Annotated in this window: 99 protein-coding genes, 11 tRNA genes, 6 rRNA genes, 1 other RNA gene and 2 riboswitches (2 of these 119 cut by a window edge); of the genes, 103 read left to right on the top strand and 14 right to left on the bottom strand. The window is 46.0% G+C overall.

All coding sequences use genetic code 11. From position 1 onward, the window contains the following. The 45 genes from QNH28_RS00265 to QNH28_RS00485 form a co-directional block, all read left to right on the top strand. Positions 1-694, top strand: partial view of a peptidylprolyl isomerase gene (locus QNH28_RS00265; RefSeq protein WP_283909696.1) — the 3' portion only. It extends 350 nt beyond the left edge of the window; only the last 694 of its 1,044 coding nucleotides appear in the window; its start codon lies beyond the left edge, outside the window; the stop codon is at positions 692-694. Between the two features lie 255 nt (positions 695-949). Beyond that, on the top strand, positions 950-1,492 hold the full coding sequence (gene spoVT / locus QNH28_RS00270) for a stage V sporulation protein T (protein ID WP_234540341.1): 543 nt from the start codon (positions 950-952) through the stop codon (positions 1,490-1,492). Positions 1,493-1,640: 148 nt separating this feature from the next. Next, on the top strand, positions 1,641-3,323 hold the full coding sequence (locus tag QNH28_RS00275; RefSeq protein ID WP_283909697.1) for a putative polysaccharide biosynthesis protein: 1,683 nt from the start codon (positions 1,641-1,643) through the stop codon (positions 3,321-3,323). Positions 3,324-3,389: 66 nt separating this feature from the next. After that, positions 3,390-4,889 (top strand): bifunctional methyltransferase/pyrophosphohydrolase YabN, encoded by a 1,500-nt coding sequence (gene yabN / locus QNH28_RS00280; RefSeq protein WP_283909698.1) that lies wholly within the window; start codon positions 3,390-3,392, stop codon positions 4,887-4,889. 288 nt (positions 4,890-5,177) lie between these two features. Beyond that, on the top strand, positions 5,178-5,450 hold the full coding sequence (locus tag QNH28_RS00285) for an HU family DNA-binding protein (RefSeq protein ID WP_036678778.1): 273 nt from the start codon (positions 5,178-5,180) through the stop codon (positions 5,448-5,450). Then, positions 5,450-5,728, top strand: coding sequence for an RNA-binding S4 domain-containing protein (locus QNH28_RS00290; protein ID WP_042183857.1), 279 nt, complete (start codon positions 5,450-5,452; stop codon positions 5,726-5,728). The genes QNH28_RS00285 and QNH28_RS00290 overlap by 1 nt, the downstream gene beginning before the upstream one ends. A gap of 138 nt (positions 5,729-5,866) precedes the next feature. Continuing rightward, positions 5,867-6,151, top strand: a complete 285-nt coding sequence (gene yabP, locus QNH28_RS00295) for a sporulation protein YabP (RefSeq protein ID WP_042123140.1) — start codon at positions 5,867-5,869, stop codon at positions 6,149-6,151. Continuing rightward, positions 6,148-6,711, top strand: coding sequence for a spore cortex biosynthesis protein YabQ (gene yabQ / locus QNH28_RS00300; RefSeq protein WP_283909699.1), 564 nt, complete (start codon positions 6,148-6,150; stop codon positions 6,709-6,711). Before yabP ends, yabQ begins: the two co-directional genes overlap by 4 nt. Before the next feature lie 23 nt (positions 6,712-6,734). Then, a complete protein-coding gene (locus QNH28_RS00305) occupies positions 6,735-7,070 on the top strand; it encodes an FtsB family cell division protein (RefSeq protein WP_283909700.1) in 336 nt (111 codons plus the stop codon). Positions 7,071-7,193: 123 nt separating this feature from the next. Then, complete coding sequence (locus QNH28_RS00310; protein WP_036678766.1) at positions 7,194-7,694, top strand: S1 domain-containing RNA-binding protein; 501 nt, start codon at positions 7,194-7,196, stop codon at positions 7,692-7,694. 343 nt (positions 7,695-8,037) lie between these two features. Continuing rightward, a complete protein-coding gene (gene spoIIE / locus QNH28_RS00315) occupies positions 8,038-10,545 on the top strand; it encodes a stage II sporulation protein E (RefSeq protein WP_283909701.1) in 2,508 nt (835 codons plus the stop codon). A gap of 519 nt (positions 10,546-11,064) precedes the next feature. Beyond that, positions 11,065-11,808: a vWA domain-containing protein gene (locus QNH28_RS00320; protein ID WP_283909702.1), complete on the top strand. Its 744-nt coding sequence runs from the start codon at positions 11,065-11,067 to the stop codon at positions 11,806-11,808. Beyond that, positions 11,798-12,736: a serine/threonine protein kinase gene (locus QNH28_RS00325; RefSeq protein WP_283909703.1), complete on the top strand. Its 939-nt coding sequence runs from the start codon at positions 11,798-11,800 to the stop codon at positions 12,734-12,736. The genes QNH28_RS00320 and QNH28_RS00325 overlap by 11 nt, the downstream gene beginning before the upstream one ends. A gap of 35 nt (positions 12,737-12,771) precedes the next feature. Next, positions 12,772-14,214 (top strand): tRNA lysidine(34) synthetase TilS, encoded by a 1,443-nt coding sequence (gene tilS / locus QNH28_RS00330; RefSeq protein ID WP_283909704.1) that lies wholly within the window; start codon positions 12,772-12,774, stop codon positions 14,212-14,214. A 46-nt stretch (positions 14,215-14,260) separates the two neighbouring features. Then, positions 14,261-14,800, top strand: a complete 540-nt coding sequence (gene hpt, locus QNH28_RS00335) for a hypoxanthine phosphoribosyltransferase (protein ID WP_283909705.1) — start codon at positions 14,261-14,263, stop codon at positions 14,798-14,800. A gap of 109 nt (positions 14,801-14,909) precedes the next feature. Beyond that, a complete protein-coding gene (gene ftsH, locus QNH28_RS00340) occupies positions 14,910-16,964 on the top strand; it encodes an ATP-dependent zinc metalloprotease FtsH (RefSeq protein ID WP_283909706.1) in 2,055 nt (684 codons plus the stop codon). Between the two features lie 258 nt (positions 16,965-17,222). Beyond that, positions 17,223-18,161, top strand: coding sequence for a quinolinate synthase NadA (nadA, locus tag QNH28_RS00345; RefSeq protein WP_042183878.1), 939 nt, complete (start codon positions 17,223-17,225; stop codon positions 18,159-18,161). Between the two features lie 39 nt (positions 18,162-18,200). Beyond that, positions 18,201-19,817: an L-aspartate oxidase gene (gene nadB / locus QNH28_RS00350; RefSeq protein WP_283909707.1), complete on the top strand. Its 1,617-nt coding sequence runs from the start codon at positions 18,201-18,203 to the stop codon at positions 19,815-19,817. Further along, entirely contained in the window at positions 19,807-20,682 is an 876-nt protein-coding gene (nadC, locus tag QNH28_RS00355) for a carboxylating nicotinate-nucleotide diphosphorylase (RefSeq protein WP_283909708.1), read from the top strand. Before nadB ends, nadC begins: the two co-directional genes overlap by 11 nt. Then, positions 20,679-21,446, top strand: coding sequence for a type III pantothenate kinase (locus QNH28_RS00360; RefSeq protein ID WP_283909709.1), 768 nt, complete (start codon positions 20,679-20,681; stop codon positions 21,444-21,446). The genes nadC and QNH28_RS00360 overlap by 4 nt, the downstream gene beginning before the upstream one ends. Positions 21,447-21,493: 47 nt before the next feature. Next, entirely contained in the window at positions 21,494-22,378 is an 885-nt protein-coding gene (gene hslO, locus QNH28_RS00365; RefSeq protein WP_042183894.1) for an Hsp33 family molecular chaperone HslO, read from the top strand. Between the two features lie 8 nt (positions 22,379-22,386). Continuing rightward, on the top strand, positions 22,387-23,331 hold the full coding sequence (locus tag QNH28_RS00370) for a peptidylprolyl isomerase (protein ID WP_283909710.1): 945 nt from the start codon (positions 22,387-22,389) through the stop codon (positions 23,329-23,331). 175 nt (positions 23,332-23,506) lie between these two features. Further along, on the top strand, positions 23,507-24,445 hold the full coding sequence (gene cysK / locus QNH28_RS00375) for a cysteine synthase A (protein ID WP_283909711.1): 939 nt from the start codon (positions 23,507-23,509) through the stop codon (positions 24,443-24,445). Positions 24,446-24,868: 423 nt separating this feature from the next. Then, positions 24,869-26,476 (top strand): anthranilate synthase component I family protein, encoded by a 1,608-nt coding sequence (locus QNH28_RS00380; RefSeq protein ID WP_481858345.1) that lies wholly within the window; start codon positions 24,869-24,871, stop codon positions 26,474-26,476. Continuing rightward, positions 26,473-27,054 (top strand): aminodeoxychorismate/anthranilate synthase component II, encoded by a 582-nt coding sequence (pabA, locus tag QNH28_RS00385; RefSeq protein WP_283909712.1) that lies wholly within the window; start codon positions 26,473-26,475, stop codon positions 27,052-27,054. Before QNH28_RS00380 ends, pabA begins: the two co-directional genes overlap by 4 nt. Then, positions 27,051-27,932, top strand: coding sequence for an aminotransferase class IV (locus QNH28_RS00390; protein ID WP_283909713.1), 882 nt, complete (start codon positions 27,051-27,053; stop codon positions 27,930-27,932). Before pabA ends, QNH28_RS00390 begins: the two co-directional genes overlap by 4 nt. After that, on the top strand, positions 27,929-28,786 hold the full coding sequence (gene folP / locus QNH28_RS00395; protein ID WP_283909714.1) for a dihydropteroate synthase: 858 nt from the start codon (positions 27,929-27,931) through the stop codon (positions 28,784-28,786). The genes QNH28_RS00390 and folP overlap by 4 nt, the downstream gene beginning before the upstream one ends. Before the next feature lie 31 nt (positions 28,787-28,817). Continuing rightward, positions 28,818-29,180 carry a dihydroneopterin aldolase gene (folB, locus tag QNH28_RS00400; RefSeq protein ID WP_283909715.1) on the top strand — a complete coding sequence of 121 codons (363 nt, stop codon included), beginning with the start codon at positions 28,818-28,820 and terminating at the stop codon, positions 29,178-29,180. A gap of 11 nt (positions 29,181-29,191) precedes the next feature. Next, positions 29,192-29,743, top strand: coding sequence for a 2-amino-4-hydroxy-6-hydroxymethyldihydropteridine diphosphokinase (gene folK / locus QNH28_RS00405; protein WP_283909716.1), 552 nt, complete (start codon positions 29,192-29,194; stop codon positions 29,741-29,743). Further along, positions 29,710-29,904: a helix-turn-helix domain-containing protein gene (locus tag QNH28_RS00410; protein ID WP_349655027.1), complete on the top strand. Its 195-nt coding sequence runs from the start codon at positions 29,710-29,712 to the stop codon at positions 29,902-29,904. Before folK ends, QNH28_RS00410 begins: the two co-directional genes overlap by 34 nt. 40 nt (positions 29,905-29,944) lie before the next feature. Beyond that, positions 29,945-30,961, top strand: coding sequence for a tRNA dihydrouridine synthase DusB (gene dusB, locus QNH28_RS00415; protein WP_283909718.1), 1,017 nt, complete (start codon positions 29,945-29,947; stop codon positions 30,959-30,961). 201 nt (positions 30,962-31,162) lie between these two features. Beyond that, positions 31,163-31,642 (top strand): transcription elongation factor GreA, encoded by a 480-nt coding sequence (gene greA / locus QNH28_RS00420; protein WP_042183910.1) that lies wholly within the window; start codon positions 31,163-31,165, stop codon positions 31,640-31,642. 156 nt (positions 31,643-31,798) lie between these two features. After that, complete coding sequence (gene lysS / locus QNH28_RS00425; protein ID WP_283909719.1) at positions 31,799-33,319, top strand: lysine--tRNA ligase; 1,521 nt, start codon at positions 31,799-31,801, stop codon at positions 33,317-33,319. A gap of 406 nt (positions 33,320-33,725) precedes the next feature. After that, positions 33,726-35,283: ribosomal RNA gene (locus QNH28_RS00430) — 16S ribosomal RNA — on the top strand. A gap of 261 nt (positions 35,284-35,544) precedes the next feature. Next, a 23S ribosomal RNA gene (locus QNH28_RS00435) occupies positions 35,545-38,473 on the top strand. Positions 38,474-38,601: 128 nt separating this feature from the next. Continuing rightward, positions 38,602-38,718 (top strand): 5S ribosomal RNA (rrf, locus tag QNH28_RS00440). The 16S, 23S and 5S rRNA genes sit together here, the layout of an rRNA operon. Positions 38,719-39,151: 433 nt before the next feature. Further along, positions 39,152-40,609 (top strand): IMP dehydrogenase, encoded by a 1,458-nt coding sequence (guaB, locus tag QNH28_RS00445; protein ID WP_283909720.1) that lies wholly within the window; start codon positions 39,152-39,154, stop codon positions 40,607-40,609. A gap of 161 nt (positions 40,610-40,770) precedes the next feature. Beyond that, a complete protein-coding gene (locus QNH28_RS00450; protein ID WP_283911995.1) occupies positions 40,771-42,117 on the top strand; it encodes a D-alanyl-D-alanine carboxypeptidase family protein in 1,347 nt (448 codons plus the stop codon). A gap of 111 nt (positions 42,118-42,228) precedes the next feature. Then, the gene (gene pdxS, locus QNH28_RS00455; RefSeq protein WP_042123186.1) at positions 42,229-43,110 is read left to right on the top strand and encodes a pyridoxal 5'-phosphate synthase lyase subunit PdxS; all 882 of its coding nucleotides are present in this window, start codon (positions 42,229-42,231) and stop codon (positions 43,108-43,110) included. Between the two features lie 19 nt (positions 43,111-43,129). Further along, on the top strand, positions 43,130-43,726 hold the full coding sequence (gene pdxT, locus QNH28_RS00460; protein WP_283909721.1) for a pyridoxal 5'-phosphate synthase glutaminase subunit PdxT: 597 nt from the start codon (positions 43,130-43,132) through the stop codon (positions 43,724-43,726). Positions 43,727-43,799: 73 nt separating this feature from the next. After that, the gene (gene serS, locus QNH28_RS00465; RefSeq protein ID WP_283909722.1) at positions 43,800-45,086 is read left to right on the top strand and encodes a serine--tRNA ligase; all 1,287 of its coding nucleotides are present in this window, start codon (positions 43,800-43,802) and stop codon (positions 45,084-45,086) included. A gap of 68 nt (positions 45,087-45,154) precedes the next feature. Beyond that, positions 45,155-45,243 (top strand) — tRNA-Ser (locus QNH28_RS00470). A gap of 173 nt (positions 45,244-45,416) precedes the next feature. Next, a complete protein-coding gene (locus QNH28_RS00475) occupies positions 45,417-45,758 on the top strand; it encodes a hypothetical protein (protein WP_283909723.1) in 342 nt (113 codons plus the stop codon). A 12-nt stretch (positions 45,759-45,770) separates the two neighbouring features. Further along, entirely contained in the window at positions 45,771-45,923 is a 153-nt protein-coding gene (locus QNH28_RS00480; protein ID WP_283909724.1) for a small acid-soluble spore protein P, read from the top strand. A gap of 103 nt (positions 45,924-46,026) precedes the next feature. Beyond that, on the top strand, positions 46,027-47,118 hold the full coding sequence (locus tag QNH28_RS00485) for a hypothetical protein (RefSeq protein ID WP_283909725.1): 1,092 nt from the start codon (positions 46,027-46,029) through the stop codon (positions 47,116-47,118). A 106-nt stretch (positions 47,119-47,224) separates the two neighbouring features. On the opposite strand, the gene QNH28_RS00490 is transcribed toward QNH28_RS00485, so the two are convergent. Further along, the gene (locus QNH28_RS00490; protein WP_283909726.1) at positions 47,225-47,794 is read right to left on the bottom strand and encodes a GNAT family N-acetyltransferase; all 570 of its coding nucleotides are present in this window, start codon (positions 47,792-47,794) and stop codon (positions 47,225-47,227) included. Between the two features lie 41 nt (positions 47,795-47,835). Beyond that, complete coding sequence (gene tadA, locus QNH28_RS00495; protein WP_283911996.1) at positions 47,836-48,348, bottom strand: tRNA adenosine(34) deaminase TadA; 513 nt, start codon at positions 48,346-48,348, stop codon at positions 47,836-47,838. 388 nt (positions 48,349-48,736) lie between these two features. On the opposite strand from tadA, the gene QNH28_RS00500 reads away from it, so the two are divergent. Further along, positions 48,737-51,064: a sensor histidine kinase gene (locus QNH28_RS00500; protein ID WP_283909727.1), complete on the top strand. Its 2,328-nt coding sequence runs from the start codon at positions 48,737-48,739 to the stop codon at positions 51,062-51,064. Beyond that, complete coding sequence (rluF, locus tag QNH28_RS00505) at positions 51,054-51,755, top strand: 23S rRNA pseudouridine(2604) synthase RluF (protein ID WP_283911997.1); 702 nt, start codon at positions 51,054-51,056, stop codon at positions 51,753-51,755. The genes QNH28_RS00500 and rluF overlap by 11 nt, the downstream gene beginning before the upstream one ends. Positions 51,756-51,856: 101 nt before the next feature. On the opposite strand, the gene motB is transcribed toward rluF, so the two are convergent. Together motB and motA are read right to left on the bottom strand one after the other, a co-directional pair. Then, entirely contained in the window at positions 51,857-52,672 is an 816-nt protein-coding gene (motB, locus tag QNH28_RS00510) for a flagellar motor protein MotB (RefSeq protein ID WP_283909728.1), read from the bottom strand. Continuing rightward, positions 52,656-53,459, bottom strand: coding sequence for a flagellar motor stator protein MotA (motA, locus tag QNH28_RS00515; protein ID WP_283909729.1), 804 nt, complete (start codon positions 53,457-53,459; stop codon positions 52,656-52,658). Before motA ends, motB begins: the two co-directional genes overlap by 17 nt. A 206-nt stretch (positions 53,460-53,665) precedes the next feature. On the opposite strand from motA, the gene QNH28_RS00520 reads away from it, so the two are divergent. Together QNH28_RS00520 and QNH28_RS00525 are read left to right on the top strand one after the other, a co-directional pair. After that, a complete protein-coding gene (locus QNH28_RS00520) occupies positions 53,666-53,959 on the top strand; it encodes a hypothetical protein (RefSeq protein WP_283911998.1) in 294 nt (97 codons plus the stop codon). Positions 53,960-54,186: 227 nt separating this feature from the next. Beyond that, positions 54,187-54,474 (top strand): 4a-hydroxytetrahydrobiopterin dehydratase, encoded by a 288-nt coding sequence (locus QNH28_RS00525; protein WP_042123209.1) that lies wholly within the window; start codon positions 54,187-54,189, stop codon positions 54,472-54,474. Between the two features lie 83 nt (positions 54,475-54,557). Here the strand turns inward: QNH28_RS00525 and QNH28_RS00530 are convergent, their stop codons facing one another. From QNH28_RS00530 to QNH28_RS00555, 6 genes are all read right to left on the bottom strand, one after another. After that, on the bottom strand, positions 54,558-54,914 hold the full coding sequence (locus QNH28_RS00530) for a c-type cytochrome (RefSeq protein ID WP_283909730.1): 357 nt from the start codon (positions 54,912-54,914) through the stop codon (positions 54,558-54,560). A gap of 127 nt (positions 54,915-55,041) precedes the next feature. Continuing rightward, a complete protein-coding gene (locus QNH28_RS00535) occupies positions 55,042-55,527 on the bottom strand; it encodes a GNAT family N-acetyltransferase (protein ID WP_283909731.1) in 486 nt (161 codons plus the stop codon). 290 nt (positions 55,528-55,817) lie between these two features. Next, entirely contained in the window at positions 55,818-56,309 is a 492-nt protein-coding gene (locus QNH28_RS00540) for a C40 family peptidase (RefSeq protein WP_283909732.1), read from the bottom strand. 5 nt (positions 56,310-56,314) lie between these two features. Continuing rightward, positions 56,315-56,456: riboswitch (cyclic di-AMP (ydaO/yuaA leader) on the bottom strand. A 360-nt stretch (positions 56,457-56,816) separates the two neighbouring features. Continuing rightward, positions 56,817-57,245 carry a C40 family peptidase gene (locus tag QNH28_RS00545; protein WP_283911999.1) on the bottom strand — a complete coding sequence of 143 codons (429 nt, stop codon included), beginning with the start codon at positions 57,243-57,245 and terminating at the stop codon, positions 56,817-56,819. 53 nt (positions 57,246-57,298) lie between these two features. Beyond that, positions 57,299-57,436, bottom strand: a riboswitch (cyclic di-AMP (ydaO/yuaA leader). Between the two features lie 214 nt (positions 57,437-57,650). Then, positions 57,651-58,481, bottom strand: a complete 831-nt coding sequence (locus tag QNH28_RS00550) for a hypothetical protein (protein ID WP_283909733.1) — start codon at positions 58,479-58,481, stop codon at positions 57,651-57,653. Between the two features lie 11 nt (positions 58,482-58,492). Further along, positions 58,493-60,499, bottom strand: a complete 2,007-nt coding sequence (locus QNH28_RS00555) for a M1 family metallopeptidase (RefSeq protein ID WP_283909734.1) — start codon at positions 60,497-60,499, stop codon at positions 58,493-58,495. Between the two features lie 103 nt (positions 60,500-60,602). Between QNH28_RS00555 and QNH28_RS00560 the strand changes: the two genes are divergently transcribed. Further along, positions 60,603-61,109, top strand: coding sequence for a YwhD family protein (locus QNH28_RS00560; RefSeq protein ID WP_283909735.1), 507 nt, complete (start codon positions 60,603-60,605; stop codon positions 61,107-61,109). Between the two features lie 97 nt (positions 61,110-61,206). On the opposite strand, the gene QNH28_RS00565 is transcribed toward QNH28_RS00560, so the two are convergent. Both QNH28_RS00565 and QNH28_RS00570 read right to left on the bottom strand, forming a co-directional pair. Then, a complete protein-coding gene (locus QNH28_RS00565) occupies positions 61,207-61,680 on the bottom strand; it encodes an AbrB/MazE/SpoVT family DNA-binding domain-containing protein (protein WP_283909736.1) in 474 nt (157 codons plus the stop codon). 203 nt (positions 61,681-61,883) lie between these two features. Next, positions 61,884-63,944 carry a transglycosylase domain-containing protein gene (locus tag QNH28_RS00570; RefSeq protein ID WP_283909737.1) on the bottom strand — a complete coding sequence of 687 codons (2,061 nt, stop codon included), beginning with the start codon at positions 63,942-63,944 and terminating at the stop codon, positions 61,884-61,886. A 224-nt stretch (positions 63,945-64,168) separates the two neighbouring features. On the opposite strand from QNH28_RS00570, the gene QNH28_RS00575 reads away from it, so the two are divergent. The 3 genes from QNH28_RS00575 to argS all read left to right on the top strand — a co-directional run bounded on the left by QNH28_RS00575 (position 64,169) and on the right by argS (position 67,815). Beyond that, positions 64,169-65,353 (top strand): beta propeller repeat protein, encoded by a 1,185-nt coding sequence (locus tag QNH28_RS00575; protein ID WP_283909738.1) that lies wholly within the window; start codon positions 64,169-64,171, stop codon positions 65,351-65,353. 336 nt (positions 65,354-65,689) lie between these two features. Next, a complete protein-coding gene (locus tag QNH28_RS00580) occupies positions 65,690-66,133 on the top strand; it encodes a YwiB family protein (RefSeq protein ID WP_283909739.1) in 444 nt (147 codons plus the stop codon). Then, a complete protein-coding gene (gene argS, locus QNH28_RS00585; RefSeq protein WP_283909740.1) occupies positions 66,130-67,815 on the top strand; it encodes an arginine--tRNA ligase in 1,686 nt (561 codons plus the stop codon). Before QNH28_RS00580 ends, argS begins: the two co-directional genes overlap by 4 nt. A 128-nt stretch (positions 67,816-67,943) precedes the next feature. On the opposite strand, the gene QNH28_RS00590 is transcribed toward argS, so the two are convergent. Further along, on the bottom strand, positions 67,944-69,113 hold the full coding sequence (locus tag QNH28_RS00590; RefSeq protein ID WP_283912000.1) for a S8 family peptidase: 1,170 nt from the start codon (positions 69,111-69,113) through the stop codon (positions 67,944-67,946). Between the two features lie 458 nt (positions 69,114-69,571). On the opposite strand from QNH28_RS00590, the gene rpoE reads away from it, so the two are divergent. The 35 genes from rpoE to QNH28_RS00765 all read left to right on the top strand — a co-directional run bounded on the left by rpoE (position 69,572) and on the right by QNH28_RS00765 (position 97,265). Continuing rightward, positions 69,572-70,123 carry a DNA-directed RNA polymerase subunit delta gene (gene rpoE / locus QNH28_RS00595; RefSeq protein ID WP_042183972.1) on the top strand — a complete coding sequence of 184 codons (552 nt, stop codon included), beginning with the start codon at positions 69,572-69,574 and terminating at the stop codon, positions 70,121-70,123. A 326-nt stretch (positions 70,124-70,449) separates the two neighbouring features. Beyond that, positions 70,450-72,057 (top strand): CTP synthase, encoded by a 1,608-nt coding sequence (locus QNH28_RS00600; RefSeq protein WP_283909741.1) that lies wholly within the window; start codon positions 70,450-70,452, stop codon positions 72,055-72,057. 368 nt (positions 72,058-72,425) lie between these two features. Beyond that, positions 72,426-72,812 carry a response regulator gene (locus QNH28_RS00605; RefSeq protein ID WP_283909742.1) on the top strand — a complete coding sequence of 129 codons (387 nt, stop codon included), beginning with the start codon at positions 72,426-72,428 and terminating at the stop codon, positions 72,810-72,812. A 208-nt stretch (positions 72,813-73,020) separates the two neighbouring features. Further along, on the top strand, positions 73,021-73,875 hold the full coding sequence (fba, locus tag QNH28_RS00610) for a class II fructose-1,6-bisphosphate aldolase (protein ID WP_283909743.1): 855 nt from the start codon (positions 73,021-73,023) through the stop codon (positions 73,873-73,875). Positions 73,876-74,062: 187 nt separating this feature from the next. Then, on the top strand, positions 74,063-75,316 hold the full coding sequence (locus QNH28_RS00615) for a UDP-N-acetylglucosamine 1-carboxyvinyltransferase (RefSeq protein ID WP_283909744.1): 1,254 nt from the start codon (positions 74,063-74,065) through the stop codon (positions 75,314-75,316). Between the two features lie 163 nt (positions 75,317-75,479). After that, positions 75,480-76,832, top strand: coding sequence for a transcription termination factor Rho (gene rho / locus QNH28_RS00620; RefSeq protein ID WP_042123234.1), 1,353 nt, complete (start codon positions 75,480-75,482; stop codon positions 76,830-76,832). Between the two features lie 25 nt (positions 76,833-76,857). Further along, positions 76,858-78,135 carry a radical SAM family protein gene (locus QNH28_RS00625; RefSeq protein ID WP_283909745.1) on the top strand — a complete coding sequence of 426 codons (1,278 nt, stop codon included), beginning with the start codon at positions 76,858-76,860 and terminating at the stop codon, positions 78,133-78,135. A 131-nt stretch (positions 78,136-78,266) separates the two neighbouring features. Next, positions 78,267-78,464 carry a 50S ribosomal protein L31 gene (rpmE, locus tag QNH28_RS00630; protein ID WP_283909746.1) on the top strand — a complete coding sequence of 66 codons (198 nt, stop codon included), beginning with the start codon at positions 78,267-78,269 and terminating at the stop codon, positions 78,462-78,464. Positions 78,465-78,581: 117 nt separating this feature from the next. Continuing rightward, an RNA gene (gene ffs, locus QNH28_RS00635) (signal recognition particle sRNA large type) lies at positions 78,582-78,850 on the top strand. Between the two features lie 137 nt (positions 78,851-78,987). After that, positions 78,988-80,763 carry a DNA polymerase III subunit gamma/tau gene (gene dnaX, locus QNH28_RS00640; protein ID WP_283909747.1) on the top strand — a complete coding sequence of 592 codons (1,776 nt, stop codon included), beginning with the start codon at positions 78,988-78,990 and terminating at the stop codon, positions 80,761-80,763. Positions 80,764-80,810: 47 nt separating this feature from the next. Beyond that, positions 80,811-81,122 carry a YbaB/EbfC family nucleoid-associated protein gene (locus QNH28_RS00645; protein ID WP_036679924.1) on the top strand — a complete coding sequence of 104 codons (312 nt, stop codon included), beginning with the start codon at positions 80,811-80,813 and terminating at the stop codon, positions 81,120-81,122. A gap of 38 nt (positions 81,123-81,160) precedes the next feature. Beyond that, positions 81,161-81,760, top strand: a complete 600-nt coding sequence (recR, locus tag QNH28_RS00650) for a recombination mediator RecR (RefSeq protein ID WP_042123249.1) — start codon at positions 81,161-81,163, stop codon at positions 81,758-81,760. A 136-nt stretch (positions 81,761-81,896) separates the two neighbouring features. Then, positions 81,897-82,148 (top strand): DUF2508 family protein, encoded by a 252-nt coding sequence (locus tag QNH28_RS00655; protein ID WP_283909748.1) that lies wholly within the window; start codon positions 81,897-81,899, stop codon positions 82,146-82,148. A 41-nt stretch (positions 82,149-82,189) separates the two neighbouring features. Continuing rightward, on the top strand, positions 82,190-82,447 hold the full coding sequence (locus QNH28_RS00660) for a pro-sigmaK processing inhibitor BofA family protein (protein WP_481858371.1): 258 nt from the start codon (positions 82,190-82,192) through the stop codon (positions 82,445-82,447). A 301-nt stretch (positions 82,448-82,748) separates the two neighbouring features. Next, positions 82,749-84,306: ribosomal RNA gene (locus tag QNH28_RS00665) — 16S ribosomal RNA — on the top strand. Between the two features lie 124 nt (positions 84,307-84,430). After that, a 5S ribosomal RNA gene (gene rrf / locus QNH28_RS00670) occupies positions 84,431-84,547 on the top strand. A gap of 45 nt (positions 84,548-84,592) precedes the next feature. Further along, a tRNA-Ile gene (locus tag QNH28_RS00675) sits at positions 84,593-84,669 on the top strand. 20 nt (positions 84,670-84,689) lie between these two features. After that, positions 84,690-84,765: transfer RNA gene (locus QNH28_RS00680), tRNA-Ala, on the top strand. A gap of 169 nt (positions 84,766-84,934) precedes the next feature. Continuing rightward, positions 84,935-87,863, top strand: a 23S ribosomal RNA gene (locus tag QNH28_RS00685). 82 nt (positions 87,864-87,945) lie between these two features. Next, positions 87,946-88,037: transfer RNA gene (locus tag QNH28_RS00690), tRNA-Ser, on the top strand. Between the two features lie 30 nt (positions 88,038-88,067). Beyond that, positions 88,068-88,144: transfer RNA gene (locus QNH28_RS00695), tRNA-Met, on the top strand. Positions 88,145-88,152: 8 nt separating this feature from the next. Next, positions 88,153-88,228: transfer RNA gene (locus tag QNH28_RS00700), tRNA-Val, on the top strand. Positions 88,229-88,260: 32 nt separating this feature from the next. Then, positions 88,261-88,336: transfer RNA gene (locus QNH28_RS00705), tRNA-Thr, on the top strand. 13 nt (positions 88,337-88,349) lie between these two features. After that, positions 88,350-88,427, top strand: a tRNA-Asp gene (locus tag QNH28_RS00710). 66 nt (positions 88,428-88,493) lie between these two features. Next, a tRNA-Phe gene (locus tag QNH28_RS00715) sits at positions 88,494-88,566 on the top strand. Positions 88,567-88,575: 9 nt separating this feature from the next. Next, positions 88,576-88,661: transfer RNA gene (locus tag QNH28_RS00720), tRNA-Tyr, on the top strand. A gap of 5 nt (positions 88,662-88,666) precedes the next feature. Continuing rightward, positions 88,667-88,739, top strand: a tRNA-Lys gene (locus tag QNH28_RS00725). Between the two features lie 149 nt (positions 88,740-88,888). After that, positions 88,889-89,983 (top strand): PucR family transcriptional regulator, encoded by a 1,095-nt coding sequence (locus tag QNH28_RS00730; protein ID WP_283909750.1) that lies wholly within the window; start codon positions 88,889-88,891, stop codon positions 89,981-89,983. 114 nt (positions 89,984-90,097) lie between these two features. Continuing rightward, entirely contained in the window at positions 90,098-91,219 is a 1,122-nt protein-coding gene (locus QNH28_RS00735; RefSeq protein ID WP_283909751.1) for an ABC transporter ATP-binding protein, read from the top strand. Between the two features lie 210 nt (positions 91,220-91,429). Then, positions 91,430-92,368, top strand: coding sequence for an HPr(Ser) kinase/phosphatase (gene hprK, locus QNH28_RS00740; RefSeq protein WP_283909752.1), 939 nt, complete (start codon positions 91,430-91,432; stop codon positions 92,366-92,368). A 12-nt stretch (positions 92,369-92,380) separates the two neighbouring features. Then, a complete protein-coding gene (lgt, locus tag QNH28_RS00745) occupies positions 92,381-93,412 on the top strand; it encodes a prolipoprotein diacylglyceryl transferase (RefSeq protein WP_283909753.1) in 1,032 nt (343 codons plus the stop codon). 4 nt (positions 93,413-93,416) lie between these two features. Further along, positions 93,417-94,073 carry a pyrophosphatase PpaX gene (gene ppaX / locus QNH28_RS00750; protein WP_283909754.1) on the top strand — a complete coding sequence of 219 codons (657 nt, stop codon included), beginning with the start codon at positions 93,417-93,419 and terminating at the stop codon, positions 94,071-94,073. Then, positions 94,070-94,579: an acyltransferase gene (locus tag QNH28_RS00755; protein ID WP_283909755.1), complete on the top strand. Its 510-nt coding sequence runs from the start codon at positions 94,070-94,072 to the stop codon at positions 94,577-94,579. Before ppaX ends, QNH28_RS00755 begins: the two co-directional genes overlap by 4 nt. A 292-nt stretch (positions 94,580-94,871) precedes the next feature. Further along, complete coding sequence (locus QNH28_RS00760; protein WP_283909756.1) at positions 94,872-96,068, top strand: acyltransferase; 1,197 nt, start codon at positions 94,872-94,874, stop codon at positions 96,066-96,068. Positions 96,069-96,110: 42 nt separating this feature from the next. After that, positions 96,111-97,265 carry an acyltransferase gene (locus QNH28_RS00765; RefSeq protein ID WP_283909757.1) on the top strand — a complete coding sequence of 385 codons (1,155 nt, stop codon included), beginning with the start codon at positions 96,111-96,113 and terminating at the stop codon, positions 97,263-97,265. Between the two features lie 73 nt (positions 97,266-97,338). On the opposite strand, the gene gntK is transcribed toward QNH28_RS00765, so the two are convergent. Continuing rightward, positions 97,339-98,868 carry a gluconokinase gene (gene gntK, locus QNH28_RS00770; RefSeq protein ID WP_283912001.1) on the bottom strand — a complete coding sequence of 510 codons (1,530 nt, stop codon included), beginning with the start codon at positions 98,866-98,868 and terminating at the stop codon, positions 97,339-97,341. A gap of 379 nt (positions 98,869-99,247) precedes the next feature. Here gntK and QNH28_RS00775 point away from each other — a divergent pair, with 379 nt between their 5' ends. From QNH28_RS00775 to QNH28_RS00845, 15 genes are all read left to right on the top strand, one after another. Continuing rightward, positions 99,248-100,465, top strand: a complete 1,218-nt coding sequence (locus QNH28_RS00775) for an ATP phosphoribosyltransferase regulatory subunit (protein WP_283909758.1) — start codon at positions 99,248-99,250, stop codon at positions 100,463-100,465. A gap of 69 nt (positions 100,466-100,534) precedes the next feature. Further along, a complete protein-coding gene (gene hisG, locus QNH28_RS00780; protein ID WP_042123270.1) occupies positions 100,535-101,173 on the top strand; it encodes an ATP phosphoribosyltransferase in 639 nt (212 codons plus the stop codon). Between the two features lie 37 nt (positions 101,174-101,210). Then, positions 101,211-102,521 (top strand): histidinol dehydrogenase, encoded by a 1,311-nt coding sequence (gene hisD / locus QNH28_RS00785; protein ID WP_060626427.1) that lies wholly within the window; start codon positions 101,211-101,213, stop codon positions 102,519-102,521. Then, positions 102,508-103,116 carry an imidazoleglycerol-phosphate dehydratase HisB gene (hisB, locus tag QNH28_RS00790; RefSeq protein WP_283909759.1) on the top strand — a complete coding sequence of 203 codons (609 nt, stop codon included), beginning with the start codon at positions 102,508-102,510 and terminating at the stop codon, positions 103,114-103,116. Before hisD ends, hisB begins: the two co-directional genes overlap by 14 nt. Position 103,117: 1 nt before the next feature. Continuing rightward, entirely contained in the window at positions 103,118-103,741 is a 624-nt protein-coding gene (hisH, locus tag QNH28_RS00795) for an imidazole glycerol phosphate synthase subunit HisH (RefSeq protein ID WP_283909760.1), read from the top strand. Between the two features lie 42 nt (positions 103,742-103,783). Continuing rightward, positions 103,784-104,521: a 1-(5-phosphoribosyl)-5-[(5-phosphoribosylamino)methylideneamino]imidazole-4-carboxamide isomerase gene (gene hisA, locus QNH28_RS00800; protein WP_283909761.1), complete on the top strand. Its 738-nt coding sequence runs from the start codon at positions 103,784-103,786 to the stop codon at positions 104,519-104,521. Positions 104,522-105,288: 767 nt separating this feature from the next. Further along, positions 105,289-106,047, top strand: coding sequence for an imidazole glycerol phosphate synthase subunit HisF (gene hisF / locus QNH28_RS00805; RefSeq protein ID WP_042123282.1), 759 nt, complete (start codon positions 105,289-105,291; stop codon positions 106,045-106,047). Continuing rightward, the gene (gene hisIE, locus QNH28_RS00810; protein WP_283909762.1) at positions 106,044-106,760 is read left to right on the top strand and encodes a bifunctional phosphoribosyl-AMP cyclohydrolase/phosphoribosyl-ATP diphosphatase HisIE; all 717 of its coding nucleotides are present in this window, start codon (positions 106,044-106,046) and stop codon (positions 106,758-106,760) included. The genes hisF and hisIE overlap by 4 nt, the downstream gene beginning before the upstream one ends. 15 nt (positions 106,761-106,775) lie before the next feature. Continuing rightward, positions 106,776-107,603, top strand: coding sequence for a histidinol-phosphatase HisJ (gene hisJ, locus QNH28_RS00815; RefSeq protein ID WP_283909763.1), 828 nt, complete (start codon positions 106,776-106,778; stop codon positions 107,601-107,603). A gap of 23 nt (positions 107,604-107,626) precedes the next feature. Then, positions 107,627-108,577, top strand: a complete 951-nt coding sequence (locus QNH28_RS00820) for a ribose-phosphate diphosphokinase (protein WP_283909764.1) — start codon at positions 107,627-107,629, stop codon at positions 108,575-108,577. Positions 108,578-108,810: 233 nt separating this feature from the next. After that, positions 108,811-110,547 (top strand): tetratricopeptide repeat protein, encoded by a 1,737-nt coding sequence (locus QNH28_RS00825; RefSeq protein WP_283909765.1) that lies wholly within the window; start codon positions 108,811-108,813, stop codon positions 110,545-110,547. Positions 110,548-110,647: 100 nt separating this feature from the next. Further along, positions 110,648-111,601, top strand: coding sequence for a thioredoxin-disulfide reductase (gene trxB, locus QNH28_RS00830; protein WP_283909766.1), 954 nt, complete (start codon positions 110,648-110,650; stop codon positions 111,599-111,601). Positions 111,602-111,912: 311 nt separating this feature from the next. Then, positions 111,913-113,340 (top strand): glucuronate isomerase, encoded by a 1,428-nt coding sequence (uxaC, locus tag QNH28_RS00835; protein ID WP_283909767.1) that lies wholly within the window; start codon positions 111,913-111,915, stop codon positions 113,338-113,340. A gap of 57 nt (positions 113,341-113,397) precedes the next feature. After that, the gene (locus QNH28_RS00840) at positions 113,398-114,396 is read left to right on the top strand and encodes a LacI family DNA-binding transcriptional regulator (protein WP_283909768.1); all 999 of its coding nucleotides are present in this window, start codon (positions 113,398-113,400) and stop codon (positions 114,394-114,396) included. A 162-nt stretch (positions 114,397-114,558) separates the two neighbouring features. Further along, positions 114,559-115,343, top strand: partial view of a tagaturonate reductase gene (locus QNH28_RS00845; protein ID WP_283909769.1) — the 5' portion only. It continues 685 nt past the right edge of the window; 785 of the gene's 1,470 nt are visible here — the first part of the coding sequence; its start codon is at positions 114,559-114,561; its stop codon lies beyond the right edge, outside the window.

Below are 115,343 nucleotides of genomic sequence, written 5' to 3' on the forward strand. Positions count from 1 at the left end.
CAATTATAAGAAAACGCTAAAAGACGCTGACGTTACAGAGGGCGATATCCATAGTTATATGGAGCGTGTACTGACGGTTTATCAGGATATGCTGCTTAAAGTGACAGACGATCAGGTTGTCAAAGAATTTGAAGCTACAAAAGGTGACTTTACAGTAGCGACTTTGCGTCACGTGCTAATCGGTCTGACAGATGCTAACAACAAAGAGCGCACTAGCGAAGAAGCACTGAAAATCGCGAAGGAAGTTAAGGCAAAGCTGGACGGCGGGGCTGATTTTGCAGCAATCGCTAAGGAATACACTGACGATACAAGCTCTAAAGAAACGGGCGGAGAATATAAAGATAAAGCTGTAGGCACGTATGTAGATGAGTTTAAGAAGGCTGCTCAAACCCTGCCTTTGAATACCATTAGTGATCCTGTAGAGACTTCTTACGGCTACCACATTATCAAGGTGGAGTCCCGTACAGACAAAACCTTTGACCAGTTAACGGATGAACAAAAAGAAGGCATTAAGAGCTCCATTGTGTCCAAGAACCTAGAAGCGTTCATGGAGAAAGATCTGGAAGGCATTATTGAGAGCATCAATCTGCCGAAGAGCTCTGCTGCCGCAGATGAATCCGGAACAAAAAATAGTGAAACAGAAGCCACTCCAGCACCAAGCGCATCCCCAAGTGCTACAAAAGCTGCTGAATAAACATCGGTAAAAATGGACAAGCTTACCTTAGAAAAGCCATCCTCACTTAATGTGAAGATGGCTTTTTATTTCGAAGAAACATCTTTAGAACGGCCTTTATCTTGATGCAGATATTAATACATGTCAGCTTATGTATAAGGATCTGGGAAGAGATGAATACTATGGTCAGATATTACGATAAATCACTGGGATTATCCTTTCCCATAATGGACAGTAGTAAGACCATACTTCTTAAGAAAGCGGGGCACATGTGAAATGAAAGCTACTGGAATTGTTCGGCGTATTGATGATCTCGGACGAGTGGTTATTCCCAAAGAAATTAGACGTACTCTACGGATTAGAGAAGGCGACCCACTGGAAATTTTCGTCGATCGGGACGGTGAAGTCATACTCAAGAAATATTCCCCGATTGGCGAGCTTGGTGACTTTGCAAAAGAGTACGCGGAGTCATTGTTCGAAGGTACTGGGCATATTACGATGATTGCTGATCGTGATACCTTTATTGCACTGGCTGGGGGCTCCAAGAAAGACTATTTGGAAAAACAAGTAGGAATTCTTTTGGAGAAGGTCATGGATAGTCGTAAGACTGTACTGGAAACCAACGAAGGCAGTTATGAAATCGCTAAAGATCATCCGGATTTGGTGTCCTCATATGTAGCCTCACCGATCATTTCCGGTGGAGATCCTATTGGTTGTGTAGTGATGGTAAGTAAGGATGATTCGGCGAAAATGTCGTCAATGGAAATAAAGATGGCCGAAACCGCCGCCGCATTCCTTGGCAAGCAAATGGAGCAGTAAACGTAATGTAGACCCCGCTTTCCTTTTGGTAACATACACAAAGGGCAAACGGGGTTTTGTCGTTCATACAAAACCGTTTCTACTTGTGGGCATACATACGTTATAATATAGAAATTCATCCCATCAAAGTTGTAGAAGCAGGTATTTTATGAAATCTAACTCACAAACATCACGGTTGCTGCAAGGGGCATTTATTCTAAGTGCAGCAGCGATTATTTCAAAGCTTATAGGTACACTTCAAAAAATCCCGCTGCAAAATCTAGGCGGAGATGCGGTATTTGGTATATACAACACAGTTTATCCCTTGTACACGATGTTGTTAACGGTAGCGATGCTGGGTTTGCCAGCGGCTATATCCAAATTTGTCGCTGAAGCCTCTGCAGGAAGACGGGATGACGAGGGTCGGCGGATTCTGCGGTTATCTGCGATTATAACGGGCATTAGCGGTTTGGTTATCGGAGCAATCACCTATGCAGGTGCGCCGATTATAGCTGGGTGGGTCGGCAACTCGCATGTGATGCCCGCTTTGCGAACAAGTGCTTGGGGACTGGCGTTCGTCCCAATCATGTCAGCTTTGCGCGGATACTTTCAGGGCCTTCATAATATGGTTCCGACGGCTGTGTCACAAATTGTAGAGCAGTCCGTACGCGTTACGGTGATGATTGTGCTGCTATTATATCTGACTTCGCTAGATGCAGGCGCTGAGAGCATCGCTGCTGGCGCATTGCTCGGCTCGGCTGGGGGAGGGGCAGCGGGCCTTGTGATTATGCTGCTATATTTGCGACGTCATCGGCGGCAATTAAGACAGGGAGTCCCTTTAGATGCTGACGCTTCTGTCGAAAGTCAGGATTTAAAGCCGCCCAATGCGGAAATTAAGGGGCGTGCCAATCAACGAATTATGGGCGTTAAAGCAGGAACCTTACTGGCTTATGGAATTCCTGTGATGCTAGGCGCGCTAGCAATGCCTCTTATCGGTCTTGTAGATGTATTCACTGTACCTCGCTTGCTATCCTCTGCAGGAAGTGAAGTGGAGGCGATGACACAGTTTGGTGTGTATAATCGCGGTTTGCCGCTAGTGCAGATTGTAACGATGATTGCCACTTCTTTGTCTGTTGTGTTCATTCCAGCCTTGGCAGAGGCAAAGTACAAGGGAGATATGAAGCTGATTGAGAGCCGTTGCAGCTTATCACTGCGTTGGTTCTGGCTGTTAGGTCTAGCGGCCTCAGCGGGCCTAGCAGTGCTTGCTGAGCCGATTAATATGGCTCTTTACGGCGACACCGCCGGTAGCAGCACTATGACTTGGCTGGCCTTAACCGCTGTTGGCGGTACGGTCAGCATCATCTCGGCTGCGCTCCTGCAGGGCCTCGGCTACGTGCGCGCCCCGGCCCTGCACCTTTTGGCCGCCGCGCTGCTCAAGGCGGTCCTGAACCTGCTGCTGGTTCCGCAGCAGGGCATTACCGGCGCAGCCATCGCTGGCGTGGCCGCGCATTCGTTCGCAGCAGCGCTCAATGTGCTGCTGCTGTACCACCAGGGCCATCTGCGGCTTCGCCTCGCAGATGCCCTGGCACGGCCCGCGCTGCTCACAGCGGGCCTGGCTCTTGCCGCCGCAGCCGCCAGCTGGGGCGTGAGCGCTGTGGCTACGGCCGCTGGCATCGGCGGCGGACGCACCGCCAGCTTGGCGCAGAGCCTGCTCGGAGTGCTCGCAGGCTGCGCTGTCTTTGCCGTAGGGGCTATAGCCCTGCGGCTCCTTAGCGAAAGCGAGCTGCGCCAGCTTCCGGGCTTCGGCCCGTCCCTGGCGGACAAGCTGAAGAAGCTGCGCTTATTTCCTTAATTAACGTTTACATCACCATATATAAATGCGGTCTGCTGAGACAGCCGCTTAAGAGGAGGAACAGACATGAGTGCAACATTAACAGTCGTCGGTCTTGGTTCAGGCAACCCTGATCGATTGACGCTAGGAATTGTAAAAAAATTGAAGGCAGCATCTGTTGTCTACGTGCGCACGAAAGAGCATCCGGTCATGGCTGCACTCTCTGAGCTTGAAATAGCTTCACAGTCCTTTGATGGGTTGTATGAATCTTTATCCTCATTTCCTGAGGTGTATGCAGCGATAACTTCAAAGCTGATTGAAGAGGCTCAAGCAGCAGCAGACGGTACAGATATTGTCTACGCGGTTCCGGGTCATCCTATGGTTGCGGAATCAGCGGTTTCGCAGCTGCGCGAGCGGTGTCCTGAGGAAGGCATTGAACTGCAAATATTGGGCGGAGAAAGCTTTCTCGACGAGGCGTTTGTTCGACTCGGGTTTGACCCCATCGAAGGATTCCAGTTACTAGATGCTTCAGGCATTCGCAGTGCTCAGCTTCAGCCTGAACTACATACTCTGATTGGTCAGGTGTACGATAGCTTTACAGCCTCGGAGACAAAATTATGTCTGATGGAGCTGTACCCGCCTGAATATGAAGTTGTTGTGGGTCATGCACTCGGTGTCGAGAACGAAGAAAGCATTGTAAGAGTTCCACTATACGAACTGGATCGACTCGACGGTTATGGTAACCTGTCACTAGTTTATGTACCTGCGAATCGCGATGAGAATCTAAGAAATCGTACCTTTGCCCGATTGCATGAGATTGTCGATATTCTTCGAAGCCCGGAAGGTTGTCCATGGGATCGGGAGCAGACACATGAATCCCTGCGCAAAAATTTAATCGAAGAAACCTACGAAGTCCTTGAAACGATTGATGAGGATGACCCCGATCATATGAAAGAGGAGCTGGGCGACCTTTTACTTCAAATTATGCTTCACTCTCAAATGGAGGAGGAGCTTGGCACGTTTAACGTGTATGACGTCATTGAAGGGCTGAATGATAAGCTTATCTTCCGTCACCCCCACGTATTCGGCGATACCAATGCAAATGATGCCGAAGAAGCGCTGAAGAACTGGGAGGGCATGAAGGCAGAAGAGAAGCGGCGTAAAGGTGTGAAGCCAGAGGAATTATCCGTTCTTAGTGGTGTTCCGCGTGATCTGCCTGCCCTTATGAAGGCATACAAGCTTCAGAAAAAAGCATCCAAGGTGGGCTTTGACTGGGACAACGCTACGGATTGCATAGCCAAGATTCGTGAGGAGATCGATGAGCTGCAGGAGGCGATTGACACAGATGCAGCATCAGATGATCAAATTCTAGAACTTGGAGATTTGTTGTTCGCAGTTACCAATGTCGCTCGTTTTATCGATGCAGATCCGGAAGAGGCATTAACCCGGACTAACCGCAAATTTGTGCGCCGATTTCAATATATTGAGCAAAGCTTGCAGCGCAAGGGAAAGAGTGTAAAGGATAGTAGTCTGGAAGAGATGGAAGAATTGTGGCAGGAAGCTAAGGCTGAGGAGCGAAAAGTCTAGTAATTCACAGCCCCATAACGGTATATGGACTCCAAAATGGGGCAATGCTGTGGATGTAGCTTTTATTTTCTGATTTAGAATGTGGCCAGTAGTTTAATAGTGCTATAGAATAGATTCTGCGACGATTTCTGAGAAATAACTGTTTCTTTTAAAAAAAAACGACGAATCGTGGCAGGATTTTAAGGTGACATCAAGAATAACATAAAGACGAAATGACGATTCGCCCCATATTATGGTGGTGATTCTCGTTTCATTTATTTTTTCGTATCCTAGGAGGAACTTTAAATTATGAACAAGACAGATTTGGTAAACAACATTTCCGAGAAAAACGGATTGGCAAAAAAAGATGTAGAAGCAGTATTGAACGGGTTCTTGGGTGAGATTACAGAAGCTTTGGCAAAAGGTGATAAAGTCCAACTGATCGGTTTCGGAACTTTTGAAACTCGCAAACGTGCAGGACGCACTGGTCGCAACCCGCAAACGGGCACAACGATTGAAATTCCAGAATCGACTGTACCGGCTTTCAAAGCTGGTAACAAGCTTAAAGAAGCCGTTAACTAATGCGTCTTGACAAATTCCTGAAAGTTTCCCGTTTGATTAAGCGCCGTACAGTGGCCAAGGATGTGTCCGAACAAGGTCGGGTGCTGATTAACGGGCGGGAATCTAAACCTAGTAGTGCAGTTAAGATCGGTGACGAGATTACTGTACAATTTGGACAAAAGCTTGTAACGGTCAAAGTAGAAAAGCTGGTCGAAACGACTCGCAAGGACGAGGCCGCTGGTATGTATACTCTAGTTCGGGAAGAGCCTGTTGCCAAAAGCAGCGGACTGGACTGGTAAGAGTATTTAATAGAAGAAGGCATAACTTTACATTCTGTAGAGTTGTGCCTTCTTTTTTCTTCTCTTATTTGAAGGACGGGATGTTCTATAACTTCTACTTCTGCCATAGATTAGAGGTAAGAAGGAGGGGTACATGCTATGATCGAGCCAGGAAAGGTAAATAAACAGCATGATCTGCACATGCGCAGTCGTAAGCAGCTAGAGTTGACGGGCGTGCAAAATGTGGAGAGCTTCGACAGCGAGGAATTTTTGCTTCGTACAGAACTCGGCCATCTCACCATTCGCGGGAATCATTTACATATTAAAAATTTAAGTCTGGAGAACGGAATGTTGTCTTTAGAGGGCAATGTACATTCCCTGATTTATCTCGATCCCGGATCGCAGGGCAAAAACAAAGGTCTACTCGGTAAGCTATTTAAATGAACCCTGCAGTTCAGTGGGTGACGCTGTTCTACATGATCATGGCCGGATTGGCAATGGGACTGGCCTATGACAGCTACCGGGTGCTGTCGCTGAAGTTCAATTTTCCCAAATGGCTGAATGCCATGCTAGATCTGCTGTATTGGATTTGGGCTGCGTTGCTCGTTTTTCGTATGCTTTATGCCGGAAATCAAGGACAATTGCGGTTTTATGTCTTTCTAGGTTTGTTTCTAGGAGTATGGATCTATTTTTTAATCTTCAGTGTTACCGTGAGGCGTTTTGTGTTAATGTTAATTCAATCGGTTCAGTATATGTGCAGGTTGCTATGGAGACTTGTGGAGATCTTGATAGGTACACCTCTTCTCTGGCTTTGGCGCTTTATTTTAGGACTGCTAAAGCTGCTAGGTCGTATTCTATGGTTCATCCTTAAGCTTCTGCTGCGTCTGTCGAAACCAATTTGGGTATTACCTGTAAGGTGGATCTCTCCACGGTTATCGCGGCTGACACATAGCGCATGGATTGTGAAGCTCACTGAATGGATTACCAAATGGCGGAAACGCTGACCTTGAATTAGGGGGTACGCTGCATGAACAGATTTACTGCGGAAGAGAAAAGTAATCATAGCAAAAATTCGGCCGCAGGCGCGAAGAGAAGAAGATTTATGTGGATTGTCTTTGTGGCAGTGTTTTTTGGTTGGGCGGGTTATACCTACTTCGATCAAGGCGCGGTCATTGCGGACAAGGGTGAGCAACTTGCTAAGAAACAGGAGACTAGTGAGGATGTCATGGCATCTTTAACTCAATTAAAATATGAATTATCTAGACTTAATGATGATGAGTATATTGGCCAATTAGCACGTAAATGGTACAATATCTATCCTCAAGGGGAAACTCCTATTCGAACAGAGCAATCGGAGCAATAATAGAGGCTAAAAGAGGCTTTTACTCTGTTGCCTTGCTTTGCTCTTTACTGTATAATCAAATCACCGCAGACAGATGACCTTAATATTCGTCTGTATATTTTTAAGGGAGGATCATTTTATTCTATGGCAATTGAAGTGGGCACCAAGTTAGAAGGCAAAGTGACAGGCATCACGCATTTCGGAGCATTTGTGGATCTGTCAGGAGGTGTCACAGGTCTCGTTCACATCTCGGAAATCGCCGATAATTATGTCAAGGATGTTAACGATCATCTGAAGATTAGTGATGTAGTAACAGTCAAGGTGATCAACGTCGATAAGGACGGCAAGATCGGACTTTCCATTAAGCAGGCTGTTGACAAGCCGGCATCGGAAGTACGTCCGCCTAGAGCTCCAAGACCAGAACGTCCTAGCGGCGGAGACCGTTTCGGCGGTGGAGGCGGCAGTGGTGGAGGCGGCGGTGGATTCAATCGTGAACGGGGTGGGCGTCCATTTAAGCCTGCAGCCGGTAAACCTTCATTCGAGGATAAAATGTCGCGATTCCTGAAAGACAGCGAAGAACGGATATCTTCGATTAAGAAGAACACAGAAGGAAAGCGCGGAGGCCGTGGAGCTAAACGCGTATAATCCAATACCTGTACATCATAAATAACCGCAGGGGCATTTCGCCCTTGCGGTTTTTTTGTCATGTCATATAAAATTGCCGACAGCATCCATGTCATTCTCACATAACTCTAGGGCAATCGCTGACGAATGACCGCCGCGTTAGCGCGTGAAACTGCGTTGTAAACAATCTTGAAACTAATCAACCTACCGCCCCACAAGGGATAGAACCCTTTTTTTAGAGATTGTACGCGAAGGCTTTTTTGTCGGAAATTTCTTATGAGTGTCCCTCCATTTTTGACAAACTTTCTCAAATCCCCGGCTATATAATGAGTACCATAAATTCTTAAACGGGTGGTGCAGGGGAATGAGTAAAAGCAACGTGGTAAATTTGCCAGAGTGGACAAGAGTGGGAAGTGAAGATAAGAAGCAGAGACAAGCCTTACGCACACGTATTACAGCTTGGGGTCAGAAGCAGCGGTATGTTCAGCTAATAGCAGCAAAGAAATGGATGCTTTTGCTCAGTTTCATGGGGTTTCTGCTGGGTAGAGCCATGATTTTGGACGAGCTATCTCCTTTTGCCGTTGCATACTTTGCCGTTATTGTGTTTATGCGTCGCGACTCTATTCTACCTGTAGCTGCAGCCATTATAGCTGGAAGTCTCTTTACTCCATTCCCTGGAGCTTTGGTTACTACTGCTGAGCTGATTATTTTCTTTCTAGTTTATAAAGGGCTGGAAAGTTATGAGCGAATAGATTTGTCCTATGCACCACTTATGGTGTTCGTGTCTTCGTTTATGGTTGGCTTGTTCCAGATCGTTATTGGACCTTCTCTTTCTTGGTATCCGCTGATGATGATAACACTAGATGCTCTACTAGGCTTTGTGCTTACATTGGTGTTCATTCAAGCACTGCCTCTACTAACCTATAAGCAAAAGAGTAGAGCGCTCAGGAATGAAGAGATTCTCTGCCTTATTATCTTACTTGCCTCAGTAATGACGGGTCTTGTAGGTTGGACCCTTAATGGTTTGTCTTTGGAGCATATATTGTCACGTTATTTAATTCTACTCTTTGCTATGGCAGGGGGTGCTCCTCTAGGGGCTGCTGTTGGGGTCGTCACCGGATTGATTCTCAGTTTGGCGGATATTAGTGCCATCTATCAGATGAGCCTGCTTGCTTTTTCCGGAATGCTAGCGGGAATGATGCAGGGGGGTCGAAAGGGTGCAGTATCTATTGGGATGTTACTAGGATCCACGATCCTTTCCGTCTATTTTACGGGTCCAGGTGATATGATGGCCTCAACATGGGAGACCTGCGTAGCGGTAGTGCTATTTCTTATAACGCCTAAGGCGATGATATCTGCCATAGCTAAATATGTTCCGGGCACGTCAGATCATAGCCGATCGCAACATGAATATGCGCGAAGGGTAAGGGATCTAACGGCAGAACGGGTGACGCAATTCTCACAGGTGTTCCAGCAGCTGTCGAGCAGCTTTGGGCAGATTCCACGCGCTGGAGAAGTAGGGAAGTCAGACCGTGAGATGGAGGATTTCATGAGTACGGTGACAGAGGGAGCCTGCGCAGGATGCATTCGACGTTCCCACTGCTGGGATGCAAAGTTCTATCAGACCTATAGATATATGACAGATATGATGACTACTGTTGAGGAGTGCCCTGATATTACAGCAGCTCAGCTACCTCCGGAATGGAGCCGGATTTGCGGTAAAACTGGTGAAGTGCTTGAAGTCATGAAAGGACAATATGATCTTTACCAACATGATATGCGATGGAAAAGACAAATATACGATAGTCGTCAATTTGTTGCCGAGCAGTTATCAGGCGTCTCACAGGTTATGGAGGACCTAGCGCGTGAAATAAAACGTGAGGGACAGGCCATGTATCGTCAGGAAGCCCAAATCCGTGAGACATTGGAGAAATTAGGGCTGTCTATCCATAGCATCGAAATCCTAAGTCTAGATCCTGGCCGTGTAGAAATAGAGGTGGTACATGCTTATACTCGTGGTTTTGATGAATGCCGTAAAATGATCGCTCCGCTACTCTCTGACATCCTGGATGAGAATATTGCTGTCATGAGCGAGACGGCAGTCCATCCTCGGGAAGGATTGTCAATGGTTACCTTCGGTTCAGCCAAGGCGTTTGAGATAAACACGGGAGTCGCTGTTGTTTCTAAAGGCGGAGATATGCTATCTGGCGACAGCTTCAGTACCGTAGAGCTTGGAAATGGCACCTTTGCAGTATCCATTAGCGATGGCATGGGAAATGGTGAACGGGCAAGGATGGAGAGCAGTGCCGCGCTTGGCATGTTAGAAAAGCTACTGCAATCCGGTATGGATGAGAAGCTGGCTGTAAAATCGGTAAACTCTATTCTCTTATTACGTTCTCCCGACGAGTTCTATGCTACCGTCGATATGGCTTTAATTGATCAGTATTCCGCACAGACAACCTTTATGAAGATTGCTTCCGCCCCGAGCTTTATCCGGAGGGGAAGTGAGGTTATTCCAATAACCTCTAGCAATCTGCCTATAGGAATCATTAAAGATATCGATGTGGATCTGATCAGCATGCAGCTTCGGGCGGGCGATATTTTGATTATGATGACCGATGGTATTTATGATGCTCCTGGATATGCCGTTAATAAGGAGATATGGATGAAACGGTTGATCCAAGAGCTCGAGGGGGATGATCCTCAAGATATGGCCGACAGCCTGTTAGATAAGGTAATCCGTTATCAGGGCAATGAGATCCATGATGACATGACGATTGTCGTCAGTCGTGTAGATCATTTCCATCCGGAATGGTCCAGCCTGCATATGCCTGGTGTCGGCCGAATGGAGCGTCCGCGTACGGTGAGTTAGATGGTTGGGCACGCGCGAAGTGTCGTATTGCCTGTATGTTTTAGCGCGCGCGAAGCGTCGTGTTGCTTGTATGTGTTTAGTACGCGCAAGGCGTCGTGCTTCTATAGGTTTAAGCACGCGCGAAGCGTCGTGTACACTGTTGTTGGTATAGGTCGAGGCGAGTCTGTGATGTGTAACTCGCCGGCCTCTACTATTTGCGTTTCAAAGGTTGGCTGACTTTGGCGCGTAATTTTTTCAGATCTTAACTGTTTACTAGTGAAGGTATGGAACGGAGAGAAATTTTGGAGCTGTAGAAGCGGGGCGTTCGCCTTTGTCCTCGGATTCCAACCGCAACAGGCGGTTCTAATCAGGGAATCTGAGGACAACAGCGATCGAAAGCCCAAACATTTCTCGCAGTTCCCCTATTCACTATCCCCACAGTTCAGATCACAAATTCCCCCCACAAAAGCGACCGTTTGAAATCTCTCATTTTTGGATATGCTAGAAACAGAGGTTTCAAACAAGGGGGAGTGGAGAGTCATGAAGCAGATATTGCTCATTACTGACGGTTGTTCAAACGTAGGGGAAAGTCCGGTGATGGCGGCGGCGCATGCCCTGCAGGAGGGAATCACCGTAAATGTAGTCGGTGTGGTCGATTATGGAACGATTGGGGAGCTTGGAAGTCGGGAAATAGCTGATATTGCTAAGGCCGGTGGGGGTCTTAGCCGTATAGTTGGAACGCCGCAGCTGGCGCAGACGATCCAGATGATGACACGAAAGACCGTGGTTCAGACGATCCAGCAAGCGGTTAATAAAGAGGTAAAAAAGATATTAGGTGAAGGGTCGCTGGAGCAGCTACCACCTGTTCAACGCTCACAGGTCGTTACAGTTGTAGATGAACTAACAGAAACATCGCCGCTGCGCATTGCACTCCTTATCGATGCAAGTGCTAGTATGAAGCCTAAACTGGGTGCTGTGGAAGATGCGATTCGCGATTTAGCACTCAGTTTGGAAGCAAGGGAAGGGAAGAGTGAGATTGCTGTGTTTCATTTTCCTGGAAATAACAGCAGTGAGGATGCTAGACTTGATTTAGATTGGACTAAGGATATGTCAGGTATTCGTACGCTATTCTCCAAATTACACATGAGAGGCGCAACGCCGACGGGTCCAGCTATTTTCAGGGTGCTTGAACATTATCGTTATGATACACTGGATGAACATCGTGGACGCCAAATGGATGACCACGACGAAAGAGAAGGGATGATTGGTGGGTATGTCGTCTAATCCGTCCTATCCTACTGGCACCTTAATTACCGGCAAATGGCGTGGAAACCGTTATGTCGTGGAGCGGATGCTGGGAAGGGGCGCGAACGGAACCGTATATCTTGTGCAAAGAGAAGGCAGACGGGAATGGTACGCGCTAAAAATCGGATACGATACACTTGAGCTTCAATCGGAGATCAATGTACTGACGTCGCTGCAATCGCGTCGAAAGCGCAATGAACACCGTGCTCGTCGTGAATCTCCATTATCTTCTTATTTTTTGGAATCGGATGATTTTGCGAATGGAAATAACGTACCCTTTTATGTCATGCGGTATGTTGAAGGCAAGCCTCTGCATCATTTTCTATCGAAGAATGGACCGGAATGGTTAGGCTTGGTGGGGCTTGGCTTACTCGATAAGCTGCGCACATTGCATGAATGCGGATTTGTGTTTGGGGATTTAAAGCCGGAGAATGTAATGGTGTCCAATTACGGTGAAGTGGAGCTGATCGATTTTGGAGGCGCAAGCCCTAAAGGCCGCAGTGTGAAGCAGTTTACCGAATGGCATGATCGTGGCTTTTGGAATGCAGGCAGCCGCACGAGTGATGAGGGGTATGATCTCTTCGCTTTTGCTGTGCTATGTCTTCGTCTTCTCAATGAAGAGGGACTCAAGAAAGCTGCGTTGCAGCTGCCGCAGACAAGAAGTGTAGATGAGCTTTTTAAGCTGGCTAGAAATCTACCCGACAAGAAACTATCCTCTTGGATTTGTTTGGCGTTAAAAGGAGGTTTCACCGGTTCCGCAGATGCTACAGAGCTCTGGCGAAATCATATTTACAATTCGCGTAGAAAGCGACCTGACAGTATGGACACACCTCGCTGGCTCAAGAATGCTTTTGCATTATCCTTGTTCGTGCTTGCCTTTACGATTTATTGGGTATTTCGGTTTTGAACTTATACATATAGTTGAGAGAAGGGGGGCCGCATATGGAGCAAATGAATGGACTGGTGGAGTCAGTATTGGAGTCAGCAGCCGAGCATGAGCTGTGGGCACCCCATGACACCATTGTAGTCGCAGTTTCCGGCGGCCCGGATTCTGTGGCTCTTTTGCATGTTTTGCATGAAATAGCTTTAAACGTTATGCCGCTTACCTTAATATGTGCTCATGTGAATCACGGATTTAGACCGGAATCTAAGGAAGAGGCAGAGCTAGTACGTGGTATGGCTGAACAATTGGGACTGCCCTTTGAGTTAGCCGAATTCGATATTCCCTCTTTGACCAAAGAGAGTGGACTCGGTCCTGAAGGGACAGCACGTGAGAAGCGATATGAATTTCTGATTGATACCGCACACCGGTATGGGGCGCGTTCCGTTGCTCTGGCTCATCATGCGGATGATCAGGCAGAGACGGTGATTATGCGTTTATTGCGAGGAAGCGGTTTATCGGGACTGTCTGGTATCAAGTGGAAAAGAACAGAAAAAAAGGTGGAACTCATTCGTCCTTTCCTACGTATTAACAAAACGGCTCTTCTTGGGTTATGTCAGAATGAAGGTTTCACCTATGCCGAGGATGCCACTAATCTACTGACGAAGTACAAGCGGAATGCTGTTCGATTGGAAGTTCTTCCTTTTCTTGAAAGGTATAATGGCAGAGTGAGGCAGTCACTTGTGCAGCTTGCGGAAATTGCGGGGGCTGAGGATGAATATATGGAGGCATCTGCGGTAAAATGCTTTGAAGAGCTGGTTTCGGAAGGGGAAGGGAAATATACCTTTAACAGAGCTTCATTTGCGGCCATACCCTCCGCTTTACAACGGCGTTTGATTAAACTAATATTAAATTATCTGTCGGCGGATCTATCTGCCCTTGATTTCTCCAAGATTGAATCTGTACGTCGGGGAACGCTGCAGAGCTATCCTACCACCTGGAGTTTGGATTTAGGTGGAGGCCTGACTTGTGTGCGGCAATATGATATCATCTTGTTCTCGTCCAAGCCCGCGCAGCAACAGGCAAGCTATACATATCGTCTGTTTTTACCGGACTCCGAGCTTAAGCTGGAGGAAATAGGTAAGGTGATGTCGATGGCGGTGCTGGAGAGAGAAAACTTTTTTGTACAGGGGGAGGATTATGGGAAGATGTCGGCTTGGTTTGACCGTGATGAACTGGTCTTCCCACTGACGATTCGTTCCCGATTGCCTGGAGATACCATAAGAATCATGGGATTAAACGGAAGCAAAAAGGTAAAAGATATTTATATTGACGATAAAATACCTGCTTCTGAACGCTCTATGATCCCCCTAGTTTGTGATGGTTTGGGCAATATCGTCTGGATTCCGGGCGTAAGACGCTCGATGCATGCCGCAGTAGGGCGGCAAACGACCAAGGTACTTCTACTGTCTTTGGCAGAGCTGGAGGACCGAGAAGAAACGTAATGGTCGAAGTAAGTCTTTCATAGTATAACTTAGGAGGTTTCGCAAGTTGCAAAACGATATTCAAGAAGTATTGATCACCGAAGAGGAACTTCAGCAGAAAATTAAGGAGCTCGGCCAAACACTGAGCGAAGAATACGCAGGACGTACCCCTTTAGTCATTTGTGTACTAAAAGGCGCGTTTATATTTATGGCAGATCTGGTTAAAGCCATTACAGTACCTGTTGAGATGGATTTCATGGCAGTATCCAGCTATGGAGCATCCACCAAGTCCTCTGGTGTTGTCAAAATTATTAAAGATTTGGATGTATCGGTAGAAGGCCGCGATATCTTGATCGTTGAAGATATTATTGACAGTGGCCTTACACTCAGCTATTTGATTGAGCTGCTCCGCAATCGCAATGCTGCTTCTATCAATGTGGTTACCTTGTTTGATAAGCCATCAGGTCGTACGGTTAATCTTGAAGCCAAATATACAGGCTTCGTATTGCCAGACGAATTTGTAGTGGGCTACGGATTGGATTATGCCGAGCGGTATCGGAACCTCCCATATGTTGGAGTGCTGAAACCTGAGATTTATTCCAATTGAACTATTGATTGCCTTGATCATAGGGATCGGGCACCCTTGGCTTCCTTTATTTGAGGTGTCCCAAGAGGCTATGGTACAATAACTTGAGTGTTGCGAGAGGAGGTAGGGGATGAATCGGTTCATCCGGAATTCTGGTTTTTATTTGATTTTATTTTTAGTCGTGGTGGGTATTGTCCAGTTTGTGAGCAATGGAAATGAAGCCGCCGATTTCCCTAGATACGACGAGTTACGGCAGGAGATCAAGAACAACAATGTGAAGGATTTGACGGTTCAGTTTGAGGGTAATGCCTTTCTAGTTACAGGCGAATATAGAGAGTTGCCTGCCGATACTAAATCGAAAAGCTTCTCCACATATATTCCTCCAACAGATGCTGCTATCAATGAACTGATTCAGGCCAGTGATGTAAATGGGATTCAGTTAACTCAGAAGAAGATGGAAGGCACTAGTATTTGGATAACATTCCTCTCTTCCATTATCCCGCTGGTTATTATGTTCATCTTGTTCTTCTTCCTGTTTAACCAGGCGCAAGGCGGCGGCGGTAAAGTAATGAATTTCGGCAAGAGCAAGGCTCGGTTATATAATGAAGAGAAGAAGAAAATCAGCTTTGAGGATGTTGCAGGGGCGGACGAAGAGAAGCAAGAGCTTGTCGAAGTCGTTGAGTTCCTGAAAGATCCGCGCAAATTTGCAGCTGTCGGTGCACGTATCCCTAAAGGCGTACTGCTTGTAGGTCCTCCGGGAACAGGTAAAACATTGCTTGCACGTGCAGTAGCAGGTGAAGCCGGTGTTCCTTTCTTCAGTATTTCCGGTTCTGACTTTGTGGAAATGTTCGTGGGTGTCGGTGCTTCTCGGGTACGTGATTTGTTCGAAAACGCCAAGAAGAACGCGCCATGTATTATCTTCATTGATGAAATTGATGCTGTGGGTCGTCAACGCGGCGCCGGACTCGGCGGCGGACATGACGAGCGTGAACAGACACTTAACCAATTGCTGGTTGAGATGGATGGATTCGGTGGTAACGAAGGCATTATTATTGTTGCGGCAACTAACCGTGCTGATATACTTGATCCTGCATTACTTCGTCCAGGACGTTTTGACCGTCAAATTACGGTTGACCGCCCTGACGTAAAAGGTCGTGAAGCAGTACTTAAGGTTCACGCTCGTAACAAGCCGCTTACGAAAGATGTAAGACTGGATGTTGTCGCTAAACGCACAACCGGATTCACAGGCGCGGATCTGGAGAATCTGTTAAACGAAGCAGCATTGCTAGCTGCACGTCGTAACCGCAAAGATATTTCCATGATTGAAGTGGATGAAGCCATTGACCGTGTTATCGTAGGTACTGAGAAACGAAGTCGTGTTATCAGTGACCGTGAGAAACGCATTGTAGCTTACCATGAAGCAGGCCATACTATAGCTGGTTATTTCCTTGAGCATGCTGATATGGTTCATAAAGTTACAATCATCCCACGCGGTCGTGCTGGCGGATATGTTATTATGCTTCCGAAGGAAGATCGGATGATCGTTACCAAGCAGGAGCTTTTGGATAAGGTTACTGGATTACTTGGTGGACGTGTTGCCGAAGAATTGTTTATTGGTGAGATCGGTACGGGCGCATACAGTGACTTCCAACAGGCTACGCGCATCGTGCGTGCCATGATCATGGAGTACGGTATGAGCGATAAGCTTGGACCTATGCAGTTCGGCTCTTCTCAAGGCCAAGTATTCTTGGGTCGTGATATTGGGCATGAACAGAATTATAGTGATTCCATTGCTTATGAGATTGATCAAGAAATGCAGAACTTTATTACTTCGAGCTACGAACGTTGTAAAGAGCTGTTGCTCAAATACTCTAAAGAAATGCATCTGATTGCCAATACGTTACTGGAGAAGGAAACACTTGAGCTTGATCAGATTAAAGAGCTGATTGAACAAGGATTCCTTTCTGAAGATGGTAAGGCTGAGGGTGGCGAAGGCGTTGCACTTGAAGTTGGCGAACCTGTCATTGATAATATCGGTGATGTGCGTGTCCGCATTCAAAGCAAGTCTGAAGATACTGATTCCACGCCTCCGAACCTATCTAAGGAAATCCCGAACAAACCTGAATCTGAAGGTAATGACGGATCTGATGATGACAATAAAGGCGGCGGAACTAGCCTTACCTAAGCAGGATCACTATTCATAAGATGTAAATTAATCCGGAGAGCGTAATTGTTCTCCGGATTTTTTATTTTAATTTTTAGGCAATTTCATGCTTGGAAGCCTGTCTAGTCACATTGACAGGGGCTGGAACGTTGTGTACATTAGTGATTAATATTACTTACTATTATTATCAGCTTATTCATTTTTTCAGATGATGGCTCATGCCATTTGATAACATCGCACCGGCGTAAAGCCGTGAAGATTTAAGGGGGAGAACAATCGGTGGAAGCTCTGGCACTTGAGCGTAAGCAGGAACAGAATCGAGAACTTCGTATACGTCTTGAACAGCTTAAGAAGGAAAGAAACGCAATCATTTTAGCTCATTATTATCAACGTGATGAAATTCAGGAGGTTGCTGATTTCCGGGGAGACTCTTTTTTACTCGCTCAGAAGGCTGCAGAAACTGATGCAGAGGTTATCGTATTCTGCGGTGTTCATTTTATGGGGGAAAGTGCTAAAATTCTGGCTCCAAACAAAACCGTCCTTATTCCTGATGAACGTGCAGGCTGCCCAATGGCTGATATGGTCAATGTAGACGGTTTGCGTAAGCTTAAAGCGCAACATCCAAATGCTAAAGTGGTTACTTATATCAACTCGTCTGCAGAAATTAAAGCGGAAACTGATATCTGTTGTACCTCTGCCAATGCAGTGAAAGTAATCGAATCCCTCGATGCTGAAGAAATTATCTGGGTACCCGATAAGAATCTTGGCCAATACGTACAAGATCAGACCGGCAAAAAGCTGATTATCTGGGAAGGCTATTGCAACACTCACGACATGTTGACTGTTAAAGATGTAGTAGAAATGAGAGCGAAATACCCAGAAGCAGAATTTGTAGTTCATCCAGAATGTCGTCCGGAAGTAGTGGCCATGGGTGATTATGTAGGTAGTACCACATCCATTCTCGAGTACTGCCGGAAATCCGACCGTAAGCAGTTTATCGTTGGGACCGAGGACGGTACTGGATATCAGCTACGTAAGGATAGTCCAGATAAAGAATTCCATTTTGCTACAAAATTTCTTGTGTGTCCAAATATGAAAGTTAACAATCTAAAAAAACTGGTGAAATGCCTGGAGACGATGAAGCCACAAATCTATGTACCGCCTGCTGTCGCCGACAAAGCCAGAACTTCCCTAGAGCGCATGCTACAAGTCCGGTAGTATGCGCTACTCTTTCGTTGAAACAGGTGAAAAGCGGTCATGATTCCACAATATTTGGTTGATTTTGATCTTCGGGATATTCCTAAAGTAAAGACAGATTGTATTGTTATCGGTTCAGGGATTGCTGGATTGTTCACGGCTATTAAAGCCAGTGAAGATCGGCGTGTCATAATGATCACAAAGAAATCAGTAATGGAGAGTAATACCCGCTATGCACAGGGGGGGATTGCAGCTGTTATAGCCGAGGATGATTCCCCTGCTTACCACCGGCAGGATACCCTAATGGCTGGAGCAGGTCTTTGCTCATCATCAGCTGTCGATGCACTTGTTAATGAAGGGCCCGATGGAGTTCATGAGCTAATTCGTTTAGGCACGCTTTTTGATAAAGAAGATGGGGTACTGGCTTTGACTCAGGAAGGAGCGCATAGCCACCGTCGTATTTTGCATGCTAATGGAGATGCTACAGGTTATGAGATTGTTCGTGCTTTGGCTGAACAGGTAGCTGAACATGAGAACATTGAGGTGTGGGATGATCATTATGTCATTGATCTCATCACTGAAGGTGGAGAATGTGTAGGCGCATTGTTGCAGCGTCCCGGCGGCGGACGGTTATTCCTGCAAGGGGATGCGACTATTTTGTGCTCTGGTGGAGCAGGACAATTATTTAGATACACTACCAACCCTGAAGTAGCTACAGGCGACGGGGTAGCCATTGCTTATCGTGCCGGCGCTCATATACGAGATATGGAATTTATTCAATTTCATCCTACAGCATTGAGTTATCCTGGAGCTCCTAGATTCCTAATCTCCGAAGCAGTTCGTGGGGAAGGAGCAGTATTGCGCAATATTAATGGAGAGCGGTTCATGGAACGTTATCATGAGCTACTTGAGCTAGCCCCACGAGATATTGTAGCTCGGGCTATTATAAGTGAAATGGAGCTTACAAAGTCAACGTTTGTCTATTTGGATATTACGCATGAATCCCCAGAAATGGTGAAGCATCGTTTCCCTACAATACATGAGACATGTATGGGCTATGGACTAGATATTACAAGTGATTGGATTCCAGTGGCTCCAGCTGCGCATTATATGATGGGGGGCATTAAGACCGATCTGAATGGGGAGAGTACGATCCCTCGCTTATTTGCTTGTGGGGAGGTATCTTCCACAGGCGTACATGGGGCTAATCGATTAGCAAGCAATTCTTTATCGGAGGCAGTTGTTTTTGGGCGTCGCATTATTGAGCGGATTCGCAAATTATCCCCTCTTGGACGTGATATTATATCAGTTAGCAGCAACGAGGGGCGTGTTGATTCGTCAACTCAAGCTATTGTGGAACGCCGTTTGAAGCTACAGAAGGTAATGGTTCGGTACGCTGGATTACGACGTAATGAAGAGACCTTATCTAAGGGAATAGAAGAATTGAAACGGCAGCTCCCCATCTTTGGATCAGTATTGACTAAACGTGAGGAATACGAGTTCGCTAATATGCTGACCTGCTGTTTGCTCGTGACAGAGTCCGCTCTAGCACGGGAAGAGAGTCGCGGGGCACATTACCGTGAGGATTACCCGCAGCGAAGTGATAATCAGTGGCGGAAGCACCTGCTTCAAATTCGCGATCTGGGAATAGTGGAGGAATTAAGCGATGATGTTTAATGGTTACAATGAAGAACTAGTACAATCCATCAAGGCGTGGTTGCGGGAAGATGTAGGTTCCGGGGATGTAACGACCCAGATGACGATACCTGTAGGCCATGAGTCTAAAGGGATTATTCATGCTAAGGAAGACGGCATAATTTGTGGTATCCCAATTGCAGAGCTGGTTTTTGAAATTGTTGATCCTACGCTTAGCTTTACAGCCCTTGTAGAAGAAGGTCAAGCAGTAACAAAAGGGACTGTAATTATTGAGGTGGAGGGCAGCACACACGCAATTCTTACAGGTGAACGGCTTGCACTGAACTTAATGCAGCGCCTTTCGGGTGTTGCATCACGTACGGCATCTTTCGTACAGGTGCTCGATGGATTACCGACTCGTCTAGTAGATACACGTAAGACTACCCCAGGACATCGCATGCTGGAGAAATATGCAGTTCGTGTTGGTGGAGGCTTTAATCATCGTTTTGGTCTATATGATGCGGTTATGATCAAGGACAATCATATTAAAGGTGCGGGTGGTATTCGGCAGGCAGTAGGCCGCGCTCGGAAGAACATTCCACATACGATGAGCATTGAAGTAGAGACTGAGAATTTAGAACAAGTGGAAGAGGCGCTGGCAGCAGGTGCTGATATTATTATGCTAGATAATATGTCTAATGAGATGATGAAGCAAGCTGTGGCTAGGATTAAAGCTAAAGCTCCACATGTTAAGACAGAGGCCTCCGGCAACGTATCGTTAGAAACGGTTCGTGGGATTGCAGAAACAGGCGTGGATGTGATTTCTGTAGGACGACTTACGTACTCTTTCTCCAGTCTGGATATTAGTCTAGACCTTAATGCCAAGAAGGAAGGGTCCTCATCATGATGCTTGCTGTTGATATCGGCAATACCAATATTGTTCTCGGTGTATACAGAAAGCGCGAATTGTTGCATCATTTTCGGCTAAGTACTGCGCGCCAATCCACCGTGGATGAGTATGGAGTGCTGATACACAATCTTTTTCAGATGTCAGGGATCTCTGTCAAAGATGTGGAAGGTGTAATTATATCCTCAGTAGTTCCACCGCTGGTTAAGACTATCGTGGATATGTGTATAAAGTATTTAGGCAAAGATCCGTTACTCGTGGGACCAGGGATAAAAACGGGACTCAATCTTCGCTATGAGAATCCGCGTGAGATTGGAGCAGACCGGATTGTTAATGCTGTGGCTGCGATTGAACAATATAAATGTCCGCTTGTTGTTGTTGATTTTGGTACGGCTACGACCTTCGACTGTATCGATGCAGGGGCTAATTATCTTGGAGGAGCGATTGTTCCGGGTCTTGTTATTTCTACAGAGGCTTTATACCAGCGAGCGTCGAAACTGCCACGAATTGAGTTGGAGAAGCCTAAAAAGGTTATCGGACGTAATACGGTTCACGCTATGCAGGCTGGTATTATTTTTGGGTATGCAGGCCAAGTGGAGGGGATTGTAAAGCGTATCAAAATCGAGATGAACGCTCCGGAACTGAAGGTTATTTCTACTGGAGGCCTCGCTTCGCTAATTGCGGGGGAGACGGATTGTATCGACGAAGTAAATCCTATGTTAACACTAGAGGGATTACGAATTATTTATGACCGTAACCAATAAAGATAAAGAAGCCTAAAGGGCGAAGAGATAGGAGGGCTATGCACCCAATGGAAAAAAAGAAGGATCGACTTATCCGTGGAACGGCTATGAATGGTAAAGTGAGAGCGTTTGCTGTCCGCACAACAGAATTGGTCGAGGAATTGCGGCGCAGACATGATACGTATCCAACGGCTACAGCCGCACTTGGACGTACAGTTACCGCTGCAGCCATGATGGGCGCTATGCTCAAAGGAAGAGAGAAGCTATGTATCATGGTCAAAGGGGATGGACCGATCGGGCAAATCGTTGCGGAGTCCAATGCGTTGGGAGAAGTGTGCGGTTATGTACACCATCCTCACATTCACTTACCTAGCAATAGTATGGGCAAATTGGATGTAGCTGGAGCCGTAGGAACTGAAGGGTTCATTGATATTATAAAGGATTTAGGTTTGAAGGAACCTTATCGAGGCAGTATTCCTATCATCTCCGGAGAACTTGCTGAAGATTTTACTTATTATTTCGCTGTTTCAGAACAAACCCCAGCTGCAGTTGGCTTAGGTGTATTAGTGGATACCGATGAGTCAGTGATTGTAGCCGGAGGGTTTATCGTGCAGCTACTTCCTGGACTTACGGATGCGGAGATTACGGAGATCGAAAAAGCTCTAGGGGCTATGCCTTCTGTGACAACACTTCTTGATCAGGGTCTGGAGCCAGAAGAAATGCTGCGTTTTCTTTTGCCGGATGCGGTAGTTATGGATGAACTGGATATTAACTTTGCTTGTCAATGTTCGCGTGAGCGGGTAGAGCAGACATTGGTTAGCTTAGGGCAAGATGAACTGGAGAGATTAATTGCAGAAGATGAGCAGGCTGAAGTTGTATGTCATTTTTGCAACGAGGCTTATGTTTTTAATAAGGATGAATTACAGGTCATTTTAGAACAAGCGAAATCGTAGGGCATGGGATGATGACGAGACAGGAACGTGCACTTCGCAATACGGTTGTTATTCTAGCTGTTGCAACTTTAATGCTCGGGGGTCTATTATTCTGGAGCTTACGCGCCATGGCGCTTCTTAAAGGGGATACAACAGAGAACGAAACACCGGATGTAGCCACGGCAGGCGGACAACCGATAACAGATAACCAGTGGATGGATGAGCTCAAAAAAAAGCATGGCTATGAAGTGCTAGTTGGAATGCTCAATCATATTGTTGTAGAGATGGAAGCAAGGGCTCTGGGGATTACTGTAACAGACGATGAGGTTGAACAGGAACTCGCGCGAACTATGGTTGGATATGGATCTGAAGAACAGTATTATGCGCAAATGCAGTCTCAGCTGGGGTTATCTCGTCAGGAAGTGTTCTTAGAGACGGCCTATCGTCTGACCTTACAAGCGATAGCTACAGTGGGTATTACGATTAATGAAGCTGATATCGATACTTATTTAGAGCAAAATGCTGAGCGTTTCACTCCAAAAAGGGAATTGGAGCTCTCCATGATCAAGGTTTCAACTTATGATGAAGGCGAGCAAGTAATGGATCGCTTAGAGCAGGGTGAGAACTTTGCTGATTTGGCTAGGGAAGTATCTATTGATAAAGAGAGTCGGCAGCAAGGAGGCAGCTTGGGTAAGGTAGAGGAAGACGATCCATTTTGGCCTGAAGAGCTGCTTAAGACTGCTGCCAGTTTGAATGCGGGTGATATTGCGGGGCCGATTCAGGCGGAGAACGACTTCGCTATCATTCGACTAGAGAGTATTCACTCTCCAGCTGTTCCAGATCAGAAGGAGATTCGGGCCCTGATACGTCAAGAGCTGGCATTGGAGCAAGCACCTCCACTACAACAAGTGGAGAGTGATTTGCGTACAAAATATGATGTGGCAATAAATATTGACAACAGCCTGCAAGATTGATAATATGATATTAACGTAAAACCTACCGTTTTAGTCGGAAATAACTGACGGTGGTCAAATATCTACAACCCTTTTATAGCAGTTATTGCTGCGTAATATGGACCCACATACAGAAGAGTAAAGTCACAATTTACGTTCTTATATCGCATTTATCATTCTAAGGAGGTTTTTACTCATGGCTAAAGTCGTTAACAACGTAACAGAATTGATCGGAGGTACTCCGCTCGTTCGTTTGAATCGTCTGGCACAGGAAGGCTCCGCAGATATTTATTTGAAATTGGAATATCAGAATCCGGGATCAAGCGTAAAAGATCGTATCGCAATCAGCATCGTGGAAGAAGCTGAACGTGAAGGTCTGCTGAAACCAGGAGGTACAATTGTAGAAGCAACTAGTGGTAACACTGGTATTGGCTTGGCACTTGTAGCTGCGGCTAAAGGTTATAAGGCAGTTATCGTAATGCCAGAAACCATGAGCTTGGAGCGTCGCAATCTACTTCGTGCATACGGAGCAGAATTGGTGCTGACTCCAGGATCGGAAGGTATGAATGGTGCGGTTAAGAAAGCGGAAGAAATTCTAAAAGAGAATCCAAGCTATTTCCCATCCGAGCAATTCAAGAATAAAGCGAACGTGAAGATCCACCGTGAGACTACCGGACCTGAAATCGTTGAAGCAATTGAATCCATCGGCGGTCCTTTGGATGCTTTTATTGCAGGTATCGGAACAGGCGGAACGATCACAGGTGCGGGAGAAGTGCTGAAGAGCCAATATCCTGACATTAAGATCTACGCTGTAGAGCCAGCTGCTTCTCCAATCTTGGCAGGAGGCAAACCAGGCCCTCACAAAATTCAGGGTATCGGAGCTAACTTCATTCCTGAGATCCTGAACCAGGACATTTATGATGAGATCATCCATGTAGAGAACGATGAAGCATTCGAAACTGCACGCCGTGTAGCTAAAGAAGAAGGCGTCTTATCTGGTATTTCTTCAGGTGCAGCAGTATTTGCGGCCCTTAAAGTAGCTAAAGATTTGGGCCCAGGCAAAAAAGTAGTTGTCATCATTCCAAGTAACGGCGAACGTTACCTGAGCACACCACTTTACAATTTCGAAGCGTAATTGCTTGCAATAACGTAAATCTATAAGAGTCTTCATACCACTTTTTTGGTGGTGATGGAGACTCTTTTCGTTGATTAATAAGGCAAGAGGTTCTGCGTATATATGACAGGCTAGACACGATTATTTTATTATTGTTGAAAAATGCTATGCTTTTTACTGAAAACGCAAAAATCATAATAATTTCCTATAGCCGGGGGCTTTTCAATAATGCCTTAAGTACAGTATACTGACAGGCAACATACTACTGAGGATTTATAATAAGTGAAGGTTGGACAAAACTAAGCGAATGCTTACGAAGCAAGTTTTGTTCTTGAAGATTAAACTGTAGGATTATGCTAGACAAAACTTAAGCAAATGCTTACGAAGCGAGTTTTATTGCGAAGTAAAGACTATGATGTAATGCTCCATAAAACTTTTAGGAGGATGGCTTTGGAAATCATAACGACATGGCATGAGTGGGAACAATGGGCGGCTGAGGACTGGAGCATGTTCCCCTTAATTATAAAATCTCCCCGGTGCACAAACGAGTTGCCTGCGTCCTGGGAGAAGGCCTGGGAACTAGCTTCCCAGTATTCTGTAGTCTTAGAAAGTGGCAAGGGTGGCCGCTTTACGTACTTAGGCTTGAATCCTGTATCAATATTGAAGGGCAAAGAGGATATGGGCGAAGTATTCAGCTTTTCTACTGAAGCTTTGGAATCAGCGGAGGATGGGGAAATACATGAAGTAACAACGTTGCATGGACAGCCGCTGGAGCTGTTAGAGCAATGGATGTCGGGTTTCACCTCTCCAAGTTTAAACGTTCAGGGTATTCCTCCGTTTACTGGTGGATGTATTGGGTTTCTGGGGTACGATGTGGTTCGCTCATTGGAGCGTTTGCCGTCTCTCGCACAAGATGATCCCGGCTTTCCTGATTATCTCTTTATGAGGATGGATGAGGTATGGATTTATGATCACGAAGAGCATGTGCTTTATTGTGCTGTTCACGTCCCGGTTCCAGCAGAATGTGGGATGGAGGAATTGCAGAACCTTTACCTCGGAGGGATAGAGCAGGCCGGGCGAATGGTAGAGCAGTGGCAGTTGATTTCTTCAGCCTCGGGATTGAATCAAGAAACCGTAGGTAGCATTGAATCCCTTACGCTTTCATCAGGAGAGTGGCCGGGCATGACCTCGGCCTTCTCGCCTGAGAAGTTCCAGCAGGCGGTGCAGGACGTTCAGGAATACATCCGCCAAGGCGATGTATTCCAGGTGAACCTCTCGCTGCGCCAGGAGGCGCAGCTGAAATCCTCGCCGGAGGATGTTTACGAGTGGCTGCGCAAGCTCAATCCGTCCCCGTACATGGGGCTCTTGCGGTCGCCCGGCTTCGCGCTATCCAGCGCTTCACCGGAGCTGCTCGTCAAGCTGCACGGGGACAAAGTGAGCGCACGGCCAATCGCCGGCACCCGGCGCCGAGGCCTGACTCCCGCGGAGGATGCCGCCATGGAGGCGGAGCTTCGCGGGAGCGAAAAAGAGATCGCCGAGCATATCATGCTTGTCGATCTGGAGCGTAACGACATTGGACGTGTCGCTGCATACGGGTCCGTCAGCGTGCCTGAGCTGATGACGGTGGAGCGCTACTCTCATGTGATGCATCTCGTTTCGCAGGTAGAGGGCCGGGTTGCACCAGATAAGGACGCTTACGCTGTTATTGCAGCTTTGTTCCCGGGGGGAACGATTACAGGTGCGCCCAAAGTAAGAACAATGGAAATCATTGAAGAACTGGAGCCGGTTCGGCGTGGGCCGTATACAGGTTCCATGGGCTTTATTGACTATAACGGAAATATGGAATTAAATATTATTATTAGAACATTGGCTGTAAAGGATGGAGTCGGATATATTCAGACAGGTGCGGGCATCGTGATCGACTCTGATCCATACCGTGAATACCGTGAATGCCATAATAAAGCCAAAGCGGTGGTGAAGGCAGTACTCTGTAGTGAATTACAGCAGGAATCCCAAACTACCAGCGGCGCCGAAGGGGGAGAAACACTGTGATCTTGGTCATCGATAATTATGATTCCTTTACGTATAACCTCGTACAGTATTTGGGTGAACTTGGGGAAGAGGTTAAAGTACACCGCAACGATGAAATTACCATTGAAGAGATTGAAAAAATGGCTCCCGATCATATTCTGATTTCTCCAGGACCATGTACACCAAATGAAGCGGGGATCAGCTTGGAATTGTTGCATCATTTCAAAGGCGTTATTCCAATCTTCGGCGTATGCCTTGGACACCAGGCGATTGGCCAAGCATTTGGTGGGAATGTTATTCGTGCAGAGCGTTTGATGCATGGAAAGACATCGCCGATTCATCATAAAGGCACGTCGGTCTTTGAAGGTCTGGAGTCTCCTTTTACAGCAACTCGATATCATTCCTTGATTGTAGAGCGCGAGAGTCTACCGGATTGTCTGGAGATTACAGCAGAGACCGAAGAAGGGGAGATTATGGCATTGCGCCATAAAGAATATCCTATCGAAGGTGTGCAATTCCACCCGGAATCAATTATTACGGATCACGGTCATACGATGCTGCGTAATTTCTTGAAACGGAGAGCCGGAGAAACGGCATGAAATATATAGGGTTTAACAATGATGTCATTGATGCACGACAAGCCGTGGTTTCCGCCCTGGATCACGGCTTTTTATACGGCATAGGATTGTTCGAGACCTTTCGGACGTACGGGGGAATACCTTTTCTGCTGGAAAGGCATTTGAAGCGAATGGCAGAGGGGTGCAAGGAGCTGGGCATTCCATTTGAGCAGAATATTGAACAGCTGCAGGAGTGGATTCGGCGTGTTATGGGCAAAAATGAATTAAAGGAAGCTTATATACGCTATACCGTCACTGCTGGCGAGGATATTCTCGGATTACCAGCGGGCGATTATCGTGAACCTAATCATTTGCTATACATCAAAGCGCTGCCGAATTTATCCGATAAGCTATACAGTGAAGGCAAAGATCTGCAGCTGTTGTCCTTACGACGTAACACTCCTGAGGGGGCAGTGCGATTCAAGTCGCTGCATTATATGAATAATATTTTGGCCAAGCGTGAGCTTAGAGGTTACGCTTCTGCTGCGAATGGTGCTGAAGGTCTGATGTTGACTGCACAAGAGGTCATAGCAGAGGGCATTGTCAGCAACATTTTTTTTATAAAAAATAATATTCTCCACACTCCAGATATCTCAACTGGGATTCTGCCGGGAATTACCCGGGAAATGGTAATGGAGCTGGCTCGTTGTGCTGGAATTAAGGTAGAAGAGGGCGCGTATCACTGGGAGCAGTTGAAAATAGCCGACGAAGTGTTTCTTACTAATTCTGTACAAGAAATTGTCCCAGTCACAACGCTTTGGGAAAAAGATAAAAGATTTACCGTAGGCGAAGGCCTTTGCGGCAGAATGACTTCAGATTTGATTTCATCCTATAGAGAAAGGACGGGCATGCCGAAATGAGACCAGTCATATTCAAGCGTACGTACCGCTGTGGAGATACAAATTTGGAGTTGGGAAATCGAACGCTGATTATGGGTATCCTGAATGTAACTCCGGATTCTTTTTCAGATGGAGGACTTTGGAATCATCCAGATAAAGCCGTAGAGCATGCGCTGCGTATGGCTGCTGACGGTGCTGATATTATAGATATTGGTGGAGAATCTACCCGTCCTGGTCATAAACCGGTGGGGCTTGAAGAGGAACTAGCGCGTGTATTGCCTGTCATCGAGAGTATTCATCGAGCGGCACCACATATTGCGTTATCTATTGATACCTACAAAGCTGAAGTGGCACGCCAAGCTATTGCAGCTGGTGCCCATATCATTAATGATATATGGGGCTGTAAGGCAGATCCGGAAATGGCGGCAGTGGCAGCTGCTGCAGACTGTCCCATTATTTTGATGCATAACCGACAGGACCGTGATTATACGAATTTAAGTGCGGATATGTGGGCAGACCTTAAGGCAAGTATTGATCTTGCTTTAGCCGCAGGAGTGAAGCCAGCCAATATCATCTTGGATCCAGGAATCGGCTTTGCGAAGGATTTTAATGAAAATTTGCAGGCGATGATGCTTTTGGACGGGTTGACTGAGTTTGGGTATCCACTTTTACTGGCGACATCACGCAAAAAATTCATCCGGACCGTACTTGATTTGCCTCCTGATGATGTTGTGGAAGGTACCGCAGCTACAGTAGCCTTTGGTATTGCTCAGGGCTGCCAGATCGTACGAGTACATGATGTGTCCCTAATTCATCGAACGGTCAAGATGTGTGATGCGATGTTGTATGCTGCACCTCCATTGGTGCGTGAATAAAGATATTTTATAAAAAAGGGCGGGTTTAAAGATGGATAAAATGACGCTGCATCGAATGGAATATTACGGATATCACGGTGTGTTTGAAGAGGAGCGTAAGCTGGGTCAGCGCTTTTACATTGATTTGGAGCTAGAGCTTGAGCTGCAGGGAGCGGGCCAAAACGATGATTTGAACCAAACCGTAAACTATGCTGAAGTGCATGAACTGGTCAAAAATATTGTCGAAATAAAGTCTTTTAAGTTGATCGAAGCTCTGGCAGAATATATTGCATCCTCCGTACTGGACACTTATACTGTTATCAATGCAGTAACGGTAAAGGTAACTAAACCGCATCCGCCATTCGACATTCATTTTCAGGGAGTGACTGTGGAGCTGCGCAGAACTAGAAAGTGAGAATAAAGTCCATGAACATACATTCCACCTCTGAAGAATCAGAGGCTTATATTGCTTTAGGGGCTAATTTAGGCGACCGTGAGGGCACGCTGTCAGAAGCTTTGAACAGACTGAATAATCATGATGAAATATCGGTAATTCGCTGCTCCAAAGTTTACGAGACAGAGCCAGTAGGTTATTTGGATCAGCCACAGTTTCTCAATATGGCAGCAGCTTTACGCACGACGCTTGCGCCGGAGACCTTGCTGGAAGTAATGCTAGGGATCGAAACGCAGCTGGGTCGTATCCGGGATATCCGTTACGGACCGAGAACGGTAGATCTGGATTTATTGTGGGTAGAGGGCCAGACACTTGATACCCCGCATTTAACGTTGCCGCATCCACGTATGCTAGAGCGCGCATTTGTAATGCTTCCGCTCAGTGATATCGTTCCACAGGATGAACAGTCTTCCGGGCTCCGCAAGTTGATTACAGAAGCGCTTCAAGACATAGACGGGAAGGAAGGAATTCGGTTGTGGACATCAAGCGTATGGGACGGAGGGTCAGGGCATTCCGCAAGCTAAAAGGCTATACTCAACAGGAACTTGCGGATCTCACTGGAATTTCCTTGGCTGTGCTTGGCGCAGTTGAGAGGGGCAACAGACATTTGGAAGATCAAATTTTAGATAAAATTGCGAATGTCCTAGAGGTTACAACCGAAGAATTGGTAAACCCTAACTCATAATTGTTAAGGAATACAAATAGGAATAAAGGAAGTGATACGAATGCTGAAGATTGGCGACATTGAGATGAAGAATCAAGTCGTTCTGGCACCTATGGCTGGCGTGTGCAATCCGGCCTTTCGTCTAATCGCTAAAGAGTTTGGTACAGGTTTAGTCTGTGCGGAAATGGTGAGTGACAAAGCTATTATTCACGGAAACACTCGTACTCGCGAAATGTTGTTCGTCGATGAACGGGAAAAACCGCTTAGCTTGCAGATTTTTGGTGGAGATAGAGAGTCACTGGTGCAAGCGGCAAAAGTAGTTGATAAAGAAACCAATGCTGATATTATCGATATCAATATGGGCTGCCCGGTGCCTAAAGTAACAAAATGTGATGCGGGAGCCCGCTGGCTTTTGAATCCCGACAAAATCTATGAAATGGTATCCGCGGTTGTCGATGTTGTCGATAAACCCGTAACTGTGAAGATGCGGATTGGTTGGGATAGTGAACATATTTTTGTCGAAGATAATGCGCGTGCAGTAGAACGTGCGGGCGGCAAGGCTGTCAGTGTACACGGACGAACACGGGAGCAACTCTACACGGGGCGCGCGGATTGGAATTATATCAAGATGGCAAAAGAAGCGGTCTCCATTCCGGTTATCGGCAATGGTGATGTCAATACACCTGAAGATGCTCGGGCGATGCTTGATCAGACCGGTTGTGATGGGGTCATGATCGGGCGTGGTGCGCTAGGTAACCCATGGATGCTGTATCGTACAATTCAGTATTTAAGCACCGGGGAACTGATGCCTGAGCCAGGGTTAGAAGAGAAAATTAAGGTTGCCATTCTTCATATGGATCGACTGGTTGCTCTCAAGGGAGAAGCTGTTGCCGTTCGTGACATGCGTAAGCATATGGCTTGGTATTTAAAAGGCCTGAAGTCTGCTGCACGAGTGAAGGATGTGCTCATGTTAGAGACAAAACGTGATGGAATGGTGAAGATTTTGAATGATTTTGTCGTTCAACTACAGCATGAAGAAGAGAATAAGGGTAGTGTATTGTCTTCTTCCGCAGTATAAACGTTATTTTCCTAACGCTTTTTGAACACATCCCACTTTATATGTGGTGTCATTGACATTTTGTAGCGGTTCCAATATAATTTCACAGTATAAAATCGCCGTTACAGTAAGAGCAATGCAGCAGGGAGGGTTCTTATCCTCCTAGATTAGCATATAGTATGGTGTTTTCAATAAATGTATACGACAGGAGAATCGGTTGAGATGAGCGATAAAGAAGTCATCCTTACGCCGGACGGGCTAAAACGTCTGGAAGATGAACTGGAATTCCTCAAATCTGTGAAACGCCGCGAGGTTGCTGAACGGATTAAGGTAGCAATTGGCTACGGAGATATCAGTGAGAACTCGGAGTATGAAGACGCGAAGAATGAGCAAGCTTTTATCGAAGGACGCGTTATCACCTTGGAGAAGATGCTTCGCAATGCGCGCATCATTAATAGCGATGAGATCGTTACTGACGTGGTAAGTATCGGTGTTACTGTAAGTGTTGAAGATTTGGAGTATGGCGACACTATGGAGTATACGATCGTAGGCACAGCAGAGTCCGATCCACTGAATAATAAGATCTCCAACGAAAGTCCAGTAGGCAAAGCCATCATCGGGAAGAAAATAGGCACGATTGTTGATGTTAATACACCTGCAGGCGTTATTCAATATAAAATTCTCGATATCAGAATGAAGTAGTGTACAGATCTTATAATCTGTAAATAGATGTGCTGCCGAATGTATAAGTAGTTTTGTTGTATGCAGGCAGATAAGGGAACATTGTTTGGGAAAGCTTCCTTAGGGAAGCTTTTTTTCAAAATATAAGGGATTTATATCTGCAAGGGGATGAATAGCATGACCGAGGAAATGAATAATGTGGAGAATGCAGAGAACGAACTTAGTGAGCTTTTGCAAATCCGCCGTGCCAAATTGGACGAGCTAAGAGGACTTGGTATCGATCCTTTCGGCAAAAAGTATGAGCGTACAGCTAACGCTGGCGACCTAGTATCAAAGTATGATGGACTTTCTAAAGAAGAATTGGACGAGCTATCTGTTGAAGTCAGCATAGCGGGTCGTATTATGGCAAAACGTGTTATGGGTAAAGCTAGTTTTGCGCATATCCAAGACCTCAGTGGAAGAATTCAGCTTTATGTTCGTCAAGACAGCATTCCTGAAACGCAATACACTGCGTTCAATGTTCTCGATCTAGGAGATATCATCGGCGTTCGCGGAACGGTATTCAAAACCAAAACAGGCGAGACCTCCATCAAAGTGCATAATCTCGAAGTCTTGTCCAAGTCTTTGTTGCCACTTCCTGAGAAATATCATGGTCTTAAAGATGTAGAGCTGCGTTATCGTCAGCGCTATGTTGATTTGATTATTAATCCAGAAGTTCAACAGACGTTTATTGCTCGTTCAAGAATCATTCAATCGATGCGTCGTTATTTGGATTCACTTGGCTATCTTGAAGTTGAAACACCTACACTTCATGCGATTGCCGGTGGAGCTGCTGCGCGTCCGTTCATCACTTACCACAACACGCTTGAAATGCAGCTGTATATGCGTATTGCTATTGAGCTTCATTTGAAACGTCTTATTGTTGGTGGACTGGAAAAAGTATACGAAATCGGTCGTGTCTACCGTAACGAAGGGATCTCGACTCGTCACAATCCTGAGTTTACTATGATTGAGCTGTATGAAGCTTATGCTGATTACAAGGACATCATGAACCTTACCGAGAATATGATCGCTCATATTGCCCAAGAGGTATTAGGAACTCAGCAGGTGGACTATCAAGGCAAGCCAGTAGATCTGTCCCCAGGATGGCGTCGTGTAACTATGGTTGATGCCGTTAAAGAAGTAACCGGTGTTGATTTCAGTGTTCATATGACAGATGAGGAAGCACAGGCTTTGGCTAAAGAGCACCGTGTACCTGTAGAGAAGCACATGTCTTTCGGTCATATCCTTAATGCTTTCTTTGAGCAATTTGTAGAGGAAACTTTGATTCAGCCTACCTTTGTAATGGGACATCCGGTTGAAATCTCACCACTTGCTAAGAAAAATGATGAGGATCCACGCTTCACGGATCGTTTTGAATTGTTTATTGTAGGTCGTGAGCATGCAAATGCATTTAGTGAATTGAATGATCCGATCGACCAGCGTCAACGCTTTGAAGCGCAAATCCAGGAGAAAGAGCAAGGCAATGACGAAGCTCATGAGATGGACGATGATTTCATCCGTGCTTTGGAATATGGTATGCCTCCTACGGGTGGACTGGGAATCGGTGTTGACCGTTTGATCATGTTACTCACCAATTCTGCATCTATTCGTGATGTACTGCTGTTCCCGCATATGCGTAACCGTTCAAACGAATAGTATTTATACAACAATGAGCACAGGGGGACTGTCTAGCGGCGGTTCTCCTTGGCTACTGTTGATCAGAAGGCAACGGATCTAGTGTTGTTTTGAGGATATAAAGCTTAATACTAATTTATTTGAAAAAAAGTGTTGCAATGAATCTCTATACATGATATATTCTATTTCTGGCCGAGAAACACACATGCCGAGCTCGAAAAAGAATTAAAAAAAAGAGCTTGACATTAAACGGCCGAACATGATATAGTATAAGAGTTGCTGCTGAGACATTAAACGGCGCCAACGAGAACTTGATCTTTGAAAACTGAACAACGAGTGAGTAGGAAATCACGTAAGTGAAATCCAAAATAGAGAATTAATTTTCTCGTCAGATGTTTCAAAATGAGCATATCGCTCTTTTCAATACTAATTGGAGAGTTTGATCCTGGCTCAGGACGAACGCTGGCGGCGTGCCTAATACATGCAAGTCGAGCGGAGTTGTTTTGAAAGCTTGCTTTCAAAACAACTTAGCGGCGGACGGGTGAGTAACACGTAGGCAACCTGCCCCTTAGACTGGGATAACTACCGGAAACGGTAGCTAATACCGGATAATTTCTTTTTTCTCCTGAAGGAAGAATGAAAGACGGAGCAATCTGTCACTGAGGGATGGGCCTGCGGCGCATTAGCTAGTTGGTGGGGTAACGGCCCACCAAGGCGACGATGCGTAGCCGACCTGAGAGGGTGAACGGCCACACTGGGACTGAGACACGGCCCAGACTCCTACGGGAGGCAGCAGTAGGGAATCTTCCGCAATGGACGAAAGTCTGACGGAGCAACGCCGCGTGAGTGATGAAGGTTTTCGGATCGTAAAGCTCTGTTGCCAGGGAAGAACGTCCGGTAGAGTAACTGCTATCGGAGTGACGGTACCTGAGAAGAAAGCCCCGGCTAACTACGTGCCAGCAGCCGCGGTAATACGTAGGGGGCAAGCGTTGTCCGGAATTATTGGGCGTAAAGCGCGCGCAGGCGGTCATTTAAGTCTGGTGTTTAAACCTTGGGCTCAACCTAAGGTCGCACTGGAAACTGGGTGACTTGAGTACAGAAGAGGAAAGTGGAATTCCACGTGTAGCGGTGAAATGCGTAGATATGTGGAGGAACACCAGTGGCGAAGGCGACTTTCTGGGCTGTAACTGACGCTGAGGCGCGAAAGCGTGGGGAGCAAACAGGATTAGATACCCTGGTAGTCCACGCCGTAAACGATGAGTGCTAGGTGTTAGGGGTTTCGATACCCTTGGTGCCGAAGTTAACACAGTAAGCACTCCGCCTGGGGAGTACGGTCGCAAGACTGAAACTCAAAGGAATTGACGGGGACCCGCACAAGCAGTGGAGTATGTGGTTTAATTCGAAGCAACGCGAAGAACCTTACCAGGTCTTGACATCCCTCTGAATCTGCTAGAGATAGCAGCGGCCTTCGGGACAGAGGAGACAGGTGGTGCATGGTTGTCGTCAGCTCGTGTCGTGAGATGTTGGGTTAAGTCCCGCAACGAGCGCAACCCTTAACTTTAGTTGCCAGCAAGTCATGTTGGGCACTCTAGAGTGACTGCCGGTGACAAACCGGAGGAAGGTGGGGATGACGTCAAATCATCATGCCCCTTATGACCTGGGCTACACACGTACTACAATGGCCGGTACAACGGGAAGCGAAGCCGCGAGGTGAAGCCAATCCCATCAAAGCCGGTCTCAGTTCGGATTGCAGGCTGCAACTCGCCTGCATGAAGTCGGAATTGCTAGTAATCGCGGATCAGCATGCCGCGGTGAATACGTTCCCGGGTCTTGTACACACCGCCCGTCACACCACGAGAGTTTACAACACCCGAAGTCGGTGGGGTAACCCGCAAGGGAGCCAGCCGCCGAAGGTGGGGTAGATGATTGGGGTGAAGTCGTAACAAGGTAGCCGTATCGGAAGGTGCGGCTGGATCACCTCCTTTCTATGGAGAATCGTTTCCTGCAATGGAGACATTCAAATCGGAAGTTAAACTTCCAAATCTCAGGTTTAGGCCTGTTACTCACTCGTTGCTCAGTTTTGAGAGTTTAAGCTCTCAGTAAGACTTGATCCTTGAAAACTGGATACCGAAACGAATTTGCGTTTTAGAACATCTTTTAGCTATAACTTGTGTAAACAAGTACGTTAGTTATTAGCTGGAAGCGAAGATTATCGATTGTGCGAACAAGCGAAACATCGGAGCAAAGGTTAAGCTAATAAGAGCACACGGAGGATGCCTAGGCGCCAGGAGCCGACGAAGGACGTGGCGAACAACGAAACTGCCTCGGGGAGCTGTAAGCAAGCTTTGATCCGGGGGTGTCCGAATGGGGAAACCCAGCTGTGGTAATTCGCAGTTACTCATTTCTGAATACATAGGAAATGTAGAGGCAGACCAGGGGAACTGAAACATCTAAGTACCCTGAGGAAGAGAAAACAATAGTGATTCCGTCAGTAGCGGCGAGCGAACGCGGAACAGCCTAAACCTAAGAGCTTGCTCTTAGGGGTTGTGGGACGTCTCACATGGAGTTACAAAGGAATATGGTAGGCGAAGAGGTCTGGAAAGGCCCGCGATAGAGGTAAAAGCCCTGTAGCCTAAACTGTGTTCTCTCCGAGACGGATCCCGAGTAGTGCGGGGCACGTGAAACCCCGTATGAATCCAGCAGGACCATCTGCTAAGGCTAAATACTACCTGGCGACCGATAGTGAAACAGTACCGTGAGGGAAAGGTGAAAAGCACCCCGGAAGGGGAGTGAAATAGAACCTGAAACCGTGTGCTTACAAAAAGTCAGAGCCCTATTTATGGGTGATGGCGTGCCTTTTGTAGAATGAACCGGCGAGTTACGTTTAACATGCAAGGTTAAGCCGAGAAGGTGGAGCCGCAGCGAAAGCGAGTCTGAATAGGGCGAATGAGTATGTGGACGTAGACCCGAAACCGTGTGATCTACCCCTGTCCAGGGTGAAGGTGCGGTAACACGCACTGGAGGCCCGAACCCACGTACGTTGAAAAGTGCGGGGATGAGGTGGGGGTAGCGGAGAAATTCCAATCGAACTCGGAGATAGCTGGTTCTCCCCGAAATAGCTTTAGGGCTAGCCTCGGTATAAGAGTAGTGGAGGTAGAGCACTGATTGGGTGCGGGGTCCGCAAGGATTACCAAGCTCAGTCAAACTCCGAATGCCATATACTTATTGCCGGGAGTCAGACAGTGAGTGCTAAGATCCATTGTCAAAAGGGAAACAGCCCAGACCATCAGCTAAGGTCCCCAAGTGTGTGTTAAGTGGGAAAGGATGTGGAGTTGCACAGACAACCAGGATGTTGGCTTAGAAGCAGCCACCATTGAAAGAGTGCGTAATAGCTCACTGGTCGAGTGACTCTGCGCCGAAAATGTAACGGGGCTAAACACACCACCGAAGCTATGGCTAGATACGTATGTATCTGGGGTAGGGGAGCGTTGTATGTGGGTTGAAGGTGTACCGTAAGGAGCGCTGGACAGCATACAAGTGAGAATGCCGGTATGAGTAACGAAAAGATCAGTGAGAATCTGATCCGCCGAAAGCCCAAGGTTTCCTGAGGAAGGCTCGTCCGCTCAGGGTAAGTCGGGACCTAAGGCGAGGCCGAAAGGCGTAGTCGAAGGACAACAGTTTGAAATTACTGTACCACCGTAATCCGCTATGAGCGATGGGGTGACGCAGGAGGGTAGTGACGCGGACTGATGGATATGTCCGTCTAAGCAGTGAGGCTGATGTGTAGGCAAATCCGCACATCATTAAGGCTGGGCTGTGATGGGGAGCGAAAATTGTAGTAGCGAAGGTCATGATCTCACACTGCCAAGAAAAGCCTCTAGCCAGGAGAAGGTGCCCGTACCGCAAACCGACACAGGTAGGCGAGAAGAGAATTCTAAGGCGCGCGGAAGAACTCTCGTTAAGGAACTCGGCAAAATGACCCCGTAACTTCGGGAGAAGGGGTGCCCCGGTAGTGTGAATAGCACGAGGGGGCCGCAGTGAAAAGGCCCAAGCGACTGTTTAGCAAAAACACAGGTCTGTGCGAAGCCGCAAGGCGAAGTATACGGGCTGACGCCTGCCCGGTGCTGGAAGGTTAAGGGGAGTGGTTAGGGGTAACCCGAAGCTATGAACCGAAGCCCCAGTAAACGGCGGCCGTAACTATAACGGTCCTAAGGTAGCGAAATTCCTTGTCAGGTAAATTCTGACCCGCACGAATGGCGTAACGACTTGGGCGCTGTCTCAACGAGAGATCCGGTGAAATTTTAATACCTGTGAAGATGCAGGTTACCCGCGACAAGACGGAAAGACCCCATGGAGCTTTACTGCAGCTTGATATTGAATTTGGGTACGATCTGTACAGGATAGGTGGGAGCCGTAGAAATCGGAGCGCAAGCTTCGGTGGAGGCGCCGTTGGGATACCACCCTGATCGTATCTAGGTTCTAACCTAGTACCCTTATCGGGTACGGGGACCGTGTCAGGCGGGCAGTTTGACTGGGGCGGTCGCCTCCTAAAGAGTAACGGAGGCGTTCCAAGGTTCCCTCAGAATGGTTGGAAATCATTCGAAGAGTGCAAAGGCATAAGGGAGCTTGACTGCGAGACCTACAAGTCGAGCAGGGACGAAAGTCGGACTTAGTGATCCGGTGGTACCGCATGGAAGGGCCATCGCTCAACGGATAAAAGCTACCCTGGGGATAACAGGCTTATCTCCCCCAAGAGTCCACATCGACGGGGAGGTTTGGCACCTCGATGTCGGCTCATCGCATCCTGGGGCTGAAGTAGGTCCCAAGGGTTGGGCTGTTCGCCCATTAAAGCGGTACGCGAGCTGGGTTCAGAACGTCGTGAGACAGTTCGGTCCCTATCTGTCGTGGGCGCAGGAAATTTGAGAGGAGCTGTCCTTAGTACGAGAGGACCGGGATGGACGTACCGCTGGTGCACCAGTTGTTTCGCCAGAAGCATGGCTGGGTAGCTACGTACGGACGGGATAAGCGCTGAAAGCATCTAAGCGTGAAGCCCCCCTCAAGATGAGATTTCCCAATTAGTAAGACCCCTTGAAGACGACGAGGTAGATAGGTTGGAGGTGGAAGTGCAGTAATGCATGGAGCTGACCAATACTAATCGGTCGAGGGCTTATCCTATACTTAAAACGCAAATTCAACTCGGATTCAGTTTTCAGGCATCAAGCCTGTAACACGCTTAGAAATTCATTCTCACTTCTGGTGATGAACGAAATTTCACGCGGCAGCGTCTGTTTCACAGACGCATGTTTGGTGGCGATAGCGGAGGGGTTCCACGCGTACCCATCCCGAACACGACCGTTAAGCCCTCCAGCGCCGATGGTACTTGGACCGAAGGGTCCTGGGAGAGTAGGACGTTGCCAAGCACACAAGACCACTGTTGAGTAATCGACAGTGGTCTTTTTGTTGTATTGTTGAAGAATTCATTAGGTTATATTTTGAGATACTACATTAGAGTGAAGCATCTTAGCATAGGTAATGGTTATGTTGTAATGTATAATTTCACCAACCAATGTCCACTGTACATGGACAATAGTCCAATAATTCGCTTACGCGGCAGTCGTTTTTTGAATACCTACTCTGATGATGTAATGTTCTTGACAGTCCAAATGCCCTTTGCTAAGATGGCAATAATATATTTTTGGATAAGCATCTCAAACCTAAATTGAAGATATGAACTTGTTCAACTTCCAGATGTACAGAGTTGTCTGTCGTGAATGGACTTAAAGTCGAAGGTTCTTCTTTTATAAAGTTTGTAGGCGGGTATAATTTAAAAACAACCGAGGAGGAATGACCCAGGTGTGGAAAGATAAGTTTGGTAAAGAAGGTCTGACTTTTGATGATGTGCTGCTGGTTCCGCGTAAATCTGAGGTACTGCCGAAGGAAGTAGATTTGACTACAGTTCTAAGTAAGAATGTGAAGTTGAACATCCCGCTTATGAGTGCAGGTATGGACACAGTCACAGAAGCGGCTATGGCCATTGCTATTGCTCGTGAGGGTGGTATCGGGATTATTCACAAGAATATGCCTGTAGAGCAGCAAGCGGAAGAAGTGGATCGTGTAAAACGTTCCGAGAGCGGAGTTATTACTAACCCATTCTCTCTTTCAGCAGAACATCTGGTATCCGATGCTGAACTGTTGATGGGTAAATATCGTATTTCCGGAGTACCGATTGTAGACAGTGACAACAAACTGGTCGGTATTCTAACTAATAGAGATTTACGTTTTATTCATGACTTTAATATTCCAATCAAAGAAGTTATGACACATGAGAATCTCGTGACTGCTGCTGTAGGTACGACACTTCAAGAAGCAGAAGGCATCTTACAACGTCATAAAATTGAGAAATTGCCGCTGGTGGACGAGAATAACGTTCTTAAGGGCTTGATCACGATTAAAGATATCGAGAAGGCCATTCAGTTCCCTAACGGAGCCAAAGATGCACAAGGTCGCTTACTAGTTGGAGCAGCTGTTGGTATCTCTAAAGATACATTCGAACGTACTGCAGAGTTAGTGAAATCAGGTGTGGATTTGATCGTTGTCGATTCTGCGCATGGTCACCATATTAATATTATTGAAGCTGTTCGCCAAATTCGTGAATTGTATCCTGATCTTACGATTGTTGCTGGTAACGTAGCTACTGGCGAAGCAACCCGTGAACTAATTGAAGCAGGAGCTTCTGTAGTTAAAGTAGGTATTGGACCGGGTTCTATCTGTACAACACGCGTTATCGCTGGTATTGGTGTACCACAGGTTACAGCCATTTATGATTGTGCGACAGTTGCTCGTGAGTACGGAGTTCCTATTATCGCTGACGGTGGAATTAAGTACTCCGGTGAAATTACTAAGGCTATTGCCGCTGGTGCTCATGCAGTAATGATGGGAAGTATGTTTGCGGGTACTGAAGAAAGCCCAGGAGAATCAGAGCTTTATCAAGGCCGTAAATTTAAAGTATATCGTGGTATGGGCAGTATGAGTGCCATGAAACAAGGTAGTAAAGATCGTTATTTCCAAGATGATGATAAGAAGCTTGTTCCTGAAGGAATTGAAGGTCGTATCGCTTTTAAAGGGCCTCTTTCGGATACCGTTCATCAATTGATTGGCGGACTGCGTTCGGGTATGGGCTACTGCGGTACCAAATCGCTCGAAGAGCTTCGGAATGACACTTCGTTCATTCGTATCACAAGTGCTGGACTTCGCGAAAGCCATCCACATGATGTGCAAATCACGAAAGAAGCGCCAAACTATTCCGTGTAATGGACTAGAAAGACTATTTTTTGGACAGACAGGACTATTTCGTCCTGTCTGTCTTTTTTTGCGTGTACCCCTGTGTTAGAATAGAACAAGCTATTGATATGAGGTTTAAAGGAGAGTAGTAATCATTGAAGCACAAACAGAAATTTAACGGTAAGCAATTTATGATTAAGACAGTCACAGTAGGTCTACTTTTAAATATGTTAGTTTCCACTCCACTTCCGGCATTCGCTGAGGAAGGTACGACAACGACAATCCAAGCTGGTACTACAACTCAGACAACTCAGAAAGCAGTAAAGATCCCTTCTGTGGAATCACTGGGTCTAAATTTGAAATCAGCGGTTCTAATAGAACCAACAACAGGTGAAATTCTTCTATCTATGAATGCAGATGAGGCTTTGCCTCCTGCAAGTATGACTAAGATGATGACAGAGTATCTTGTAGCAGAAGCGGTGAAGACTGGACAGCTTTCATGGGATCAAAAAGTCATAGTAGGGGAAAATGCGTCTAAACAGGTTGGATCACGTATTTTTCTAGCGGAAAATGACGAGCATACGGTTGAAGAGCTGTACATAGCAATGGCTGTCGGATCTGCAAATGATGCTACAGTAGCTTTGGCAGAACTAGTTTCTGGATCAGAATTGGAATTCGTAGAGCTAATGAATCAGACTGCCCAGAAGATGGGGATGAAAACTGCCTATTTTGTTAATTCTACTGGATTAGACAAAGCTGACATGCCTAAGAAGTACCGCTCAACTGATAAGAAAGAAAACGTAATGTCAGCGATGGATGCTGCTATTCTTGCCAAATATATCGTTACTGATCATCCTGATTTTAATAGATTTACAACGGTGCAGTCTTATAAGTTCCGTGAACGCGATACTGCTCCAATGATTAACTTTAACTGGATGTTGGAAGCTAACAAGAATATTCAGAATTTTAAGGCTTATGCGTATGAGGGATTGGATGGTTTGAAAACAGGCCATACCGCTAGAGCAAAATATTGTTTTGCAGGTACAGCGGTACGTGATGGCATGCGTCTGATAAGTGTAGTAATGGGGGCTAATACAGAGCCACACCGTTTTACAGAGACGAAGAAAGTACTTGATTTCGGATTTAATAATTTTGAAATTAAACAGGTTGTAGCGCCTAAAGCAGTGATAGCCGGCAATGAAACCGTACCAGTTCTTAAAGGTAAAGATAAAGAGGTGCCTGTAGTAACGGATGAAGCTGTTTCTTTTATCGTCCCTAAAGGAACAACCTCTCCTGAAATTAAGACAACCGTTGAAGTAAATGATCCAGCAACCTTAGTTGCTCCTATAAAACAATCTACTAAAGTAGGTAAAGTCACTTACTCCTACAAGGTTGAAGGCATGGCAGAAGCACAGGAGAAAACAGTTAATCTGATTACTGCTGAAGAAGCGGAGAAGGCCGGTTGGTTTAGTTTATTCCTTAGAGCCATTGGAGATTTCTTCGGCGATTTGTTTACTGGGATCAAGAACTTGTTCTAATGAGTTTCGCGTCGAAAATTGCGTTAAATCCGAGTAAGTGGATTGTATATTTCCCTTCATTGGGGTAAAATTACAAGTTAGATTAAGATAGATCATTCGGGGGGCTAGGACATGGAAACTGGAACATCGCGAGTTAAAAGAGGCATGGCAGAAATGCAAAAAGGCGGCGTCATTATGGACGTCATGAATGCAGAACAAGCAAAAATTGCTGAGGCTGCGGGTGCTGTAGCTGTTATGGCTTTGGAACGCGTACCTTCTGACATTCGCGCAGCTGGCGGTGTAGCACGGATGGCCGATCCTACAATTGTAGAAGAGGTTATTAAAGTGGTAAGTATCCCTGTTATGGCTAAGGCTCGTATTGGCCATTATGTAGAAGCAAAGGTTCTGGAATCCTTGGGTGTTGACTATTTGGATGAGAGTGAAGTTCTTACTCCTGCTGATGAAGTCTTCCATATTAATAAACGTGAGTTCACTGTTCCATTCGTATGTGGAGCCAAAGACCTGGGAGAAGCCTTGAGACGTATTAACGAAGGTGCATCCATGATCCGTACCAAAGGTGAGCCAGGAACAGGCAACATTGTTGAAGCAGTGCGTCATATGCGCTTTATTAACAGTCAAATCCGTAAAGTAACCAATTTGTCTAAGGATGAGCTATATAATGAAGCTAAGAACCTGGGAGTTCCTTACGAGCTACTGCTTGAAGTGCATGAGCTTGGTAAGCTGCCGGTTGTTAACTTTGCTGCTGGCGGTGTAGCAACTCCTGCCGATGCTGCCCTGATGATGCATCTAGGTGCGGATGGTGTGTTCGTAGGCTCGGGTATTTTTAAATCGGACAACCCTGAGAAATTTGCCCGTGCGATCGTTGAAGCTACTACACACTATACTGATTACAAACTGATTGCAGAAGTATCCAAGAACCTTGGCGCACCAATGAAGGGGATTGATATTGCAACTCTAACCCCGGCTGAACGTATGTCGGAGCGTGGCCGTTAATAGAGAGAAGGTTGCCCGGATGAAAATAGGAGTGCTGGCGCTTCAAGGCGCTGTTACGGAGCATATTGTTAGTATAGAGAAGACCGGAGCAGAGGGCGTACCTATCAAGCGAGTAGAGCAGCTTGAGGAGGTTGATGGCCTAATTATTCCTGGTGGTGAGAGTACAACGATCGGTAAACTGATGCGAAAATACGGTTTCATCGAAGCTATACGTGATTTCTCCAATCAGGGCAAGCCGATTTTTGGAACATGCGCGGGTATGATTGTTCTGGCCAAACGAATTGCCGGCGGCGAACCAGGGCATTTGGAGCTAATGGATATTACGGTGGCTCGGAATGCATTCGGTCGTCAACGGGAAAGCTTTGAATGTGATCTGGAGGTTAAGGGCATTGATGAGCCGGTTCGTGCTGTATTTATACGTGCACCGCTTATTAACGAGGTAGGCCCCCGAGTTGATGTGCTTACAGTCTATAATGATGAGATTGTAACTGCACGGGAGGGTAACCTGCTGGTGTCTTCTTTTCATCCAGAATTGACCGATGATTTCAGACTACATCAATATTTTGCTGATATGGTAGAGGCTACTAGGCAAGTGCAACAACAGAATCGCATATAAGAACATCCTGACTCTTTCAAAGCTGTAAGCAGCAATTTGAAAGAGTTTAGGCTGTTTTCAGGAGGGAAACTTTGTGTTAGACGTAAAAGTATTACGCAGTGATTATGCTCGAGTTGAACAAGCCTTAGAGAAACGGGGTAAATCACTGGATTTGATTGCTGATTTTCCACAACTTGATCTACGCAGACGTGAATTACTGCAAGAAACAGAAGGTCTTAAGAACCGTCGCAATACGGTATCGGGTGAAGTAGCGAAGAAGAAAAAGAATGGTGAGGCAGCAGATGACCTAATTGCAGAAATGCGTACGGTATCTGACCGAATTAAAGAGCTTGATGACGAAGTACGTGAACTGGAAGTTCAGATTGCTGAACTTACCATGAGTATTCCGAATATTCCTCATGATTCAGTTCCAGTAGGTAAGTCCGAGGATGATAACGTTGAATTGCGTCGCTGGTCAGAGCCCAAAGAGTTCGGATTTACTCCGAAATCACACTGGGAGCTTGCGCAGCAGCTCGATATCATTGATTTTGAAGCTGCAGCGAAGGTTACTGGATCTCGGTTTGTTTTCTATAAAGGACTGGGAGCACGTTTAGAGCGGGCGCTTATTAACTTTATGATGGATCTCCACAGCGGTGAGCATAACTACGAAGAAATGCTGCCACCTTACATTGTCAACAAAGACAGCTTATACGGAACAGGACAGCTTCCTAAGTTTGAAGAAGATCTATTTAAGCTACGTGATACCGAGTACTATTTGATTCCTACAGCGGAAGTACCGGTAACCAACTACTATCGCGAAGAGATTTTGACAGCAGCAGATCTACCTAAGTATCATGTAGCATACAGCTCTTGTTTCCGTTCTGAGGCGGGTTCAGCTGGCCGTGATACTCGCGGTTTGATTCGTCAGCATCAATTCAACAAGGTAGAGCTGGTGAAGCTTACTACACCTGAATCCTCTTATGAGGAGTTAGAAAAAATGACAGCAGATGCTGAACGTGTGCTGCAGCTTCTGGGATTGCCATATCGCGTACTTGGACTATGTACTGCGGATATGGGCTTTACATCGGCTAAGACGTACGATTTGGAAGTGTGGCTGCCTGAGAGTGGAATGTACCGTGAAATCTCTTCTTGCTCAAATACAGAGGACTTCCAAGCGCGTCGGGCAAATATTCGTTTCCGTAAAGATCCGAAATCCAAGCCTGAATTTGTTCATACGCTGAACGGATCTGCTTTAGCTGTTGGACGTACTGTTGCAGCAATTCTTGAGAATTATCAGCAAGAGGATGGTAGTGTTCTGATTCCGGAATGTCTACAACCGTATATGCGCAATGTAAAATCGATCCAACCTAAAACTATTTAAGAAAATAGTTGCTTTTTCTTCGAACCATATGGTACAATTACTAATGCATGTGAAATTTATATGCATTTGGAGAGGTACCGAAGCGGTCATAACGGGGCGGTCTTGAAAACCGTTAGGGTGCAAGCCCACATGGGTTCGAATCCCATCCTCTCCGCCATTTCCTTTATGAAATTTAAGAAATAAGCAGATAGAAACCGTCTCCTTTGGAGACGGTTTTTTGTTGTGCTTGAACTAGTACATTTTTAATTATTGTTTGATGAACCTAGTTCCATTGAGAATAAAAAGATTGATTTCTCCGCAATGTATTAGAGAAGGAGGATGATCATAATTATGGACAGACAATTGGAAGTAGATCAGCATAATCTTGTCTCGGCCTGGCAAGAACGCCTGCCTGCGTTAATGGAGGATGGGGACAGTTTCAATGTACTAGCGGATGATGGTGATCCGAATAGTCTGCTTATTCATTTTAATGCAGCGGGACGTCAAGGGTACTCACTTGATTTTCGTTGCAGGTATGTAGATAGCAGAGAGGTCGCTGTTGATCTGCTTGATGTGGAGCAGAGTGGAATTCATATTGATGAGCATAGTGATGCAGTACAGCTATTAGCACAGCAGTATTCACGACAAATTCACGAATGTGCCCAGGCTCTACAGAGCATGACTAATCCTTAGGAGGAATGAACAATGTCAAAGCCTAAAAGTATACCTGTTCCTGGGGCAGAACCCACAGGAGGTGAGCGCAGAAAGGATCATAATCCTTCAGGACAAGAGCCGCTTTCTGGCTCTAAAAAGGTGAAACAAGCCAATCATGTAGACCATCATAATCCGCAAGGATAACAAATAAAAACAATAAGAATTATAAAGAAGTGTTTCTTGATTTTTACAAATAGTTTATCATTAAGGGGGGGAGATTTTTTTTACATGGGAGAGGAGAAAAATAATGAACAAAAAATGGGGTTTATCGGCTGCGGCACTGTTGCTTACAGCAGCAGTAATTCTGCCGGGATGTGGAAGTAAACAGGAGGCACCAAAAGAGGCCTTAAAATCAGCCGCTACAAAAGCGACTACGATGTCTTCGTATGAGATGAAGAGTAAATTCTCGATTAATGATCTAACTATCGAGACCGCTGATGCTGAATCTGCTGCAATGACCACACAGGTACTCAGCATGCTTAAGAATGCTGATATCACCATCGACGGGGTTTATCAGGCTGATCCAATGCAGACAGAGCTAACTATGGTTCTGAATCTCAAGGGCGATATGAGCATGAGCTTCAATGTCCCTATGGTGATGACTACTGAGAAGTTGTATGTTAAGATTCCATCGATTCCGTTCTTCCCGATTCCGGAGACAATCGTTAATAAGTTTGTAGAGGTGGATCTGAAGGCGTTGGCAGAGCAAGAGGGTGCCGAGTTTAATCCTAGCTCTCTTGATACACAGAAAATGCAAAAATTCTCTAATGAAGTGTTGGACACTGTACTAGCTGAATATGATGAAGGAAAGTATTTTAATGAGCTTAGTCCAAAGGACGCAAATTTACCAGAGGGTGTTGAGGCTAAGCAAGTCGTTCAGTTCCAAGTGACAAACGATAATGTTAAAGAAGCAATCACCATCTTTGTGAATAATGCCCTGCCTAAAATCATTGATATTGTGAGCAAGGAAGAATACAAGGATATGCTGCAAATTAATGATGCTGATCTGGCTAAGGCTAAAGAAGAGATCACATCAAGTGAAACTAGAACCGAATTCGATAAGAGCTTGGCCGATCTTGATAAGTATCTTACGATTAATCAGTTCCACTACAATACAGCGATCAATAAGGACGGATTCCCTGTGTATCAGGATTTATTGATGGATATTAAAGTAAATGATCCGGAAGATGGCACGAACGTAGCTTTCTCTGTAAACGGAACGGGTCAATATAACAAGATTAACGAGAAGCCTGAGTTCAAAATTGGCATTCCTCAAGGCGATGATGTAATTACAATGGATCAACTAGAGGAGCAATTCGGTAGCGTGGGGACTTATTAATAAGAAGTTATGAGAGAAAGACCCGCATGCTGCGTATGATATACGCCCATGCGGGTCTTTTTTATCAGAAGAATAAGTTTCTAATCCTGAAGTAGTCATTTGAAAGCTATTTAAGATCATCCGGCAGCAAATCTTCGGCCAATATTGCGTAGGTTTGATGATCCTGCCACTGTCCGTTTATTTTGAGATACTGGCGGGCGACACCTTCAGGTTTAAATCCGCTCTTCTCCAGCACTCTCCGGGAAGCCTCATTATGAAATAGAATAGCTGCCTGAACCCTATGAAGACCTAAGGCTCGAAAAGCGTAGCCTAGAATTAATCCGACCGCTGCTGTCATATAACCTTTTCCTTGCATCCGATGATCCATTAAATAGCCTAAATCAGCATATTGAGCTACACCTCTTGAGACATTAGATAGCGTGATTTGGCCTATTAGTTGTCCATCAAGCAGATAGACACCGAACATATAGGCTTTGTCCTCCAGCGCATCCTCCAGACGCTGATTGATGATCCGTTGTTGACTCTCCAAAGTGTAGAATGGCTCATCGCGTTTTGGTTCAAATGGTTCATGTGCCAACCGATTATACAAACGCAGCTCCAGTAAGTTCTCTGCATCCTTTAGCTCTAGTGGAGAAATATAGATGCCTTGTGAGGTATGGTATAAAGTAAGGGTCATTTCAGGATTCTCCTTTTATAAAATAAGGACGCCGAAGGCGTTTATGCTTGTTTCGATGGTTTTTGACGTAAACGACGAAAGAATGAGGTCAGTAGGTCTGCACACTCTTCTTGTAAAATTCCCTGAATGATTTCGGTACGATGATTAAACCGAGGCTCTTCAAGCAAATTCATGAGGGTACCAGCACATCCAGCCTTAGGATCAGGAGTACCGTACACAGTGAGAGGTACTCTTGATTGCACAATCGCCCCTGCGCACATTGGACAAGGCTCTAAAGTAACATACAGCTGGCAATCCAGCAGTCGCCAGGAATTCATGATTTTGCTGGCTTCACGAATAGCAACCATTTCTGCATGAGCTGTAGAATCCATTGTTGTTTCTCTTAAATTGTATCCACGTCCTATAATTTCACCGTGACGTACGATGACAGCCCCAATAGGAACTTCTCCTAAGGCTTCAGCTTTAAGGGCTTCTGCTATCGCCTGCCTCATCCAATGTTCATGAACCGCTTCCATATCATCTAGCGATTCACCTGCTTTAATATTCAAAATCATCTTCCCTTTCTTTATATCCATTGTACAACGAACAAATATTCGTTCTTAACAAAATGTGCATAACTCTGTGGATAACCGCCTACTTATACACATTTTTGTACACACCGTTCTATAATAAAATGTTCATATGTGCATAAGCTGTGGATGGTTTCTTAAAATATAAAGAATTATAAGTTTCACGCTATACTAAATCCTTATATTTCGCGCTTAAACAAGGACGCCGAAGGCGTTTATACTTGTATATTGTAGAGAAAGTCCTTTTGAATTTCAATATTTCTTGAATTGGAATGCTTCATTGAAATGTCTTTTCAAATGTGAGGGCAAAAGGTATGATGTTTATTGTAGGCCCCGCAAGGATTTACCAGTGGATAAGAGGTGAACAAACAGTTTGTCCATAAAGACAAAACTATCTGCTATCATTTTTGGGGCGGTGTTGCTAATTTTAGCACTGAACCTGACATTTAACCTTTATGCCGCCCAAAACAATCTACGGAATGAAAGCATTAATAATATGCAACTAACCGCTATGCAAATGGCCGTTTCTGTAGAACAAAGTAACTATAGCTCTAACTATGTAGAATATCAAATCGCGCATAATTTAAGGATGGCGGCTATCTTTGCCTCCGAGGAACTGGACCCAGACTATAAGAATGTGACGAACGAAGAACTTAAGGCCCTAACTACCAAGGTGGGCGTGTCTAATATTTCAATTCTGGTAAAGACTGATAACGATGTCGTAGTAGCAAGGTCTTCGGTACCTAGTGATATTGGGATGTCCACAAAGGACTGGGGCTACTGGTATCTGGCCTTTTTGGAGTTGTTCGATAATCATGAGGTATCCGTGGGTCGGGGACAGGCTCTGGATCATTTTTGGTCAGGCCCATTTGAATATTCAACCTACAATCCCGATTTCATTGAGAAGTGGGGTTATTATCGTAATGAAGAGAGCAACTACATCATCAATCCTGTTATTCTCAATACTGAGGCCAGCGATTACGTCAAAATCACTAATCCCGACCAAATCGCAGCAAGAACCAAAGAAGCTAATCCAGGGATTTTAGAACTGACAGGATTTAACCCAGGAACATTTGGTTCTACAAGCATGAAGGCTGACGGAAGCGACACACAGAATAAGAAGCTAGGTAACCGCCCCATTAAGTACGGCACCTATACTTATGGCAATCCGGAGCGGGATAGAGCGGCGATTCTATTAGCTCAAGAGAAGCAGAAGCCGGTTACACTGGAGATGAAAGTACATGGAGAAAGAGTGCTCAAAAGCTACATCCCTATCCAATCTCCTGGACTGAAAGCTTACGTGATTGGGGTCGTTTTGGATTACTCCGTGATTTCATCTGTGGTTCATGAACAATTAATTAATAATCTGACAACGTCACTGTTATTGCTTACATTATTCTTGTTATGTAGTTACATACTGTCTGGATTTGTTACTCGTCCCATTCAGGCGATACTTGCCAAAGTGAACGATGTAGCCAAAGGGAAATTCGAGCCTCCACTTAAGGTAACAAGCCGGGATGAATTAGGGCAATTGGCACTGCGAATCAATGCTATGACGGCTCACCTCATGCAGCGCACCAATCGACTCAAACAGACACTGGAAGAGAACCGAGCGGTTAAGGAGCATTTGGAATCCGTCATTAACGGAACCTCTGATGCGATTCATACGATCGATATGGATGGGCGAATTACTAGTACGAATAGAGCCTTCGAAGAACTGTATGGATGGAGTGCTAAAGAGGTGCTGGGCAATATGCCTTACCTTGTGCCTGCGCCAGCACTTAAGCAGGAGGAAGAGCGGCTTAATGCGTTAAAGAGTGGTGCGGTTCTACCACCGATTGAAACCGTAAGACTTAAACGTGATGGAACAATAGTTGAGGTTAGTGTTAGTACCTCAGTGATTCGTGATGAAGAGGGGTATCCTCATTCCTTTATTCACGTTTCACGTGATATGACAGAGCGTAACCGAATGGAGGAACTGCTTAGACGCTCTGAGAAGCTGACTACTGTAGGCCAATTAGCCGCGGGAGTAGCCCATGAGATCCGTAATCCTCTTACGACGCTAAAAGGATTTCTGCAGCTTCAACAAGAGAAGCAGATTTTGGTTCCACTTCATATTGAACTGATGTTGTCCGAGCTCGAACGGATTAATCTGATCGTAAGTGAATTTTTGATTTTGGCCAAGCCTCAAGCTGTTCATTTCCAGGAAAAAGATGTGCGGGACATCCTTGGGGATGTGGTTTCTCTATTAGACAGCCAAGCTCATTTGTTTGGGATTCAGTTTAGTGCCATGTTCTCTGAACATCCATCTACCGTACATTGTGAAGTAAATCAGCTAAAGCAGGTGTTTATTAACATTGTCAAAAATGCAATTGAAGCTATGCCTGATGGTGGTGTGATTTCAATGGAGTTAAGAAATACCTTGGATTCTGTCTTTATTTTGATTTCAGATCAAGGCGAAGGAATTCCTAAGGATATGTTGCCTAAGCTGGGTGAACCCTTCTTTACCAATAAGGAGTCGGGCACAGGCCTAGGGCTAATGATTAGCCAACGTATTATTCAGGCTCATAAGGGTCATTTGGAAATACAAAGTGAAGTGGGTCAAGGGACAACAGTTATGATCAAGCTGCCTGCAGCGGGTGCGGTTACCCCTTGGATTAATATTAAGGATGAACGGAGTGAAGGACAACGTGAGAATTAATAAATTCATCAGTGAGACAGGTTACTGTTCACGCCGTGAAGCAGACAAGCTGGTGGAAGGTGGTAGAGTTACGATCAACGGAGAACCTGCTGTGCTTGGCAGTCAGGCCGTTCCGGGTGATGATGTGCGAATAGACGGTGTAGCGCTTGAAACATCAAGCCAGACGGTTTACATTGCGTTAAACAAGCCAGTGGGTATCACTTCAACTACAGAGCAGCATATTAAGGGCAATATTGTCGATTTTGTAGGTCATCATGAGCGAATATTCCCGATTGGTCGGCTCGATAAGGATTCAGAAGGATTGATTCTGCTTACCAATGATGGGGACATCGTCAACAAGATTTTACGGGCCGAAGGTCGGCATGAAAAAGAGTATGTAGTTACTGTAGACAGACCGATTACGCCATCCTTTATTACCGGCATGTCCAGCGGCGTAAAGATATTGGGTGAGAAGACGCTACCTTGTGAGGTCACTCGTATTACAGAGCGTGTATTCCGTATTATTTTGACTGAGGGTAAGAATCGGCAGATCCGCCGGATGTGTAGCGCTTTTGGCTACGAGGTTAGAAAGCTGCAACGCATTCGGATTATGAATATTCGTCTAGGGGCATTACAAACAGGAGAATGGCGTGAGTTGTCTGCTGAAGAGAAGCAAGAACTTGGAGCTACACTGAATTACGAACTTCTATAGCTTAGAAGAGCCTAGATTTGAATACTATTTATCAAAAAAAGAGCTGTTCCATCGGTCTTAGACCTTGGAACAGCTCTTTATGCTTTGTAATAGGACAACCATTATTCATCGGTAGGAGCTATACCTGAGAACTCTTTGGTTTCTTGATATTTACGAATAATGGACACTTCAACTCGGCGGTTCTTACTTCGTCCAACAGCTGTAGTATTTTCAGAAATGGGGTGGTATTCCCCGTATCCAATTGCACTAAATTTCCTTGGATTTAGATTTGTATTTGTTAGCAAGATCTTCATGAACTGAAGGGCACGATCGGCGCTGAGGTCCCAGTTGGAAGAATAGTCGCTATTAGAGATAGGAATATTATCTGTATGTCCTTGCACGACTACATCATAATCCGGGAATTGCTGCAGCATGGTTGAGATGGACTTTGCTAATTGCCGAGATTCATCTTTAACTACAGCCTGTCCGGAAGCGAACAACGCGTTATCGCTTATCGTAATCATAAGCTGAGACTGATTGAGCTTAGTACTGAGCAGATCAGTAAGACCGTTTTTGCCAATATATTGATCAAACTGCTTCTTGAGCTTCTCTAAATCCTCTTGTTCCTTTTGCCGCAGTTTAGCCATTTCTGCTTCTTCATTTTTCTTGGTTACTGATTTATCCATTTGATCATTTTTTCCTAGATCCTCTTGACTCTTAGATGGCATTGCCGCCCGCTCTTCAAGAATACCTGTGCCCCCATTAAGGGCGGAACTGAAGGCTTGACTCATCTCTTCGAATTTTTTGGCATCCGTTGCACTCATAGAATACATTACGATGAACAAGGCCACCAGAAGGGTCATGAGATCAGAATAAGGTAGTAGCCACGATTCATCGGCGTGTTCTTCATGCTCTTCGTGTCTAGTCTTTTTGCTCACCCGATCCACTCTCCTTCTCATCATTTAACTTAGCTCGTTCCGAAGGTGTTAGGAAGACAGCAAGCTTCTGATTGATGGCAATAGTGGATACACCGGATTGTATGGACAATAGACCTTCGACCATCATCATTCGAACTTCAATTTCTCGTTTGGAAAGTCGTTTCAGCTTATTGGCAATAGGATGCCATAATACGTAACCTGTAAAGATACCGAGTAGTGTTGCGATGAAGGCCGCCCCGATTGCTGCAGCCAATTTGTTCATATCACTCATATCAGCTAGCGCGGCGATAAGCCCGATAACGGCCCCGAGTACGCCAAGTGTAGGAGCATACATACCTGCTTGTGAGAAAATGAGTGCGCCTGCTTTATGTCTATCCTCTGTGGCGTGGATATCCTCCATGAGAACATCACGGACAAATTCCTGATCATTTCCATCAATAATCATCCGCATGCCATTTCTGAGGAAGTTATCTTCTATTTCATCGACTTTAGACTCGAGAGCCAGCAGACCTTCACGCCGTGTAATAGACGCCCATTCCATGAACATAGTAATTAATTCGGGTTTACTGATTAATTTCTTTTTGACAAAAATCATTTTAAACAGACTTGGAATCTTCTTGACCTCCGAGAACGGAAAGGCCATAAAGATGGAAGCTGCCGTACCTACTAAGATAATAACGTAGGCGGCGGGTGTGGCTAAAGCGTGAAGAGGAGCGTGCTTGAGGATCATACCCCAAATTACTGCAACTAGACCAAAAATTAAACCGAGTATTGTTGAAATTTCCATTATGCACCTCGTCCATGAGATTATAAGATGTGTTCCGACAAAGCCGCGTATATCATCCTTGAAACAGCGGCAAGGCACTCTGTACGAAACCGAATAACGTATATTCTTATTTATCGACATCATTCCGTTTTTTGTGAAGTCATTTTTTCGGCTATAATGGATAAGGTAAGTAATTATTCATCTGTGGAGAAAACGGAGTGATACATGTGGGTGTGAAGCATGGTAGAGATTACGGTGAAATCTTAACGGATTTGACCGAGGCTGTCGGACGAATTTCCGATGGGTACTTATTTTTTGAAATGGATCCGGAAGAGTGGCAAGAATTGCCGCAGGAATCCAAGCTGGAGGTATGGGAGGCACTGGCTGAGGATCTTTTCTTCGCGCTGGGTAATGAACCTATGATTGAGGTGGGGAGCGGCGTTATCATATACGATAAAGACACGCACCGCATTAATATTTTAGTCGGAGAAGAGGATTTAGCCTCTGTTATTTTGATTTAAGAAGAGGTTGCGGTAGGAGTAATTTGCCCGTAGTTAGTAGCCCGTGTTAAAATTGGTATAGCCGAGTTATAATCGCTGGGATTCTTGAATACATTTAATCGAAAATATTGCCTTTATCCTGGCACATCCCTTGGACCTCAGAAGCTAAGGGATGTTTTGTTTAACGAATAAGACGAGTAAAGGGACCTGCGGATTTTACTGCAATTTCTAGTAAGGGAGGAAACGAATTGTTATTTACGGAAGAAGAACTGCGTGAACAGATCAGCAAGCTGGAAGGTTGGAAGCTGGAAGAGAATACCATGGTGCGAAAATATATGTTCAGCCAATATATGAAGGGTATTGCTTTCGTTGATGAAGTAGCGACCATTTCAGAAGCCTTTGATCACCATCCACATATTACGATTGATTATAAGACAGTGACTTTACGACTGAAATCAAATGAGGAAGACGGTATTACAGCTCTAGATATTCGAGAGGCACATGAATTTAATGAAGCCTTTGAGAAAAATCGTTAGTGTCACCCAAACTCATAAATAAACGCCCGTGCACAGATAGTAAACTATCTTCTGGCACGGGCGTTTTTAGTTGCTTAGGTAGATTATTTTTTCTCTGAGAGCCAGAGGGCGACGTTGGCAATCTCCTCGGGGGCCAACTTCTCCTTAAAGGAAGGCATTTGACCGCGTCCTTTAGTGACGATGCTGTAGATTCCTTCAGCATCATGCTGACTACCTTCATTTTGAAGGCTAGGTCCAACTCCACCTTGAAGCTGATCGCCGTGACAGGTGATACAGCTGGCTTTCACGGTTGCTTCCGCTTTTGCCGCATCCAATTGAACTTCCGGCATCGTGGGCTTATTCTGTTCAGCTACCTCTTCTTTACCTGGAAGTGTAAACATAAGTACTACCGCAAAGGCACAGGCGGCAAAAAACAAACCGCTCATGATCCATTTCTGCATCCCAGTTCGTCCCTTCTATGTAAGCTGCTCCCTACATTATAGCTCAAGGTGAAGCGTTATCATAGGGTTTGTGACAAAAAAATGAACGATAATGCCATCAACTCATTGAAAAATATGGAATTTAATATTATTTATCATAGACCATGCAATAAAAAGGTTTGTTTCCTGTGGGAGTTAGGCGCTCATACGTATCTGTAATCGTAAAACCACACTTTTGGTAAGTTCGGATCGCCCGCTGGTTCCAGGTCAATACCTCTAGATCAATCTCACGCTCAGGATAACGAATCAAGGCGGCTTGCACGATCGCATCTACGAATAGTTTTCCTAAACCTTGGCCACATAGATCGGGGTGCATGCCAATTCCCAAACGAACAACACCTTCCATTGGAAACAATTGCGCGAATCCGCACAAAGTGCCTTGCCCATTTAATATAGAGACATATTGCTCATTCCGTAGCTGAGGGTCACCGAACTCAATTTCAAGAGCCTGCATTTGCTCCCAGGGCATCCAGCCATAAATATCATAGGGGGCAGTGTAATCCCAGTTGCAAATCTCTTCCGCATGACTGGTCTCCATAGGCGCTACATGAAAAGTAACAGAGGGATTTATCATAAGGTCAAAGACCTCCTTTCACGGGGGTGTTAACTCAAAATATAAAAAAGTAGTTTCACACCATACTATATGTCTTAGATTTTTCGCTTAAAACGCTCACTGTCGATATAAGGTCACCGAAGGCGGTTATGCTTGTAGCTAATTATATACAAAAAGAGGGATAGTCAACTCAGAAACTTTATGAGAATTATTGTTTTACAAATTCTGAGAGGGGTAATTATTAAATAAGACAAAAAACAAGCTCTTCCCCAAGAATTAACATCTTGGAAAAGAGCCTATGTACGATTTACTTATTGAACATCATCATTATCTTCTGTCTCAGAAGCAACAGAATGATAAGCATCCGTGCTCATAATTCGTTTAGCACCGATGTAGCGTTTCACGTAGTAGCTATCACTCAGGGAGCTAATCGTTACACCGCGAGAGGAAGATGCATGTGCAAACTTGCCTTCACCGACGTAAATACCGACATGGGAGACACCCTTACCACTTGTATTGAAGAATACAAGATCTCCAGATCTTAAATCATCCTGGGAGATAGCAGTACCCATTTGATACTGGGAACCTGATTGGTGTGGTAGGTTGATACCGATTTTATCAAACACATACATTGTAAATCCGGAGCAATCAAATCCATTTGTGGAGATGCCGCCGGATACGTACTTACTTCCGATGGTCTTGTCGATCACTTTATCCATTTTGGAATCGGCGAAAGCGCTTCCTGCTCCGATGGTGAAGATAATGGAAAAGCTAAGTACTGCTGCTGCTAGCTTCTTCTTCAAAAGTGTATACCCCTTCCGGATGCCTACGAGGTTAGCTTAAGGGTTCGGTTGAAGGTCCCCTATGACCCCTCTAAAAATGGAGGTCAATTCACCCAAAGTTGGTTCCCCCGTTTCCCTAATAGTTAGGAAACTCGGCTCAAACTGTTGATTAGGAATAGCTTGTAATCAATACATGACAAAACCTTTGTAAATAATAACTTAATGATTACAAAAATGTTACTAAAATCTTACTGCAGTTATTGTAACAAAGAGAATGTCGCTTGGCAATCGTTTTTAACATAATCATGCAGAAAAATTCGTATTTTTAAAGACAAATTGCATATGTAAGCGATAATATTAAACTAATTTTTATATTTATTGAAATTTTTATCAAATAAAAGTGTTTAAAGTCCGTTCTAGTGGTGTAAAGAATAGAATAAGGCAAAAGAAAACCTGGATTCGATTAAGGTAATAATCAAATCCAGGTCTATATAATTGTAATTGTGAGGTTATAGTTGTGGGGAAGTATTAATCGTAGGCTACAGCTTGATATGATGTAGTACTCATTACTCTTTTAGCGCCAACGTAGCGATTGGCCCAGTAGGACTGGCTAAGTGAAGTGATAGTCACTCCATATGAAGAGGATGATTGTGCGAATTTTCCGTTTCCAACATAAATACCGACATGGGATACGCCATTGCCCAATGTGTTAAAGAAAACCAAGTCACCTGAACGCAATTTACTTTTAGCTACAGGAGTTCCGACATTATATTGAGCTTTTGAAGTACGGGGCAAAGAAAGGCCCACCTTCTTGTATACATACGTAGTGAATCCAGAACAGTCAAACCCGGCAGTGCTAGTACCTCCGGTTTTATAGGCAACTCCAATAGTCTTTGAAATAACACTGTCCATTTTAGAGTCTGCAAAGGCACTTCCTCCACCAATAGAGAATGCCATCACAAGTCCTAGCGCCGCAGCGACGCATGCTTTTCTTAAGTTCTTCAAAAAAATTGTACCCCTTCCAATGCCTGTGAGGTTAGCTTAAGGATTCGGTAGAAGTTTCCCTATGATCACTGCAAAGCGAGATCAATTCACCCAAAATATGGTTCCCCCACTTCCCGGTGCAAGGAATTCGGCGTTTTATGCACCAGACAGTGACTTATCGACAAGATTACGATAAATACATGAAGTTATGTAGAAATCGTTTCAAATGATTACAAACTTGTTACCAATGGAACAGGACTTATTGTAACAAAGTCTTTATGATTTTGCAAATCCTCATAATTTGTCTATAACGCGAAAGAGTCCCAGCTCCTGATTTAGGAACCGGGACTCTTATATTATGTGTTGTAAGGCTTTAAATTATTGTGGAAATGCTTTACTGCACCATAGATGATATTGAGCGGAAATTCCCCACATTTTGAAGAGTGTAGAAGGCAATGGGGAGATTTGACGTATGATCAGCGCTGGCAGACCAGGGCAGAAGAGACCGGTAAGTCCGCACACTAGCAGAAGGATCAGACCCGCTGCACCAAGTATGATTGAAATTCCTATTGCTGGAATCAGCGACTTTAAGCAGATGAATAGGGAGGAGAACATCCCCGTACCACTGGTATAACCAAACTGCATATATAGAAGGAACAGGCGCACGATAAAAATGTATATAAGCCATGCCAATACGTATGGAACTAGATGAAGTAACAAAGAGTAGTTCAGAAAGGAGGTTAAGAACAGCCCGTACATTTTTGGAGCAAGCCAATATAACGGAAGTAGAGCCAGTACCCATTCGATCAGACTGAAGATAAACACTGGAAATCCATAACGCTTCATGCCGGGAAAAAAGAATAGGCCACGCTCTCCTTTTCGCTCCTGATGGAGTTCATGCAGTAATCCGGCCCTTATGAAGGGCGAGAGTAGCAACCGCAACACAACAAGCCCTAGGAACATCCATAACCAAGTACGTATCGCAGGATCTGTGTTCAAGCTGAACTGTCCTTCGACATAATAGAGTAGTCTGCCCATTCCGCTGCCGCCAGCAGCTTTATCTGGATAGCGTAGTAGAATTGGAACGATAGCAGACCGGATGAAACCGTACATAAAGTAGCCCCAGAGCAGTCGGTAGATGAAGAGCAGAATCAGAATATAAAATTGCTCCTTCATGCTTTGCCAGCCGCGGGTTATCGATGTTCTCACAATCATTCACCTCACCAGACAAGAGTTCCGAGCACGGTTTCAACTAGTTTAGTTACACTTAAAGTCCAGCGGGAAAGTGTTTTGGGCTCTATTTCCGCCAGTCTGAAGTTATTAAGATGTTTGTTTTCTAAAAGAACGGTATGCTCAGGATCAATCTCAGCAGAGAGGAGAAGATTATCGCTTAACAACTGGAATGTAGTCTCTGCTCCTTCACCGTTCCAGACCCGCTCTGCCGCAGAGCCATCTGCGAATGTGAATTTAATGGGAACGTCCACGTAATGGCTCCCTTTGTTTGTAATCTTTACTATGGATTCGTAGCTCTGAGCATCGCTGCTGCCGTTCTTTTTAATCGTAATCGTATCTATTGAGAAATCAGGAGCACCACCACCATAAACATAATCTTCGAAATAAGGCTGCCATGATTTTTTGGTTACCTTCTCAACGACTTTTTGAAAATCAGACGTAGTGGGATGCTGGAAACGGAATTTACGTGCGTAAGTGGACATGATGCTGTTCATTGCTTTAGTGCCTACTTGGCGTTCGATATCCTTAAGTACTAGCTTTCCGCGAATATATACATTTCGGCTATACGATTCTGCCCCATCATATTTCCATGTCTCTAAGTTAAGTGGCTCTGATTTGGTCACCAAGCTGGACTGCAGAGGGAGATTAGTTTTTATACCGTATTCTTGCTCCATGAGTCTGTCTTCAGCGTAAGAAGTGAAGCTTTCATCTAGCCAAGCCTCCTCGAATTCATTGCTGGCTATCATACCGTAGAAGTATTGATGGCCAATTTCATGAACGACGGTTCTTTCAAGTGAGGTGTCAGGAGATGAGTCAGTGGCTCCAAATGCTGTAACGAGTGTAGGATACTCCATTCCTCCAGCCCCATTGCCCTCCTTAGGTGGAACGATAATAGACAGAGTCGAGTAGGGATAAGGACCATACCATTTGCTGAAGTAGGTCAGGGCAGCCTTAGCGGCCTGAAGGTATCGTTCCTTTAAGTCTTTGTGCAATGGATCGAGATACACCTTAATCCGTACACCAGGTACTTCTGGCGTAGAGAAGGCTTCTTCTGCTACTGTAAAATCAGGGGAAGCGGCCCAAGCAAAGTCATGGACATCGTCAGCGTAGAACTGATATATTTTTTGATCTTGTTTCAGCTTGGCATTCTTTACAGGAAATCCAGTCGCAGCTACCGTATAGTCGGAAGGAACCGCAATCGTTACATTATAGATGCCAAAATTGCTGTAAAACTCAGAGGTGCCGTGATACTGATGCAAATCCCAGCCTTCTTCCTTAACCCCACGTGTGCCCTTAGGCTCGTATACACTAAGCTTAGGGAACCATTGCCCAGCCATCACGAAATTCCCTGATACGCCCATACGGGCAAATATTTTGGGAAGCTGGACCTCGTACTTGAGTTTAAGTGTGACACTCTCTCCGCCATTAACTGGCTGTGGGAGATGTACCTTTAGGAGTGTCTTGTCGTTGACGTTACCATCATCGGGTTGTACAAATTGCACTCTTTGCATTAGTGATGTTCCTTCTGTTGTGCGCAGATCGGTTAAAGTCATACTTCCGAAGCCATTCTCTGGCATGGTGTCACCTCGAAGCGTTCCTCCGGATTCCTTCATAAAGGTAGTATCTGGCGAAGCAAAAGCATTTGGATACATATGAAAATACAGATCACTTACTGGTTTTGAACCGGGGTGTGTCCAGGTTACCGTCTCAGAAGCGATTAAAGTTTCTGTATCAGGAACAAGCTGAACATCGATGTGATACTCGACAACGCGTTGGCTTAATGCCTCTTCTGCTGGAACGGGGGCGCTATCAGGCAAAGCCTGCTGTGGTGCAGCTGCAGGAGCTGTGCCGCTTGAGGACTTGGCCTCTTTTGAAACAAAGCTAGTAACAGAAGATGTAGAGTTATCCCCCGAATAGACCCATATTCCTCCTAGTAGCACGAGGGCGGCCAGGGTCGCAAAGATGATGATGTACCTTAATGACAGTGACTTCATACTGTGATTCCTCCCGTGACAAGCATCTACGGGATGTATATGTTTGCAATCGCCGCATTATTAGCTAAAATTAAATTATTCGTAAGAGGAAGGGTGTGCACTCGTGGACAACATACAACCGGAGGGCAAGAAACAGATTGCCTTAAATATTGTGAATGCCAAAAGTAAACATAAAGGCTTTGGAGCGGGCTCTATAGAGCTCAATAACGTATCGCCTGTCATTATTGATGGCGGTGAAGCGGTCATTGATATCGGTGCCATGCATGCCAAGAGTAAGGTTGAAAAGGGTATTAAATTCTCCATGAACCGTGAGGACGTACCTAATGGAAGACAGGTTTGGGTGGTATGGGTAGCAGTGGACCGTACCCAGGATAGTCAATTCTATGGTGGAATAACAGCCTGTGAAATGTGGATCGATACGGAAGCGCGTCGCGGTTGGAAAATTCTCGCCGAGCATGTCAATAAATTGGATGCTGCTCTAAAACGCAAAATCGATGTAGGAGGGCTTGGCGCAGTTGAAAAATCTGCCCTGAAATCCCTATTGATCTCACATAATGAGGCTTGGTGGACTGCGTCCTCCGATGAACTTAAAGCTTCACTGGCCGAGTAGGAACGAATTACCCGGTCAAGATTATCTGATACAGCAAAAAGGCTTCGACATCCTGAAATAGGAGAGTCGAAGCCTTTTTGCTATACATTGAATTAGCTTACAATTTACCTGCCGTACTAAGTTTACGCTTGAGTTGACTTACTCTGGCTTGACTGATCCCGAGGATTTCAGCAAGCTCTTTCTGATTGGCATATGGATGATCTTCTATGGCCCGCTCCAGGCGTTGACACATATCCTCTGTCTTCGTCTTCCGGATCGTGCTGCTGTGCTCTGACACTTCGCTTGCAAAATCCTGGCGCGCCTCCGGCACTTGAGACATGCGTTCAGGATCGGCAATTTCTTTTAGACAGCTACTGCAAATAAATTGCTCTTTATAGTAGGTGACATGGTCGTGGCTTCTGCAAAACGTACATTCTGTCGAGGTGTACTTCCTGAGTATGATGGTGTTATCGTTTAGTATAAAAAATTCGATAGGATCACCAATGTCGATATTACGAGTCATACGGATTTCTGCGGGAACCACAATTCTCCCAAGACTGTCTAAACTCCGGATCATGCCTGTATCCTTCATCCCATGTCCCTCATTTACATCTTTATATTTTGGTTGCTAATAACTATTATAGCAGTAATTGTGAGTTAAGAGAATGGGGTGAATACAATTAATAAAGCGGTTACAACCTATATGGGAGAAGTGAAAACCGAGTTTGGCCATGCTATGGATTTTACAATGAATAAGTAATAAAAAAAGAAAAACCTCTTCATTAGATGAAGAGGTTAATTCAACCACCAGCGTTTAATATTGTTCCACAGGGAACGACTTTCTTCAGCAGGATCTACTTTGCTTTGCACATCATCGACGGCGGGAGCTTTGCCATGTTGATCACAGTATTCAGTGGGCTCAGTCCCACTAATGAAAGTCTCCAGTTCTTTTTCGGGACAGGCTGCTGTAGCTAGCTTGCCGGATTGCGGATTGATGTAAACACTCACCACGCCATCTGGAATGGGAAAAATCTTAGGCGGGATATTTTCCAGCGCTTTTTCAGTAAACTCCGCAAAAATTGGAGCTGCCCGTCGACCGTCGGTAGTTGTGATGTCGCGCCCCTTGTCATATCCAACCCAAACTGCAGTGGATAGCTCGGGAGTGAAGCCTACCATCCAGCCGTCTGTATCCGTAGTTCCGGTCTTGCCGGCTACCGGACGTTTGATTATAGAAGCTACGCGATTTCCTGTTCCCCCAGTCTCAAATACCCCCTCCATTAAACGGGTCAGCACATAGGCGGCAGAAGGCTCTACAACGGCTTCACCCTTTGGCTGTGGTGCTTCATACAGCACCATACCATTGGAATCCGTTATTTTTAGAATGGCTGTGGTTGGCATTTTCTGACCACTGTTTCCAATAACAGCGAAGGCCGCGGCCATTTCTAACGGACTGATCGGTGAGGTGCCGAGTGCCAGTGACGGCACGCTTTGAAGCGGACTATCAATGCCCATCTTGGCTGCCATCTCGCTCACTTTATCCGCGCCGATCTTCATGATCGTATTCACAGCATAGATATTGTCGGATGCTGCAATGGCTTGCCGCATATTGATTTCGCCCAGGTACTTATCCCCGAAGTTCCGAGGCTGGTAGGTTTTGCGATTGTTATCATAATGGAACATCGTTGGCTGGCTTTTGAAAACGGAAAGACCAGTCATCTCTTTAGAAGAGAGTGCGGCTAAATACATGATGGGCTTAAAGGACGAGCCAGGCTGACGTGTGGTGGCCAGTGCATGATTGTATTGGTTGGTGCGATAATTTTTTCCGCCGACCATTGCTTTGATGTAGCCGGTGCGAGGATCGATGGATACAAGTGCGGTTTCCAGATCACTTTTTTGATCCATCTCTTTATCGACTGCTTGTTCTGCGGCATGCTGCATGTCAGGGTCAAGGGTAGTGTAAACATTTAGCCCCCCTTGTTCCAGCTCATCACTGCTGATGTGAAGAGATTCTGAGGCCAGATTGCGGATGTAATCTCTGAAATATGGTGCAGCCACAGTGGTATCCTTCTGGCCTTGTGGTTTTAAGTTCAAGTCCTTCTGAACAGCCTGTCCTGCTTCCTCTTGTGTGATTTCTCCTAAATTAGTCATGACGGTTAATATGATTTTTTGGCGCTTTTTAGCGTTGTCTAAATGATTGTACGGTGAATAATAGGTCGGTCCTTTTGGAATCCCGGCTAGCATGGTACTCTCTGCCAAGTCTAAATCCGCTGCAGATTTGCCAAAATACATCTGAGAGGCTGCTTCAATGCCATAGGCACCATGACCATAGTAGATGTTATTTAAATACATGTTCAAGATTTCATCTTTGCTGTATTTCATCTCAAGCTGTATCGTATACAAGGCTTCTTTGGCCTTGCGCGTCCATGTCTTCTCATGGGATAGATAAAGATTTCTCGCGAGCTGCTGAGTTAGCGTACTAGCCCCTTGTGTTCGGTTTCCCTCTTCCAAATTGACGAGTATGGCCCGCGCCATCCCTTTCATATCGAATCCGGAATGCTCGTAAAACTTACGATCCTCAACGGCTAGTGTGGCTTCAATGAGCAGGGGAGAAATTTGACTTAATTTGACCGGCTCACGGCTACGCCCGTCTGAGGTAAAGGTGGCAAGAATATTACCCCTGGAGTCGAGTAGCTTGGAGCGCACATCATCGCCAATGGGGGGGAGATCTTTTTGGTATAGGTAACCGAGCAGAGCTCCCGTGGTCAATAGAAACAATATAATCATAGCTATCAGCAGCCGGAATAAACGGCGGAAGCGGCTTTTTCGTTTGGGTGGATTCGTTGATTCGCGTGTCATGGCACCAGACTCCCTTCTCCTTGTATTATGGGAAAGGAACTGGAAGGATATTCATTGTATAACTAGCCGACCTGTTAAAAGGACTATCCACAGAGGCGATTTAAATAGAAGATGACAAACTGTTTCCATTTTGTGACTATTCAATGGTGGATCATGCGCGCCTCAGGCGGTATAAAAGAGTAGAGCTTGAAAGTAAGGGTATATAGTAATTAGGAGGTGTCATCATGAATTGGACAAAAAAGATTCACAGAACGACAATAACCGCCCTTTCGGCGACGTTAATTATGGTTTCAGGTTGGGGTGCATCAGCTTCTTCAGTACAGGCTGCGGCATCCGCTACGCCAGCGGCTTGCGGCACTGGAGATCATGGGCTACTACAGTCTCTGCAAAACAAGCATTCAGGAGACGTATCCACCCCGCTTACCTTTTCTGATGTTCAGTTTTTAAATGGAGATATCGGACGAGCAGCAGGTAATGGATTTATGATCGGCACTTCTGATGGAGGCTGCAATTTTCAAGAGATTTATGAAGGCCAATGGAGTTTTAAACAGATTGATTTTCCCGATAACGTGCATGGCTTTGCCCTTGCTTCTGTAGAAGACGGTCAAGCCAGATATTTAATTGGCACCTCAAATGGTGGCTCAGAATGGAAAAGACTTTCGAATAAAGCTGTTAGCTTTGAAAGAATCGATTTTATCGACAGTAAGATTGGCTTCGGGTATAACAGTGCATCAACGTATTACACCAAGGACGGGGGACTGAGCTGGAGTAAGATTTCAACCCCATCCAATACACGCGGTGCTTATTTCAGTGATCGTAATACTGGTTGGGCCGTAGTGACTGTGCCTGGAACCGGCTACCGGGTAATGAAGACTACAGATGGTGGTAATACTTGGAGTTTAGCATTGAAGGCAGCCTTTTCCGATCCAGAGTATGGGCAAATCACTGCAAAGGGAGATCAAGTTGATGTGGTTCTCTATGGCGGCTCAGGGATGAGCCAAACCTCATATTCCCTATATACAAGTACGAATAAGGGTAAAAGCTGGAATAGAGTGATTGCTCAGGAAACTGCTGGGGGTGGGCCTGCTCCGGGTAGCGGGAAGGCTCTAGTAAATAAAGGGCCTGCGTCTGGCAGACCAGGAAATTTGGAGTTGGTAGGAAACAGTACGACCTTCTTGGTGGGTTATTCCGACGCAGCGGAAAAAGTAGCGGTAGGACGCTCATATAACGGTGGCAAGCAGTGGACCAATCTTCCGGCGATTGCTGGTTATGACGGGGTAATCTCGTTCACTAGTAATAAAGAAGGTTGGATAGCTATTCGCGAACGCGACTATTCATCGTTATATGTAACTAAAGATGGTGGCGCTTCTTGGGAACTTAGGTTTTCGTTGAAAATTTTGTCCTTGTAATGGGTGGTTAGTATAAGTAGTGAGTGAGTTAACATAGTGTTATAGTCCTCTAAACGGTTCCTAAGGGAGCCGTTTTTTCTGTTAATTATGAGGCTGGTTGCACCCCTGTACAGTTTTACTACATGTTCCAAGTGTGCTTTTATCCATCAATATGGTAAAATTTTATGAGCTTAGCTAGATCTAATGGATTCTGAGATTGAAATGCTTCTTTGAACTGGATATAGTGTACAATGGGAAAGCGAATAGGCCTTTGATTAAATACAAAAATGTTTAAGTTTTACGATAGACGTTTTTCTTATGCAGAATGCAGAGGCTTGCAGAATGGAGGAACGTGTGATGCCCGAACTACAGTCTGACAAATATGACGTCTCTATTACGCTCGTGAGCCTTCAAGAAGGTCAGCGGAATGTTGTGAAAGCGAATGGAGAGGTAGTATCCAAAGGACCGCATCTATATATTCAATATGAAGAGTTAGAGCAGGGGCCTCGAGGAGAGGAAATTTCTGTTCGTACAACAATAAAGATTGCAGGTAATCAGCTAAAGCTAATCCGCCATGGTGGGATACAGTCAGAACAGAGCTTTCAATCTGGACGGCGTCTGCCGGGATTTTATCGTTCTCCGTACACACAGTTTAATCTTTCTACAGAAACGAACAAGCTGGACGTGGTGCGCGAAGGGCGTTCCCTAACGGTTTCATGGGAATATGATTTGTACGTATACGAGGAATTGTCAGGAAAGTTTGCTATTAGTTTGCATATACAGGAGGAACCGAAATTATGACACAGAGAAAGAATCCGTTGGAGCTTGTGAATGAACGGGTAAAAGAAGCCATCGCCGATGCAATTGTGAATGCAGGAATTGTTGCACCGGAAGAGGTTCCGGATATCGTACTGGAAGTACCAAGAGATAAAGCACATGGTGATTTGGCTACGAACGCTGCTATGCAGCTGACCAAAATCGCAAAACGTAACCCGCGCCAGATTGCTGAGGCCATTATAGAGCATTTGGATACTAGCAGCGCTTCTATTGAAAAAGCTGAGATTGCCGGACCAGGCTTCATTAACTTTACGTTGTCCAAGAATTATTTGTACCCAATTATCAGCCTTGTTGCAGAGCAGGGTGATGATTATGGCCGTATTAACGTCGGTCAAGGTCAGAAGGTTGAAATGGAGTTCGTCAGCGCCAATCCAACGGGCAGCCTTCATTTAGGACATGCTCGTGGGGCTGCTGTTGGCGATGCGCTTTGCAACGTACTCGATTATGCCGGCTATCAGGTGACACGGGAATATTATATTAATGATGCCGGTAACCAAGTGGTCAACCTATGCAAATCTATTGAGACTCGGTACCTGCAGGAGCTGGGTCAAGAAGCAGAAATGCCTGAAGACGGTTACCATGGCGAGGACATTAAGGGATTTGCTAAAGAGCTTGTGGCTGAAAAGGGTGACACACTACTTGAAATGAGCCCAAGTGAACGCGCAGCTTTTTTCCGGACCTATGGACTTAATAAAGAGCTCGATAAAATCAAACGCGATCTGGGACTATTCCGCGTAAACTTCGATATCTGGTTCAGTGAGACTTCGCTGTATGAGAACGGAGAAGTGCTACGCTCGCTAGACGAGCTTCGTGATCGTGGAGAAGTATATGAGCAGGATGGGGCAACCTGGCTGCAAACGACTAAGTATGGCGATGATAAAGACCGCGTTCTGATTAAGAACGATGGCACATATACCTACCTTACACCGGACATTGCTTATCACAGCGATAAGTATGGCCGCGGTTACGATAAAATGATTAACATTTGGGGTGCTGATCACCATGGCTACATTCCACGGATGAAAGCGGCAATGTCCGCACTTGGAAATGATCCTGAGAAGCTAGTGGTTCTGATTGCTCAGATGGTCAGCCTGTTCCAGAATGGTGAAAAGGTTAAAATGTCCAAGCGTACCGGCAAAGCAGTTACGATGGAAGATTTGATGGAGGAAGTAGGAATCGATGCGATTCGTTACTTCTTCACCATGCGTAGCATGGATTCCCATCTTGACTTCGATATGGATTTGGCGATCTCTACTTCTAATGAGAACCCTGTATTCTACGTTCAATATGCGCATGCACGTATCTGCAGTATCTTCCGTCAGGCTGAGGAGCAAGGGATCTCCATTCCTGATTACGCTGAAATTGATTTCTCCAAGCTGACAGCAGTGCATGAATTTGACCTGCTGCGCAAAATTGGTGAGCTCCCAGCAGAAATCGCTGTTGCGGCTGAAGGTTATGCTCCACATCGCCTCATCCGTTATGTGTATGAGCTGGCTGCGATGTTCCACAGTTATTACAAAGCTGAACGTGTAATTACTGAGGATGCTGCTCAAACTGTGGCGCGTCTTGCACTGCTAGGTGCTGCGCGTACCACCATTGCTAATGTCCTGCGTCTTGTCGGTGTTTCTGCACCGGATCGCATGTAATTCAACATCATACGACAAAAAAATCCGCCTTCCGGTTCCCCGGGAGGCGGATTCTATTTTGTGCCGTTCTTCGCACCGGCACAGGCTGCGCTCACGTCAGAGTGACCCACCCGGTGCCCGGGCAGGGTCTACACGTTCGCGGAGACCGCCCGCTTGGCCCTTACTCCTGCTTTCAGCAGGCGTAGGGCACCGGCAGCGCCGCCGCCAAGGGATGCGCGTCGCTGCCCCTTGCGCAGCCGCACTGGGGACGCGGTGCGGCGCAAGAGCAGCTTCAGCTCCCTTGGCGAGAGACCCGGTCGCACCGCGAGCAGCAGTGCAGCGGCTCCCGTCACATGCGAGGTAGCCATGGAGGTGCCGCTCATTTCTTTGTAGCCCTCCTTCAGCCAGCAGGAGGGCACACCTTCGCCGGGGCCATATACATCGATATAAGAACCGCGGTTGCTGAAGCCAGCAACACGATGTCTTTTATCGATGGCGCCCACGGCAATGGTCTCAGGATAACGTGCGGGATAGTCCCCGCCACGTTTGCCATCATTCCCGGAGGAGGCGATGATAGCAATTCCGGCTCGGTACGCTTTTATAACCACATTGTGGAGCGCTTTGCTTCTAGTTTTCATTCCGAAGCTCATATTGATGATATCGATTCTGTTCTGTACGCACCAATCAATACCCAGCACAATATCCGATACATAGGCGGAGCCGCTATGATCAAAAGCCTTGACTGGATATAGCAGTGCCCGTGGTGCTACACCCATCATCCCGCGATTTCCCCCTGCTGCCGCTAAGGTCCCGGCGATATGAGTTCCGTGCCCGTTATCATCCAGCGGCAACATTCCGCGGTGTAGTAGGTTGACCCCAGAGGCTAATGAATGCTTCAGATCGGGATGGCGGTAATCAGCACCTGTGTCGATTACGCCGATTTTGACGTGAACTCCGGTTGATTTGGACCATGCCTGAGGAGCATGAATGGCTTTCACTCCCCAAGGGAGTGTGGCAGTACCGCTCTTTTCATTAGCTATGGAATGGATTTGTATTTGTAGATCCTCTTCAACATTTAGGAGGTCTGCAAATCGACTCATCAGTTTTCCAGCTCCGGCGGCAGGCACAAAGAAGGCCCGAATCAGCGGAGATACCTGCACTTGCCGCAGCTCAGGCTGCTTCGCTTTCAGAGCCTTCCATTGTGTAAATGCTCCGGCATACTGGCGGGGGTCATTGAAGGTAAGAATACGCCGCTCACCATTGTTGGGGGCAACCGATATTTCTTCAAGAAGCATGTGCCAAAATTTGTGATAGTCCATAGGTTTCGCTGTCCCCTCCTCGGTGCCCTGCTGCCATATTGTATGAGTGGAAGAGGGGGTCCGAATGGGAACTTGCCCTTTTTTAACGAAATGGGCTGCCCATCGTGTCAAAAGACGGCGCTTTACATAAAATAGACAGAAGAGATTAACACTCTCTTTGTAACATCACGTAAGGAGCCGATCCTTGGCGTGGATACAGTCATGCGCGGAGGATTTCCTCCGCCTTTTTTAAATTTAGAAGGAAGTATAAGTCACACAGGGTACATATGTTTTGGGTTTATCCTTCTTCAAGATGAAGACAGGTTTCTGGTATGGATAACAGCCTGAAGGCTCTTTCTGTTAGCTGTTGCCGCTTTTGACTTGCAATTTGTTGTCAAATAGGTTTTACTTAGTTTTGTTAATGGATATTATTGAAATAAACCGTAATGTGAACAATGCGTGAGAGGAAGTGTCCTTTAGTGAGTACGCCACTCAATTTAAAGCTAGACCCTGAGAAAGTTAAAGAAATGCCGATGGTGGATTTGGCTTTTCTAGTCCTTAAGGCAGCCAATACACCGTATTATTACCGTGATCTGATGGTCGAGGTAGCCAAGCTGCGCGGCATGACCGATCAACAAAGCCAAGATACTATTGCCCAGTTATATACCGAGATTAACATTGATGGGCGTTTTGCCTGTGTCGGAACCAACCTTTGGGGATTGAAACGCTGGTATCCTCTAGAGCGCTCTGATGATCCGGTTGGTAACACCAAACGCGTGCGTATCATCAACGATGAAGACGATGATTTGGAAGATGACGACTTTGCTGAAGAAGAAGAAAACTACGCTGCTGAAGAAGAGGATTTCGACGCTATCGACGAAGATCGCGACGACCTCTATTCCGACGACGACAGCGAAGAAGAAGTCGACGAAGATGTCGTGATCGATGAAGATGACATAGACGAAGATGACTCAGATGAAGACGATGCAGAAGATGACTCAGATGAAGACGATGCAGAAGCTGACAAGTAAGATAAATAATTTCAAAGAGTCTTGCTGATGGTATAATTCCTCCCTTGACAGTGGGGGAACGTCAGAGTAAACTATTGCATGGGCTTATCATGTAAGTTAATAAACGCGTTTCTTAAAATAAAAAGTGCCCCGGTTCTACGGGTGTCACTTTTTTGTTTTTTTAGATGCAAAGTAGCTGTAGTTTTATGTAATTTGCGGGATGACGCTTTATGTTTTCCCCGGTGAATCAAACTTTTGATTTCCCCTGTTTTGATGATAGTAAAACGGGTTACGATAAACACCATGCGCCGCTTTTATGTCTGGACTTTATTTAGGAGGGTTTTACAGTGACAAAGTATATTTTTGTAACGGGTGGCGTTGTGTCTTCCCTGGGCAAGGGCATTACCGCCGCTTCGCTGGGCAGGCTGCTCAAAAACAGAGGTCTAAAGGTAACGATTCAGAAATTTGATCCGTATCTTAACGTAGACCCTGGAACGATGAGTCCTTATCAGCACGGTGAGGTATTCGTAACCGATGACGGTGCGGAGACTGACCTTGACCTTGGACACTATGAACGGTTTATTGATATTAATCTGTCAAAGAACAACAATGTGACGACAGGTAAGATCTATTCATCCGTAATCAGCAAGGAACGTCGAGGAGAGTATTTGGGCGGAACTGTACAAGTTATCCCACACATTACGAATGAGATCAAAGAACGCGTGTTCCGTGCAGGTCGCGAGACCAACTCTGATGTTGTAATCACAGAGATTGGTGGAACCGTAGGTGATATTGAAAGTCTTCCGTTCCTGGAAGCTATTCGCCAGATCAAGAGTGATATTGGACGTGAAAACGTGATGTATATCCACGTAACCTTGATTCCTTATATCAAGGCTGCTGGAGAAGTGAAGACAAAGCCGACACAACACAGTGTTAAAGAGCTGCGCAGTATCGGTATTCAACCGAATGTCATCGTGTGCCGTACGGAATATGAGCTTTCCGCAGATATGAAAGCGAAGATCGCACTCTTTTGCGATATTGATGCTAATGCTGTTGTGGAATGCCGCGATGCTTCAACGTTGTATGAAGTTCCATTGAATCTTCGTGATGAAGGATTGGACGAGATTGTTGTTAATCATTTGAAGCTTACAACACCTGCACCAGATATGCGTGAATGGGAAAGTATGCTTGAACGGATTCAGAAGCTTGAAAAAACAGTGGAAATTGCGATTGTTGGTAAGTACGTAGCCCTGCATGACGCTTATTTGAGCGTTGTTGAATCACTTTCACACGCAGGCTTTGCTGCTAATGCAGAGGTTAAGATTCGCTGGGTGAATGCAGAGGAAATTACGGATGAGAACGTGGATGAAATGCTGCGTGGTATTGGTGGTATTCTTGTTCCTGGTGGCTTCGGTGATCGGGGAATTGAAGGTAAAATCTCCGCGATTCGTTATGCCCGTGAGAAATTGATACCTTTCTTCGGAATTTGCCTAGGTATGCAAGTTTCCGTAATCGAATATGCTCGCTCTGTTTTAGGTCTACAAGGTGCGAATAGCTCCGAAATTGATCCGAACACACCATATCCACTGATCGATCTGCTTCCTGAGCAGAAGGATATTGAAGATATGGGCGGTACTATGCGTCTTGGTTTGTACCCTTGTAAGATTGCTGAGGGTTCCCTGGCAATGTCTTGTTACGATGATGAACTGGTATACGAGCGTCACCGTCACCGGTATGAGTTCAACAATACCTACCGTGATGAGATTGAAAAAGCAGGTCTGGTTATTTCCGGAACCTCTCCAGATGGCCGTTTAGTTGAGATCGTAGAGCTTCCGGGACATCCTTGGTTCTTGTCGGTTCAATTCCATCCGGAATTTACTTCACGTCCGAACCGTCCACAACCGTTGTTCCGTGATTTCGTCAAAGCTTCTTTGACTCATTCCGAACAGCAATAATTTTGCAAACATAATTGGAACCTAGGGGTTCCAAATCAGCTTGAAGAGCCTCCTATTGGAGGCTCTTTTTTTAAAATATTAAAAAGTATAAGTTGTTCATCTATCCTTTATGTCTAATATTTCTCGCTTAAACGCTTACCGTCCTTATAGGGATGACGAAGGTGTTTATGCCTGTTTGTCCATTTTGAAGAGCTGTGTAAATGACATCACTGTAATTCAGACTCTTTATTTACCCATTTTATCCAATTAGCAGGATTTGAGCAGTGAAGCACGAATAATAGGTTTCGTATGGGTTAGTTTCTGAAGGGGCCGTTAGCTGTGGAGAGCGCGGTATAGTCAATCTGGCTTAATCTCTGGGAGGGTATTATATGGAAAAAAAGAAAGTGTTAATTGTCGATGATCAGAATGGGATTCGGATTCTTCTTATGGAAGTGTTCAATAGCGAAGGATATACGACATTTCAAGCAGCTAACGGAAAATTGGCCTTAGACATTGTTCGCAGCGAGTCTCCTGACTTGGTTCTGCTCGATATGAAAATACCGGGAATGGATGGACTTGAGATTTTGAAGCATCTGAAGGAGCTAAATCCGTCCATTAAGGTCATAATGATGACCGCTTATGGGGAGCTGGATATGATTAAGGAAGCAACCAAGCTGGGCGCATTGATGCATTTCACAAAGCCATTTGACATCGATGAAATGCGAGTAGCGGTCAATATGCATCTTAATAATAAGTCTGTAGATCAATGCAGTTAAATTGATATTTTCTGTATCGATCCTATTTGGTTATGGTGATTATAAACAGGTTGAGTCTAATTGCTATATGGGCTGGATAAAAATCGTCCCACCGGGACATTTTTTTGTTTATCCTATTTAGTATTTGACTCAGGATGTGTTATAATAAGCCTGTATGTGATGTCGGTTTAAAAACATAGCCAGCCAACATTCTTAGGAGGATGAAACCATGCCATTAGTATCTATGACAGACATGTTGAACAAAGCACTTGAAGGAAAATACGCAGTAGGTCAGTACAACATTAACAACTTGGAGTGGACACAAGCTATTCTTGGTGCCGCTGAACAAGAAAAATCACCAGTAATCCTTGGTGTATCCGAAGGCGCAGCACGTCACATGGGCGGCTTCACTACTGTTGTTAAGATGGTAGAAGGTCTAATTATCGATATGAATATCACAGTTCCTGTAGCTATCCACCTTGACCATGGATCTAGCTTTGATAAATGTAAGGCAGCAATTGATGCTGGATTTACATCCGTAATGATCGACGGTTCCCACCACCCAATCGATGAGAACATTGATATGACTAAAAAAGTCGTTGAATATGCTCACGCTAAAGGTGTTTCTGTAGAAGCAGAAGTAGGTACTGTTGGTGGACAAGAAGACGACGTTATCGGCGGCATCATGTATGCTAAGCTGGATGAGTGCGTACGTATTGTCAAAGAAACAGGTATCGACACATTGGCTCCTGCACTAGGTTCCGTTCATGGACCTTACCATGGCGAGCCTAACCTCGGATTTAAAGAAATGGAAGAAATCCGTGACGCTACTAACATCCCAATGGTTCTTCATGGTGGTACAGGTATTCCTGAACATGACATCAAGAAAGCTATCTCCTTGGGTACTTCCAAAATCAACGTAAACACTGAGAACCAAATCGTGTTCGCAAAAGTTGTTCGCGAAGTTTTAGCTGCTAAACCTGATGCTTACGATCCACGTACATTCATCGTACCAGGTCGCGATGCGATCAAAGAAACCGTTATCGGTAAAATCCGCGAGTTTGGATCCAACAACAAAGCCTAATCATTGTTAGCTTCCGCCACAGGTGGACAAGCAATTTGTAAAGGGCAGGGTGTAGCTCTGCCCAGTTGAATAGTTTGATGAGGAAAGCACACCGCTAAGCCGGTGTCTTTCCATTTTCATCACTAAAAGTCCACAGCACGTATTGCCCGCACAGCTGCAATACACGTAGGGGGAAATTGATAAATCTATGGAAAAATTAATGATTGGCGGTGGACGTCCGCTAGAGGGCGTTGTAACCATCAGTGGAGCAAAGAATAGTGCTATTGCACTTATTCCTGCGGCGATTTTGGCCGAATCTGAAGTTGTTCTTGATAATTTACCGTCCCTTAGTGATGTAGCCGTTTACTCCGAAATCTTGCAAGAGCTTGGCGCAAATGTATCTTGGTCAGGCAACCAGATGAAAATTGATCCTTCGCGTATTGTATCTATACCTATGCCTAATGGTCCGGTTAAGAAACTTCGAGCTTCATATTATATGATGGGAGCTCTACTTGGAAGATTCAAAGAAGCGACAATAGGTCTTCCCGGTGGTTGTAATTTCGAACCTCGTCCAATCGATCAGCATATCAAGGGATTTGAGGCACTGGGAGCAACAGTTACCAACGAACATGGTTCTATCCACTTATATGCTAAAGAGCTACGCGGTGCGAAGATTTATTTAGACGTATCAAGCGTAGGTGCCACTATTAACATCATGCTGGCGGCTTCACGTGCCAAAGGCTCCACAATTATTGAAAATGCGGCTAAAGAGCCTGAGATTATAGATGTAGCAACCCTATTGAACTCTATGGGCGCTGTTATTAAAGGCGCTGGTACAGAAACCATCCGAATTGAAGGGGTTTCAGAGATGCACGGTTGCCGTCACTCTATTATTCCCGATCGGATTCAAGCAGGAACTTATATGATTGCCGCTGCGGCTACGCGTGGTAATGTGTTGATAGATAACGTTATTCCTAAGCACTTGGAAGCTTTAACGGCCAAGCTTTTAGAGATGGGCGTTGATATTGAAGAGTTGGATGAGAGTATTCGTGTTATAGGTAGAGCTAAATATGAGCACGCAGATGTCAAAGCGCTGACCTATCCTGGCTTTCCTACAGATTTACAATCTCCCATGACAAGTATGTTGACGCAGGCGGAAGGTGTTAGTGTACTTAGCGATTTCGTCTACAGCAACCGCTTTAAGCATGTGCCAGAATTGGTACGAATGGGCGCGAAAATTCGCGTTGAAGGCCGTTCTGCAATTATTGAGGGTAGTAAGCTTAACGCTGCAAAAGTGAAAGCAACCGATTTACGGGCAGGTGCTGCTCTTGTCATTGCTGGGTTGACGGTAGGGGATGGAATCACCGAGGTGACCGGCGTAGAATATATTGACCGTGGTTATGATAATTTAGTGAGCAACCTTCGACAACTTGGTGCTCATGTTTGGCGTGAGAACGAATAAAATTAGGATATCCCGTTTGGAAGGAGTTTTATTTGCTTATTTACCGCATACATCCTTCCAAATTGGGTATTAATATCCTAATGGGCATTTTAATAGACTCATCATTTTGCCTAGTAGATAGACTAGGGCGAACTCATTTAAAAATTGAATAGGTGGTTATTACATGGATCTTCAAATTTCCGATTTGGAAGAAATGAAGCTGACCGAGTTGTATAAGCTGGCTAAGAAATACCAGATCCCTTATTACGGACAGCTGAAGAAACGGGAACTGATCTTTGCGATCCTTCGGGCACAGGCAGAGCAAAGCGGTCTTATGTTTATGGAAGGCGTACTGGAAATTCTGCCCGAGGGCTATGGATTTCTAAGACCGATTAACTATTTGCCCAGCGCTGAAGATATTTATATCTCAGCCTCACAAATTCGGAAGTTTGATCTCAGAAGCGGAGATCTTGTGTCTGGGAAATGCCGGACGCCGAAAGAAAATGAACGATATTTTGGCCTGCTTCAAGTCAATGCCGTTAATGGGGAGAACCCTGCTAGCGCAGCGGAGCGACTTCATTTTCCAGCATTAACACCACTTTATCCGCAAGACAAGCTACCGCTTGAAACATCCCCTACTCATTTGTCTACCCGAATAATGGATTTGCTCGCTCCTGTAGGTTTGGGGCAGCGGGGTTTGATTGTAGCACCTCCTAAAGCAGGAAAAACGCTCCTCTTGAAAGAAATTGCCAATAGTATTTCCACTAATAATCCTGAGATTGAGCTCTTTGTATTGCTAATAGATGAACGTCCTGAAGAAGTAACTGATATGCAGCGTTCTGTAAAAGGCGAAGTGGTTGCATCGACGTTTGATGAGCTTCCAGAGAATCATATTAAAGTGGCCGAACTTGTGTTGCAAAGGGCTCTTCGTTTAGTTGAGCACAAGAAGGATGTAGTTATTCTTTTAGATAGCATTACGCGTCTGGCACGTGCGTATAACCTTGTGGTTCCCCCGTCTGGGCGCACACTTAGTGGAGGGATTGACCCAGCAGCCTTTCATCGGCCGAAGCGGTTTTTTGGCTCTGCACGGAATGTAGAAGAGGGTGGCTCACTGACTATTCTAGCAACTGCTTTAATTGATACAGGATCACGTATGGATGATATTATTTATGAAGAGTTTAAAGGTACCGGTAATATGGAGCTTCATTTGGATCGTAAATTGGCGGAACGCCGTATATTCCCTGCCATTGATATTCGTCGTTCAGGTACACGTCGTGAAGAAGTGCTCTTGAGTAAAGAAGAGCTCGATACGATCTGGGCGATTCGCAAAAACATGAATGAATCCTACGATTTTGTGGAGGGATTCATTAAAAAGCTGCGTGATACAAAGACTAATGCTGAATTCTTAGCATCATTTGACGTTGCGGGAGCTAAACAATCGCCAAATGGAACTGCAAGTAGCGGAGGAACTTCCAATAGTGGTACGGCTGCTCGGCGCACGACACGGGCGAAGACTTCTTCAGTACCTACAACTTGAGAATTGTTAATAAGAGGAGACTAACATGTATTTGGTATATGCCGACGGGCAAGGAAACGTATATGATCATCCTGAACTGTACGGGCTAGCCCGTAGTGGGGATATGATCGTTGAAATGCTGGAGGAAGAGTTAATTCCGCTGCCTGAGGGTGCTACTCTTGTGGGCTTGCCTAGTACGCGGGCGGTGGGCATGGATCCTGAGACCGGCGAAATGATGTCACTGCCAGATGGCTCACAGGCTGTAGGGGCTCTGTTACCTCAGGGCTATACTCGTCTGTGTCTTCCTGGTTATGTGAAGACAGACAAGTCTTATAAGCTTCCTCTTTTTGGGTATTCGGCTGTAGTGTGGAAGGATGGAGGGTTCTATGTAGCGGCGGACCCAACCGATAATCCGGAGAAATGGAACCCACTGAACTGTGATAAACAGGATCTTGAGGTTAGCGTTGGTGAATTGACTGCCAAATATCCTGATAACCGTCTCTATGAGCATCTTTCTAACTGTGCGCTTGGTTATGAATGCCTGACTTCCTCCAACACCTTCTTAGGGCGTTGGGAGGGCGGTGTACCTGTCTCTTATTCATGTAATGCTGGATGTTTTGGCTGTATTTCTGAGCAACCTGATGATAGTGGTTTTGTGTCTCCGCAGACTCGGATGAATTTCCGGCCAACGGTCAACGAAATTTCACAAGTTATGCTGGAGCACTTGAAGACGCCTGAATCGATTATCAGTTTTGGACAAGGCTGTGAAGGTGAGCCTTCTACGCAGGCAAAACTTATTATAGAAGCAATCCGTGAAGTGCGCTCGATTACTGACATGGGCTACATTAATATCAACACCAATGCTGGTTTAAGCGATCATATTCGTGGAATCGTCGATGCTGGGCTGGATTTGATGCGTGTCAGCACGATTAGTGCTCTAGATGATCATTACAATGCTTATTACAAACCACGTGGCTACACATTGGCTAATGTAGAGAAGTCTTTGAAGTATGCTGCCTCGCAGGGTGTTTACACCTCGATTAACTATCTGATATTCCCTGGAGTAACTGATCGCGAAGAAGAGATTGAGGCGATGGTGGAGTTTGTAAGACGAACGGATCTGAAACTTATTCAGATGCGTAATCTTAATATTGATCCTGAGAGTTATCTGGAGTTAATTCCTCCTGCTAAGGGTGAAATTCTCGGCATGAAGACTATGCTGGAAATTTTCCGGGACGAATTGCCGGATGTTGTTATTGGTTCTTACACGCATGTGCCACCAGCAAATATGGCTCGGGTAAAGCAACGCCAACTCAACATTTAACTGCGTAAATGTACCAAAGAATTACCAATGAAACATATTGATCAATTGAATTTTTCGTGCTAAAATACCACAGTGTAATCATATAACTCTGGGTCCGCATGAGGCTTAGGGCATGAGAGGTGAAATTCAAAATGCAAGCAGCAATTCAACCAAAGTATAACTTAACTAAGGTAACCTGCGCGTGTGGCAACTCTTTCGAAGCTGGCTCTGTTAAACAAGAGCTTCGTGTTGAGATTTGCTCCAACTGCCATCCTTTCTTCACTGGCAAGCAGAAGTTCCTGGATGCCGGCGGTCGCGTTGATAAATTCAAGAAGAAATACGGTATCTAATTGGAATAGTCGCTTAGCGGCTTAATGGTTAGATCGAGCCCCCAGCTTTCTCGCTGAGGGGCTCATTTTATGTCTTAGAGTTGATTTTTGTCCGAGCGTAAGCTATACTTAACTTCGCCGTGCTAGACGGGGAGGTAGCGGTGCCCTGTAACTCGCAATCCGCTGTAGCGAGGTTGAATTCCTGTTAGAGGTGCTATCGATGTGAGGCCTTGGTTCCTACGGGCTGTGTTGACGGTTGGGTCCTCCGCAATGAGTGCTTATGAACCTGGTCAGGTCCGGAAGGAAGCAGCCATAAGTAAGTTTACTCTTGTGCCGGAGGGTGGCCTAGCCCGAGCAGTCATGTAGGGTTGCCGCTTGGATCGTAGTCATCAATAACAGGTGCACGGTTTATAATTCTATTTATAACAGCATCTTTGCCACAAGCAAAGATGCTTTTTGTTTTTGGTCAATAGCCGATGAATATAGTATAATAAATTTGCGACAAATGCCGGGAAAGAGGCAGCCTAAGAGAGGGTAATGCATAGTGGAACATATCGCGCTGTACCGTGCTTGGCGGCCGCAGTCGTTTCAAGACATGGTTGGACAACAGCACATTATCCAAACGCTGCAGAACGCAATTCGTGAACAGCGGGTTTCGCATGCCTATCTGTTCAGTGGTCCGCGGGGAACTGGTAAGACAAGTGCTGCTAAAGTCTTAGCGAAAGCGGTCAATTGTGAACGTGGGCCAGGTCCGGAGCCTTGCAACGAGTGTCCTTCCTGCTTGCGAATCACTGCGGGTAATGTGATGGATGTGCAGGAAATAGACGCGGCATCCAATCGGGGCGTAGAAGAGATTCGCGACCTTCGGGATAAGGTGAAATATGCACCTACCGAGGTGCGCCGTAAAGTGTATATTATTGATGAAGTGCATATGCTGACAACAGAAGCATTTAATGCGCTATTAAAGACGTTGGAAGAACCACCGTCACATGCAATGTTCATCCTTGCGACTACGGAACCTCATAAATTGCCAGCGACGATCATCTCTCGTTGTCAGCGTTTTGACTTCCGCAGAGTAGCTTTGGAAGAGCAGACAGCACATCTAAACGCTATCTGTGAGAAGGAAGGGATTACAGCCGATGTTAACGCATTGCAGTATATTGCCCGTCTTTCTGATGGGGGTATGCGTGATGCAGTGAGTTTGCTGGATCAGATTTCATCTTTTACAGATGGCAAAGTTACGTACGAACAAGTGCTAGGGATGACCGGAGGGATACCCTCTGAGCAATTTGCACGTCTTGCCACTGCTATTTTGGAAGGGGATATGGGTCTTCTTCTGGAGCTTGTTGAGCAGCTTATGCATGAAGGTAAGAGTGCTGATAAATGCCTAGAGAATCTTATGTATTATTTCCGTGATTTATTGATGATTAAGATGGTACCCGGGGCCGATCAACTGACGGAGCGAGTGCTTAATCCTGCCGAGTTTAAAGATATGGCCACTGCATTTTCTAGGGATCGTCTGTTTCAAATCGTAGATACACTTAATAAGTACCTGGGTGAAATGAAGTATGCTACTCATCCGCAGACGTTATTTGAAGTCGCGTTGATGAAGCTTTGTAGCTTGCAGCAAGAGGAAAGTGAGACCGCATCTGTTGCGTCGTTAGGTGCATTGCAGTCTGGATCAGGGGTGAATACTCCTGCAGTCAACTCTGGTGAACTGGATGTGCTCAAGAGACAGATTGCTGCGCTGGAGAAAAAGCTGGAACAGGCGTTGCAGTCCGGCAACATTTCCGGAGGTGGGCGAGATGGCGCCTCTTCTGCGAAATCGAATCCGGCCCCAAGTTCTGCGCCAAGAATCTCCGCAACCTCCAAAATGCCTCCAAATGTAGATAAGTTTATTGCTGGTAAGGATAGTCCTGATTTTGGAGCTATCTACAAACAGTGGAGTCTTGTCTTGCAAGGGGTAAAAGAGGAAAAGGTAACGGTTCACGCGTGGTTTGTAGACGGTGAGCCTGTATCCATAATGGACGACGCGGTGCTTGTTGCATTCAAGAACACGATTCATCGCGATACAACGGAGAAGCCAGCAAACAGACAGGTCATTGAGAATGTGTTTGCAGCACGTCTTGGTAAGCCCTATAGATTGGTGACTATCATGCAGCGCGATTGGAACGAAGCCGCTCAGAAGTCGGTGGGACAGCCTAGCAAAGAAGAATTGCGGCTAGAGCATGAACATGACACTGCGGATGCGAAATCTGAACCTTGGATTGATGAGGCTATCCAGCTTTTTGGAGAAGACCTTGTTGTCATAAAAGAGTAATGTAAGCATACTAGCGCTAATTGCGCATTCCAAAGGAGAGATGATGTATGAATAATATGAACCAAATGATGAAGCAAGTTAAGAAAATGCAGGAGCAAATGCTTAAAGCTCAAGAAGAGCTAGGTGGCAAAGTTATTGAGGGCTCATCTGGTGGCGGTGTAGTTACTGTTCAAGTCAATGGTCACAAAAAGTTGCTTTCTATTCAAATTAAGCCAGAAGCCGTTGATCCGGAAGATGTTGAAATGCTGCAGGATTTAGTGATTACTGCGGTTAATGATGCTTTAACTCAAGCTGAAGAGCTTGCGAACAATGATATGGGTAAATTTACTGGTGGAATGAAGATCCCAGGTTTGTTCTAATCACTCACTCCACTTTCGTCTAAAGGAGAATTATTAATTTGTATTATCCCGAACCGCTAGCCAAGCTGATCGATGCTTTTACGCGTTTGCCCGGGATTGGGCCGAAGACAGCCGCCCGGTTAGCTTTTCATGTGCTTAACATGAAAGAGGATGACGTCATTGATTTTGCTAAAGCGCTAGTAAGCGTCAAACGTAATCTTCATTATTGCTCCGTCTGCTGTAATATTACGGATACGGACCCGTGTAAGATATGTCAGGACAAAACTAGAGATCCTTCAGTAATTTGTGTAATCCAAGACTCCAAGGATTTGGTGGCAATAGAACGAACCAAAGAGTTTAATGGGTATTATCACGTTCTTCAGGGTGCGATTTCTCCTATGGAAGGTATAGGCCCTGATGATATTCGCTTGAAGGAATTATTGACTCGTTTGAGTGATGAAAGAGTAAGTGAGCTTATCATGGCGACCAACCCCAACATTGAGGGTGAGGCAACGGCGATGTATATTTCTCGTCTAGTTCGGCCATTTGAGATTAAAATCACCAGAATAGCCCATGGCTTGCCTGTTGGTGGCGATCTTGAATATGCCGACGAGGTTACCTTGTCCAAAGCGTTGGAAGGCCGTCGTGAGCTATTCTAGTAGCTCTAAAGTTGTGTTTTTCAAAAGGAGGCCCCTTGGGCTTCCTTTTTTTGTTCTAAGTTTGTCCCTATCCCGATATGAATGAGAATAACGAGATGTAATTTTGCATCGAAATTATTCTGAGGAGGAATGGGTAATGGGATGGTGGAGCTCATTGTGGCAGGGAGCAGATGAAGAACAGGGTAGAAAAGATGCGGAAGGCTGGGAAACGTTATTGGAGGTTCGTAAGGCGCAATCTGAGTGGGAGAGAGCGTACCTAATGTTTGATGAGGCATTGGGTCAAGATCAAATTGATTACGCTATTTATATTCTGGAGGCAGCAGAGCGCAAATATCAGATACATCTCAAGCATGCAAAAAGCATGGGGTTAAATAGCAGTCAGATGTAGGTGCTAGTTAAAAGAATATAAGGGGGATCAATATGCTAAGAATGATAGCTATAGGAGTTCTGGTCTTATCGGTTGTGATGCTGAGTTTAATTGTGTTCAGAAAAAAACTTGGCTTTGGATGGCTTAGTTTGTTCGGCGTTCATTTAGTACTAGCTGCGCTTGCGATATATGTAGTGAATTTCTCGGGTTTGATCACACAGGTTCACATTCCCTTGAATCCCGCAACCATAGGCGCAGTAACGGTTCTTGGCCTTCCAGGGGTAATAATGTTAATAGGATTAAGAATTATTTTGTTTTAATGCTTGACGTGGGTTTGAAAAATATGATACATTAAGTCTCGCCCCTTTGGACAAGATGTTGATTAACAACTTGCTGAAACGGTAAGCGAAAAAAAGAAATTAAAAAAACGCTTGACGAAAACAAAGGTGCTGTGATATATTATAAAGGTCGCTGCTGACAAGCAACGATGACAACAAATGAGACATTGATCTTTGAAAACTGAACAACGAGTGAGTAGGAAATCACGAAAGTGAAATCCAAAATAGAGAATTAATTTTCTCGTCAGATGTTTCAAAATGAGCATATCGCTCTTTTCAATACTAATTGGAGAGTTTGATCCTGGCTCAGGACGAACGCTGGCGGCGTGCCTAATACATGCAAGTCGAGCGGAGTTGTTTTGAAAGCTTGCTTTCAAAACAACTTAGCGGCGGACGGGTGAGTAACACGTAGGCAACCTGCCCCTTAGACTGGGATAACTACCGGAAACGGTAGCTAATACCGGATAATTTCTTTTTTCTCCTGAAGGAAGAATGAAAGACGGAGCAATCTGTCACTGAGGGATGGGCCTGCGGCGCATTAGCTAGTTGGTGGGGTAACGGCCCACCAAGGCGACGATGCGTAGCCGACCTGAGAGGGTGAACGGCCACACTGGGACTGAGACACGGCCCAGACTCCTACGGGAGGCAGCAGTAGGGAATCTTCCGCAATGGACGAAAGTCTGACGGAGCAACGCCGCGTGAGTGATGAAGGTTTTCGGATCGTAAAGCTCTGTTGCCAGGGAAGAACGTCCGGTAGAGTAACTGCTATCGGAGTGACGGTACCTGAGAAGAAAGCCCCGGCTAACTACGTGCCAGCAGCCGCGGTAATACGTAGGGGGCAAGCGTTGTCCGGAATTATTGGGCGTAAAGCGCGCGCAGGCGGTCATTTAAGTCTGGTGTTTAAACCTTGGGCTCAACCTAAGGTCGCACTGGAAACTGGGTGACTTGAGTACAGAAGAGGAAAGTGGAATTCCACGTGTAGCGGTGAAATGCGTAGATATGTGGAGGAACACCAGTGGCGAAGGCGACTTTCTGGGCTGTAACTGACGCTGAGGCGCGAAAGCGTGGGGAGCAAACAGGATTAGATACCCTGGTAGTCCACGCCGTAAACGATGAGTGCTAGGTGTTAGGGGTTTCGATACCCTTGGTGCCGAAGTTAACACAGTAAGCACTCCGCCTGGGGAGTACGGTCGCAAGACTGAAACTCAAAGGAATTGACGGGGACCCGCACAAGCAGTGGAGTATGTGGTTTAATTCGAAGCAACGCGAAGAACCTTACCAGGTCTTGACATCCCTCTGAATCTGCTAGAGATAGCAGCGGCCTTCGGGACAGAGGAGACAGGTGGTGCATGGTTGTCGTCAGCTCGTGTCGTGAGATGTTGGGTTAAGTCCCGCAACGAGCGCAACCCTTAACTTTAGTTGCCAGCAAGTCATGTTGGGCACTCTAGAGTGACTGCCGGTGACAAACCGGAGGAAGGTGGGGATGACGTCAAATCATCATGCCCCTTATGACCTGGGCTACACACGTACTACAATGGCCGGTACAACGGGAAGCGAAGCCGCGAGGTGAAGCCAATCCCATCAAAGCCGGTCTCAGTTCGGATTGCAGGCTGCAACTCGCCTGCATGAAGTCGGAATTGCTAGTAATCGCGGATCAGCATGCCGCGGTGAATACGTTCCCGGGTCTTGTACACACCGCCCGTCACACCACGAGAGTTTACAACACCCGAAGTCGGTGGGGTAACCCGCAAGGGAGCCAGCCGCCGAAGGTGGGGTAGATGATTGGGGTGAAGTCGTAACAAGGTAGCCGTATCGGAAGGTGCGGCTGGATCACCTCCTTTCTATGGAGAATCGTTTCCTGCAATGGAAACATTCAAATCGGAAGCTTAGCTTCCACAATAGAACCTTCGGGTTCGAACACTCACTCGTGTTCAGTTTTGAAAGAGCAAGTCTCTTTCGTATGCGTTTGGTGGCGATAGCGGAGGGGTTCCACACGTACCCATCCCGAACACGACCGTTAAGCCCTCCAGCGCCGATGGTACTTGGACCGAAGGGTCCTGGGAGAGTAGGACGTCGCCAAGCGGACAACCATTCATTGGTTGATTCACAATGTTATATATGTTATATGGGCTTTTAGCTCAGTTGGTTAGAGCGCACCTCTGATAAGGGTGAGGTCGGTGGTTCGAGTCCACCAAGGCCCACCATATAACTTTATATCTTTTATGGGGCCATAGCTCAGCTGGGAGAGCGCCTGCCTTGCAAGCAGGAGGTCAGCGGTTCGATCCCGCTTGGCTCCACCATAATTTTAATTCAATACCTTCTTTAAACATTGATCCTTGAAAACTGGATACCGAAACGAATTTGCGTTTTAGAACATCTTTTAGCAACTTGTGTAAACAAGTAAATGTTATTAGTGAGATGATTCCAAGAGAAATGTCATTGTATGATATTTTCCTGCGGAAAAATCAAGGTTAAGCTAATAAGAGCACACGGAGGATGCCTAGGCGCCAGGAGCCGACGAAGGACGTGGCGAACAACGAAACTGCCTCGGGGAGCTGTAAGCAAGCTTTGATCCGGGGGTGTCCGAATGGGGAAACCCAGCTGTGGTAATTCGCAGTTACTCATTTCTGAATACATAGGAAATGTAGAGGCAGACCAGGGGAACTGAAACATCTAAGTACCCTGAGGAAGAGAAAACAATAGTGATTCCGTCAGTAGCGGCGAGCGAACGCGGAACAGCCTAAACCTAAGAGCTTGCTCTTAGGGGTTGTGGGACGTCTCACATGGAGTTACAAAGGAATATGGTAGGCGAAGAGGTCTGGAAAGGCCCGCGATAGAGGTAAAAGCCCTGTAGCCTAAACTGTGTTCTCTCCGAGACGGATCCCGAGTAGTGCGGGGCACGTGAAACCCCGTATGAATCCAGCAGGACCATCTGCTAAGGCTAAATACTACCTGGCGACCGATAGTGAAACAGTACCGTGAGGGAAAGGTGAAAAGCACCCCGGAAGGGGAGTGAAATAGAACCTGAAACCGTGTGCTTACAAAAAGTCAGAGCCCTATCTATGGGTGATGGCGTGCCTTTTGTAGAATGAACCGGCGAGTTACGTTTAACATGCAAGGTTAAGCCGAGAAGGTGGAGCCGCAGCGAAAGCGAGTCTGAATAGGGCGATTTAGTATGTGGACGTAGACCCGAAACCGTGTGATCTACCCCTGTCCAGGGTGAAGGTGCGGTAACACGCACTGGAGGCCCGAACCCACGTACGTTGAAAAGTGCGGGGATGAGGTGGGGGTAGCGGAGAAATTCCAATCGAACTCGGAGATAGCTGGTTCTCCCCGAAATAGCTTTAGGGCTAGCCTCGGTATAAGAGTAGTGGAGGTAGAGCACTGATTGGGTGCGGGGTCCGCAAGGATTACCAAGCTCAGTCAAACTCCGAATGCCATATACTTATTGCCGGGAGTCAGACAGTGAGTGCTAAGATCCATTGTCAAAAGGGAAACAGCCCAGACCATCAGCTAAGGTCCCCAAGTGTGTGTTAAGTGGGAAAGGATGTGGAGTTGCACAGACAACCAGGATGTTGGCTTAGAAGCAGCCACCATTGAAAGAGTGCGTAATAGCTCACTGGTCGAGTGACTCTGCGCCGAAAATGTAACGGGGCTAAACACACCACCGAAGCTATGGCTAGATACGTATGTATCTGGGGTAGGGGAGCGTTGTATGTGGGTTGAAGGTGTACCGTAAGGAGCGCTGGACAGCATACAAGTGAGAATGCCGGTATGAGTAACGAAAAGATCAGTGAGAATCTGATCCGCCGAAAGCCCAAGGTTTCCTGAGGAAGGCTCGTCCGCTCAGGGTAAGTCGGGACCTAAGGCGAGGCCGAAAGGCGTAGTCGAAGGACAACAGTTTGAAATTACTGTACCACCGTAATCCGCTATGAGCGATGGGGTGACGCAGGAGGGTAGTGACGCGGACTGATGGATATGTCCGTCTAAGCAGTGAGGCTGATGTGTAGGCAAATCCGCACATCATTAAGGCTGGGCTGTGATGGGGAGCGAAAATTGTAGTAGCGAAGGTCATGATCTCACACTGCCAAGAAAAGCCTCTAGCCAGGAGAAGGTGCCCGTACCGCAAACCGACACAGGTAGGCGAGAAGAGAATTCTAAGGCGCGCGGAAGAACTCTCGTTAAGGAACTCGGCAAAATGACCCCGTAACTTCGGGAGAAGGGGTGCCCCGGTAGTGTGAATAGCACGAGGGGGCCGCAGTGAAAAGGCCCAAGCGACTGTTTAGCAAAAACACAGGTCTGTGCGAAGCCGCAAGGCGAAGTATACGGGCTGACGCCTGCCCGGTGCTGGAAGGTTAAGGGGAGTGGTTAGGAGCAATCCGAAGCTATGAACCGAAGCCCCAGTAAACGGCGGCCGTAACTATAACGGTCCTAAGGTAGCGAAATTCCTTGTCAGGTAAATTCTGACCCGCACGAATGGCGTAACGACTTGGGCGCTGTCTCAACGAGAGATCCGGTGAAATTTTAATACCTGTGAAGATGCAGGTTACCCGCGACAAGACGGAAAGACCCCATGGAGCTTTACTGCAGCTTGATATTGAATTTGGGTACGATCTGTACAGGATAGGTGGGAGCCGTAGAAATCGGAGCGCAAGCTTCGGTGGAGGCGCCGTTGGGATACCACCCTGATCGTATCTAGGTTCTAACCTAGTACCCTTATCGGGTACGGGGACCGTGTCAGGCGGGCAGTTTGACTGGGGCGGTCGCCTCCTAAAGAGTAACGGAGGCGTTCCAAGGTTCCCTCAGAATGGTTGGAAATCATTCGAAGAGTGCAAAGGCATAAGGGAGCTTGACTGCGAGACCTACAAGTCGAGCAGGGACGAAAGTCGGACTTAGTGATCCGGTGGTACCGCATGGAAGGGCCATCGCTCAACGGATAAAAGCTACCCTGGGGATAACAGGCTTATCTCCCCCAAGAGTCCACATCGACGGGGAGGTTTGGCACCTCGATGTCGGCTCATCGCATCCTGGGGCTGAAGTAGGTCCCAAGGGTTGGGCTGTTCGCCCATTAAAGCGGTACGCGAGCTGGGTTCAGAACGTCGTGAGACAGTTCGGTCCCTATCTGTCGTGGGCGCAGGAAATTTGAGAGGAGCTGTCCTTAGTACGAGAGGACCGGGATGGACGTACCGCTGGTGCACCAGTTGTTTCGCCAGAAGCATGGCTGGGTAGCTACGTACGGACGGGATAAGCGCTGAAAGCATCTAAGCGTGAAGCCCCCCTCAAGATGAGATTTCCCAATTAGTAAGACCCCTTGAAGACGACGAGGTAGATAGGTTGGAGGTGGAAGTGCAGTAATGCATGGAGCTGACCAATACTAATCGGTCGAGGGCTTATCCTATACTTAAAACGCAAATTCAATTCGGATTCAGTTTTCAGGGAGTCAAATTCCTGTTTGGATTGCTGTGGTACTGATATCGTTTGGAGAGATACCCAAGTGGCTATAAGGGGACCCTCTGCTAAGGGGTTAGACTGCGTAAGCGGTGCGTGGGTTCGAATCCCACTCTCTCCGCCATTTTCAATCCATAGCATTTCTAATTATTGTGGCGGTGTAGCTCAGCTGGCTAGAGCGTACGGTTCATACCCGTGAGGTCGGGGGTTCGATCCCCTTCGCCGCTACCATAATACCTGGAGGCTTAGCTCAGCTGGGAGAGCATCTGCCTTACAAGCAGAGGGTCGGGGGTTCGATCCCCTCAGCCTCCACCATTTTCATCTCTTTAAGATTTATTTCACACCGTGCCGGTGTAGCTCAACTGGTAGAGCAACTGACTTGTAATCAGTAGGTTGGGGGTTCAAGTCCTCTCGCCGGCACCATTATTATCAATGCGGAACCGTGGTGTAGTTGGCCTAACATGCCTGCCTGTCACGCAGGAGATCGCGAGTTCGAATCTCGTCGGTTCCGCCATTTTTTTCCACAAGACTAGGGTGGGAAGTTTAATACTACCACTTTATTTTTATGTCAATTTAATATGGCTCGATAGCTCAGTCGGTAGAGCAGAGGACTGAAAATCCTCGTGTCGGCGGTTCGAATCCGTCTCGAGCCACTTTTCCCTGGGGGATTAGCGAAGTGGCCAAACGCATCAGACTGTAAATCTGCTCACGTACGTGTTCGGTGGTTCGAATCCATCATCCCCCACCATTTATGAGCCATTAGCTCAGTTGGTAGAGCACCTGACTTTTAATCAGGGTGTCGAAGGTTCGAGTCCTTCATGGCTCATCCCAAACAGAAAGTCATCACCTTATGGTGGTGGCTTTTTTTGTGTTTTATGGTTGTATTATAGTAGCGCGCTAGTGAAGCGATTAACATAATATAAGAGAATATGCTAAAATAGGCGAAAAGAGCAAAAGTGGTGGAGCATGGTGACTATGGATAGTGAGACATTGCGGAAAAATTTAGAGCAGCTCACCGGAAAGAGAACCGGAATCAAGCAGTTAGGGAGGCAGCATTCAGCTTCTCTTTTTAGCATGGGATTAGAAGCACAGGATCAGTTGGTTATCCATGAGGGTCATCTCTGGGCACCTTTGTATGAGAGTGACGGGCGTATAACCGCTGTTTGGGTAGAAATGGAGGGGCTCACCTCTCTGGAAGTACAACTGGTCAACTATGCAGTTCGAAATTTTGCTATTGCGCTTAAGGCTACAGGGCTTAGAGAAGAAGGTGAAGTGGAGGCACGGCAACTTGGTGCCTGGTTAAACACGGAGCTAGAGCAAGAAAAGAATGATTCTGAAATTCCTGATGAGATGAGCCTAAAAGGGCGTTTGTTCGGTGACATGATTCCATTCCTCCTTAGTAGTGAGATCGCACATAGTCCGCAGATCTCTTATCGTTCACTGATGAAATTGCTACGTAGCTATTTTGAGAACGAAATCCTCCTTATTCCCCTTCAAGAGAAAGAGTGGTTAATTTTAGCTCGTAAGGAGTTGCTTACGGGCGGGGATGATAAGGATGATGAAGAAGAGAGCGTAGATGATCTTTTAGCACAGACAAGTATGGGCTTACATGAGCTGATAGCGAGTGAATGGGTAGGCGTATTCCATTTGGCAGTAGCTCCTCCTATAGTCCCTGTTAAGGGGTTGACGGGATCTGTGGCTTTACTCAGGGAGACGATTGTACTCGGTCGTATTTTTCAAGTAGGAGAGTATATTCATTTACCTTGGGAACTGCATTTGGAACGTTTGGTTAACAGCATTCCTGATGCGCGCCGTAAACAGTTGCTTGGACAAATTGGCGACTATTCCACTGTACTATCAGATAAAGAAACGCTGCTAACTTTGGAGACCTTTTTTGAAATGGACTGTAATGTAAGTGAAACCGCCAAGAAGTTATATATCCATCGTAATACGCTGCTATACCGTCTGGATAAGATAAAACAAGAGACTGGTGCAGATGTAAGAAGCTTTGGGGACGCTGCTATTGTGAAGCTTACTATGCTTTTGTATAAAGTGACGAAAAGGAAATAGGTTTTTTGTGAACCTTACAAATAGCCATAGTGTCCCGACTGGGGTAATATAAATGTACAAGGAAACAGAATTTTTATTTTAATTAATTAATAATTAACTCGAGGGGGAAATACAATGGCAGGCGTACGTTTAGAGCATATTTTCAAAAAATACCCGGGTTCAGATAAAGCAACAGTAATCGATATCAATCTTGATATTAAAGATAAGGAATTTCTAGTATTGGTTGGACCTTCCGGTTGCGGTAAATCCACAACTTTGCGTATGATCGCAGGTTTGGAAGAAATCTCCGAAGGTAAAATGTACATTGGCGATCGTGTAGTTAATGACGTTGCACCTAAAGACCGCGATATCGCGATGGTATTCCAATCCTACGCCCTGTATCCGCATATGAGCGTATACCAAAACATGGCTTTCGGTTTGAAACTTCGTAAAGTGAAGAAGGATGAAATCGACAAGAAGGTTCGCGAAGCTGCTAAAATTCTTGATATCGAGCATTTGCTTGAACGTAAACCAAAAGCGCTTTCCGGTGGTCAACGCCAACGTGTAGCTTTGGGACGCGCTATCGTACGTGATCCACAAGTCTTCTTGATGGATGAGCCTCTTTCCAACTTGGATGCTAAACTTCGTGGTCAAATGCGTGCTGAAATCACTAAACTGGTTAAACGCCTTGAAACTACTTGTATCTACGTAACGCATGACCAAACAGAAGCTATGACAATGGGTGATCGCATCGTAGTTATGTATGATGGTATCATTCAACAAGCAGCTTCCCCTGAAGAGTTGTACAATGAACCTACAAACTTGTTCGTAGCTGGATTTATCGGATCCCCTACAATGAACTTTATCAATGGTACTTTGTCTGAAGTGAGCGGTTCTATCCGTTTCCGTGCTGAGAACCTTGATGTTGAAGTACCAGGCGGAAAAGCTCAAATCATCCGTAACAAAGGTTACATCGGTAAAGAAGTAATCATGGGCGTTCGTCCAGAAGATATCCATGAAGAGCCAGTATTCTTGGAAGCTTCTCCGAACACAATCTTTACTTCATTGGTTGATGTTACTGAAAACCTTGGTCACGAAATGCTCCTTTACTTGAGCGGCCTTGGTAAATCTACTGTAATCGCTCGTGTAGATGGACGTTCCACTACTCGCGAAGGCAGCAAGCCAAAATTGGCTATCGACATGAACAAAATTCACTTCTTTGATAAAGAATCCGAAGCTAACATTTTGTTGGGATAAGATTGTAAAGATCTTTTCTCTCTTGATAAAGCCACCCGAAAGGGTGGCTTTATTGTTTAGATGGACCTTGTTTGGTTAGGCGCTAAGATTGCATTCATAAGCGTTATCAATTAAGATAGCAGGAGAATTACCTCCGGAATGTAATGAGATCGCTGCCAACCGGACGCAGTAAGCGGACAAATACCGCAGGTAACGAAAGGACGAACTTACATGGCTAAGAAAGTAAAAGTATCTGAATTGGTACAGCATTTTCAATTAGAGGTTATTTCCGGCCAGGAAGGTCTAAAGAGACCCATTACGGTCGATGACCTGAATCGCCCAGGACTAGAGATTGCTGGTTATTTTGAATATTATCCAGAAGAACGTGTTCAATTACTAGGCAAAACAGAACTCGCTTTTTTCTCCATGCTGCCTGAAACTGAGCGGAAAAGTCGACTTCGTGGAATTTGTAATGACAACACACCTTGTATTGTAATTACACGTGGTTTGGATGTACCTCAGGAGCTAATTGACATAAGTAATGAAAAGGCTCTTCCAGTGCTTCGCAGCGCTATGGCTACGACTATTTTCTCCAGTCGTTTGACGAGCTTCTTAGAAGGAAAACTAGCCCCTACGGCGACTATTCATGGCGTACTCTGTGATGTATATGGTGTAGGTATGCTAATTACGGGTAGTAGTGGGATTGGTAAAAGTGAAACAGCCCTTGAACTTGTAAAACGCGGACATCGATTGATTGCTGATGATGCAGTGGAAATCCGTCAGACTTCAGATAACCAGCTGCATGGTACAGCACCTGAGTTAATTCGTCATTTATTAGAGATTCGTGGAGTAGGTATCATTAATGTAATGACACTTTTTGGTGCGGGTGCTATTCGTAATCATAAACGGATTACACTTGTTGTTAGATTGGAAGCTTGGCAACAAGACAAGCAGTATGACCGACTTGGACTCGACGAGGAAACGACACGGATTATAGATACAGATGTTCCACTTGTAACGATTCCCGTACGTCCAGGGCGTAACCTCGCAGTTATTATAGAGGTTGCAGCAATGAATTATCGCCTGAAACAAATGGGCTTTAATGCAGCCCTGCAGTTCACGAATAAGTTAACTGCGACCATATCTGAAGATATGGATGATCTTGATTAGGAGTGTGAGAGAATGTTCCCATTAGCACTAAATCCTATTGTCTTCTCAATTGGATCACTGCAAGTACACTGGTACGGATTAATATTAGGTTTCGGTGCACTCGCGGGATTATTTCTTGCGATCCGCGAGGGCAAACGGTTTGGTATACCACAAGAATTTTTTATGGATATGCTGCTGCTGGGTGTGCCCTCGGCCATTATTGGGGCACGGATTTATTTTGTAGCGTTTAAATGGGAGGATTATAAGGACAATTTAATAGATGTCTTTAAGATCTGGAACGGTGGCATCGCTATTTACGGTGCGTTAATTGGAGCCATTATTTGTGGGATTATATATTTCCGCTATAAGGGCTACCCTTTCTGGCGTATCGTTGATATTTGTGCACCTGGACTACTCGCGGGTCAAATGATTGGCCGCTGGGGAAACTTTGTCAACCAAGAGGCATACGGAAGTGTGGTTGAAGAGTCATTTTTACGGGATAAACTGCATTTACCGGACTTTATTGTGAATCAAATGTACATAGGCGATGCTTTTCATCATCCGACCTTCCTGTATGAATCTCTTTGGAGCTTACTGGGCATTGCACTTCTCATGGTCCTCCGTCGTCAGAAATTTGTGCGTGCCGGTGAGATCTTCATGTCTTACTTTATATGGTATTCCATCGGTCGTTTCTTCATCGAAGCCATACGTACGGACAGCTTAGCGTTTAATGGAAGTGCAGGCTTGGCATCCTTTATGAATGGATTGTGGAAACCGATGGAATGGTTAGGTTTTGAACAAGGGTACTTGGACCCAAGCTATGGAAATATCCGTATTTCTCAGCTACTTGCTCTACTGATCATCGTCGCAGCTGTACTACTTATCATTATTCGTCGGGTAACCGGAGAGCCTAAAGCACATTATTCTGATCCTATCGTGTGCACTAAGCCGATTCATGCAGATAGTGTAGTGCCGGAAAGCGCAGCAAATACACCGCAGAAAGCTCGTCAGGGGGAACAACCTGGGCAAGGACAGCCAGCGGATGGAGATAAGAAGGAGCAGTAAAACTATGATAGAATGCGTTCTTTTTGATCTAGATGGAACGATTGTCGATACGAATGAGCTAATTATTAGTTCGTTTATGTACGCGCTGAAGGACAATGGTCTAGCTCCACTCACCAGGGAAGAGATTATTCCACATATGGGCACGACCCTTCAGCAACAGATGAGAGTCTTCTCTGGTCTTGAGGATGTAAGTGGTGCGCTTGAAAAATCCTACCGCTCTTATAATTATGAACATCACGATGAGTTAGTACGTCCCTTTCCTCAGGTGAATGAGACGATGGAGGAGCTTTTACGTCGTGGGATTAAAATGGGGATTGTAACCACTAAGATTCGACCTACAACGATTAAATCGCTCGAGATGTTTGATTTGCTAAAGTACATGGATACGATTGTGACGGTGAACGATGTTACTGAACCAAAGCCACATCCAGAACCTGTTCTGACTGCTGTCAATAACCTTGGCGTTGATCCTCGTAAAACTCTTATGGTGGGTGACAGTACAGTTGATATTCAGTCAGCAAAAGCTGCAGGCGTATATGCGGCTGGTGTATCGTGGTCATTAAAAGGCGAAGACACTCTCCGCAAGTATGATCCTGACTATATCCTCCATAACATGAGGGATATTATAGAAATTGTGGAACGAGGAACGAGTGAATCGTGAGAAACGTAACCCGATATCCTGTAGAAGGTCATAACTCACTTTGGTACATTTATCGTACGGTCAGCCCGTGGAAGGGTGTCCGCAACTTTATTTTTATTCAGATCGCCCGTTATTGCCCGATTCTACCGTTAAAGAACTGGATCTATCGACGGATACTTGGAATGAAGGTTGGTAAACACACGGCCTTTGGCCTTATGGCGATGGTGGATGTGTTTTTCCCGGAGAAAATAACGGTGGGTGAGAATTCTATAATTGGTTATAACACGACGATTCTGGCGCATGAGTATCTGATCAAGGAATATCGTCTGGGCGAAGTAGTGATCGGTGAAAATGTATTGATTGGCGCGAATACAACGATTCTTCCCGGCGTAACCATCGGAGATGGGGCAGTTGTAGCGGCTGGTTCGGTGGTACACAAGAACGTAGCGGCTGGCTCTTTTGTCGGAGGTAATCCACTGCGGGAGCTGCGCCCTTCCTCAACGGAAGAACAATCGGAACAAGTGTAAGTGATGCTTTCTTAACCCTGCAGTTACATATTGCGTTTTTTTAGCGCAGGTTCTGCAGGGTTTCTTGCGTCCTAGAGAAGATTATTAAGGAAACTTTAAGTTCTTCTTAAGTTTTTTAAACAGATGCATTCGATATAATTATCGTTAGTGATAAGGCGAATCCCACGCTAGCATTCAGCTTCTAATATCAGAATGTAAAATCAGCAGGTACAGTCTTCCTGGTATTTTCAGTTTCCACATTCCGCTTAGCGTCTCTATGAACAACCATCATAGTAGAGAAGAGGAATAGAACATGAACACTACGAGACAGGAAAGGCTGCCCCAGCTGGATATTTTCAGAGCATTAGCTATATTAGGTGTACTGCATGTGCATGCCTCATCTTTTGCTGCTGGAGAGCAGGCACTGCATTCTCCTTATTATTATTGGCTGAACTGGATTAACATTTTCTTTAAATTCGGCACGCCCTCATTTATTTTTCTAAGCAGCTTCGTATTGTTTTATAATTATTATGGTCGTCCTGTGACACGCAGCTTGATCATTAATTTCTATCGTCGTCGATTAAAGTATATCTTACTGCCTTATTTGCTAGCTTCTATGGGCTATTATGCACTAACTCTATATGTGAACGGACGATTGACGCAGAACCTTGGAGACAACTTGTTAAGCTTTTCTAGAGCGTTATTCTCGGGTTCCGCATATGCGCATTTGTATTTTGTCTTTATTTCCATTCAGTTTTATTTGCTTTTTCCAGTGCTGCTTAAGCTATTGCAGAGCTCCCGATTCTTAGTACGATGGGCGGTGCCGCTCGGGTTTGCTCTTCAGTGGGGGTTTATTTTCTGGAATAAATACGAACTGCATATTGTTGAAAAAGGGAGCTTAGCGATCTCCTACCTGGCTTACTATATGATGGGGGCTTATATCGCCATTCACTTTGAGAAGGTGAAGCTATGGCTGATAAAGCCATGGAGAGAGCTGCCTGCCAAGCAAAAAGGATGGACTGCCCTATTAGTGGGCTTGTGGTTAATTGCAGCCTTTATCCATGTGCAGCTATGGTATGTGGCCCGCCATTTTGGGGTGTGGACGGATTCGCTGTGGTACGAGCTGTTATGGAATGTCCATACGATGTTATCGGCATTGGTTCTGTTGTACGCTACATTTTTGCTTTATCGTAAGGCCCCTCGTGTGATCGTTGCTTTCTTGACTCGTTTAGGTGAGCTTTCATTTGCGATTTATTTGATTCATCCGCTATTGCTGGCGATATATCGCAGGTTCCGATATCAGATTCCCCTAGAGTCGCTAACTTATGTTTTCTTCATCTATGGGGGACTTGTATTTGCATTGGGAGGAAGCTGGTTCTTGGTGCAGTTTGCTTTTCGCCGAATTCCTAAGTCATGGATCTTTTTGGGGAGTGTTCCTCGGTCTCTAGAGTCTAGTTCGAAGGTGAAGTCAGGACATGCCTCGGATGAGATGAGGAAGGTTAATACTTGATTAGGCATCATTTTGATGCGGAGCTTAACAGGAGGAAAGATAATGAGACAAAAAGAAAGAATTCCGCAGCTGGATATATTTCGAGCGATTGCTATTTTCGCAGTGCTAGCTATTCATGCTACCTCGCGAACGTTGGCGGAGACACTAGGTACAAATATGTTTCATCCGTTCTTATTTATTAATAAATTTAGCCAGTTCGCTGTACCCTCATTCATTTTTTTGAGTGGGTTCGTGCTGTTCTATAACTATATTGATCGTCCTCTGGGCGGAAAGACGCTGGGGAAGTTTTATAGTAGAAGGTTGCTTTATATTATTGTGCCTTATGTACTATTCTCGCTGCTGTATTTCGCATTAAAAATGACGGCGGGTCATACATGGAGCTTACCTCCAGGGGAGATGGCTTCTAAGCTTTGGAAGTATTTATGGACAGGAACGGCATACACGCATTTGTATTACATTATTATCATTATTCAGTTCTACGTATTATTTCCGCTCATTCTGTGGTGTCTGCAAAAGGTTCGTCGTCTGGCGGCTTGGGCGCCACTAATCGGATTAATTCTACAATGGGGTTTTGTACTGCTGAATAAATACATGACTAATAACGGGTATTGGCAGTTGTCCAAAGGCAGTCTGGCAATCACTTATTTCTCGTATTTCTTGCTGGGTGCTGGGATTGCAGTATATTATCCTACTTTGAAAAAATGGCTGGTACCTTCACGTGAAGGCTGGCGTGCCGGTAAAGGTCCGGTATGGATTACATTGTGGTTGTTATGGATTGTAGCAGGGGTTGTTCATGTTGAGCTATGGTTTAACAACTATACGAAGAAAACAGTCATCAATAGTTTATGGTATGAGGGATTCTCTAACCTTCATGCGCTGCTCTCTTGTGTGGTGTTGCTACAAGCTTCCTTCTTACTGTACGGAGCGGGCCGTAGCTTGCTCACAAGACTGTTGTTATCTGCCGGAGTTTGCTCTTTCGGAATCTATTTACTGCATCCGTTACTGCTCTTCTTCTATAGAAAATTACCGTTTCACGGGGGTTCCCTTGCATATACCGCAGCGATTGCTGGGGGTTGGCTCTTTGCGTTGCTAGGTTCTTGGCTGGTAGTAGCTCTAGCCTTCCGATATACGAAATTAGCCTGGATCATCTTCGGATCGGGTCCACAGAAAGCGAAATCAGGATCCAAAAGTGCATAGTCTTTTGCAAGGAAATATATAAAAGCGTCGGTTTTCCCACATATGTGGGTAGCCGACGCTTTTTATTTTTGCCTTATTCTCCAGCTTGTTCCCGCTGAAATTCTGCAATGGCTTGATACTGGCTTTCGAGACTACGGTAGACAGAAATATAGATCGGCAGCAGCTGTTTGTAGATCTTGGTATGTTCATCAATTGGAGTATGCTTATGGGTTGAACCAATCATGTCAAACACGACATCAAAGGAATCGACTCGACCTGTTGCATAAAGGCCAAGTACAACCGCCCCGAGGCAGGAGCTCTCGATACTCTCCGGAATGACAACCTCCTGATCAAAGATATCAGCCATCATCTGCCGCCACACTGAGGAGCGGGCGAAGCCGCCTGTGGCAAGGATTCTGCTTGGGCGTCCGATTTGCTCTTCCATAGCAAGGAGAACCATATACATATTGAAGATTACGCCCTCTAGTACTGAACGAATCATATGTTCTTTATGGTGATTCATAGAAAGGCCAAAGAAGGAGCCGCGGGCATCCGGATTCCACAGCGGCGCCCGTTCCCCGGTCAAGTAGGGATGGAATAAAAGTCCGCCGCTCCCCGCAGGAACTTGCTCCGCGATGCGAGTTAGAACCTCGTAGGGGTCAATGCCGAGACGTTTGGCGGTTTCGACTTCAGAAGCGGCGAACTCATCCCTTACCCAACGGAACAGCATACCGCCATTGTTGACGGGTCCTCCAATTACCCAATGTTTTGGGGTTAGGTTATAACAGAAGGTCCGTCCTTTGGGATCGGTGAGCGGGTGATCCACTACGGTACGAATTGCTCCGCTAGTTCCAATTGTAGCGGCCACTACACCGGGCTCAATTGCGCCTACGCCGAGGTTGGACAGGACGCCATCACTGGCGCCAACAACAAATGGAGTTGTAGGGAGCAGCAAAAGCTCCTCTGCCAGACCAGGGAGCAGCCCTTGCATGATCTGCGTGGTGGGAACAAGCCGCGAGAGCTGATCTGTTGTAATGTGGGCAATCTCCAAAGCTTCTTTATCCCATTCTAGATTCTCCAGATTGAGCATGCCTGTGGAAGAGGCAATGGAATGATCGATGATGTATTCGCCAAACAGTCTTGCGAATATGTATTCTTTTATGGAAATGAATTTAAAGGTTTGCTGGAACACTTCTGGATGTTCTTCCCGAAGCCACATTAGCTTGGTGATCGGAGACATTGGGTGTATAGGTGTACCTGTGCGTAGATACAATTCATGGCCGTTTAGCTCATCCTTCAAACGAAGTGCGCATCCGGCACTGCGATTATCAGCCCATGTGATGCAGGCAGTTAGGGCCTTACCCAGTTTATCAACTGCAATGACACTGTGCATGGCTGAACTGAAGGAGACGAATAGGATTGCATCCGCAGATACACCGCTTTGCCGCATAACTTCAGAGATAGTATGGAAGACTGCACTCAGGATTTGTTCTGGGTCCTGCTCCGCTATTGAGGGTGAGGGCTGATGTAAGGGATATCCTACATTAGCTTGTGCAGCGATGGCTCCTTTTTCCTCGAAGAGAACTGCTTTGGTACTTGTAGTTCCAATATCAACGCCAATCATATAGGATTTAGTCACGCATTAGCCCTTCTTTCTAGTTGTAAGTAGATTTTTAGAACACTAATTACAGAATTATGAAGTACAATCATATTAGCTCATTATAGTATTGGATAAACGTGGAGGCAAAATAAAGGGATTCCCAAGTATTGGTTCGAAGTACATAAGTGTTTGATTCAGATTTTCTTTGTGAACAATTCAACCTAGGTAGACAAGCTTTAAGCATACAAGCATTAGAATTGAAGTCATAGCTTTACCCCGTTAGATTGACGAAAAAGCAGTGACCATGATACGATATTGAAAATACTTTAATTTGCTACCACTTTACCATAGTAAAGTAAACATAAACAGTATCTAATGATAACTGATGAGGTGAACAATGAAGATGTCCAAACCAAAGGGATTTGAGAAGCCGTCTGGCGTTCGGGACTATCTGCCCCGGGCCGTAACGAAACTACGTAAAATTGAGAATGATGTACTGCATTGCATGAGTCGCTGGGGTTATCAGCAAATGATGACTCCGACACTAGAATATTACGATACAGTTGGCGTAGCTAGCTCTACGTCCGACCAAAAGCTTTATAAATTGCTTAACAATCGTGGTCAGGCGCTAGTGCTTCGTTCTGAAATGACAGCTCCGGTTGCCCGTGTTGTGGCATCTTTATTGAAGGATGAGCCATTGCCATTGCGGTTGTCCTATCACGCTAATGTTTTCCGTGCCATTGAGGAAGAAGCAGGGCGTGAAGCGGAGTTTTTCCAGACAGGGGTCGAGCTGGTAGGTGACGATTCACCTGAGGCCGATGCTGAAGTAGTGGCGCTAGCGATTTCATCGTTGCAGGCTGCGGGTGTGAAGTCTTTTAAAATCGCGATGGGGCATGTAGGCTTTCTGAATGGTTTATTTCAAGAGGCGCTTCCACAATTACCTGAGGCTCAGGAGGAGCTGAAAAGTCATTTGCTGGGCCGTGACTATGTCTCTTTTCGGGAGACTTTACGCCGGCTGGATCTGACGGAAGCTCAGAAGAACGAACTGGATGGACTGTTGCGTCTGCGTGGAGGCAAGGAGATTTGTGGACAGGCGCTGGAGCTTAGCGATCATCCGCTTGCCCGTCATTCGATAGATCATTTGTGCAAGGTGTGGGAGGTGCTGGTCTCTTATGGCGTATCACAGCATGTGCTGATTGATCTGACGATGATCGGGGACTTCTCTTATTATACAGGGATGACTTTTGAAGGGTATGCAGCGGAATTAGGGTTTCCGGTATGTAGTGGGGGTAGATATGATAATCTCCTTCAGCAGTTTGGGCGTCCGATCCCTTCTACAGGCTTTTCCTTAAAAACGAATCGTATTCTCGATGGTGTGGCCGGATCAAACGAAGAGGAAGAGCTGCCTATCTTGATTCAATACGATGCTACTCGCAGAAAAGAAGGTCTGGAAGAGGCAACACGCTTGCGGTCGGAAGGTCACGCAGTAGTGACTAGACTGGCAGCAGGTCCAGAAGAGCTTGAAACGGTGAAGCGTCTAGATACGGACACGGTCGAAGCAGATGGTGTGCGGTACGGCGAAATCTATACCTTCGTATCTTTTGTAAGTGAGCATGGCTGAGATATCGCTAGTAAGAATGAGCGGTTAAGATAAATTTTGCATGGAGATGGAAAAGGAGGCAACTTAACGATGGCACAGATTTTGAAGGTCGCTATGCCAAAAGGTCGGATTTACGAAAAGGCTGCTGAGCTGTTCCGCCAGGCGGGTCTTCCGATTCCACCGGACGGTGAGGCATCCCGCAAGCTTGTTATTCCACTGCCTGAGGCAGGCATGGAGTTTATATTAGCGAAACCAGTAGATGTACCTACATATGTAGAATATGGTGTGGCGGACATTGGAATCGTGGGCAAGGACGTATTGCTGGAAGAAGATCGTGATGTATACGAGCTGCTTGATCTTGGCATCGCTCGATGCCGGATGTCGATCATCGGATTGCCGAACTGGCAGCCGGGAATTCAGCAGCGTGTAGCGACGAAATATCCGAATGTAGCATCGAAGTATTTCAGAGAACAGGGACAGCAGGTTGAGGTCGTGAAGCTGAATGGTTCAATCGAGCTTGCGCCGCTGATTGGTCTCGCCGATCGTATCGTGGATATGGTAGAGACCGGCCAAACGCTGCGGGATAACGGATTAATTGAAATGAAGAGCATATTCGAAATTACGAGCCGTCTTGTGGCGAATCGTGTGAGCTATCGGATGAAAAATGAAGAGATACAGCAGCTGTGTGATCGACTGCAGGCGGTTATAGGGGAACCAAATTTGCGGTAGGTGACCAGATGTTAAGGGGTAAAGGGAGGAACCAGCGATGAAGGTTGTATCGAGCAAGGATTTTAAGCTTGAGCGAGAAGTGGAGTATGGTACGCCAGAGCAAAATCAGGCGGTAAAGGAAATTGTGGCCGCGATTAAAAAAGAAGGAGACACGGCGCTTCTTCGCTACACGGAGCAATTTGATCGGGTCACGCTTACGCCGAATCAGCTGAGGGTAACGCCGGAAGAGCTTCAGGCGGCCTATGGTCGAGTAGAAGAATCTTTCGTATCCGCTATTCAAGCGGCTGCAGCCAATATCCGGGCTTTTCATGCTAGACAGAAACGGAATTCGTGGATGGATCTGCAGCCCGATGGCACGATTCTGGGACAGATTATTCGTCCGCTGAAGCGGGTAGGGGTATATGTTCCTGGTGGTAAGGCAGCTTATCCTTCCTCGGTGCTGATGAACGTGATCCCTGCACAGATCGCAGGCGTGCCGGAGATCGTTATGGTCACTCCGCCATCCACCGGCGGCAAAGAAGGGATTGATCCTTACATTCTGGTTGCTGCCGCAGAAGCAGGAGTGAATGAAATCTACCGTGTGGGCGGAGCGCAGGCGGTAGCTGCTTTGGCTTTTGGGACGGAGAGCATAGCGCCGGTAGATAAGATTTGTGGACCCGGCAACATATACGTCGCGCTGGCAAAACGCGAGGTATATGGCGCCGTGGACATCGACAGTATCGCGGGGCCAAGCGAAATTGTCGTGCTCGCAGATGAGACCGCTGAGCCGGCCTATGTCGCAGCGGATCTGCTCTCGCAGGCCGAGCATGACGAGATGGCCTCAGCGATTCTAGTCACGCCATCGCAAAGCTTGGCGGATAGCGTGGCAGCCGAAGTGGAGCGTCAGCTACAGGAGCTGCCGCGTCAGGCGATCGCCCGTTCATCCGTAGAAAATTACGGTGCGATCATTGTTGTGGAATCTATGGAGGAAGGAATCTCCGTAGTGAATCGTTTGGCACCAGAGCATCTAGAGATTGTTGTCGAGGATCCAATGGGCCTTGTGGGCAGCATCGAGAATGCTGGAGCGATCTTCCTGGGAGCGTATAGCTCGGAGCCTGTGGGCGACTATTTTGCCGGACCGAATCATATTATCCCGACTAACGGTACGGCACGCTTCTCGTCGCCAGTGGATGTGGATGATTTCATAAAGAAATCAAGTCTGATCTATTACAGTAAGGAAGCCCTCCTGCGGGATGGGAAGACCATTATAGAGCTGGCACGACGCGAAGGGTTAGAAGGCCACGCACGAGCGATTGAGATTCGACTCAAGAACGAAGGAAAAGGTGGAGACGGATATGGAGAACAATAATGAACAAGCCTTGCGCCAAGCAGGACTAAGCCGTAAAACAAACGAGACGGATATCAAGCTGGCACTTAACGTAGATGGAAGTGGAGTTTCGGAGCTGGAGACGGATGTTCCTTTTTTGAATCATATGCTGGATTTGTTTACAAAGCACGGCCAGTTTGACCTGTCTGTACAGGCCCGTGGAGATATTGAAATTGATGACCACCACACGGTTGAAGACATCGGGATCTGCCTAGGTCAAGCGCTGCACGAAGCACTTGGTGATAAAAAGGGAATCAAACGTTATGCGAGTGTTTTTGTACCGATGGATGAGGCATTAGCGCAGGTTGTGATCGATATCAGCAATCGCCCGCACTTTGAATATCGCGCAACGTATCCTTCACAGCAGGTGGGCAGCTTTTCGACGGAGCTTGTTCAGGAATTCTTATGGAAGTTCGCGCTGGAAGCTCGGATCACGCTGCATGTGATCGTACACTACGGTTCTAACACACATCACATGATTGAGGCTGTATTCAAGGCGCTCGGGCGGGCGCTCGATGAAGCGACACTGATTGATCCACGTGTGAAGGGTGTGCCTTCTACGAAGGGAGTGCTGTAGCATGACTGTTGCAATCGTCGATTATGGCATGGGCAACCTGCACAGTGTGAGCAAGGCGGTGGAACGTCTCGGTTATGAATGTGTAGTGACGGGTGAAGCCGAGCAAATTCTCGCTGCTGATAGTGTCATTCTGCCTGGTGTCGGTGCATTTGGCGATGCGATGGAGCAGCTGCGGGAAAGTGGTTTGGATCGTGTGGTCAAACAAGTAGCTGCGGGAACCCAGCCGCTGCTAGGGATCTGTCTTGGTATGCAGCTACTGTTTAGCAGCAGTGAAGAGCATGGTAGCCATGAGGGACTAGATATTCTCTCAGGCTCAGTAGTGCGATTCGCTCCTAGAGATGGCTATAAGGTGCCGCATATGGGGTGGAACAAGCTCAGCTTTAGACAGCCGGAGAATCCGCTTTTTGTTGGCCTTGAAGAGGGGCATGTGTATTTTGTCCACTCTTATCATGCGCTTGTAGCAAAAGAGAGTGATCTGCTAGCTGTCACCGATTATGGTTACCCAGTCACAGCTATTGTGGGGCAAAATAATGTGTTCGGCATGCAGTTCCACCCGGAGAAGAGCGGGGAGCTAGGAATCAAGCTGCTGGGTAATTTTTTGAAATATAAGGGAGAGCGGGCGTAAGCCGCGCTATAAATATAATGTAACGAAAGTGGGGAGCGCCAAATGTCTTCTTTTATTGTATATCCGGCGATTGATATCCGGGATGGAAAATGCGTCAGGCTGCAGCAAGGGGATTACAGTCAGGAAACGATATACAATGATAGTCCACTGAAGGTGGCAAAATCATGGGAAGAGCAAGGCGGAAAGTTCATTCATTTGGTCGATTTAGACGGCGCGAAAGCAGGTCATCCTGTGAATGATGCGATTATCGGCGCTATTGCTGCTAATGCTAATGTGCCTGTTCAGGTGGGCGGTGGCCTTCGTAATCTTACAGACGTGGAAAAATTGCTTGGGCTTGGCGTCAGCCGCGTTATTATAGGAACTGCAGCGATTAACGATCATGCTTTTACCGAAGCGGTATTGGCTAAATACGGTGATAAAGTAGCTATCGGCATTGATGCGCGTAACGGCTATGTTGCGACACATGGCTGGTTGAACACCTCTGAGGTACGTGCTGAGGACCTGGCTAAGGAACTGGCTGCAAAAGGAGCCGAGACGTTCATTTACACCGACATCTCCCGCGACGGGATGATGCAGGGTCCGAACGTGGACGGTATCCTGTCCATGGCACAGGCCAGTGGTAAAACGGTGATCGCCTCCGGCGGAGTCACCAGTCTTGATGATCTGTTACGTCTGAACGTACACAGCGGCAGCGGTGTGGGCGGAGCTATTGTTGGCAAGGCGTTGTACACGGGCAATATTAATCTTTCTGAAGCTTTGCAGGCGCTCGGGCAAAAATAGTGTTGGATGTGTGCCGTTAGTTGACGAACCTCACTAATTATCTCATTTTCGCTCTGCGAAAAGTCTTATTTAGGGGTGCTGATTGCATTTTGTGCAATAGAAAGCTGCTTAAAGAGGCTGAATGCTTATTTGATTGCACTTTGTACAATCAAAACAGTTCAAAGCTCTTATTTTGGTGGATTCCTAGGCAATCTATTGCACGAAATGCAATAGACAGCACAATTAGATTGTTTGAGGTTGATTCTATTGCACAGAGTGCAATAGAACCTTGAACTAGGTTAATAATTCACTAAACTATTGAGCGACTAAGGTGGTTTCAGCTAAAGCCTGATGTGGAATCTGCTGCAATAAGTTAATTAGGCGGCGGGTTTGACATTATTCCTCTGATAGATGATATAAGTGTACTTCATACAACTATTATTCCAATTAAGAGCGTGTTTGCTAATTTAATTGTATTTCGTGCAGCTATAAATGAGAGTTGAGCTTATATTTAAGTTCATTCCCAGATTTAATTGTACGAAATGCAGTTAAATGCCTAGTTTGCTGGACGGACGATGAAATAACTGCACATTGTGCAATTAAATGAGCCGATTATTTCATGAGCGCGAGCCCACAGGCCGCCTATATGAATATGGTCTTGCAGGTGTCGCGAGTCCGTCGTCCTGCTAGGAGCAAGAATCTTGGGAACATAGTGAATATAGAGTGAGTGGAGCGGGATTTAGGCGGATCGAATTGTTTTAAGGAAACACATGAAAGGAGGGATTCTAATGTTAGCAAAACGTATCATCCCCTGTCTTGACGTTAAGGATGGACGGGTAGTCAAAGGCGTTAACTTTGTGAATCTGCGTGATGCCGGAGATCCGGTAGAGCTAGCTGCGCTGTATGACCGTGAGGGTGCAGATGAGCTTGTGTTTCTCGATATATCCGCTTCCGTAGAAGGTCGGGCGACCATGATTGAAGTTGTGCGGCAGACCGCAGGTGAAATCGCCATTCCTTTCACAGTGGGTGGAGGGATCTCTACACCTGACGATATGAAGCGGATTCTTCGCGCAGGTGCAGACAAAATCGGCATTAATACGGCAGCTATCACTAATCCACAGTTAATTCTGGAAGGTGCGCGTCGGTTTGGCTCCCAATGTATTGTAGTAGCGATAGATGCTAAATATAATGAGGCTTTTGGAGAATGGGAAGTGTACACCCATGGTGGGCGCAAGCCCACTGGCATCCGTGCTCTGACCTGGGCCAAGGAAGCTGAGAAGCTGGGTGCAGGCGAGATTCTGCTCACAAGTATGGATGCAGATGGCACAAAAGACGGCTTCGATTTGAAGCTGACCTCAGCAGTAAGCGACTTGCTTAGTATTCCTGTGATTGCTTCTGGCGGCGCTGGGAAGAAGGAGCATTTTTACGATGTATTTACGGAAGGGAAAGCCGATGCGGGACTAGCGGCGACCATTTTTCACTATAAAGAGATTGCTATTAATGACTTAAAGGCAGACTTGAAGCAAAAAGGGGTAGAGATCCGATGAGCGAAACAGTAAAGAATACATCCATTAGCCAAAAAGAAGCGCTGGCCGGCATTCGCTGGAATGAAGCGGGGTTGGTGCCTACCGTTGTGCAGGATGCTAACAGTTTAGAAGTGTTGATGGTTGCTTATATGAATTCAGAATCCTTGCAGCTCTCGCTGGAAAGTGGCCAGACCTGGTTCTGGAGCCGCTCACGCAGCGAGCTTTGGCACAAAGGTGGAACCTCAGGCAACACACAAGCGATTACCTCCATATCCTATGATTGTGATAGCGACACACTGCTCGTGAAGGTTGTCCCTGAAGGACCGGCTTGCCATACTGGAGCAACATCGTGCTTTTACCGTGACATCCCTTTGAATAACCAAACCACGGAAGCTCAGAAATTGGTGACTACTAGCCTTACGGATGGTGAGCGTTTTGCTGTTCTTGGTGAGCTGGAGCGCGTGATTGCTGAGCGGGAAGTAGAGCGTCCGGAAGGTGCGTATACAACTTATTTGTTCGATAAAGGTGTCGATAAGATCCTTAAGAAGGTAGGCGAAGAAGCCTCTGAAACGATTATTGCCGCCAAAAATAAAGACAATGCCGAGCTGCGTCTTGAAGTTAGTGATCTGATCTACCACTTACTAGTACTGCTACAGGAGCGCAAGCTTCCGCTGGATGAGATCATGGAAGAGTTGAGTACCCGCCACGAGCGCCCACGCCGGGACCAGTACTAGGGAGGAAATTGACGGATGCATATCGATTACCACACGCATCATGAGCGCTGCGGTCATGCCGTGGGCAAGCTTGAGGATTATGTGCAGCGCGGAATACAGCTTGGTCTTCAGCAGCTAGGGTTATCCGACCACTTGCCGCTCATCCATGTCGATCCCACTAGCTATTACCCTGAAATGGCCATGCCAATGGCTGAACTGCCTCGTTATGTGGAGGAATGCCTGACGCTGAAGGAACGCTATCGCGGAGTCATAGACCTGCGGGTAGGGCTGGAAGCAGATTATATTGAAGGCTACGAGGATCAAATTCGTGAGATTTTATCTCCTTACCCATGGGATTATCTGATAGGCTCTGTGCATTTTCTTGGGGAGTGGGATATCACGGATCATCGACAGGTTCATGGCTGGGAAGGCAAGGATGAACTAGAGGTCTATCGCCTTTATTATGATGCTGTAAAGAAGTCGGCGTTATCGGGATTATATGATATTATAGGACATATGGATGTTATTAAACGGTTCGGCTATGGTCCTCAGACACCAGAAGGTAAAGCAGAGGTGAGAACGCTGGAGCTGGAAACCTTAAAGGTTATAGCGGATAGCGGAATCGCCATGGAGCTGAATGCTTCAGGACTTTCCAAGCCGTGTGCTGAGATGTTCCCGGCGGAACATCTGCTACAAGAGGCTTTTAAGCTCGGTATACCGCTTACGCTCGGCTCGGATGCACATGATCCTGCCAAGCTTGGTGACGGCTTACAAGAGGCACGTAGCATGCTCTGGCACACAGGCTTTCGTGAGCTGGCTGTATTTGAGGGACGCCGCCGTACCACTGTTCCGTTCAAACTATAATTTATAATCCGCAGGAGGGTATTATGCATCATCAACAATTACGTATTTTTTCCGGTTCGTCGAATCCAAAGCTGGCGGCAGATATTGCAGAGCGACTTGGTGTTGAATTGGGGCAGATTAAGCTGACCCGTTTCATGAGCGGCGAGATTTACGTGCATTACGAAGAGAGCATCCGGAACTGCGACGTATTTTTGGTGCAATCCCTATCCCATCCCATTAATGAGATGTTCGTGGAACTGCTCGTGATGATAGATGCTGCCAAACGGGCATCGGCACGTACAGTTAACATTATTGTGCCGTATTATGGATACGCTCGTCAGGAACGTAAGTCTGCACCTCGTGAACCGATCTCGGCTAAGATGGTAGCTGATGTACTTACGACCGCGGGCGCAACCCGTGTAATCACTATTGATTTGCATGCAGCGGCAATTCAAGGCTTTTTCAATATTCCGGTCGATCATCTGACTGCTCTTGATTTGATCAGCAGTCATTTGAAGGCTAAGGCTATGTCTGATTTGGTCATTGTCTCCCCTGATGCAGGACGCGCGTCTATGGCTGAGAAGCTGGCGAATAAGCTGGATTCACCTTTTGCCATTATGATCAAGAAGCGCCCGGCCCATAATGAATCGGTAATCACTCATGTCATTGGCGATGTTGAGGGACGTACACCGATCATCATTGAGGATCTGATTGATACGGGAACGACTATTGTGAATGTGGTGGAAGGCTTGAAGGAACGTGGGGCAAAGGACAGTATTGTCTGTGCAACACACGGATTATTCTCAGGACCTGCGCTGCAGAAGCTGGATCATCCCTCTATTCAGGAAGTAGTGATTACGGATTCCATAGCACTTCCGGATGATCATTCCAGTCGGTTTACGGTCTTATCGGTGGCACCGATGCTTGCACAAGCTACACGTATTATTCTTGAGGGCGGTTCGATCGATAAGCTTTTCAGAGACGCGGGAATTTAATTCCCCGTCTTTTTTATTTTTACGTAAAAAAGTTGCTGTTTATGGAGTGGTAGAGTCTTTCTCAACTTGAGAATCTCGCGGTCACATGTGGTATACTGTGTGAAGATAGCCGCACCCATAAAGGGAACGGAATAGCGATTAAGTTTGGAGCTCCGGTATACCCCATTGGGCGCCGTCCTCCTATTTTTTCGTTAGTATAAAGGAAGCTTCTTATAAGGGGGTGCCTTGCTTCCATGATGGAGAGAACTTCAGAGTATGAGGAGAATGGTAATGTTATTCCTGTCACTCTGAATGCCAATTTTTTCTTTGAAAGAGCCGTTCGGTCCTTGGATCGCTTTCAATATGATAAGGCATTAAAGAATTTTCGCAAAGCTGTAGAGTACGAACCGGAGAACCCGGTAAATCATTGCAACGTAGCAGGCGTATTATCAGAGATGGGTAATTATGAGGCGTCTAACGACATTTTGACCCATGTGCTGGAGAATATTGATCCTGGAATGACGGAATGTTATTTTTATATGGCTAACAACTTCGCCAATATGGAAAGCTATGAGGAGGCAGAGCGCTCACTCGTTACTTATCTCGAAGAAGATGTGAACGGTGAGTTTCTGGCCGAATCGGAAGAATTAATGGAACTTCTGCAATATGAGCTGGATCGTCCTGCTCCACTTATCCGGATTAGAAGCCGGGAAGGGGTAATAGAGCATGAGCGGGCCCGAGCGCTGTTGGAGGAAGGCAAGTTTACACAAGCCGTATCTTTGCTTGAAGAGATTGTGAGCAATACGCCAGACTTCTTGGCGGCGCATAACAACCTAGCCCTTGCGTATTTCTATATGGGTCGTTTTACCAAAGCTAAAGAATGTATTATGAGGGTGCTTGAACAGGACTCTGGGAATTTGCACGCACTTTGTAACTTGGCGATCTTTCTGCAGTACGAAGGTGACCGGGGACAACTGGCTGGATTGTTACGTCTGTTAGAGACGACCATTCCTTTTCACCAGGAGCATTTGTTCAAAATGGCCACTACGATGGGGATTCTGGGACGGCATAGAACCGCCTATGGTCATTTTCGGCGCCTGCTGAAGGATGAAGAAGTCGGCGGTGACGCCAGTTTGTACCATTACTGTGCGGCGGCAGCAAGTAATAGCGGTCTGTACGCAGAGGCTCAGCGTTGCTGGCAAAAGGCTGCCAAGCTGGATCCGGAATCAGCTGTGCCGAGATTTTTTCTGGCCCAGCTGCAGCAAACGCAGGGGGAAGGCAAGGCGTTGTCTTCAATCAGCTACAACTATCAGCTCCCCTTTCAAGAGCAGCTGAAGCTGTGGAAAGACAACAAAGGCAGCTTTGCCGAAGAGGTACGGAACAATCCGCTGCTTCGATCTTCCTTCTTCTGGGCACTCCGCTACGGTGATGCCAATACGAAGCTTCAGGTTACGGAAGCTCTGCGGTGGATCGAAGATGAAGAAATGTCCGAGATTCTACAAGGACTTCTGAAGCAACAGCCATTGCAGGAAGAAAAGCTGCAAGAAGCTGCGCTTCTCAGTCTGCAACGACTGATTGGTAGTGTTCCGGAGGAAAATGTACTTCAGGAAGCCAAAGAAACTTCTACTTCGCGTCTGAAGGGATTGCCAGAATGGAGAGAAGATTGGCAAAAAGTCATTGACCAGACTGTAAGTATGATGGACCGGAGATTTGATGCTGTCCAGAAAAAAGATGCTGAATTACTCTGGAAGCAATTCGTGGGTAGCATATATCCAGATGTTCCTTTTATCCGTCAAACGGAAGGCTGGTGTGCTGCTTTAGAATATCTGATCGCAAAAATGCATAACCTTCCAGTCACCTACCGCGAGGTAGCTCAGCGCTACGACGTTTCCGTGTCGATGGTCAGCCGTTATGCTCGGCGTATCGATGATGAATGTAGTTTTCAGGGAAGTGTGAGCGAAAGTCTTCCCCCGTTTACCGAAAATATCTAAATTCTTGATGCAGTATTTCGTAGAAACGGAGTCTTCTTTCTAAAGAGGGCCCGTTTTCTTCAAAATATAAGAAGTATAAGTTTGTGAGGAGGCCACTGTTATGTACAAAACGATTGTAATCGGAACAGGCCCGGCCGGGCTTACTGCTGCTATTTATTTGGCACGTGCCAACCTTAACCCACTTGTAATTGAAGGGATGCAGCCAGGTGGACAACTGACAACGACAACGGAAGTGGAGAACTTTCCAGGTTTTCCTGAAGGGATTCTCGGCCCGGATTTAATGGACAACATGCGGAAGCAGGCTGAACGTTTTGGTGCTGAATTCAAGAATGGCTGGGTGGACTCAGTGGATTTTTCACAGCGTCCATTTAAAGTGACAGTAGATGGTTTGGGTGTATTAGAGGCTGAGTCGGTGATTATCTCTACCGGTGCTTCTGCCAGATATTTAGGAATACCAGGGGAGCAGGAGAATGTGGGCCGTGGGGTCAGCACTTGTGCTACTTGTGATGGCTTCTTTTTCCGGAACAAAAAGATTATCGTGGCCGGTGGAGGAGACTCCGCGATGGAGGAAGCCAGCTTCTTAACAAGGTTTGCTTCCAGCGTAACCGTGGTTCATCGTCGTGATGAGCTCAGAGCTTCGAAGATCATGCAGGATCGCGCACGCGATAACAGCAAGGTAGTGTGGGCACTTAATCGTACACCGCTTGAAGTAACAACCGGGGAGTCTGGAGTTAAAGGGCTAACGGTTCGCAACAATGAGACGGGGCTTGAAGAGCTCATCGAAGCGGACGGAGTGTTTGTCGCTATCGGACATACTCCGAATACCGGATTCTTGGGCGGTCAGATTACGACGGATACCAATGGTTATATTGTGGTAAATCCAGGTACTACTGAAACGAACATTCCGGGTGTATTCGCTTGTGGCGACGTACAGGATACCCGTTATCGTCAAGCGATCTCCGCAGCTGGCACCGGCTGTATGGCAGCAATGGATGCCGAGAAATATCTTGAGGGCACAATGGTGCATGACTGGAGCGAAAACCTGGGTAGTTAATATAGCTAAATTTAATTGGAAAGAATTCAAGCAGGTGATCCTTATTTTTAAAGGGTTGCCTGCTTTTTTGTGACAGGATCTTGATGAAGTTAAAATAACTGTAACAATGTCTTACGAAAAGGACTTGCGATTTTATAAAATACGTTTACAATAAGAGTTAATGTTAACGTGAACAATGTTGGGGATATCAATAAGAAACGCAATTATTTTAAGTTAAAATAATAAATAATCAAAAATACCATAACCAGAAAATGTTCATGTTAAACTAAGCGTAACTCCCATTATGATTATAAAGGAGAGCAGCAAACCTCATGAGCAAAAAATTTATGGATGAGAACTTCTTATTGTCCAGTGAGACCGCGATTCAGCTGTTTCATAACTATGCGAAAGACATGCCGATTATCGACTATCATTGCCACCTCAGTCCTCAAGAGATCTATGAGAACAAGACGTTCAACAATATTACTGAAGCTTGGCTGTATGGTGACCATTACAAATGGAGAGTGATGCGGGCAAATGGTGTAGAGGAGAAGTTCATTACTGGTGATGCTAGTGATTATGAAAAGTTCTTGGCATGGTCTAGAACCGTTCCTAAGGTTATCGGGAATCCGCTCTATCATTGGACACATCTGGAGTTGCAGCGTTTCTTTGGAGTATATGATTTGCTAAATGAGGCGAATGCGCCGAAGATTTGGGATGAAGTGAACAGACAGTTGCTAGGTGAAGGGTACGGAGCAAGAGACTTGATCATTAAATCGAAAGTAACTGTTGTATGCACCACCGATGACCCTGTAGATACTCTGGAATATCATGAAAAAATCAGCAGCTTGAGTGGATTCGATGCCAGCGTAGTCCCGGGGTTTCGTCCAGATAAAGCCCTTGAAATTAATCGTCCTACCTTCAAGCCTTGGGTATCTCAGCTAAGCAAAGTCTCAGGAATGGACGTTGAGAATTATGGTCAGTTTCTAGAAGCATTGGAGAGCAGAGTGAGATTCTTCCATGCCAGAGCGGGCCGTGTATCCGACCATGCTTTGGATGCAGTCATGTTTGAGCCAGCTACCTTGGAGGAAGCTACGGCAATATTCACTAAAGCGCTTCGTGAAGGTACTGTAAGCGAGAGTGAAGAGAAAAAATATAAAGGGTTCACACTTGTGTTTCTTAGTAAATTGTACAATGAGCTGGATTGGGCGATGCAATTCCATATCCATGCGCTGCGTAATAATAACAGCGTAATGTTCGGGCGCCTCGGTCCTGACACGGGTTATGATTCCATCAATGACGGCGTGATTGCTAAACCGCTGGCAGGTCTGCTAGATGCGCTGGATCGTGAGAATGCGCTGCCTAAGACGATTTTGTACTCACTGAATCCAAATGATAATCATGTCATTGCTGGTTTAATGGGCTGCTTTCAAGGCGGCGGAATTCCAGGGAAGATTCAATTCGGAACGGCATGGTGGTTCAATGACAATAAGGATGGCATGCTGGAACAGATGAAGACGCTCGCTAATCTCGGTGTACTTAGCCAATTTGTCGGGATGCTAACAGACTCCAGAAGCTTTTTATCGTATACCAGACATGAGTATTTTAGAAGAATCCTATGTGATCTTGTTGGCTCTTGGGTAGAGACTGGAGAAGCCCCGGATGATATGGAGCTACTGGGCAGTATGATTGAGAATATCTGTTACAATAACGCTGATCATTATTTCAATTTCTCGAAACAGGCATTGGTGACTAGGTAATCGTTATGATATCCTTACATGGAAGAGCCAAACCCGTTTGATAAGGAAGGTTGACCCATGGCACCTACAATCAAGGATATCGCCAAGCTGGCGAATGTTTCACATACAACTGTATCGAGAGCACTTAACAACAGTCCCCTAATTAAAGAGGTCACACGTAAAAAAATCGCCGAGATCGCTGCGCAAGTGGGTTACGTTCCCAATTACAATGCTAAAAGCCTTGTAATGCAGCGATCGTATACCATTGGCCTGTTTTTCACGAGCATTGCGAAGGGCACATCGTCCAGTTTCTTCTCTGATACGATTCGTGGTGTGAACAGCGTTGTAGATGTTGAATATAATCTGTTTATACGTGGGATCGATGATTATGCAGAGTATTCTTCTATTCATCGCAGACGTTTTGACGGAATCATTCTCATGAGCCAAAGCGAAGCAGATAATAAATTCATTTATCATGTGGTCCAGCAAGGCATTCCAATCGTTGTGCTAAACCGACAAATTGATGACCGCTCTATTATCAACATCATCTCAAATGACCGGGAAGGTGCTTATCATGCAGGCAAACACCTGATTGAATCTGGGCATCAAGACATTGCGATCATTGAAGGCGTCGAGGGCTTTAAATCCACGCAGGAACGCAGAGACGGTTTTATAAAAGCATTGATTGACCATAACATTCCTGTGCGCAATGACTACATGATCAGTGGTAATTATGATATGCAAAGCGGATATGAGGCGATGGGCCAGTTGTTGGAATTAGAAAAACCCCCGACGGCAGTGTTTTGTTCCAATGATGATATGGCGATCGGAGCAATGAAATCTGTATTTGAGCGCGGGCTGCAGGTACCGAATGATGTCTCTATTGTTGGTTTTGATGATAGTGGAATTTCGCTCTTTGCGAATCCTTCGCTTACCACTGTTAAACGTCCTATTGAGAAGATCAGCGAGCAAGGAGCCCGCATGCTTTTAAACTTAATCAAAGAACCTATAGAGAATGACGGGCTAATCTCGATCGACACGGAGTTTATTGCGAGAGAATCGGTTAGGAAACTGTAGAAGCAAAAAACTGCACATAGCAGCTTAATCCTTTCACTCGTGAAGGATTTTGAACTAGAATTTTCACGTGTGCATAAATTAACCAAATAATAATATAAATATTGTATTATAAAGTATATTCAAATGGTTTATCGTGTGCATTTATAATTAGGAGGCGTTTATATGAACAGATTGAATAGCGATAGTTGGAAAGCTTACAAGCAATATCCCGAAAAGGTTCTGCAATTTGGTGAAGGCAATTTCATGCGCGCTTTTGTAGATTGGCAGATTCATACGATGAACCAAAAAACGGATTTCAATGGTGGCGTGGTGGTTGTACAACCGCTGGGCAACGGACTTGCAGAAATGCTAAATGCTCAGGACGGTTTATACACGTTGTATCTCCAAGGAATCAAAGATGGAGCAGCGGTAAAAGAACATGAGGTCATCAACTGTATTACACGAACGCTTAATCCTTTTGCCCAGCATGAGGAGTATATGAAGCTTGCCGAGAATCCAGAGCTGCGTTTTATCGTATCCAACACCACTGAGGCGGGAATTGCTTTTGAAGAGGGCGACAAGTTAACCGATGCTCCGCAGAGCAGTTTTCCAGGTAAACTGACGGCCTTATTGTATAAGCGTTTTGAATTTTTTAATGGTGATGCTTCTAAAGGTTTTATCATCATTCCGTGCGAGCTGATTGACCGAAATGGTGATGAGCTTAAGAAGGTTATTTTGAAATATGCTGATCTGTGGGATCTTGGTGAAGGTTTTGTAAACTGGTTGAATGAGGCCAATACCTTCTGCTGCAGTCTGGTGGATCGCATTGTTCCCGGATATCCAAGAGACAGCATCGCTGAGATCACCGAAGAACTGGGCTATGAGGATAAGTTGGTTGTTGTCGGCGAGCAGTTTCATCTTTGGGTAATTGAAGGGCCGCAGTGGATTAAAGAGGAGTTCCCGGCTGA

It is taken from the genome of Paenibacillus sp. G2S3, assembly GCF_030123105.1.
Classification (GTDB): Bacteria; Bacillota; Bacilli; order Paenibacillales; family Paenibacillaceae; genus Paenibacillus_AQ.

What these genes read in the sequence shown, in the direction of transcription:
- spoVT (WP_234540341.1), top strand. Translation starts at nt 950, where the DNA reads ATGAAAGCTACTGGAATTGTTCGGCGTATTGATGATCTCGGACGAGTG.
- QNH28_RS00275 (WP_283909697.1), top strand. Translation starts at nt 1,641, where the DNA reads ATGAAATCTAACTCACAAACATCACGGTTGCTGCAAGGGGCATTTATT.
- yabN (WP_283909698.1), top strand. Translation starts at nt 3,390, where the DNA reads ATGAGTGCAACATTAACAGTCGTCGGTCTTGGTTCAGGCAACCCTGAT.
- QNH28_RS00285 (WP_036678778.1), top strand. Translation starts at nt 5,178, where the DNA reads ATGAACAAGACAGATTTGGTAAACAACATTTCCGAGAAAAACGGATTG.
- QNH28_RS00290 (WP_042183857.1), top strand. Translation starts at nt 5,450, where the DNA reads ATGCGTCTTGACAAATTCCTGAAAGTTTCCCGTTTGATTAAGCGCCGT.
- yabP (WP_042123140.1), top strand. Translation starts at nt 5,867, where the DNA reads ATGATCGAGCCAGGAAAGGTAAATAAACAGCATGATCTGCACATGCGC.
- yabQ (WP_283909699.1), top strand. Translation starts at nt 6,148, where the DNA reads ATGAACCCTGCAGTTCAGTGGGTGACGCTGTTCTACATGATCATGGCC.
- QNH28_RS00305 (WP_283909700.1), top strand. Translation starts at nt 6,735, where the DNA reads ATGAACAGATTTACTGCGGAAGAGAAAAGTAATCATAGCAAAAATTCG.
- QNH28_RS00310 (WP_036678766.1), top strand. Translation starts at nt 7,194, where the DNA reads ATGGCAATTGAAGTGGGCACCAAGTTAGAAGGCAAAGTGACAGGCATC.
- spoIIE (WP_283909701.1), top strand. Translation starts at nt 8,038, where the DNA reads ATGAGTAAAAGCAACGTGGTAAATTTGCCAGAGTGGACAAGAGTGGGA.
- QNH28_RS00320 (WP_283909702.1), top strand. Translation starts at nt 11,065, where the DNA reads ATGAAGCAGATATTGCTCATTACTGACGGTTGTTCAAACGTAGGGGAA.
- QNH28_RS00325 (WP_283909703.1), top strand. Translation starts at nt 11,798, where the DNA reads ATGTCGTCTAATCCGTCCTATCCTACTGGCACCTTAATTACCGGCAAA.
- tilS (WP_283909704.1), top strand. Translation starts at nt 12,772, where the DNA reads ATGGAGCAAATGAATGGACTGGTGGAGTCAGTATTGGAGTCAGCAGCC.
- ftsH (WP_283909706.1), top strand. Translation starts at nt 14,910, where the DNA reads ATGAATCGGTTCATCCGGAATTCTGGTTTTTATTTGATTTTATTTTTA.
- nadB (WP_283909707.1), top strand. Translation starts at nt 18,201, where the DNA reads ATGATTCCACAATATTTGGTTGATTTTGATCTTCGGGATATTCCTAAA.
- nadC (WP_283909708.1), top strand. Translation starts at nt 19,807, where the DNA reads ATGATGTTTAATGGTTACAATGAAGAACTAGTACAATCCATCAAGGCG.
- QNH28_RS00360 (WP_283909709.1), top strand. Translation starts at nt 20,679, where the DNA reads ATGATGCTTGCTGTTGATATCGGCAATACCAATATTGTTCTCGGTGTA.
- hslO (WP_042183894.1), top strand. Translation starts at nt 21,494, where the DNA reads ATGGAAAAAAAGAAGGATCGACTTATCCGTGGAACGGCTATGAATGGT.
- QNH28_RS00370 (WP_283909710.1), top strand. Translation starts at nt 22,387, where the DNA reads ATGATGACGAGACAGGAACGTGCACTTCGCAATACGGTTGTTATTCTA.
- cysK (WP_283909711.1), top strand. Translation starts at nt 23,507, where the DNA reads ATGGCTAAAGTCGTTAACAACGTAACAGAATTGATCGGAGGTACTCCG.
- QNH28_RS00380 (WP_481858345.1), top strand. Translation starts at nt 24,869, where the DNA reads ATGGCTTTGGAAATCATAACGACATGGCATGAGTGGGAACAATGGGCG.
- QNH28_RS00390 (WP_283909713.1), top strand. Translation starts at nt 27,051, where the DNA reads ATGAAATATATAGGGTTTAACAATGATGTCATTGATGCACGACAAGCC.
- folP (WP_283909714.1), top strand. Translation starts at nt 27,929, where the DNA reads ATGAGACCAGTCATATTCAAGCGTACGTACCGCTGTGGAGATACAAAT.
- folB (WP_283909715.1), top strand. Translation starts at nt 28,818, where the DNA reads ATGGATAAAATGACGCTGCATCGAATGGAATATTACGGATATCACGGT.
- folK (WP_283909716.1), top strand. Translation starts at nt 29,192, where the DNA reads ATGAACATACATTCCACCTCTGAAGAATCAGAGGCTTATATTGCTTTA.
- QNH28_RS00410 (WP_349655027.1), top strand. Translation starts at nt 29,710, where the DNA reads ATGGGACGGAGGGTCAGGGCATTCCGCAAGCTAAAAGGCTATACTCAA.
- dusB (WP_283909718.1), top strand. Translation starts at nt 29,945, where the DNA reads ATGCTGAAGATTGGCGACATTGAGATGAAGAATCAAGTCGTTCTGGCA.
- greA (WP_042183910.1), top strand. Translation starts at nt 31,163, where the DNA reads ATGAGCGATAAAGAAGTCATCCTTACGCCGGACGGGCTAAAACGTCTG.
- lysS (WP_283909719.1), top strand. Translation starts at nt 31,799, where the DNA reads ATGACCGAGGAAATGAATAATGTGGAGAATGCAGAGAACGAACTTAGT.
- QNH28_RS00450 (WP_283911995.1), top strand. Translation starts at nt 40,771, where the DNA reads ATGATTAAGACAGTCACAGTAGGTCTACTTTTAAATATGTTAGTTTCC.
- pdxS (WP_042123186.1), top strand. Translation starts at nt 42,229, where the DNA reads ATGGAAACTGGAACATCGCGAGTTAAAAGAGGCATGGCAGAAATGCAA.
- pdxT (WP_283909721.1), top strand. Translation starts at nt 43,130, where the DNA reads ATGAAAATAGGAGTGCTGGCGCTTCAAGGCGCTGTTACGGAGCATATT.
- QNH28_RS00475 (WP_283909723.1), top strand. Translation starts at nt 45,417, where the DNA reads ATGGACAGACAATTGGAAGTAGATCAGCATAATCTTGTCTCGGCCTGG.
- QNH28_RS00480 (WP_283909724.1), top strand. Translation starts at nt 45,771, where the DNA reads ATGTCAAAGCCTAAAAGTATACCTGTTCCTGGGGCAGAACCCACAGGA.
- QNH28_RS00485 (WP_283909725.1), top strand. Translation starts at nt 46,027, where the DNA reads ATGAACAAAAAATGGGGTTTATCGGCTGCGGCACTGTTGCTTACAGCA.
- QNH28_RS00490 (WP_283909726.1), bottom strand. Translation starts at nt 47,794, where the DNA reads ATGACCCTTACTTTATACCATACCTCACAAGGCATCTATATTTCTCCA.
- tadA (WP_283911996.1), bottom strand. Translation starts at nt 48,348, where the DNA reads ATGATTTTGAATATTAAAGCAGGTGAATCGCTAGATGATATGGAAGCG.
- motA (WP_283909729.1), bottom strand. Translation starts at nt 53,459, where the DNA reads ATGGAAATTTCAACAATACTCGGTTTAATTTTTGGTCTAGTTGCAGTA.
- QNH28_RS00530 (WP_283909730.1), bottom strand. Translation starts at nt 54,914, where the DNA reads ATGCAGAAATGGATCATGAGCGGTTTGTTTTTTGCCGCCTGTGCCTTT.
- QNH28_RS00535 (WP_283909731.1), bottom strand. Translation starts at nt 55,527, where the DNA reads ATGATAAATCCCTCTGTTACTTTTCATGTAGCGCCTATGGAGACCAGT.
- QNH28_RS00545 (WP_283911999.1), bottom strand. Translation starts at nt 57,245, where the DNA reads ATGGCATTCTCTATTGGTGGAGGAAGTGCCTTTGCAGACTCTAAAATG.
- QNH28_RS00555 (WP_283909734.1), bottom strand. Translation starts at nt 60,499, where the DNA reads ATGAAGTCACTGTCATTAAGGTACATCATCATCTTTGCGACCCTGGCC.
- QNH28_RS00565 (WP_283909736.1), bottom strand. Translation starts at nt 61,680, where the DNA reads ATGAAGGATACAGGCATGATCCGGAGTTTAGACAGTCTTGGGAGAATT.
- QNH28_RS00570 (WP_283909737.1), bottom strand. Translation starts at nt 63,944, where the DNA reads ATGACACGCGAATCAACGAATCCACCCAAACGAAAAAGCCGCTTCCGC.
- QNH28_RS00575 (WP_283909738.1), top strand. Translation starts at nt 64,169, where the DNA reads ATGAATTGGACAAAAAAGATTCACAGAACGACAATAACCGCCCTTTCG.
- QNH28_RS00580 (WP_283909739.1), top strand. Translation starts at nt 65,690, where the DNA reads ATGCCCGAACTACAGTCTGACAAATATGACGTCTCTATTACGCTCGTG.
- argS (WP_283909740.1), top strand. Translation starts at nt 66,130, where the DNA reads ATGACACAGAGAAAGAATCCGTTGGAGCTTGTGAATGAACGGGTAAAA.
- QNH28_RS00590 (WP_283912000.1), bottom strand. Translation starts at nt 69,113, where the DNA reads ATGGACTATCACAAATTTTGGCACATGCTTCTTGAAGAAATATCGGTT.
- QNH28_RS00605 (WP_283909742.1), top strand. Translation starts at nt 72,426, where the DNA reads ATGGAAAAAAAGAAAGTGTTAATTGTCGATGATCAGAATGGGATTCGG.
- fba (WP_283909743.1), top strand. Translation starts at nt 73,021, where the DNA reads ATGCCATTAGTATCTATGACAGACATGTTGAACAAAGCACTTGAAGGA.
- QNH28_RS00615 (WP_283909744.1), top strand. Translation starts at nt 74,063, where the DNA reads ATGGAAAAATTAATGATTGGCGGTGGACGTCCGCTAGAGGGCGTTGTA.
- rho (WP_042123234.1), top strand. Translation starts at nt 75,480, where the DNA reads ATGGATCTTCAAATTTCCGATTTGGAAGAAATGAAGCTGACCGAGTTG.
- QNH28_RS00625 (WP_283909745.1), top strand. Translation starts at nt 76,858, where the DNA reads ATGTATTTGGTATATGCCGACGGGCAAGGAAACGTATATGATCATCCT.
- rpmE (WP_283909746.1), top strand. Translation starts at nt 78,267, where the DNA reads ATGCAAGCAGCAATTCAACCAAAGTATAACTTAACTAAGGTAACCTGC.
- QNH28_RS00645 (WP_036679924.1), top strand. Translation starts at nt 80,811, where the DNA reads ATGAATAATATGAACCAAATGATGAAGCAAGTTAAGAAAATGCAGGAG.
- QNH28_RS00655 (WP_283909748.1), top strand. Translation starts at nt 81,897, where the DNA reads ATGGGATGGTGGAGCTCATTGTGGCAGGGAGCAGATGAAGAACAGGGT.
- QNH28_RS00660 (WP_481858371.1), top strand. Translation starts at nt 82,190, where the DNA reads ATGATAGCTATAGGAGTTCTGGTCTTATCGGTTGTGATGCTGAGTTTA.
- QNH28_RS00730 (WP_283909750.1), top strand. Translation starts at nt 88,889, where the DNA reads ATGGATAGTGAGACATTGCGGAAAAATTTAGAGCAGCTCACCGGAAAG.
- QNH28_RS00735 (WP_283909751.1), top strand. Translation starts at nt 90,098, where the DNA reads ATGGCAGGCGTACGTTTAGAGCATATTTTCAAAAAATACCCGGGTTCA.
- hprK (WP_283909752.1), top strand. Translation starts at nt 91,430, where the DNA reads ATGGCTAAGAAAGTAAAAGTATCTGAATTGGTACAGCATTTTCAATTA.
- lgt (WP_283909753.1), top strand. Translation starts at nt 92,381, where the DNA reads ATGTTCCCATTAGCACTAAATCCTATTGTCTTCTCAATTGGATCACTG.
- ppaX (WP_283909754.1), top strand. Translation starts at nt 93,417, where the DNA reads ATGATAGAATGCGTTCTTTTTGATCTAGATGGAACGATTGTCGATACG.
- QNH28_RS00760 (WP_283909756.1), top strand. Translation starts at nt 94,872, where the DNA reads ATGAACACTACGAGACAGGAAAGGCTGCCCCAGCTGGATATTTTCAGA.
- QNH28_RS00765 (WP_283909757.1), top strand. Translation starts at nt 96,111, where the DNA reads ATGAGACAAAAAGAAAGAATTCCGCAGCTGGATATATTTCGAGCGATT.
- gntK (WP_283912001.1), bottom strand. Translation starts at nt 98,868, where the DNA reads ATGATTGGCGTTGATATTGGAACTACAAGTACCAAAGCAGTTCTCTTC.
- QNH28_RS00775 (WP_283909758.1), top strand. Translation starts at nt 99,248, where the DNA reads ATGTCCAAACCAAAGGGATTTGAGAAGCCGTCTGGCGTTCGGGACTAT.
- hisG (WP_042123270.1), top strand. Translation starts at nt 100,535, where the DNA reads ATGGCACAGATTTTGAAGGTCGCTATGCCAAAAGGTCGGATTTACGAA.
- hisD (WP_060626427.1), top strand. Translation starts at nt 101,211, where the DNA reads ATGAAGGTTGTATCGAGCAAGGATTTTAAGCTTGAGCGAGAAGTGGAG.
- hisB (WP_283909759.1), top strand. Translation starts at nt 102,508, where the DNA reads ATGGAGAACAATAATGAACAAGCCTTGCGCCAAGCAGGACTAAGCCGT.
- hisH (WP_283909760.1), top strand. Translation starts at nt 103,118, where the DNA reads ATGACTGTTGCAATCGTCGATTATGGCATGGGCAACCTGCACAGTGTG.
- hisA (WP_283909761.1), top strand. Translation starts at nt 103,784, where the DNA reads ATGTCTTCTTTTATTGTATATCCGGCGATTGATATCCGGGATGGAAAA.
- hisF (WP_042123282.1), top strand. Translation starts at nt 105,289, where the DNA reads ATGTTAGCAAAACGTATCATCCCCTGTCTTGACGTTAAGGATGGACGG.
- hisIE (WP_283909762.1), top strand. Translation starts at nt 106,044, where the DNA reads ATGAGCGAAACAGTAAAGAATACATCCATTAGCCAAAAAGAAGCGCTG.
- hisJ (WP_283909763.1), top strand. Translation starts at nt 106,776, where the DNA reads ATGCATATCGATTACCACACGCATCATGAGCGCTGCGGTCATGCCGTG.
- QNH28_RS00820 (WP_283909764.1), top strand. Translation starts at nt 107,627, where the DNA reads ATGCATCATCAACAATTACGTATTTTTTCCGGTTCGTCGAATCCAAAG.
- QNH28_RS00825 (WP_283909765.1), top strand. Translation starts at nt 108,811, where the DNA reads ATGATGGAGAGAACTTCAGAGTATGAGGAGAATGGTAATGTTATTCCT.
- trxB (WP_283909766.1), top strand. Translation starts at nt 110,648, where the DNA reads ATGTACAAAACGATTGTAATCGGAACAGGCCCGGCCGGGCTTACTGCT.
- uxaC (WP_283909767.1), top strand. Translation starts at nt 111,913, where the DNA reads ATGAGCAAAAAATTTATGGATGAGAACTTCTTATTGTCCAGTGAGACC.
- QNH28_RS00840 (WP_283909768.1), top strand. Translation starts at nt 113,398, where the DNA reads ATGGCACCTACAATCAAGGATATCGCCAAGCTGGCGAATGTTTCACAT.